At 71.2% G+C, this 110,519-nt stretch carries 111 protein-coding genes, 1 pseudogene and 1 riboswitch (1 of these 113 running past the window's edge); of the genes and pseudogenes, 60 read left to right on the top strand and 52 right to left on the bottom strand.

Annotated features, from left to right (window positions below):
- Together dapD and ACFU5O_RS27430 are read left to right on the top strand one after the other, a co-directional pair.
- Positions 1–59 carry the 3' portion of a 2,3,4,5-tetrahydropyridine-2,6-dicarboxylate N-succinyltransferase gene (dapD, locus tag ACFU5O_RS27435; protein WP_384244605.1) on the top strand. It extends 931 nt beyond the left edge of the window, so the window shows 59 of its 990 coding nt (coding positions 932–990); the start codon falls outside the window, past its left edge; its stop codon occupies positions 57–59.
- A gap of 93 nt (positions 60–152) precedes the next feature.
- Positions 153–356: a hypothetical protein gene (locus tag ACFU5O_RS27430; protein WP_384244604.1), complete on the top strand. Its 204-nt coding sequence runs from the start codon at positions 153–155 to the stop codon at positions 354–356.
- Here the strand turns inward: ACFU5O_RS27430 and dapA are convergent.
- On the bottom strand, positions 341–1,267 hold the full coding sequence (dapA, locus tag ACFU5O_RS27425; protein ID WP_384244603.1) for a 4-hydroxy-tetrahydrodipicolinate synthase: 927 nt from the start codon (positions 1,265–1,267) through the stop codon (positions 341–343). The genes ACFU5O_RS27430 and dapA overlap by 16 nt on opposite strands.
- Before the next feature lie 192 nt (positions 1,268–1,459).
- On the opposite strand from dapA, the gene ACFU5O_RS27420 reads away from it, so the two are divergent.
- Together ACFU5O_RS27420 and ACFU5O_RS27415 are read left to right on the top strand one after the other, a co-directional pair.
- The gene (locus ACFU5O_RS27420) at positions 1,460–2,092 is read left to right on the top strand and encodes a hypothetical protein (RefSeq protein WP_384244602.1); all 633 of its coding nucleotides are present in this window, start codon (positions 1,460–1,462) and stop codon (positions 2,090–2,092) included.
- Between the two features lie 91 nt (positions 2,093–2,183).
- Positions 2,184–2,900 carry an antibiotic biosynthesis monooxygenase gene (locus ACFU5O_RS27415; RefSeq protein ID WP_384244601.1) on the top strand — a complete coding sequence of 239 codons (717 nt, stop codon included), beginning with the start codon at positions 2,184–2,186 and terminating at the stop codon, positions 2,898–2,900.
- A gap of 14 nt (positions 2,901–2,914) precedes the next feature.
- Here the strand turns inward: ACFU5O_RS27415 and ACFU5O_RS27410 are convergent, their stop codons facing one another.
- Complete coding sequence (locus tag ACFU5O_RS27410) at positions 2,915–4,765, bottom strand: endonuclease/exonuclease/phosphatase family protein (protein WP_384244599.1); 1,851 nt, start codon at positions 4,763–4,765, stop codon at positions 2,915–2,917.
- A gap of 211 nt (positions 4,766–4,976) precedes the next feature.
- Here ACFU5O_RS27410 and ACFU5O_RS27405 point away from each other — a divergent pair, with 211 nt between their 5' ends.
- The 4 genes from ACFU5O_RS27405 to ACFU5O_RS27390 all read left to right on the top strand — a co-directional run bounded on the left by ACFU5O_RS27405 (position 4,977) and on the right by ACFU5O_RS27390 (position 10,846).
- The gene (locus ACFU5O_RS27405) at positions 4,977–6,527 is read left to right on the top strand and encodes a hypothetical protein (RefSeq protein WP_384244598.1); all 1,551 of its coding nucleotides are present in this window, start codon (positions 4,977–4,979) and stop codon (positions 6,525–6,527) included.
- 510 nt (positions 6,528–7,037) lie between these two features.
- Positions 7,038–8,501: an alkaline phosphatase PhoX gene (locus ACFU5O_RS27400; RefSeq protein ID WP_384244597.1), complete on the top strand. Its 1,464-nt coding sequence runs from the start codon at positions 7,038–7,040 to the stop codon at positions 8,499–8,501.
- A 499-nt stretch (positions 8,502–9,000) separates the two neighbouring features.
- A complete protein-coding gene (locus ACFU5O_RS27395; RefSeq protein ID WP_384244664.1) occupies positions 9,001–10,584 on the top strand; it encodes a TROVE domain-containing protein in 1,584 nt (527 codons plus the stop codon).
- 34 nt (positions 10,585–10,618) lie between these two features.
- The gene (locus tag ACFU5O_RS27390) at positions 10,619–10,846 is read left to right on the top strand and encodes a hypothetical protein (protein WP_384244596.1); all 228 of its coding nucleotides are present in this window, start codon (positions 10,619–10,621) and stop codon (positions 10,844–10,846) included.
- 75 nt (positions 10,847–10,921) lie between these two features.
- Here ACFU5O_RS27390 and ACFU5O_RS27385 read toward each other — a convergent pair whose 3' ends face one another.
- From ACFU5O_RS27385 to ACFU5O_RS27370, 4 genes are all read right to left on the bottom strand, one after another.
- Positions 10,922–12,115: a TerD family protein gene (locus tag ACFU5O_RS27385; RefSeq protein WP_384244662.1), complete on the bottom strand. Its 1,194-nt coding sequence runs from the start codon at positions 12,113–12,115 to the stop codon at positions 10,922–10,924.
- 82 nt (positions 12,116–12,197) lie between these two features.
- Complete coding sequence (locus tag ACFU5O_RS27380; RefSeq protein WP_384244595.1) at positions 12,198–12,428, bottom strand: hypothetical protein; 231 nt, start codon at positions 12,426–12,428, stop codon at positions 12,198–12,200.
- Between the two features lie 57 nt (positions 12,429–12,485).
- Positions 12,486–13,295, bottom strand: a complete 810-nt coding sequence (locus tag ACFU5O_RS27375) for an NAD-dependent epimerase/dehydratase family protein (RefSeq protein ID WP_384244661.1) — start codon at positions 13,293–13,295, stop codon at positions 12,486–12,488.
- 106 nt (positions 13,296–13,401) lie between these two features.
- Positions 13,402–14,679, bottom strand: a complete 1,278-nt coding sequence (locus ACFU5O_RS27370) for an MFS transporter (RefSeq protein ID WP_384244594.1) — start codon at positions 14,677–14,679, stop codon at positions 13,402–13,404.
- Positions 14,680–14,845: 166 nt separating this feature from the next.
- Between ACFU5O_RS27370 and ACFU5O_RS27365 the strand changes: the two genes are divergently transcribed.
- The gene (locus ACFU5O_RS27365) at positions 14,846–16,267 is read left to right on the top strand and encodes an NCS2 family permease (protein WP_384244592.1); all 1,422 of its coding nucleotides are present in this window, start codon (positions 14,846–14,848) and stop codon (positions 16,265–16,267) included.
- 75 nt (positions 16,268–16,342) lie between these two features.
- Here the strand turns inward: ACFU5O_RS27365 and ACFU5O_RS27360 are convergent, their stop codons facing one another.
- From ACFU5O_RS27360 to ACFU5O_RS27345, 4 genes are all read right to left on the bottom strand, one after another.
- Entirely contained in the window at positions 16,343–16,795 is a 453-nt protein-coding gene (locus ACFU5O_RS27360; protein ID WP_384244590.1) for a hypothetical protein, read from the bottom strand.
- Positions 16,796–17,038: 243 nt separating this feature from the next.
- Entirely contained in the window at positions 17,039–17,692 is a 654-nt protein-coding gene (locus ACFU5O_RS27355) for a response regulator (protein ID WP_384244589.1), read from the bottom strand.
- Complete coding sequence (locus tag ACFU5O_RS27350) at positions 17,689–18,939, bottom strand: sensor histidine kinase (RefSeq protein ID WP_384244588.1); 1,251 nt, start codon at positions 18,937–18,939, stop codon at positions 17,689–17,691. The genes ACFU5O_RS27355 and ACFU5O_RS27350 overlap by 4 nt, the downstream gene beginning before the upstream one ends.
- Positions 18,936–19,931, bottom strand: a complete 996-nt coding sequence (locus ACFU5O_RS27345; RefSeq protein WP_384244586.1) for a hypothetical protein — start codon at positions 19,929–19,931, stop codon at positions 18,936–18,938. The genes ACFU5O_RS27350 and ACFU5O_RS27345 overlap by 4 nt, the downstream gene beginning before the upstream one ends.
- Before the next feature lie 163 nt (positions 19,932–20,094).
- On the opposite strand from ACFU5O_RS27345, the gene ACFU5O_RS27340 reads away from it, so the two are divergent.
- A complete protein-coding gene (locus ACFU5O_RS27340; RefSeq protein WP_384244585.1) occupies positions 20,095–20,619 on the top strand; it encodes a cupin domain-containing protein in 525 nt (174 codons plus the stop codon).
- A gap of 431 nt (positions 20,620–21,050) precedes the next feature.
- On the opposite strand, the gene ACFU5O_RS27335 is transcribed toward ACFU5O_RS27340, so the two are convergent.
- Positions 21,051–21,818 carry an IclR family transcriptional regulator gene (locus ACFU5O_RS27335; RefSeq protein WP_384244584.1) on the bottom strand — a complete coding sequence of 256 codons (768 nt, stop codon included), beginning with the start codon at positions 21,816–21,818 and terminating at the stop codon, positions 21,051–21,053.
- A 106-nt stretch (positions 21,819–21,924) separates the two neighbouring features.
- On the opposite strand from ACFU5O_RS27335, the gene ACFU5O_RS27330 reads away from it, so the two are divergent.
- The 5 genes from ACFU5O_RS27330 (at position 21,925) to ACFU5O_RS27310 (ending at position 27,530) form a co-directional block, all read left to right on the top strand.
- Positions 21,925–23,457, top strand: a complete 1,533-nt coding sequence (locus ACFU5O_RS27330) for an aldehyde dehydrogenase (NADP(+)) (protein WP_384244582.1) — start codon at positions 21,925–21,927, stop codon at positions 23,455–23,457.
- A gap of 13 nt (positions 23,458–23,470) precedes the next feature.
- Positions 23,471–24,076, top strand: coding sequence for a DUF1349 domain-containing protein (locus ACFU5O_RS27325; protein WP_384244660.1), 606 nt, complete (start codon positions 23,471–23,473; stop codon positions 24,074–24,076).
- Between the two features lie 485 nt (positions 24,077–24,561).
- Positions 24,562–24,912, top strand: a complete 351-nt coding sequence (locus tag ACFU5O_RS27320; protein ID WP_384244581.1) for a hypothetical protein — start codon at positions 24,562–24,564, stop codon at positions 24,910–24,912.
- 804 nt (positions 24,913–25,716) lie between these two features.
- Positions 25,717–26,442: a DsbA family oxidoreductase gene (locus ACFU5O_RS27315; protein WP_384244579.1), complete on the top strand. Its 726-nt coding sequence runs from the start codon at positions 25,717–25,719 to the stop codon at positions 26,440–26,442.
- 41 nt (positions 26,443–26,483) lie between these two features.
- Positions 26,484–27,530 (top strand): aminotransferase class V-fold PLP-dependent enzyme, encoded by a 1,047-nt coding sequence (locus tag ACFU5O_RS27310; protein WP_384244578.1) that lies wholly within the window; start codon positions 26,484–26,486, stop codon positions 27,528–27,530.
- Here ACFU5O_RS27310 and ACFU5O_RS27305 read toward each other — a convergent pair.
- Positions 27,479–28,039 (bottom strand): MarR family winged helix-turn-helix transcriptional regulator, encoded by a 561-nt coding sequence (locus tag ACFU5O_RS27305; RefSeq protein ID WP_384244577.1) that lies wholly within the window; start codon positions 28,037–28,039, stop codon positions 27,479–27,481. The two genes, ACFU5O_RS27310 and ACFU5O_RS27305, sit on opposite strands and share 52 nt — an antisense overlap.
- A 155-nt stretch (positions 28,040–28,194) precedes the next feature.
- On the opposite strand from ACFU5O_RS27305, the gene ACFU5O_RS27300 reads away from it, so the two are divergent.
- Positions 28,195–29,274, top strand: coding sequence for an alkene reductase (locus ACFU5O_RS27300; RefSeq protein ID WP_384244576.1), 1,080 nt, complete (start codon positions 28,195–28,197; stop codon positions 29,272–29,274).
- A gap of 61 nt (positions 29,275–29,335) precedes the next feature.
- On the opposite strand, the gene thpD is transcribed toward ACFU5O_RS27300, so the two are convergent.
- From thpD to ectA, 4 genes are read right to left on the bottom strand one after another with little or no spacing between them, the layout of a single operon-like run.
- Complete coding sequence (gene thpD / locus ACFU5O_RS27295; protein ID WP_384244575.1) at positions 29,336–30,226, bottom strand: ectoine hydroxylase; 891 nt, start codon at positions 30,224–30,226, stop codon at positions 29,336–29,338.
- A gap of 3 nt (positions 30,227–30,229) precedes the next feature.
- Positions 30,230–30,628 (bottom strand): ectoine synthase, encoded by a 399-nt coding sequence (locus ACFU5O_RS27290; RefSeq protein ID WP_384244574.1) that lies wholly within the window; start codon positions 30,626–30,628, stop codon positions 30,230–30,232.
- A gap of 50 nt (positions 30,629–30,678) precedes the next feature.
- Entirely contained in the window at positions 30,679–31,947 is a 1,269-nt protein-coding gene (gene ectB / locus ACFU5O_RS27285; RefSeq protein WP_384244573.1) for a diaminobutyrate--2-oxoglutarate transaminase, read from the bottom strand.
- Between the two features lie 23 nt (positions 31,948–31,970).
- Positions 31,971–32,474, bottom strand: a complete 504-nt coding sequence (gene ectA, locus ACFU5O_RS27280; protein ID WP_384244571.1) for a diaminobutyrate acetyltransferase — start codon at positions 32,472–32,474, stop codon at positions 31,971–31,973.
- 300 nt (positions 32,475–32,774) lie between these two features.
- Here ectA and ACFU5O_RS27275 point away from each other — a divergent pair.
- The 3 genes and pseudogenes from ACFU5O_RS27275 to ACFU5O_RS27265 all read left to right on the top strand — a co-directional run.
- Positions 32,775–33,218 (top strand): annotated as a pseudogene (locus ACFU5O_RS27275) (hypothetical protein); the annotation flags it as partial.
- Between the two features lie 63 nt (positions 33,219–33,281).
- Complete coding sequence (locus ACFU5O_RS27270; RefSeq protein ID WP_384244658.1) at positions 33,282–34,367, top strand: amidohydrolase family protein; 1,086 nt, start codon at positions 33,282–33,284, stop codon at positions 34,365–34,367.
- Positions 34,368–34,695: 328 nt separating this feature from the next.
- Positions 34,696–35,625: an SCO1860 family LAETG-anchored protein gene (locus ACFU5O_RS27265; protein WP_384244570.1), complete on the top strand. Its 930-nt coding sequence runs from the start codon at positions 34,696–34,698 to the stop codon at positions 35,623–35,625.
- A 132-nt stretch (positions 35,626–35,757) separates the two neighbouring features.
- Here ACFU5O_RS27265 and cobC read toward each other — a convergent pair whose 3' ends face one another.
- From cobC to ACFU5O_RS27250, 3 genes are read right to left on the bottom strand one after another with little or no spacing between them, the layout of a single operon-like run.
- Positions 35,758–36,813, bottom strand: a complete 1,056-nt coding sequence (gene cobC, locus ACFU5O_RS27260) for an Rv2231c family pyridoxal phosphate-dependent protein CobC (RefSeq protein WP_384244568.1) — start codon at positions 36,811–36,813, stop codon at positions 35,758–35,760.
- A complete protein-coding gene (locus ACFU5O_RS27255) occupies positions 36,810–37,616 on the bottom strand; it encodes a sirohydrochlorin chelatase (RefSeq protein ID WP_384244567.1) in 807 nt (268 codons plus the stop codon). The genes cobC and ACFU5O_RS27255 overlap by 4 nt, the downstream gene beginning before the upstream one ends.
- Entirely contained in the window at positions 37,613–38,170 is a 558-nt protein-coding gene (locus ACFU5O_RS27250) for a cobalamin biosynthesis protein (protein ID WP_384244566.1), read from the bottom strand. Before ACFU5O_RS27250 ends, ACFU5O_RS27255 begins: the two co-directional genes overlap by 4 nt.
- Positions 38,171–38,217: 47 nt before the next feature.
- Between ACFU5O_RS27250 and ACFU5O_RS27245 the strand changes: the two genes are divergently transcribed.
- On the top strand, positions 38,218–38,961 hold the full coding sequence (locus tag ACFU5O_RS27245) for a ZIP family metal transporter (protein WP_384244564.1): 744 nt from the start codon (positions 38,218–38,220) through the stop codon (positions 38,959–38,961).
- A 14-nt stretch (positions 38,962–38,975) separates the two neighbouring features.
- On the opposite strand, the gene ACFU5O_RS27240 is transcribed toward ACFU5O_RS27245, so the two are convergent.
- From ACFU5O_RS27240 to ACFU5O_RS27210, 7 genes are all read right to left on the bottom strand, one after another.
- Positions 38,976–40,337, bottom strand: coding sequence for a cobyrinate a,c-diamide synthase (locus ACFU5O_RS27240; RefSeq protein WP_384244563.1), 1,362 nt, complete (start codon positions 40,335–40,337; stop codon positions 38,976–38,978).
- A gap of 7 nt (positions 40,338–40,344) precedes the next feature.
- Positions 40,345–40,953, bottom strand: coding sequence for a cob(I)yrinic acid a,c-diamide adenosyltransferase (gene cobO / locus ACFU5O_RS27235; RefSeq protein WP_384244562.1), 609 nt, complete (start codon positions 40,951–40,953; stop codon positions 40,345–40,347).
- Positions 40,953–43,007, bottom strand: a complete 2,055-nt coding sequence (locus ACFU5O_RS27230) for a putative cobaltochelatase (protein ID WP_384244560.1) — start codon at positions 43,005–43,007, stop codon at positions 40,953–40,955. Before ACFU5O_RS27230 ends, cobO begins: the two co-directional genes overlap by 1 nt.
- A gap of 172 nt (positions 43,008–43,179) precedes the next feature.
- The gene (locus ACFU5O_RS27225) at positions 43,180–44,751 is read right to left on the bottom strand and encodes a cobyric acid synthase (RefSeq protein WP_384244559.1); all 1,572 of its coding nucleotides are present in this window, start codon (positions 44,749–44,751) and stop codon (positions 43,180–43,182) included.
- Positions 44,748–45,728: a cobalamin biosynthesis protein gene (locus ACFU5O_RS27220; protein ID WP_384244558.1), complete on the bottom strand. Its 981-nt coding sequence runs from the start codon at positions 45,726–45,728 to the stop codon at positions 44,748–44,750. The genes ACFU5O_RS27225 and ACFU5O_RS27220 overlap by 4 nt, the downstream gene beginning before the upstream one ends.
- Before the next feature lie 30 nt (positions 45,729–45,758).
- A riboswitch (cobalamin riboswitch) is annotated at positions 45,759–45,910 on the bottom strand.
- Between the two features lie 124 nt (positions 45,911–46,034).
- A complete protein-coding gene (locus ACFU5O_RS27215) occupies positions 46,035–46,256 on the bottom strand; it encodes a hypothetical protein (RefSeq protein ID WP_384244557.1) in 222 nt (73 codons plus the stop codon).
- Between the two features lie 16 nt (positions 46,257–46,272).
- Positions 46,273–47,526, bottom strand: a complete 1,254-nt coding sequence (locus ACFU5O_RS27210; protein ID WP_384244556.1) for an anion permease — start codon at positions 47,524–47,526, stop codon at positions 46,273–46,275.
- Between the two features lie 280 nt (positions 47,527–47,806).
- On the opposite strand from ACFU5O_RS27210, the gene ACFU5O_RS27205 reads away from it, so the two are divergent.
- The 3 genes from ACFU5O_RS27205 (at position 47,807) to ACFU5O_RS27195 (ending at position 51,451) form a co-directional block, all read left to right on the top strand.
- Entirely contained in the window at positions 47,807–48,493 is a 687-nt protein-coding gene (locus ACFU5O_RS27205; protein ID WP_384244555.1) for a class II aldolase/adducin family protein, read from the top strand.
- A 92-nt stretch (positions 48,494–48,585) separates the two neighbouring features.
- Complete coding sequence (locus tag ACFU5O_RS27200; RefSeq protein ID WP_384244554.1) at positions 48,586–49,713, top strand: alpha/beta hydrolase; 1,128 nt, start codon at positions 48,586–48,588, stop codon at positions 49,711–49,713.
- Between the two features lie 334 nt (positions 49,714–50,047).
- Entirely contained in the window at positions 50,048–51,451 is a 1,404-nt protein-coding gene (locus ACFU5O_RS27195) for a hypothetical protein (RefSeq protein WP_384244552.1), read from the top strand.
- A gap of 401 nt (positions 51,452–51,852) precedes the next feature.
- Here the strand turns inward: ACFU5O_RS27195 and ACFU5O_RS27190 are convergent, their stop codons facing one another.
- Both ACFU5O_RS27190 and ACFU5O_RS27185 read right to left on the bottom strand, forming a co-directional pair.
- Positions 51,853–52,257, bottom strand: a complete 405-nt coding sequence (locus ACFU5O_RS27190) for a VOC family protein (protein WP_384244551.1) — start codon at positions 52,255–52,257, stop codon at positions 51,853–51,855.
- A gap of 102 nt (positions 52,258–52,359) precedes the next feature.
- Positions 52,360–53,250 (bottom strand): neutral zinc metallopeptidase, encoded by an 891-nt coding sequence (locus ACFU5O_RS27185; protein WP_384244550.1) that lies wholly within the window; start codon positions 53,248–53,250, stop codon positions 52,360–52,362.
- A 255-nt stretch (positions 53,251–53,505) separates the two neighbouring features.
- Here ACFU5O_RS27185 and ACFU5O_RS27180 point away from each other — a divergent pair, with 255 nt between their 5' ends.
- The 3 genes from ACFU5O_RS27180 (at position 53,506) to ACFU5O_RS27170 (ending at position 56,674) form a co-directional block, all read left to right on the top strand.
- Positions 53,506–55,104, top strand: coding sequence for an ABC-F family ATP-binding cassette domain-containing protein (locus ACFU5O_RS27180; RefSeq protein ID WP_384244548.1), 1,599 nt, complete (start codon positions 53,506–53,508; stop codon positions 55,102–55,104).
- 394 nt (positions 55,105–55,498) lie between these two features.
- Entirely contained in the window at positions 55,499–55,720 is a 222-nt protein-coding gene (locus ACFU5O_RS27175; protein WP_006123601.1) for a helix-turn-helix domain-containing protein, read from the top strand.
- Positions 55,721–55,873: 153 nt separating this feature from the next.
- Positions 55,874–56,674, top strand: coding sequence for an enoyl-CoA hydratase/isomerase family protein (locus tag ACFU5O_RS27170; RefSeq protein WP_384244547.1), 801 nt, complete (start codon positions 55,874–55,876; stop codon positions 56,672–56,674).
- Positions 56,675–56,680: 6 nt separating this feature from the next.
- On the opposite strand, the gene ACFU5O_RS27165 is transcribed toward ACFU5O_RS27170, so the two are convergent.
- The gene (locus ACFU5O_RS27165; protein ID WP_384244546.1) at positions 56,681–57,358 is read right to left on the bottom strand and encodes a hypothetical protein; all 678 of its coding nucleotides are present in this window, start codon (positions 57,356–57,358) and stop codon (positions 56,681–56,683) included.
- A 114-nt stretch (positions 57,359–57,472) separates the two neighbouring features.
- On the opposite strand from ACFU5O_RS27165, the gene ACFU5O_RS27160 reads away from it, so the two are divergent.
- The 6 genes from ACFU5O_RS27160 (at position 57,473) to ACFU5O_RS27135 (ending at position 60,137) form a co-directional block, all read left to right on the top strand.
- Positions 57,473–57,931, top strand: a complete 459-nt coding sequence (locus ACFU5O_RS27160) for an Asp23/Gls24 family envelope stress response protein (RefSeq protein ID WP_384244544.1) — start codon at positions 57,473–57,475, stop codon at positions 57,929–57,931.
- Between the two features lie 24 nt (positions 57,932–57,955).
- Positions 57,956–58,147 carry a hypothetical protein gene (locus ACFU5O_RS27155; protein WP_384244543.1) on the top strand — a complete coding sequence of 64 codons (192 nt, stop codon included), beginning with the start codon at positions 57,956–57,958 and terminating at the stop codon, positions 58,145–58,147.
- 60 nt (positions 58,148–58,207) lie between these two features.
- The gene (locus ACFU5O_RS27150) at positions 58,208–58,567 is read left to right on the top strand and encodes an Asp23/Gls24 family envelope stress response protein (RefSeq protein WP_384244657.1); all 360 of its coding nucleotides are present in this window, start codon (positions 58,208–58,210) and stop codon (positions 58,565–58,567) included.
- Positions 58,564–59,223, top strand: coding sequence for a DUF6286 domain-containing protein (locus tag ACFU5O_RS27145; RefSeq protein WP_384244542.1), 660 nt, complete (start codon positions 58,564–58,566; stop codon positions 59,221–59,223). Before ACFU5O_RS27150 ends, ACFU5O_RS27145 begins: the two co-directional genes overlap by 4 nt.
- Before the next feature lie 5 nt (positions 59,224–59,228).
- Positions 59,229–59,807 (top strand): alkaline shock response membrane anchor protein AmaP, encoded by a 579-nt coding sequence (amaP, locus tag ACFU5O_RS27140; RefSeq protein WP_384244540.1) that lies wholly within the window; start codon positions 59,229–59,231, stop codon positions 59,805–59,807.
- Between the two features lie 141 nt (positions 59,808–59,948).
- A complete protein-coding gene (locus ACFU5O_RS27135) occupies positions 59,949–60,137 on the top strand; it encodes a DUF6381 family protein (protein ID WP_384244539.1) in 189 nt (62 codons plus the stop codon).
- A 195-nt stretch (positions 60,138–60,332) separates the two neighbouring features.
- Here ACFU5O_RS27135 and ACFU5O_RS27130 read toward each other — a convergent pair whose 3' ends face one another.
- From ACFU5O_RS27130 to ACFU5O_RS27105, 6 genes are all read right to left on the bottom strand, one after another.
- The gene (locus ACFU5O_RS27130; RefSeq protein ID WP_384244538.1) at positions 60,333–61,088 is read right to left on the bottom strand and encodes an SDR family oxidoreductase; all 756 of its coding nucleotides are present in this window, start codon (positions 61,086–61,088) and stop codon (positions 60,333–60,335) included.
- A 4-nt stretch (positions 61,089–61,092) separates the two neighbouring features.
- A complete protein-coding gene (locus ACFU5O_RS27125) occupies positions 61,093–62,889 on the bottom strand; it encodes a glycoside hydrolase family 15 protein (RefSeq protein ID WP_384244536.1) in 1,797 nt (598 codons plus the stop codon).
- Positions 62,890–62,949: 60 nt separating this feature from the next.
- On the bottom strand, positions 62,950–63,738 hold the full coding sequence (locus ACFU5O_RS27120) for an SURF1 family protein (RefSeq protein WP_384244535.1): 789 nt from the start codon (positions 63,736–63,738) through the stop codon (positions 62,950–62,952).
- 190 nt (positions 63,739–63,928) lie between these two features.
- A complete protein-coding gene (locus ACFU5O_RS27115) occupies positions 63,929–64,162 on the bottom strand; it encodes a hypothetical protein (protein ID WP_384244534.1) in 234 nt (77 codons plus the stop codon).
- Between the two features lie 202 nt (positions 64,163–64,364).
- Complete coding sequence (locus ACFU5O_RS27110) at positions 64,365–65,339, bottom strand: DEDDh family exonuclease (RefSeq protein WP_384244533.1); 975 nt, start codon at positions 65,337–65,339, stop codon at positions 64,365–64,367.
- A 188-nt stretch (positions 65,340–65,527) separates the two neighbouring features.
- Positions 65,528–66,184, bottom strand: coding sequence for a TetR/AcrR family transcriptional regulator (locus ACFU5O_RS27105; RefSeq protein WP_384244531.1), 657 nt, complete (start codon positions 66,182–66,184; stop codon positions 65,528–65,530).
- Positions 66,185–66,294: 110 nt separating this feature from the next.
- Between ACFU5O_RS27105 and ACFU5O_RS27100 the strand changes: the two genes are divergently transcribed.
- The 8 genes from ACFU5O_RS27100 (at position 66,295) to ACFU5O_RS27065 (ending at position 74,067) form a co-directional block, all read left to right on the top strand.
- On the top strand, positions 66,295–67,104 hold the full coding sequence (locus tag ACFU5O_RS27100; RefSeq protein WP_384244530.1) for an acetoacetate decarboxylase family protein: 810 nt from the start codon (positions 66,295–66,297) through the stop codon (positions 67,102–67,104).
- Positions 67,101–67,985 carry an SDR family NAD(P)-dependent oxidoreductase gene (locus ACFU5O_RS27095; RefSeq protein WP_384244529.1) on the top strand — a complete coding sequence of 295 codons (885 nt, stop codon included), beginning with the start codon at positions 67,101–67,103 and terminating at the stop codon, positions 67,983–67,985. Before ACFU5O_RS27100 ends, ACFU5O_RS27095 begins: the two co-directional genes overlap by 4 nt.
- A gap of 9 nt (positions 67,986–67,994) precedes the next feature.
- On the top strand, positions 67,995–69,290 hold the full coding sequence (locus ACFU5O_RS27090) for an amidohydrolase family protein (protein ID WP_384244527.1): 1,296 nt from the start codon (positions 67,995–67,997) through the stop codon (positions 69,288–69,290).
- The gene (locus tag ACFU5O_RS27085) at positions 69,287–70,516 is read left to right on the top strand and encodes an amidohydrolase family protein (RefSeq protein ID WP_384244526.1); all 1,230 of its coding nucleotides are present in this window, start codon (positions 69,287–69,289) and stop codon (positions 70,514–70,516) included. Before ACFU5O_RS27090 ends, ACFU5O_RS27085 begins: the two co-directional genes overlap by 4 nt.
- Before the next feature lie 36 nt (positions 70,517–70,552).
- On the top strand, positions 70,553–71,263 hold the full coding sequence (locus tag ACFU5O_RS27080) for a VIT family protein (protein WP_384244524.1): 711 nt from the start codon (positions 70,553–70,555) through the stop codon (positions 71,261–71,263).
- 208 nt (positions 71,264–71,471) lie between these two features.
- The gene (locus ACFU5O_RS27075; RefSeq protein ID WP_384244523.1) at positions 71,472–72,341 is read left to right on the top strand and encodes a sterol desaturase family protein; all 870 of its coding nucleotides are present in this window, start codon (positions 71,472–71,474) and stop codon (positions 72,339–72,341) included.
- Positions 72,338–73,003, top strand: coding sequence for a lysoplasmalogenase (locus ACFU5O_RS27070; RefSeq protein WP_384244522.1), 666 nt, complete (start codon positions 72,338–72,340; stop codon positions 73,001–73,003). Before ACFU5O_RS27075 ends, ACFU5O_RS27070 begins: the two co-directional genes overlap by 4 nt.
- A 20-nt stretch (positions 73,004–73,023) precedes the next feature.
- The gene (locus tag ACFU5O_RS27065) at positions 73,024–74,067 is read left to right on the top strand and encodes a zinc-dependent alcohol dehydrogenase family protein (RefSeq protein ID WP_384244521.1); all 1,044 of its coding nucleotides are present in this window, start codon (positions 73,024–73,026) and stop codon (positions 74,065–74,067) included.
- Here ACFU5O_RS27065 and ACFU5O_RS27060 read toward each other — a convergent pair.
- Both ACFU5O_RS27060 and ACFU5O_RS27055 read right to left on the bottom strand, forming a co-directional pair.
- Positions 74,057–75,397, bottom strand: a complete 1,341-nt coding sequence (locus tag ACFU5O_RS27060) for a CoA transferase (RefSeq protein WP_384244519.1) — start codon at positions 75,395–75,397, stop codon at positions 74,057–74,059. The genes ACFU5O_RS27065 and ACFU5O_RS27060 overlap by 11 nt on opposite strands.
- 126 nt (positions 75,398–75,523) lie before the next feature.
- Positions 75,524–77,059, bottom strand: coding sequence for a S8 family serine peptidase (locus tag ACFU5O_RS27055; RefSeq protein WP_384244518.1), 1,536 nt, complete (start codon positions 77,057–77,059; stop codon positions 75,524–75,526).
- A 247-nt stretch (positions 77,060–77,306) separates the two neighbouring features.
- Between ACFU5O_RS27055 and ACFU5O_RS27050 the strand changes: the two genes are divergently transcribed.
- The 3 genes from ACFU5O_RS27050 to moaA all read left to right on the top strand — a co-directional run bounded on the left by ACFU5O_RS27050 (position 77,307) and on the right by moaA (position 80,451).
- Positions 77,307–77,672 (top strand): DUF485 domain-containing protein, encoded by a 366-nt coding sequence (locus tag ACFU5O_RS27050; protein WP_384244517.1) that lies wholly within the window; start codon positions 77,307–77,309, stop codon positions 77,670–77,672.
- Positions 77,669–79,303, top strand: a complete 1,635-nt coding sequence (locus ACFU5O_RS27045) for a cation acetate symporter (RefSeq protein WP_384244515.1) — start codon at positions 77,669–77,671, stop codon at positions 79,301–79,303. Before ACFU5O_RS27050 ends, ACFU5O_RS27045 begins: the two co-directional genes overlap by 4 nt.
- Positions 79,304–79,464: 161 nt before the next feature.
- Positions 79,465–80,451, top strand: coding sequence for a GTP 3',8-cyclase MoaA (gene moaA, locus ACFU5O_RS27040; protein ID WP_384244514.1), 987 nt, complete (start codon positions 79,465–79,467; stop codon positions 80,449–80,451).
- Here moaA and ACFU5O_RS27035 read toward each other — a convergent pair.
- Positions 80,434–80,694 carry a hypothetical protein gene (locus ACFU5O_RS27035; RefSeq protein WP_384244513.1) on the bottom strand — a complete coding sequence of 87 codons (261 nt, stop codon included), beginning with the start codon at positions 80,692–80,694 and terminating at the stop codon, positions 80,434–80,436. The genes moaA and ACFU5O_RS27035 overlap by 18 nt on opposite strands.
- A 192-nt stretch (positions 80,695–80,886) precedes the next feature.
- Positions 80,887–81,231 (bottom strand): DUF3099 domain-containing protein, encoded by a 345-nt coding sequence (locus ACFU5O_RS27030; protein WP_384244512.1) that lies wholly within the window; start codon positions 81,229–81,231, stop codon positions 80,887–80,889.
- 217 nt (positions 81,232–81,448) lie between these two features.
- Between ACFU5O_RS27030 and ACFU5O_RS27025 the strand changes: the two genes are divergently transcribed.
- Entirely contained in the window at positions 81,449–81,724 is a 276-nt protein-coding gene (locus tag ACFU5O_RS27025) for a GlsB/YeaQ/YmgE family stress response membrane protein (protein ID WP_384244510.1), read from the top strand.
- A 151-nt stretch (positions 81,725–81,875) separates the two neighbouring features.
- Here the strand turns inward: ACFU5O_RS27025 and tyrS are convergent, their stop codons facing one another.
- Genes tyrS through ACFU5O_RS27010 form a run of 3 tightly spaced genes read right to left on the bottom strand, consistent with a single transcriptional unit; the run spans position 81,876 to position 86,127 of the window.
- Positions 81,876–83,147 carry a tyrosine--tRNA ligase gene (gene tyrS / locus ACFU5O_RS27020; protein WP_384244509.1) on the bottom strand — a complete coding sequence of 424 codons (1,272 nt, stop codon included), beginning with the start codon at positions 83,145–83,147 and terminating at the stop codon, positions 81,876–81,878.
- A 59-nt stretch (positions 83,148–83,206) separates the two neighbouring features.
- The gene (locus ACFU5O_RS27015; protein ID WP_384244508.1) at positions 83,207–84,607 is read right to left on the bottom strand and encodes a metallopeptidase TldD-related protein; all 1,401 of its coding nucleotides are present in this window, start codon (positions 84,605–84,607) and stop codon (positions 83,207–83,209) included.
- Positions 84,604–86,127 carry a TldD/PmbA family protein gene (locus ACFU5O_RS27010; protein WP_384244506.1) on the bottom strand — a complete coding sequence of 508 codons (1,524 nt, stop codon included), beginning with the start codon at positions 86,125–86,127 and terminating at the stop codon, positions 84,604–84,606. The genes ACFU5O_RS27015 and ACFU5O_RS27010 overlap by 4 nt, the downstream gene beginning before the upstream one ends.
- Before the next feature lie 267 nt (positions 86,128–86,394).
- On the opposite strand from ACFU5O_RS27010, the gene fabG reads away from it, so the two are divergent.
- From fabG to ACFU5O_RS26995, 3 genes are all read left to right on the top strand, one after another.
- A complete protein-coding gene (gene fabG / locus ACFU5O_RS27005; protein ID WP_384244505.1) occupies positions 86,395–87,114 on the top strand; it encodes a 3-oxoacyl-[acyl-carrier-protein] reductase in 720 nt (239 codons plus the stop codon).
- Between the two features lie 4 nt (positions 87,115–87,118).
- A complete protein-coding gene (gene fabI / locus ACFU5O_RS27000; protein ID WP_384244504.1) occupies positions 87,119–87,886 on the top strand; it encodes an enoyl-ACP reductase FabI in 768 nt (255 codons plus the stop codon).
- A 228-nt stretch (positions 87,887–88,114) separates the two neighbouring features.
- Positions 88,115–88,453 carry a hypothetical protein gene (locus ACFU5O_RS26995; RefSeq protein ID WP_384244502.1) on the top strand — a complete coding sequence of 113 codons (339 nt, stop codon included), beginning with the start codon at positions 88,115–88,117 and terminating at the stop codon, positions 88,451–88,453.
- Here ACFU5O_RS26995 and ACFU5O_RS26990 read toward each other — a convergent pair.
- Positions 88,450–89,169: a FadR/GntR family transcriptional regulator gene (locus tag ACFU5O_RS26990; protein WP_384244501.1), complete on the bottom strand. Its 720-nt coding sequence runs from the start codon at positions 89,167–89,169 to the stop codon at positions 88,450–88,452. The genes ACFU5O_RS26995 and ACFU5O_RS26990 overlap by 4 nt on opposite strands.
- A gap of 101 nt (positions 89,170–89,270) precedes the next feature.
- Between ACFU5O_RS26990 and ACFU5O_RS26985 the strand changes: the two genes are divergently transcribed.
- The 4 genes from ACFU5O_RS26985 to ACFU5O_RS26970 all read left to right on the top strand — a co-directional run bounded on the left by ACFU5O_RS26985 (position 89,271) and on the right by ACFU5O_RS26970 (position 91,702).
- Positions 89,271–90,584, top strand: coding sequence for a CynX/NimT family MFS transporter (locus ACFU5O_RS26985; protein WP_384244500.1), 1,314 nt, complete (start codon positions 89,271–89,273; stop codon positions 90,582–90,584).
- 4 nt (positions 90,585–90,588) lie between these two features.
- Positions 90,589–90,705, top strand: a complete 117-nt coding sequence (locus tag ACFU5O_RS26980; protein WP_384244498.1) for an SGM_5486 family transporter-associated protein — start codon at positions 90,589–90,591, stop codon at positions 90,703–90,705.
- A 151-nt stretch (positions 90,706–90,856) separates the two neighbouring features.
- Positions 90,857–91,063: a hypothetical protein gene (locus tag ACFU5O_RS26975; protein WP_384244497.1), complete on the top strand. Its 207-nt coding sequence runs from the start codon at positions 90,857–90,859 to the stop codon at positions 91,061–91,063.
- 87 nt (positions 91,064–91,150) lie between these two features.
- Positions 91,151–91,702, top strand: coding sequence for a SixA phosphatase family protein (locus tag ACFU5O_RS26970; protein ID WP_384244496.1), 552 nt, complete (start codon positions 91,151–91,153; stop codon positions 91,700–91,702).
- A gap of 119 nt (positions 91,703–91,821) precedes the next feature.
- Here ACFU5O_RS26970 and serB read toward each other — a convergent pair whose 3' ends face one another.
- Both serB and ACFU5O_RS26960 read right to left on the bottom strand, forming a co-directional pair.
- Positions 91,822–93,036, bottom strand: a complete 1,215-nt coding sequence (gene serB, locus ACFU5O_RS26965) for a phosphoserine phosphatase SerB (protein WP_384244494.1) — start codon at positions 93,034–93,036, stop codon at positions 91,822–91,824.
- 221 nt (positions 93,037–93,257) lie between these two features.
- On the bottom strand, positions 93,258–95,027 hold the full coding sequence (locus ACFU5O_RS26960; protein ID WP_384244493.1) for a streptophobe family protein: 1,770 nt from the start codon (positions 95,025–95,027) through the stop codon (positions 93,258–93,260).
- 232 nt (positions 95,028–95,259) lie between these two features.
- On the opposite strand from ACFU5O_RS26960, the gene ACFU5O_RS26955 reads away from it, so the two are divergent.
- Positions 95,260–97,785, top strand: coding sequence for an FHA domain-containing protein (locus ACFU5O_RS26955; RefSeq protein ID WP_384244492.1), 2,526 nt, complete (start codon positions 95,260–95,262; stop codon positions 97,783–97,785).
- Positions 97,786–97,887: 102 nt separating this feature from the next.
- Here the strand turns inward: ACFU5O_RS26955 and ACFU5O_RS26950 are convergent, their stop codons facing one another.
- The 3 genes from ACFU5O_RS26950 to ACFU5O_RS26940 all read right to left on the bottom strand — a co-directional run bounded on the left by ACFU5O_RS26950 (position 97,888) and on the right by ACFU5O_RS26940 (position 100,711).
- Positions 97,888–98,637: a transglycosylase SLT domain-containing protein gene (locus tag ACFU5O_RS26950; RefSeq protein ID WP_384244490.1), complete on the bottom strand. Its 750-nt coding sequence runs from the start codon at positions 98,635–98,637 to the stop codon at positions 97,888–97,890.
- Positions 98,638–98,915: 278 nt separating this feature from the next.
- Entirely contained in the window at positions 98,916–100,010 is a 1,095-nt protein-coding gene (locus ACFU5O_RS26945; RefSeq protein WP_384244489.1) for an S-adenosylmethionine:tRNA ribosyltransferase-isomerase, read from the bottom strand.
- Complete coding sequence (locus tag ACFU5O_RS26940; RefSeq protein WP_384244488.1) at positions 100,007–100,711, bottom strand: SDR family NAD(P)-dependent oxidoreductase; 705 nt, start codon at positions 100,709–100,711, stop codon at positions 100,007–100,009. Before ACFU5O_RS26940 ends, ACFU5O_RS26945 begins: the two co-directional genes overlap by 4 nt.
- A 171-nt stretch (positions 100,712–100,882) precedes the next feature.
- Between ACFU5O_RS26940 and ACFU5O_RS26935 the strand changes: the two genes are divergently transcribed.
- The 3 genes from ACFU5O_RS26935 (at position 100,883) to ACFU5O_RS26925 (ending at position 103,153) form a co-directional block, all read left to right on the top strand.
- Positions 100,883–102,046 carry a GAF domain-containing sensor histidine kinase gene (locus tag ACFU5O_RS26935; protein WP_384244486.1) on the top strand — a complete coding sequence of 388 codons (1,164 nt, stop codon included), beginning with the start codon at positions 100,883–100,885 and terminating at the stop codon, positions 102,044–102,046.
- Positions 102,047–102,107: 61 nt separating this feature from the next.
- Positions 102,108–102,737, top strand: coding sequence for a response regulator (locus ACFU5O_RS26930; protein ID WP_384244656.1), 630 nt, complete (start codon positions 102,108–102,110; stop codon positions 102,735–102,737).
- 173 nt (positions 102,738–102,910) lie between these two features.
- Positions 102,911–103,153, top strand: a complete 243-nt coding sequence (locus ACFU5O_RS26925; protein ID WP_384244485.1) for a chaplin — start codon at positions 102,911–102,913, stop codon at positions 103,151–103,153.
- A gap of 73 nt (positions 103,154–103,226) precedes the next feature.
- Here the strand turns inward: ACFU5O_RS26925 and ACFU5O_RS26920 are convergent, their stop codons facing one another.
- Positions 103,227–104,021 carry a hypothetical protein gene (locus ACFU5O_RS26920; protein WP_384244483.1) on the bottom strand — a complete coding sequence of 265 codons (795 nt, stop codon included), beginning with the start codon at positions 104,019–104,021 and terminating at the stop codon, positions 103,227–103,229.
- Between the two features lie 132 nt (positions 104,022–104,153).
- Here ACFU5O_RS26920 and ACFU5O_RS26915 point away from each other — a divergent pair, with 132 nt between their 5' ends.
- The 4 genes from ACFU5O_RS26915 to ACFU5O_RS26900 all read left to right on the top strand — a co-directional run bounded on the left by ACFU5O_RS26915 (position 104,154) and on the right by ACFU5O_RS26900 (position 107,369).
- Positions 104,154–104,945 (top strand): ABC transporter ATP-binding protein, encoded by a 792-nt coding sequence (locus ACFU5O_RS26915; RefSeq protein WP_384244481.1) that lies wholly within the window; start codon positions 104,154–104,156, stop codon positions 104,943–104,945.
- A 73-nt stretch (positions 104,946–105,018) separates the two neighbouring features.
- Positions 105,019–105,447, top strand: coding sequence for an NfeD family protein (locus ACFU5O_RS26910; RefSeq protein ID WP_384244480.1), 429 nt, complete (start codon positions 105,019–105,021; stop codon positions 105,445–105,447).
- A gap of 102 nt (positions 105,448–105,549) precedes the next feature.
- The gene (locus ACFU5O_RS26905) at positions 105,550–106,512 is read left to right on the top strand and encodes an SPFH domain-containing protein (RefSeq protein WP_384244479.1); all 963 of its coding nucleotides are present in this window, start codon (positions 105,550–105,552) and stop codon (positions 106,510–106,512) included.
- An 80-nt stretch (positions 106,513–106,592) separates the two neighbouring features.
- Positions 106,593–107,369 carry a sulfite exporter TauE/SafE family protein gene (locus tag ACFU5O_RS26900; protein WP_384244477.1) on the top strand — a complete coding sequence of 259 codons (777 nt, stop codon included), beginning with the start codon at positions 106,593–106,595 and terminating at the stop codon, positions 107,367–107,369.
- Between the two features lie 62 nt (positions 107,370–107,431).
- On the opposite strand, the gene ACFU5O_RS26895 is transcribed toward ACFU5O_RS26900, so the two are convergent.
- From ACFU5O_RS26895 to ACFU5O_RS26885, 3 genes are all read right to left on the bottom strand, one after another.
- On the bottom strand, positions 107,432–107,962 hold the full coding sequence (locus ACFU5O_RS26895) for an HNH endonuclease (protein ID WP_384244476.1): 531 nt from the start codon (positions 107,960–107,962) through the stop codon (positions 107,432–107,434).
- Between the two features lie 181 nt (positions 107,963–108,143).
- On the bottom strand, positions 108,144–108,677 hold the full coding sequence (locus tag ACFU5O_RS26890) for a YbhB/YbcL family Raf kinase inhibitor-like protein (RefSeq protein ID WP_384244474.1): 534 nt from the start codon (positions 108,675–108,677) through the stop codon (positions 108,144–108,146).
- Between the two features lie 53 nt (positions 108,678–108,730).
- Positions 108,731–109,513: a sporulation protein gene (locus tag ACFU5O_RS26885; protein WP_384244473.1), complete on the bottom strand. Its 783-nt coding sequence runs from the start codon at positions 109,511–109,513 to the stop codon at positions 108,731–108,733.
- A gap of 84 nt (positions 109,514–109,597) precedes the next feature.
- Between ACFU5O_RS26885 and ACFU5O_RS26880 the strand changes: the two genes are divergently transcribed.
- Positions 109,598–110,239, top strand: coding sequence for a DNA-3-methyladenine glycosylase (locus ACFU5O_RS26880; RefSeq protein WP_384244471.1), 642 nt, complete (start codon positions 109,598–109,600; stop codon positions 110,237–110,239).
- Positions 110,240–110,519 lie beyond the last annotated feature (280 nt).

Here is a 110,519-nt window from a genome sequence, read left to right as displayed (position 1 = left end):
CCCGCCCGAACAACGCGGTCTGGGGCGGGCTCAACGAGGTGCTCCACAGCCACAACTGACTCGTCCGTGTGACTGTGCGCAACTTCCGATGCCGGCGAGCGGATGAACAGGCCGACGCACAGTCACACAAAGAGTCAAGGCGAGGACCCGATATGAAGACCAGGCCGGTTGTACTGGGAACACTGGCGCTCATGGCCGCGGCGCAGCAGACCGGCACCGCGTCCGCCGACGAGGCGCACACCAACTCGCACAACGCGCCCGTCGTCTCGCTGATCTCGACCGGTCAGATCGACGACCCGCTCGAGGACGTCCTGGAGCACGCGGCGGTCTTCGGCGAGACCTACGTGTACGACTGAGCCGCCGGGACCGCTTCGTACGCCGCCAGCAGCCCGTCGACCGCCTTCCGGCCGGCGGGCTGCAGCGGTTCGCGGACCGGTCCGGCGGGCAGGCCGAGCGCGTCCAGCAGGGCCTTGGCGGTCACGGTGCCGGGCAGCCCGGAAGCCATCATCAGCTCCGTCAGCGGGACCAGGAGCTGATTGAGCTCCGCTGCCCGCGCGGTCCCGCCGGCGTCGAACGCGTCGAGGACCGCCCGCAGTCGACCCGGGACGACGTTCGCGACCGTACTGACGAAACCCGCGCCGCCCACGGCGTACAGCGGCAGGTTCAGTTCCTCGCTGCCCGAGTAGTACGCGAGCGAGGTCCGGGCGATCACCTTGGTGCTGCCGAGCAGGTCGTACGCGCAGTCCTTCACGGCCACGATCCGCGGATGGGAGGCGAGGCGCAGCATCGTCTCCGGCTCGATCCTGGTGCCGGTGCGGCCCGGGATGTCGTACAGCATCAGCGGAAGCCCGGTCGCGTCCGCGACCCGGCGGAAGTGCGCCTCGACGGCGCTCTGCGGCGGGCGGCTGTAGTAGGGGGTGACGACGAGGAGGCCGTCGGCGCCCGCCGCTGCGGCGGACCGGGCCAGCTCGACCGTGTGCCGCGTGCTCGCGCTGCCCACACCCGCGACGACGCTCACCCGGTCGCCCACGGCCTCGCGCACGGCCCGTACGAGCGCTGTCTTCTCGGCATCGGTGGTGGTGGGGGACTCGCCGGTGGTGCCGTTCAGCACGAGTCCGTCGCAGCCCCCGGCGACCAGGTGCGCGGCGAGCTTCCCGGCGCCCTCGAGGTCCTGTTCGCCCGCCGCGGTGAAGGGCGTGACCATCGCGCAGAGGGCGCGGCCGAACGGGCGGGGCGGTGTGCGGGGCGTCGTCGTCTCGGCAGTCATGTCCGCAGTTTCCGGCGTCCCCGTACTGAAGGTCCACTTAGTTCTCCTGGGGAGCAAGGGCAAGCAATGGTTAAGTGACGGGGGGTGGCGGTGGTCGCGGCACCTGTCGTGTGTCCGTCGTCACGGGACGTGTGCGACGGGAAGTCCGCCGACCGGCAGGACGTGCGTACCCGGTGACGGCAGGATGGCCGCATGATCCGCTCCATGCGCCTGGCCGCGCTCCCGCTCCTCCTCGCCCTCGCCGCCTGCGGTACGCAGCGGACCGCGGACGCACCGGGTGCCGGACCCGCCCCCGACAGGACAGCGCTCGAGGCACGGGCCCGGACCCTGGAATCCGCCATGGAGCTCATCTACGTCACCCGGGTGCAGGGGTTCGAGCTGGCGAAGCAGTCCCTCGGTCCGTCCGGGAACGACGGCTTCCAGAGCACGTACGTATCGGCTTCGGGCGGCGGCCGGATCCGGCTCGTCGTCGACCGGGGCAGCCTGACCGGCGCCGACTGCCCCTCCATCCACGTCGATGACGCCGACGCCGCGACGGTGCAGTGCGAGCCGGACGGCGATGCGACCTGGTACCGCACCTCCGGCGGCCGTCATGAGTACGCCCGCGCAGCGGACGGCCACATCGTCCGCGTGGCCGCCGACCGCTCCGCGGTGGACCGTTCCACCCTGCGTGAAGCGGCGGCCTCCGCCCATCGGGCCGACGACCGCGAGCTCGATGCGATCCTCCCCGAGGAGCGGTCCGCTCCGACCGCTCCGGTCGAGCGGGGTGATCTCCCACCCGTCGGCGACGGCGCACCGAACAACGACGTGGGCGCGGGAGGCTGAGCTTTCCCCGTTGACTTCAACTTCGGTTGAGGTTTCAGGATGGTCGTCGAAGCGGTGCACCACACGGGTGCCGCGAGCGAGGAGGACCATCATGAGCGTGCGGATGTCCACTGTTCCCGACCTCGCCCGAAGCGACGTCGGAGCGGTCAGGATCAGCAGTTGGCGCGTCGGGACGCCCGAGCGGCAGAAGGCCGCCGTCGAGGCCATGGCGGCCGCCTGGCAGCGCGGGGACTGGCCGGATCCGGGGCTGCTGTCCTACAGCGTGTACACGAGCAACGACGGAGAGACCCTGCTGCACTACACACAGTGGGCGAGTGACGAGGCCTTCGAGGAGTTCCTGCGCACCAGGCGTGCCTTCAAGGAGACGTGGAACGCCGAGGTCGACGCCGCCGTGCCGGGCATCGAACGGCTGGGACTGCACGCCTACGAGCTCTACCGCAGCGGCGGACGGCGGGGGTCGGACGACCGCACCCCGGGCTGCGTGGTGATCGTGGAGGTCGAGTTCGACGGGCCCGACGCCGCGCGGCAGCGCGCCTGGGTCGACGCCGTGTTCGCCGCCCTCGCGAGCGATCCGCACACGCCTCCCGGCGGAATGGCGGCGCACTTCCACACCGGTACGGACGGCACCCGGGTCGTCAACTACGCCGAGTGGGAGAGCGAGCAGGCCCACAAGGACGCACTCGAAGCCCCCGGAGACGGTGTCGGTTCGCGCACGGAGCAGTGGGAGCGCGTACAGCGCCATCCCGGGCTCAGGAGCAGCCGCGTCACGCGCTACACGCCCGCGCTCAGCATGAGCGCGGGCGTGTAGGCGGCGGTGGGCGCTTACGGGCGGAAGCGCAGCACCTGCGGGTCGTGGTCGCTGTTCTGGTCCGCGAACTCCGCGTTGATGTGCACGCTGTCGTAGCTGAAGTCGTCGATCGAGGGGCTGGTCAGGATCTGGTCCAGCACCTGGCTGTTGCCCTGGAAGACGTACGAGTAACGCTCGCTGCGCGGCAGGGACTTGATCGCCGGGTACAGCGCGCCGCCGTCGGTCAGCGCCTTCGTCGTCGCCGAGAACTCGAAGTCGTTGATGTCGCCGAGGACGACGACATCGGCGTTGCACTGCTTCTTCAGGATGTCCTTGACGAAGGTGTTGACGGCCTTCGCCTGCTCCAGGCGCTTGGCCTCCGAGGAGCGGACCGGCGGCTGGTGGTGCGAGGTCAGGCTTTCGTCGCCGCCCTTCGAACCGAAGTGGTTGGCGATGACGAAGACCGTGCGGCCCCGGAAGACGAACTCGCCCGCGAGCGGCTTGCGGCTGGCCTCCCAGGCGGTGTTCGCGGGGTCGATCCGGCCGGGGGAGAGGGTGAGCGCAGCGCGGCCCTTCTCCTTCACGACGCCGGTCGCGGCCGTCGCGTCGCCGCCGGAGCGGTCGGTGAAGGAGACCCGCTCCGGGTTGAACAGGAAGACCTGGCGGATGTTTCCGCCGGGCTCGCCGCCGTCCTTGTTGTTCTCCGGGTCGACCGAGCGCCACTCGTACGCCGGGCCGCCGGCCGCCACGATCGCGTCCGTGAACTTCTTGACCGTCGCGTCGGCGGCGACCGTGCCGTCGTTCTTGGCGCCGTTGTTGTCCTGGATCTCCTCCAGGGTGACGATGTCGGGCGAGGACAGGTTCTCGACGACGGCCTTCGCCAGCGCGTCGAACTTCTCCTGCGGGTCCGTCGGGTCCAGGTTCTCCACGTTGTACGTGGCGACCGCCAGCTCGCCGCGGCGCTGCGGACGGGTCGACTCGCGCTCCAGCTCGTTGTCGACGACCGTGCCGAGGGTGCGGGCGCCGATCGTGTAGCCGCCGAACTGGTTGAAGTCCAGCGGGCCCTCGGTCGTGCCGGACAGCACATCGCCGACGTTCGCCTTGGGGAACGGCTGCTCGGCGAGCGGGATCAGCGACTGGATCTGCAGCCGGCCCGTGTTCTGGGACTCGTACGAGCCGTAGCGCGCACCGCCGCGCGAGGTCGGGTTCTCCCGGGGCTTCACGGTGACCCAGAGCTCGGAGTACGGGTCGGTGGCGCCGACGACGCGCGCGGTGCCGATGCGTACGTTGCTGCCCTCGAGCGACTCGTAGTAGTCCAGGGCGTACGAACCGGGCTTGAGCGGCAGCGCGTTGATGCTGTTCGCGGCGGCAGGGTCGCCCTCGGGGGCGTACGCCGACGGGACGGACCTTGCGGAGACGACGACCGGGGCGGGCAGTTCGTTGCCGGAGGACACCACGGTGACGGCCGGCTTGGAGATCTGCGTGATCGACTGGTTGCCGGAGTTCAGGCCGCCGGGGACGAACTCGCCGACCGTGCCGGAGACCTTGACCGCGTCGCCGACGGCGACGGTCGGGGTGGAGCCGGTGAAGACGAAGAGGCCCTCGCTGGTGGCCGGGTCGGCGTCCGCCTGCGGGTCCTGGAGCCAGAAGCCGCGGGAGGAGCCGTACGTACGGACGCCGATGACGATGCCCTCGACGTCCTTGACCTGCTGTCCGACGAGCGGACTCGTGCGGGTGGTGCCCTGGACGTCGTGAATGCGTACGCCGGCCGCGTCGGCCGTGATGTCTGCGTCGGCGGCGGCCGAGGAGGAGCCGGCGAGCAGACCGGAGGCCAGGGCGGTGGCCATGACGGTCGCGACGGCGGCGGATCTCGGTATCGAAGGCATCGGAGAACTCCGGAATGAGGGTTGGGGGGTGGTTCGTGTATCTACGCGCGTCAATCTCTTGTGTCGGCAAGGGAGTTGTCAAGAGCTGCCGGGTGTACGGCGGTTGACGGGTACATGAACCGGGTGGCATGGGGTGAAATGCGTCTACGCTGGGGGCCGCCCCGAGCCGGCCGCCCGCAGCCGGTACGCGCAAGCCGAGGAGAGTCACCAGATGTCAGGAGACCGCCCCGCCGGACGCCCCGCCCTGCCGCCGGTGCGGCTGCACTCGGACGCGGAGCTGGCTCGGGAAGCGCTCGGCACGCCGCTGCTGTCACGGGCCGTGCGCCTCGCGCGCTGGGCCGGGCCGCGGACGACGGTCGGCGCGGGCGGGGTGCTCGCGGAGGAAGAACTCCCCGCGGCTGCAGAGGCGTTGGGGCTCCCTGCCGACCGGGACGGGGCGGCAGACGCCAGCGAGGCCTGGCGGATCGCCGTGGACACGGGGCTCGTCGAGGTCCTCGGCCCCGAGGACGAGAGCGCGGGCGAGGACGAGGGCGGCGAGCAGGGAACGGTCACCACGGGAGTCAATCTGCCGCTGATCACCGGAGGCAGCCCGAAGGACATGCTCGCGCTCTGGCAGGACGCCTTCGACGCGGTCTTCGCCGATGCGATCTCACCCGTCCTGGACGATCTGTCCGACGTCGTCGGCGAGGACGGCCGGATCGACTTGGAAGCGCTCGGCTGGGACCCCGAGGCGGAGGCGGAGTTCCTCGACGACGTTCTCGGCAATCTGTATCTGCTCACCGTGTCGTCGGAGGGCGGCGCGGTGACCGGGGGTGCTTCGCACGCCGAGGGCCGTGGGGGAGGGCCGGTGCCCCTGCCCGCGCTCGCGGCGTCGGTGATCGTGCCCGACGACATGGGGGAGCCCACCGACGACGTCCTCGAGCAGGTGTCGGAGGCGATGATGCGGCTGGACGAACAGTTCCGGCTGCTGGAGCCGATCGGTCTGGTGGAGTACCGGCCGGTCGACGAGGCGCTGATGGTGGAGGAGGGCGCCGAGACCGCCCCGGCGGAGTCCGCGGAGTCCGCGGAGTCCGCCGAGTCGGCCGAGGACGACGAGGACGTCTCCCGGTACGGGCTGGTGAAGCTCACGCCGCTCGGGCTGTACGGCGTCAGGGCCCGCCTGCTGGAGGCGGGTGTGGCGGCGCCGGCCCTGGGCGACCTCGCGGGCAAGGGCGCCGACGCGCTGCTCGACGGCGTGGCGTACTACCCGGAGGTATCGGCGCGGACGGAGACCGTCGAGTGGCTGGCACGGCGTGAACCGGTGGACGCCGCCCGGGAACTGCTGGTCGCCGCGCGCGGCACGGACCGGCGTGCGCCGCTGCGTCGGCTGCATTGTCAGCAGGCACTCTCGCTCCTCGGCCCGGAGGCCGAGCCCGCCGTGCGTGACGTCCTCGACGACCGGGAGCTGGGCGGGCTCGCCCGGGTGTGGCTCGCGGAGCGGGGTGCCGTGGATGTGCCCCCGCCGTCGGAAGCCATGATCTTCTGGCTCGCTGTCGACACGATCGCGGCACAGCTCGACACCGACGGGGACCTGGAGGAACTGCGGGACCTGGTGGAGGGGCTGATCGGGCGGCACAGCGGGTTCTTCGAGGCCGCGTGGCGTGTGGATCACCCGGCGACGGCGGACGTCCTTGAGGCGATGGGGCGGCTGCACCGGGACAAGAAGACGGCGAAGGACGCCCGCAAGGCGGCCTTCAAGGCCCGCTCCCGGCCGGGGGCGTGACCGTTCCCCGCTGAGCCCCGTCCCGTGGTCACCGGGCTCCACGCCGGGCCGGTCCGCCTGGCCGGGTCCGGCGGCCCGGGCCTGTGCAGGGCCACGCTTGTGGCCCGGCGGACCGACCCGGCGGGCATCAGCGGGGGGCGTGGCGCCTCGGCGGGAGGCCCGGTGACCAGGCCGTGCCGCCGGTCCGTCGCGTGCCCGAAGCCCGGTGGCGGCAAGAGAATCGAGGCGCCGCCGGGGTCTTCTCCGGGACCGGCGGCCGTGGTGGACTGTGCCGCGGTCGCCGTACGGGATGCGAACGCCGCATGACCGCTCCGCTCCGGGCCCGGGGTGCGCCGCCGGCGAGGACACGACGACCTGCGGCGAGCCCGATTCATGGAAGCGGGCCACTCGGTCCTGTGCGATGTCGCGCAGAGTTCAACCGCCGTTTATGCGTGAGCGGGAGCGTTGCCCCGCAGACTGCCACCGCCACCACTCCAGGCACCACTCCACCCCAGCGCTCAGGAGACCGCGATGCCGCTCAGCCGCAGGGAATTCACCCGACAGTCCGCGCTCACGGGCGCCGGTGTCGTCCTCACCGGCGCCGTCGGGACACTCGCCACCGCCCCCGGCGCACTCGCCGCCGAGGACAACACCGGGCAGACGGCCGCCGAAGCCGCCGGTCACGACCACCACGAGAACGGCCCCGGCTACGGTCCGCTCCTCTCCGACCCGAAGGGAATCCTCGCCCTTCCCGCCGGGTTCTCGTACCGGGTCATCACCCACAGCGGCGTCACCAAGCTGGAGTCGGGCGAGTTCACCCCGTCCAACCACGACGGCACCGCGACCTTCGAGGGCCCTCGCGGCGTCACCCTGCTCGTCAACAACCACGAGCTCAAGGGCGCCCGTTCCAAGTGGCAGTACCCCGTTCCGCTCACGGACGGCCTCGTCTACGACCCGGCCGCGGCCGGCGGCTGCACCATCGTCGAGACGCACCGCGACGGCCGCACCGCCGAGTGGGTCGGCATCGCCGGTACCTCCACCAACTGCGCGGGCGGACGCACCCCGTGGGGCACCTGGCTGACCTGCGAGGAGAACTCCGACAGGGCCGGCCAGAACGGCATGACCAAGGACCACGGCTATGTCTTCGAGGTCGACCCGTACGACCGGCGCGCCAACCGCCACCCCAAGCCGGTCAAGGCCTTCGGGCGCTACGACCACGAGGCCGTCGTCGTCGACCCGAAGCGCGGTCACGTCTACCTCACCGAGGACGCCGCCGGCCCCAACGGGCTCTTCTACCGCTGGGTCCCGCCGACCGGGTTCCAGCACGGCCGCGGCAGGCTGCGGCACATCCCCGACGACGCCGGTGTCCTGCAGGCGCCCAAGTGCTACGACGCGGGCGGCCGTCACGTCGACGACCTGTCACGCGCCACCCGCATCGGCACGGTCTACGGCGTCGACTGGACCGATGTCCCCGACCGTGACGCCAAGGACGTGGCGGTGCGCAGGCAGTTCCGCGACGGCGATGTCACCCGGGCGCGCAAGCTCGAGGGCATGTGGTGGGCGGACGGCGGCGCGTACATCGTCTCCTCGTACGCGCGTGACGAGAGCCCGGGCCTGCCGCACGACGGCCAGGTCTGGTTCTACGACCCCCGTCGCCGGACCCTCACCCTCAAGGTGCTGCTGGGGGTCAACGCCGACCCGTCGAAGGACGGTGCCTTCGACGGCCCCGACAACATCACCGTCTCGCCGTACGGCGGTCTGATCATCGCCGAGGACGGCGAGGGCGTGCAGCATCTGTTCGGCGCGACCGAGAGCGGCCGGACGTATCCGATCGCCCGCAACGAACTGAACATCGGCACCGAGGAGGAGCCGGAGTTCAGCGAGTTCACCGGCGTGGTCTTCTCGCCCGACGGGCGGACGCTGTTCGCCAACATCCAGACGCCGGGCATCATGGTCGCCGTCACCGGCCCCTGGAAGCGCTCGCGCCCCTGCTGATCCCGCGGCGGAAAAACCCTTGGCACGGACCCGGCCCGCGTCCCTAGAGTGATCCATGTCCAGGTGCGCAGGCAGGACCTACTTCCACTCATAATGGGGAGGTCACGGGTTCGAGTCCCGTCGCCGGCACTCATGCCGGTGTAGCTCAGGGGTCAGAGCACCAACACGTCGGTTCCGCCGAACTGTCCTCTGGACAACACAACTTCATGCACCTCCCGGTGTGCAGGCTGCGGTTACTTGTCTTCCAAACAATTCCAGCCGCCGCCACCTTGATCTCGGGAGGCTCAGCATGCGATGAGAGGTGCCCGGTGCGCAGGCAACGGATACTTCATGGGGAACCGCCGGTTGCGGGTTCGAGTCCCGTCACGTCTTCGGGGCGTGTAGCTCAATCGGGTAGAGCAGCAGTTATATGGACCGTCGCCGACTCCTGAACTCGGGCTCCTTCTCGTCGTTCTCACCGCTGTGCCTCCCCTCGTACGTCGAATTCGGGGGAATTCACATGGCACGCTTCAACACCCGTTCCGCACGCCCCGCGGGCGGCACCTCGCCCGTGCGGTCCACCGGCCGCACCCCGACCCACCAGGGCGGCGTCGGTGCACAGCGCGACGCACGCTCCGAGCTCTTTCTGCTCGCGGTCGCCAACTTCGTCTCCCAGCAGACCTTCCACGAGTCCGGCGACGCCCGTGACAACCGCTTCGGCGCGCTCGTCCGCGGTCTCGCCGTCGAGGACCCGGAGTGGACCGCCGGCCTGCTCGGGTGGCTGCGTACCGACGCCGGCATGCGGACGGCCTCGCTCGTCGGCGCCGCCGAGTACGTGAAGGCCCGACTGGACGCGGGCGCCACCGAGGGCCCGGCGAACCGGCAGGTCGTCGCGTCCGTGCTGCGCCGGGCCGACGAGCCAGGAGAGCTGCTCGGCTACTGGACCTCGCGTTACGGGCGGGCCGTGCCCAAGCCCGTGAAGCGCGGAATCGCCGACGCCGTACGCCGCCTCTACAACGGCAAGACGCTGCTCAAGTACGACACCGCGGCCAAGGGCTACCGCTTCGGCGACATCCTCAACCTCGTGCACGCCTCGCCCGACCCCGAGAAGCCGTGGCAGGGCGAGCTGTTCCGGTACGCCCTCGACCGCCGGTACCACCCGGACACGGCCGTCCCGCCCCCCTCGAGCCGGGTGCTGACCGCCCACCGGGCGCTGATGGCGCTGCCGGTGACCGAGCGTCGTGCTGTGGTCACAGGACCGGACGGCGCGACACGGCTGGCCGAGGCCGGGATGACCTGGGAGGCACTGGCGGGCTGGCTGCAGGGGCCGATGGACGCGGCGGCCTGGGAAGCCATGATCCCGTCCATGGGCGCGATGGCACTGGTCCGTAACCTGCGGAACTTCGACGAAGCAGGGGTCTCCGACGAGGCAGCCGCGCGTGTAGCGGCGAAGATCTCGGACCCGGAAGTCGTCGCGGCCTCGCGGCAGTTCCCCTTCCGCTATCTGGCCGCGTACCAGCACGCCCCGTCGCTGCGCTGGTCGTACGCCCTGGAGAGGGCGCTCGGGCACTCGCTGGCGAATGTGCCCGCGCTGCCGGGCCGGACGCTGATCCTGGTGGACCGTTCGGGCTCGATGTGGGCGCCTCTGTCGGACCGCTCCCAGCTCAACCGGGCCGACGCGGCGGCGATCTTCGGTACGGCCCTCGCGATGCGGGCGGCCGACGCCGATCTGGTCGAGTTCGGCACCACCAGCTCCGCCGTGAAGTACCGCAGGGGTGATTCGGTGCTCAAGGTGCTCGCTCGCTTCGGTGACCTCGGCGGGACGAACACCACAGAGGCGGTCCGCAAGCACTACGGGAAGCACGACCGTGTCCTGATCGTCACCGATGAGCAGGCCATGTACAGCCACCACGGCGATCCGACCGCGCAGGTCCCGGCGCACATCCCCGTCTACACATGGAACCTGGCGGGATACCGGCCCGGTCACGGCCCCTCCGGAGAGGGCAATCGCCACACCTTCGGGGGCCTGACCGACACCGCGTTCCGGACGGTTCCGCTCCTGGAGTCGGGCCGGGACGCAAACTGGCCCTGGCTGAGGGCTTGAACCGGTGGCGGCCGAAGGGCGCATACTTCTGGTAATGACAAAGTCAGCCGGACCCCGGCGCCATCTGCCCTCCAGTCCCTTCAACCGCCCCACCCCGGAAAGCCCGCCGATCGAGCAATTCGATGTGGGCGACCGGGTCTCGCATGATCAGTTCGGACTCGGAAGAGTCATCGCCGTCGAGGGCACGCACGCTGTGCTCATCGACTTCTCGGGGCGACAGGGAAGGATCCTGAGCCCCTACTCCAAACTGTCCAAACTCTGAACGAGGCGATCCCGGGGCCGCCGCGGACGCGGCGGCCCCGGACGTCGTCACCGGAATGTCGTCACCAGGACGACGTCACAGTGCCTGGGCCGCGGGCTTGACCATGCCGCGGACCGTGCGGGACTTCACAAAATCGCCCAGTGCGGTCATTTCCCACTCGCCGGAGAACTGGCGGATGAGCTTGGCCATCATGACCCCGGTCTGCGGCTCGGCGCCGGTGAGGTCGAAGCGGACGAGCTCCTCGTCCGTCGCGGCATCGATCAGCCGGCAGTAGGCCTTGGCCACCTCGGTGAACTTCTGGCCCGAGAAGGAGTTGACCGTGAAGACGAGGCCCGTGGCCTCGGCCGGAAGCCGGCCCAGGTCCACGACGATCACCTCGTCGTCGCCCGCACCCTCACCGGTCAGATTGTCGCCGGAGTGCTTGATCGCGCCGCCCAGGATGGAGAGCTTGCCGAAGTAGCAGCTGTCCAGATGATTCCGCTGCGGACCGTACGCGATCACCGACGCGTCCAGGTCGATGTCCTTGCCCCGGAAGGCGGGCTCCCAGCCGAGGCCCATCTTGACCTGGGAGAGCAGCGGCCTGCCGCCCTTGACCAGGGACACCGTCTGGTTCTTCTGGAGGCTGACGCGGCCCTTGTCCAGGTTGATCTTTCCCGTGCCGGGCGCGGACGGGGCGGCGGGCGGTGCCGCCGGAGGCGCGGGCGGCACGGCCACGCGCGGGTCCGCGGCGGGGGCGGACACGGGCGTCGGCGCGGGTGCGGGAGCGGCGGCCGGCTCCTCATCGACCGAGACACCGAAGTCGGTGGCGATACCCGCCAGCCCGTTCGCGTACCCCTGCCCGACCGCGCGAGCCTTCCACGCCCCGTTCCGGAGATAGATCTCCACGACCACCAGCGCCGTCTCCGTCGCCAGGCTGGGCGGCGTGAAGGTCGCCAGCGCGGAGCCGTCGTCGGCGTTGCGGATCGTGGCCGTGGGCTCGATGCCCTGGAAGGTCTGGCCCGCCGCGTCAGGGCTCGCCGTGACCACGATCTTCTCGATCCCGGCCGGGACGGCCGCGGTGTCGACGATGATCGCGTCGGGCGCCGTACCCCCGCCGGACCGGTAGGTGACGCCGGGCCCGGTCGGCTGGTTGTAGAAGATGAAATCGTTGTCGGAGCGCACTTTGCCGTCGGCCGTGAGCAGCAGGCCCGAGACGTCGAGCCGCACCGGGGCGGCGACGTCCACCGCCACGCGCGCGGCGGTCAGGGGGATGTTCGAGCCGGGGGTCATAGCTGTCATGCCGGGGTAACGAGCGACGTGGCTTTGCCGTTCCCTTACCTTCGGCCGAACGGTCCGGGCTCCTTCCTCGGCCTCAGCGCCGGCCGGAGCGGTTCCTCGGGTGAAGACGGGCGGTGCGCTCGTTACCGAACCGGTACGCGCCCGTCCAGCGGGCCATCACCAGCTGCGCGTCACCCGACTCGACCTCGGCCAGGAACTTGTCCGCCCGCGCACCGCGCAGTGTGCCGGCGGCGCGGCCGTGATGGGTGATGACGACGGTGCCGTCGCCCCGCTGCTCGTAGTGGAAACCGGATGGTCTGGGCATGGTCCGTATCCTGCCGGTGTCCGCCGCGCCGGGCATCCGGTTTTCCGCAGGACCGGCTCAGCGCGGCCAGACGGGCGGGTCCGTGACGAAGTGCCCACCCAGGTAGGCATGGGCCCGGTCGTCCGGGTCGAGCTCGCCCTGTTCGGCGACGAGCTTGTCCGCGAACTGCTCCGAGTCGTCCTGGGGCTCGTAGCCGAGCGCACGCGCCGACGACAGATCCCACCACAGACGGGTGTTGGCCGACGATCCGTACACGAGGGTGTGGCCGACGCCCTCGGCGGTGAGCGCGGCGTGGAAGAGGCGGGCTGCGTCACCCGGGCTCAGCCACACGGACAGCATGCGCACATCACTGGGCTCCATGAGGCAGGCACCGATCCGGACCGATACGGTCTCGATGCCGTGCCGGTCCCAGTAGAACTGCGCGAGGTCCTCGCCGAAGCCCTTGGACAGGCCGTAGTGGGTGTCGGGGCGCCGGGGTGTGTCGACGGGGATGAGCGCGTCGCCCTCGCGCGGGCGCGGGGTGAAGCCGACCGCATGATTGCTGGAGGCGAAGACGATGCGCCGCACGCCTTCCTCACGGGCGGCCTCGTAGAGGTTGTACGTGCCTTCGATGTTCGCCCGGAGGACCTTCTCGAAGGGCGCCTCCAGGGCGATGCCCGCCAGGTGGACGATCGCGTCGACGCCCCGTACGGCCTCTCGCAGCGCCTCCTTGTCGGCGAGCTCCGCGATGATCGCGCCGGGTTCCCCTTCGATGAGCGTCATGTCGAACAGGCGGAGCTCGTGGCCGTACGCGGGCAGCAGCCCCCGCATCAGGGTGCCCAGGCCCCCGGCTGCGCCGGTGAGCAGGACGGTGCGGGGTGCGGGCACGGGCGGTGCGGGCATGAGCGGGTTCCCCTCGGTATGACGCGGGCACTCGGACGGATGCGGGGGAGCGTCCCCCGCGTGGACACGCCGCCGGGCGGTCCACGCGGCGTCAAGTTTCCCGCCACGGGGCCCGGTCCGCTCCCGGGTTGCGCATTTCCGTCAACCGGGCCGCCGGCCTCCCCCGGCGGTCGCGGCGCTCCCGCGCTCGCCCGACGGCCGTCAGCCACACCGCCACCGCCACCCCGAGCGCCCCCACGACCGGGAGCAGTGTCCGCACATCCACCACCGCGACCAGACCCGCACCGAGCGCCAGTGCCACGGCGTTCGGTGCGAACAGAAGGGTGTTGGCGCTCGCCGCGGCCCGGCCCAGTACCGCGTCCGGCGTCTCCCGCTGCACCGCCGTCATCGCCGCGATCAGCACACACGGCAGTCCGAGCCCGATCGCCCCGCTCGCGGACAGCGCCACCGCGTCGTACGGCAGCGACCGCAGTGCGACGGCCACCGAGAACAGCGCGATGCCCGCCGCCGCGAAGACCCGGTGGGGCAGCCGTCGCAGCAGTGGTCCCGCGACCAGGCCCACCAGTACGGAACCGGCGCCCTGCGCCGCGTACAGCATCCCCGCGAACGCGGGCGGGTGCCCCAGCACGTCGTCCGCCACCGCGTACAGCGCCGCGCCGTTCAGCCCGGCCAGCAGCATCGTGGCGCCGCCCGCCGCTACGAGTTGCCGCAGCACGGGCGAGCCCCACACAAAGCGCACCCCCGCCGACGTCCGGGCCCGCAGTCCCGGCGCATCGCGGACCGGCGCCTGCTCCCTGACCTCCCGCACCCGCATCAGCGCGAAGACCCCGGCGGCCATCGCGAACGTCGCCGCGTCGAGCAGCGCCACCGCCGCCCCGCCGAACCGGGCGAACAGCCCGGCCGCCACCAGGGGCGCGATCAGCTTCATGCCCTCGCTCGCCGTCATCCGCAGCCCGCTCAGGTCGGCGAGCAGCCGCCGGTCGACCGAGGCCGCCACCAGCGCGGCCTCCGCCGCCTCCTGGAGGACGCCGCCGGCTCCGTACACCGCGAGGACGCAGAACAGCAGCCACAGCCGGTCCGCGGAGTCGAGCAGCAGCAGCGAGGGCAGAAGCAGGGCCATCGTGACGTTGACCGCGATGAGGAGCGGCCGTCTGCGCACGCGGTCGGCGACCGTCCCGAGGAGCGGCCCGGCAAGCACCGGCGCCCACATCGCGAAAACCGTCAGCGCCGCCAGACTGTCCGAGCCGGTGAGCGACTTCACCCAGATGCCGGAGACCAGCCACATCGCGGTCGTGCCGAAGCCGGAGGCGACGACGCCGAACAGATAGAGTCCCGCGTTGCGGTCTGCCAGGACCTTGATCCCCACCATGCGGTCATGCTGGCAGGAGTACCGGCACGGCCGGATGGGGCAGTTGCCCTACTTTCCGGCGGGGCAGCTCCTCAGGGCGCCGGTGATGTGGCGCGGCGAGAACCTGAGCAGCCTCCCCGACGGGAACGAGCCGGCCGGCCCGCAGCGCGGGAGAACAGGAGAGGCCATGCCGCAGGTGCAGGAGCGCAACGCCGTCGACCGGTACTTCAGGATCAGCGAACGCGGTTCGACCCTCGCGCGTGAGGTCCGGGGCGGCTTCGCCACGTTCTTCACGATGGCCTACATCCTCGTACTCAACCCGATCATCCTCGGCAGCGCCGAGGACAAGTTCGGCCACCAACTTTCCGGCCCGGCACTCGTCACCTCCACCGCGCTGGTGGCCGCCGTGATGACGGCGATCATGGGCCTCGGCGGCAATCTGCCGCTCGCTCTCGCCGCGGGCCTCGGTCTGAACGCCGTCGTCGCCTATCAGCTCGCGCCGCTGATGAGCTGGCCCGATGCCATGGGCCTGGTGGTCATCGAGGGCATCGTCATCTGTGTCCTGGTCGTCACCGGGCTGCGCGAGGCCGTCATGCACGCCATCCCGCAGCAGCTCAAGCAGGCGATCAGCGTCGGCATCGGCCTCTTCATCGCGTTCATCGGCTTCATCGACGCGGGCTTCGCGACCCGTATCCCCGGTGAGACGGGAGCCGTGCCCGTACAGCTGGGGGCGACCGGGCAGCTCACGGGATGGCCGGTGCTCGTCTTCTGTCTCGGGGTTCTGCTGACCATCTCGCTGCTGGCCCGCAAGGTGCGCGGCGCGATCCTCATCTCCATCGTCACGATGACGGTCGTCGCGATCGTCATCGACGCGATCGCCAAGATCGATCCGCTCGACTGGGGCCTCACCGTGCCCGACGTGCCCGGCAGCGTCATCGCCGCCCCCGACTTCGGGCTCGTCGGCGACTTCAGCCTGTTCGGGGCCTTCGGCCAGGTAGGGGCGGTCACCCTCGTCCTGCTGGTCTTCACCCTCCTCCTGAGCGACTTCTTCGACACCATGGGCACGGTCGTCGGTGTCGCCAACGAGGCGGGCCTCCTCGACGAGAACGGCGACGTCCCCAACCTGGGCCGTGTGCTGCTCATCGACGGCGCGGCCGCGGTGGCGGGCGGTGTGGCCTCCGCCTCGTCAGCGACCGCCTACATCGAATCCGCGGCGGGCGTCGGCGAAGGCGCCCGCACCGGCTTCGCCTCGCTGGTCACGGGCGGGCTGTTCGCCCTCGCGCTCTTCTTCACCCCGCTGGCCACGGTCGTCCCGGCCCAGGCCGCGGCTCCCGCGCTCGTCGTGGTCGGCTTCCTGCTGATGACCCAGGTCCGGCACATCGACTGGCTGAGATACGAGATCGCCATCCCGGCCTTCCTGACGATCGCGGTGATGCCGTTCACGTACTCCATCACCAACGGCATCGGCGCGGGCTTCATCGCCTACGTCGTCCTCAAGACGGTGCTCGGCAAGGCGCGTGAGATCCACTGGCTGCTGTGGAGCACGACGGCACTGTTCGTCGTCTACTTCGCGATCGACCCGATCGAGCAGTTGCTGGGCGTCAGATAGGCCTGGGCGGGGTCGAGACCCGGGCCGCCGCGTGGGACGCGGTGCGCCGGGTGCGGTGCGTCGCAGCGCGGCGGGTCACCGGGCGACCGTCACATCCGCACGCGCATCCGCGCCCTTCCGGGGGCGAGGGGCACGCCGTCCTTCGTGCCACAGTGCCGCGCCCGTGACGGCCGCGCCGAGTCCCTCCCACAGCCCGACCCCCAGAAAGCCGGAGGGGGCACGCCCGGTGATCACCGCAAGGGTGAAGACCGCGCAGGTGAGCAGGCGGAAGGGGACCGTCCAGCGGAAGAAGGGCTTCCAGTCCGCCAGGGACGCCAGAATGTAGTAGACGCCCATATTGACCGCGGCCATCGAGGAAGCGGTGACAAAGACCAGGGTGTGGTCACCCTCCGCGCGGCGGGAGTCGGCCATGGGCGCGAAGCCCATGAGGCTGAGCAGGGCATCCGGAGCGATCAGCCCCACCAAACCCAGAGCGGCGGCGAGGACGCCGAACACCGCCATGGTCCAGCCGGACAGGGAACGGGGCATGGCGCGCACGGAAGTCCTCCGGATACAAGGGGAGTTGAAGCTTGTATGGCCCTGCATACCGTGCGCCCCGCCCCGCCCGCCAACCGGGGGTGCCCGGCCGGGCGTGAACGCGCCGAGGGACGAACGGCCCGGACCCGGCCGTTCCGGTCCGCCGGGATTCTCAGGGAATCCTCATCCGTGCCGCGCCGGGCCGGCCACGCGCGCCGGAGCTCGTTCCGCCAGGTCAGGACCGGCTCCGCCAGGTCAACGGGGGATGATGAAGCCCGATTCGTACGCCGCGATCACCGCCTGCGTGCGGTCCCGGGTGCCCGTCTTCGCCAGGACCGCGGCCACATGGGTCTTCGCCGTGGCCGGGCCGACCTGCAGCCTCCGCGCGATCTCCGCGTTGGTCAGACCTTTCGCCATCAGCCGCAGCACGTCCGCCTCGCGTGCGGTCAGGCGCGCGGCCCACGCCGGCCTACCGGGCTCGGGGCGGACGTGGGCGGCGGCGAGGCCGCGCAGGGCGGCCGGGTAGAGGAGCGAATCACTGCGGGCGACCAGTCGTACCGCCGCCACCAGATCCTCCGCGGCGGCCCGCTTGAGCAGGAAGCCCGCGGCGCCCGCGCGCAGTGCGTCGTACACGTACGAGTCGTTCTCGAAGGTCGTCACGACCACGATCCGCGGGGGACCGTCGAGCGAGCCGAGAATCTGCTGCGTGGCGCGGATACCGTCGATCCCGGGCATACGGACGTCCATCAGGACCACGTCGGGCCGCAGCTCCCGCACCACCGACACGGCCTCCGCGCCCGTCGCCGCCTCCCCGGCCACCTCCAGGTCCGGCTCGGCGTCCAGGATGACCCGTAGTGCGGTACGGACCATCCGCTCGTCGTCGGCGAGGACGACCCGGATCGTGCTCATCGCGCACCGCCCAGCGGCAAGCCGGCGGTCAGCCGCCAATTTCCGTCGTGCGGGCCCGCCTCCGCGTGGCCGCCGCGCAGCGCTGCCCGTTCGGCGATGCCCCGCACCCCGCGGCCGCCGCGCGGCCGGACCACCGGCGCGGTGTCCGGCAGCGGGTTCTCCATCGTGATCCGCAATTCCCCGTCCTTCACCGAGATGTTCAGCGACACCGGCGAGGAGCCGCCGTGCCGCAGAGCGTTGCTCAGTCCTTCCTGCACGATGCGGTAGGCGTCGCGGGAGACCGGGCCGGGGACGGCGGCGGGATCGGCGGCGAGATCGCAGGTGACCTTCAGCCCGCTGTGTGCGAGGAGGGTGTCCAGGCCGTCCAGAGCGGGACCGGCCGCCTCGTGCGGCTCGTCGTCCTGCCGCAACACGCCGAGCACGGTGTCGAGTTCGCCGACCGTGCGGCGTGTCGTCTCCTCGATCGCGGTCAGGGCCTCCCGTACGAACTCCCTGTCGCCCGGCGCATCGCTGTCCAGGACCCGGCGCGCGGCGCCCGCCTGCAGGGTCACGGCACTCAGCGCATGACCCACCGAGTCGTGCAGCTCGCGGGCGAGGCGGTTGCGGGCGGCGAGCTCGGCGGCCCGGCGTTCGGCCGCCGCAAGCCGGTCGTCGGGCGTCGGCCCCAGCAGGACCGTCGCCTGCCGGGCGAGCAACGCCCCTGCCCCGGCCGCGCACGCTGCGAGCGCCAGCAGCATCGCGGCCCCGGCGAACGGGGCGAGCGCCAGGACCCAGCCGTTGTCCAGTGACGTGGGCAGCCGCACCCAGTCCCGCAGCCCCGCGAAGAGCGGCAGCAGCGCTGTCGTCACCGCGAACGGCGGCAGCGCCAGCGACGCCCCGGCGACCAGGCCGCCGAGCCCCAGATGCAGGGTGAACCAGCCCGCCGTACGCGCCTTGGCCGCCCGGGTCCTGGCGGGCCCGTCCGCGAACCGGTCGCCGGGCACCCCGCACAGTGCCCGTGCCGCCGCCACCGACATCGGCCGGGTCAGCGGGAACATCGCGGTCACCGCGGCGAGCGGCAGGGCGAAGGCGTAGGACCCGAACTGCACGACGAGCGAGTCGGAGAACATGCTGTCCGCCCCGGCGAGTGGGCCGACGACCACCGTCCCCAGCAGCCAGTACGGCATCAGCAGCGCGCCGCCCAGGATCAGATGGACCCAGCGCCGCCGGGCACGGGAGCCGAACAGCGTCCCGAGTGCTCCCCTCACGCCCCGCGCCGCCGCAGGAAGGAGGACGTTCCGGTGACCACCAACAGACCGACGATCATTCCGACAGCGTAGGTCAGCACCATCAACCCCGTTGGTCCTTCGGCTCCTTCGCCGCCGGGCAGTACGGCGGCGATCAGCAGCCAGACGCCCCAGCAGCCCACCGCGCCAGAACCCAGCCAGGCCATGCAGATCGGCACCGCCACCGGCAGCGAGCGCCCCACGCCCCCTCCGAGGCCGAAGGCGAGCATCAGCATGCCGGCCACGGCGACGGCCACGTAGGCGGCACTGACGGCCTCGAGGACATAGAAGTCCGCGGTGCGCCGGTCCACCTGGGAGGTGGCGAGCCCGGTTGTCGCACCGGATGCCCACAGCAGCCGCATCACGGCGGGAAACAGCGCGAGGACGGCCCCGGCCACGGCGCCCGCCTTCAACAGCCGCCCTGCGTCAGGGGCGTCGGCGAGACGGCCCCGCCACAGATGGCCCCAGCGCTCGCGTGCGTACAGCACGAACAGCGCGCCGAGCGACAGTCCCTGCACGATGAAGCCCGTGTAGACGACGCCGAAGACCCACTCGTCGAGGAAGGGCTCGTTCGCGCTGTCCGTCGGACCGGCCCCGGTCGCGGCCCTGACCAGCAGCGTGACCGGGAACCCGACCATGATCGGCAGGAGCAGGCCGCCGGCGGCCCACATCGGAACGGCGAGCAGCCACGCCGGTACCCGCCTCCCCCAGCCCTGGGTGAGCAGGAGGGCGAGGACGATGACGGCGCTGTCCATGACCACGGTCACGCTGTTGGCGACCGCCATCGGACCGCGGTGCTCCAGCAGCACACTGCCGTCGGGAATGCCGATGCGGCTTCCCGCGATCCAGGCGATCTTGAGGGCGAGATACGGCACGCAGGACGCCACGACGACGGCGCGCAGGGCCCTGAGGCCGCGGCCCGGCCAAGGAGTGGAGGGTGGCTGGGGTGTGGTGGAGAGCGCTGTCCATGTCATGCCCTGCACACTTCCGGTCGGCGGCCCGCGGTACGTCCTGCGTGATGACGAACCGCCTCCGCCGTTCGGCGGAGGCGGTTCGTCGCAGAGTCGCAAGTGGCCCACTCCAGGGGCCCGGAAATGTCCCATGAAGTGGGCCGCTCCCAGCTCTAGAGTGATCATCATGACGACGAAGAACGAGACGAAGAGCCAGACGGACGAGTCCGTGATCGCCCCGGTCCTCACCCGCGCCGCAGAGGCCGAGACCACCGCCGACCCGAGCAGCGTGATGACCCTGCTCGCCGACTCCGGCACCACCGGCGGCGCGCTGACCAGCTACCGCTCCACCTTCGCCAAGGGCGCGGTGGGCGCGCCGGCCCACTTCCACACCCGCGCCTCTGAGATGTTCTACGTCATCGGCGGCTCGCTCGAGGTGCTGGTGAACGAGGAGCTCACCGTGCTGGAGGCGGGCGACTTCCTGCTCGTACCACCGCACACCCCGCACGCCTTCGCCGCCGCGCCCGGGGCGGAGGCCGACGTGCTGTTCGTGTTCACGCCGGGCATGGCGCGCTTCGACTATCTGCGGCTGCTGGGCCGCGTCATGCGAGGCGAGGCGAGCCCACAGGAGATCAAGGACTCTTCGGAGCTCTACGACAATCACTACGTCAACAGTCCGGTGTGGCAGGAGGCCCTCGGCCGCCGAGCGTGAGCAGCAGCTCCTCGGGCTCCTCGCCGCGCGCACGGGCGGAAGCCGCGGTCCCCGGCCGGTGACGGCGCAGCCGCACGTGGCCAGGGCGCGGAGCGAGACGCTGTCCTCGGCGGCGCGGAAAGGGCGGCGGACGCTCGCGTACCTCGGTCGGCAGCGCACGCAGCGCGGCGGTGGTCACGCCAAGTCCCCGAGCAGGCGCGGTCGATCCAGTACGTCACCCGAAGGCCGCCCCGGCTCCCCGTGCACGCGGACGCTTCCCGCGTCCGCGGCCGGTGCGCGCCGAAGCGGGCCCGGTCCACCGGCCCCGCAGGGCCGAACGCAGTCGTCCGCCCGGCCCTGGGGGTCCTGGAACCGCGTGAGGCCTCCGGGTCCTGAACCGCAGGGGGACGGATCGAGGTCCGGCGCCCCGGCCCGCCGCGGGTGCAGCTCCGTCAAAGCCTCCGCGTCGCCAGCGTCAGCCGGTCCCGCGCGTCGAACAGCGCGTCCTTGATCATCTGCTCATGGGCCGGAGTCAGCCTGGCCACCGGGACCGAGCAGCTGATCGCGTCGCGCGCCGGGGTGCGGTAGGGAATGGCGACGCCGAAGCAGCGCAGCCCCAGCGTGTTCTCCTCGCGGTCCACGGCGTACCCCTGCTCGCGGATCTGGCGCAGCTCCTCGATGAGCCGCTCGCGGTCGGTGATGGTGTTGGCAGTGAGCGCGGGCAGCGTCTCCGGGAGCATCCTGCGGACCTGCTCGTCGCTGTGGGTGGCGAGCAACGCCTTGCCGAGCGAGGTGGAATGGGCGGGCAGCCGGCGGCCGACGCGTGTGAAGGGGCGCAGATAGTGCTGCGACTGACGGGTGGCCAGGTAGACCACGTTGGTGCCGTCGAGCCGGGCCAGATGGATCGTCTCGGTGGTGTCGTCAGAGAGCCGGTCGAGCGTGGGCCGGGCGGCCGCGACGACCTCGTCGCCGTCGATGTAGGACGTACCGACGAGCAGGGCGCGTACACCGATGCCGTAGCGCGTGCCCGTGGCGTCCGTCTCGACCCAGCCGAGCTCCACGAGGGTGCGCAGCAGCATGTAGAGGCTGGACTTGGGGTAGCCCACGGCCTCCTGCACGGCGGCGAGCGAGTGCATTCCGGGGCGTCCCGCGAAGTACTCGAGCAGTTCCACCGTCCGTACCGCGGACTTGACCTGTGCCCCACCCTGCTCGGCTGCCATGGCCCTTGACCCCTTCAAACGCCCGGAAATAGAGTCCCCACATCCCGAGGATTCATCATCGGGAACTCTGTTCAGAATACCGAACAACGCCGGGAAGGAAGCCGCGGTGGGAGCAGCACCAGTCTGGAGCGTGGACCCGCGCACCGGGAAGCAGCGCGAACAGGTCGCGTCGGAAGCCACGCCCGAAGAGGTCGACCGCGCGGTCCGCGCCGCCGAAGCCGCCCGCCCCGCGCTCGCCGACCGCACGGCCCGGGCCGCTCTGCTCCGTAACGCCGCGGACCTCCTCGACGAGGCAGGCGGGCACGTCATCGAGGCCGCCGACGCCGAGACCGCGCTGGGGCCGGTGCGGCTGACCGGTGAACTCGCGAGGACCACGGCCCAGTTGCGGGCCTTCGCCGATGTGGTCGACGAGGGGGCGTTCCTCGACATCCGCATCGACCACGCGGACGCCGACCGGACCCCGCCATGGCCCGAACTGCGCCGCTGGAAGATCCCGCTCGGAGTCGTCGCCGTCTACTCCGCGAGCAACTTCCCGCTCGCCTTCTCCGTGCCCGGAGGAGACACCGCGAGCGCCCTCGCCGCGGGCTGCCCCGTCGTCGTCAAGGCCCACCCGGATCACCCGGCCACCTCCGAGCTGTGCGCGTCGGTCCTGCGCAGGGCCGCCCAGCAGGCCGGGCTGCCCGAGGACGTGATCGCGCTGGTCCACGGCTTCGACGCGGGAGTGGAGCTCGTACGCCATCCGCTGGTCGCGGCCGCCGGATTCACCGGTTCGGTGCGCGGCGGCCGCGCCCTCTTCGACGCCGCGGCGGCCCGCCCCGTGCCCATCCCGTTCCACGGCGAGCTCGGCTCCCTCAACCCGGTCGTGATCACCGAGGCCGCTGCGGACGAGCGCGCGGAGGCGATCGGCACGGGCCTGGCCGGTTCGATGACCCTGGGGGAGGGGCAGTTCTGCACCAAGCCCGGCTTTGTGCTGGCCCCGGCCGGTGCCGCCGGCGACCGGCTGCTCAAGTCCCTGACGGCGGCGGTCAGCGAGACCGAGCCCGGCGTGATGCTCGACCACCGGATGCGGGACGCTTTCGTCGCCGGCGTCGCCGAGCGCGCGGCACTGGACGGCGTCGGGATGCCCGTCACGCCCGGTGCGGGCGGGGAGCACACCGTGAGCGCGGGCTTCCTGACCGTACCGGCACAGCGGCTGGCCACAGAGGGCCCGCACGATCTGCTGCTCGAGGAGTGCTTCGGGCCGGTCACCGTGGTCGCCCGCTACGCGTCGCAGGAAGAGATCGCCGGCATCCTGTCCCGGCTGCCCGGCAATCTCACCGCCACCCTGCACATCTCCGAGGGCGAGGCGGCCGGTCCGGCGGCGGAGCTGCTCGCCGCACTCACCCCGCTCGCCGGCCGGGTCCTGGTCGACGGATGGCCGACCGGCGTCGCCGTCGCCCCCGCCCAGCACCACGGAGGCCCTTACCCGGCCACCACCTCCACGTCCACCTCGGTCGGCGCGACCGCGATCGAACGGTGGCTGCGCCCTGTCACCTACCAGTCGGCGCCCTCCGCGCTGCTCCCTCCGGAGCTGCGCGACGAGAACCCGCTCGGTCTCCCGCGCCGGGTCGACGGGCGCCAGGAGGGTCTGGAAAGCTGACCGCGTGACCGACGTGATCACCCTGCCCGAACTACCCTTCCCGCTGCGGCCGTACGGACCCGACGCCGACTGGTCGTACGAGGACGGAATGCTCACCGGCTGGGCGGGGGCACGTCAGGACCGCTTCGTCCCGCCCACCGGCGAGGCCCTGGACCCGGCGTCCGACGCACCCCGGCTTCTCGGCGCGCCGGAGGGCGACTTCCAGCTGATCGCCCGCGTGAAGGTCGGCTTCGGTGCCGCCTTCGACGCGGGCGTGCTCTACCTCCACGTCGGCGAGCGCGAGTGGGCCAAACTCTGCCTGGAGCTGTCCCCGGACAAACCGGCCATCTGCACGGTCGTCACCCGTGGCCACTCCGACGACGCCAACTCCTTCATGGTGGACGGCGACAGCGCCTGGCTGCGGATCAGCCGCACCGCGGGCGCCTTCGCCTTCCACGCATCCGCGGACGGCGACCGCTGGACCTTCGTCCGCATCTTCGCGCTCGGCGGCCGGGAGCAGGCGGAGGCCGCGCTCGTCGGCTTCATGGCCCAGTCCCCGGTCGGCGAGGGCTGCGTCGTCGCCTTCGACCGGATCGAGTTCAGGCCCAGCTGGCCGCAGGGCCTGCGGGACGGCTCCTGACAGCAGACACGGTGCCGTGTCCGGGACCCGGCGCGTGAGACCGTCCCCGTCACCGCGCTCTCGCCGGCGGTGCACGACCACGGCGGGCCCGCCGCCGGCGAAACGGACGCGCCAGCTCCTCACGGTCGCAGTCGTTCGTACCGGCCGTGCGACGGGCGTGCCGCTCTTGACGGTCGCAGTCGTTCGTACCGGCCGTGCGACGGGCGTGCCGCTCTTGACGGTCGCAGTCGTCCGCACCGGCCGTGCGACGGAGTTCGCCTCCGCCCAGGCATTCGGGCCCGAACACGGCTCTGCGTCCCGACACTCCCTGCGTGGCGCCGGGGGACCGGACCCGGCCGAGGTCCGGTCAGGGCGTCACCGGGAGAGGTGACCGTTGCTCCGAACTGACGACAAGTGATCGTTTCCGCAGACGATCCGGGTGCCGTGACCGCGGGCGGGTGGAAGGCCTCAGGCGTTCCGTACGCCTTGGAAAAGGAGCTCTCCCCATGCGACTTCGTCACTCCGTCGCGGCTGCCCTCGGTGCGCTCACGCTGGTCCTGACCCTGCCCATCCCGGCCCACGCGGCGGAAGGTGAGTTCTCGTACAGCTTCGTCGGCCTGGACGGACGGCCGCAGCGGGCCGTTCTGACCGACCTCCCCGGCCGGGAGTGCGTCGCCCTCCCCGAGGTCGCGGACCCGGGGTCCTCCGTGCCCGCCTTCGCGCCGCGGAACGACACCGACGCGGTGGCCGTGGTCTTCACCGAACCGGACTGCACCGGCCACTCCTTCCCGCTGCGCCCGCACGGCGGGCACGGCTCGGACCGCCTCAAGCTGCGCTCGGTCGTCTTCTTCGGCTGAGCCGGACGGCCCACCCCGGTGCCGGCCGTCCGCGGCTGGTACCGGGGCGTCCGCGGGGCCCGGGGCCCGCAGGGGGCTGTTGTCGCCGACCTGGACGCCATCTGCCTCCCGCGCCACGTACTACCGCGGCCGTCTCGCGGAGGAGAGGTACGCGGGCCCTGCCGAGACCGCCCGCAGCCGCGAGGGCTGGGGTCTTCCGTTCGGACCGGGCCGGATCGGTGAGCGGGGTCCGGCGGCGAGCGTCGCAAGGCGGAGGAAGGAGCCCACGTGGTGGGGGCACCTCCCAGCGGTAGCTGGGGACGTCGGCGACCGACGACAACGCGCGAGGTGCGGCGCCAGGGCAACGCGAGCCCGGCAGGATCCGAACGAGAGGCCCTGGGCGCGTGCGATCGGCGACGGTGCGGGGCTCTGCGCCGAGCGGGACGGCGAGGTCGCCGGAGCCGCCGCGTACCGCGAGGCCGGCGGAGTGATGAAACCCGCCCAGCTCCATGTCCACCCTGGCCGGTGGAGCGGCGGTATCGGCAGCGCTCTGCACACCGCATGGATCCGAGGCATGGCGGCAGCCCGGTGTCCGCACGGCCCGCCTGGAGGTGTTCGAACACAATCTGCGGGCCCGGAGCTTCTACGCCCGGCCCGGGTGCAGCCCCGCCCCGGACGGGCCGCGTGCCGGCACCCATCTGGTCCTTGCCCCTGGACGTGACCGCCGGTGGCACGGAATGAGCCGGACCGTTCGCGCGTTGCAGGCGTGAGCGGAGGGCGCCTCCGCGCCCGCGAGCCCGCACGAGCGAAGAGAGAATCAGTCACATGCGCGTCGAGATCTGGAGCGACATCGCCTGCCCCTGGTGCTACATCGGCAAGGCACGCTTCGAGAAGGGACTCGCGGCCTTCGCCCACCGCGACGAGATCGAGGTCGTGCACCGTTCCTTCGAGCTCGACCCGAACCGTGCCAAGGCCGATACCGCGCCGGTGATCGACATGCTCGCGAAGAAGTACGGCCGCACCCTCGAAGAGGCCCGAGCCATGGAGGAGCACGTCGCCTCCAACGCGCGGGCGGAGGGCCTCGGCTACCGCACCGAGGGCCGCGACCACGGGAACACCTTCGACATCCACCGGCTGCTCCACCTCGCCCGGGCCCACGGCCGCCAGGAAGAGCTGCTGGACCTTGCCTACCGGGCGAACTTCGCCGAGGAACGGTCCGTCTTCGACCCCGAGGTGCTCGTCGAGCTGGCCGTGGAGGCCGGGCTGGACGCCGACGAGGCCCGCGCGGTCCTGGCGGACGAGGACGCGTACGCCGACGAGGTGCGCTCGGACGAGCGCGAGGCCGCGGAGCTCGGCGCGAACGCCGTGCCGTTCTTTGTCCTCGACCGCCGTTACGGAGTCTCCGGCGGACAGCCCGCCGAGGTCTTCACCCGTGCCCTGGAGCAGGCCTGGCAGAGCCGGGGGCCCGCACCGCTGGCCACGCCCGGCGCCGCGGAAGCGGGCCCGGCCTGTGACGCCGACGGAGCGTGTGAGGTTCAGCCGCAAAGCTGATCACCCCCGCCGCACGGCGGTGCGACGTAGGGTCTGGATGCATGGAAACCCTGGGAGGCGCCGAGTTCGCGCCCACGTCGACGTATCTGAACACCTCCAGCTGCGGTCTCTTGCCGCGTCGTTCGGTCGAGGCCGTCAGAAAGCTCGCACAGGAGATCGCCGACGGCCGCCCGGAGGGTTCGGGCAGCTCCGAGTCCGTCGAGGCGGCCCGAGCCTCCTTCGCCCGTCTGGTGGGCGTGTCCGCGGATCGCGTCGCGACCGGAGGCTCGGTCGCCGTCCATGTGGGGCTGATCGCGGCCTCGCTCCCTGCCGGTGCCGAAGTCGTGGTTCCCGAGGGGGAGTTCAGCTCCATGGTCACCCCTTTCACCACCCGGGGAGACCTGAAGGTGCGGTATGCGCCGCTCGACGGGATCGCCGGCGCCGTGGGACCCGGCACCACGCTGGTCGCCCTGTCCGCCGTGCAGTCCGCCGACGGCCGGATCGCGGACCTCTCTGCGGTCCGTGCCTCCGCGGCCGCCCACGGTGCACGCGTCCTGCTCGACGCCAGCCAGGCCGCGGGCTGGCTGCCGGTGGACGCCGGGGCGTACGACTACACCGTCACCGCCGCGTTCAAGTACCTGCTCTGCCCGCGCGGCGCGTCCTTCCTCACCGTCACGGAGGCGGCGCAGGAGTCGCTGGTCCCGGCACACGCGGGTCTGTTCGCGGCCGAGGACCCGTCGGGGAGCACGTACGGGCCCGTCGAGGAGTTCGCCCGGTCCGCCCGGCGCTACGACGAGCCGCCGTCGTTCCTCGCGTACCACGCGGCCGAGCAGTCACTTCCGCTGCTGGAGAAGATCGGGGTCGACGCGGTCCACGCCCACAACACCGCACTCGCGGCGCGTTTCCGGGCGGGACTGGTGGAACTCGGTCACTCGCCCGTCCCGGGTGACTCCGGCATCGTCGCCGTACCCGGCCTCGGTGAGCGGCAGCCCCGGCTCGCCCGCGCCGGGGTCGTCGTATCGGCCCGCGCCGGCAATCTGCGGGCCTCGTTCCACCTCTACAACTCGGAGGCGGACGTCGACAGGGCGCTCGACGTGCTCTCCGGCTGAGCGGCCGGTCCGGCCGCCGGGCCCGGGCAGTCCGCCGTCTCCGTGCAGAGGTTCTGCTCGACCCTGGCCAGCAGTCTGCCGAGCTCGGCGCGCTCGGCCGGGTCGAGCCCGGCGAGCGTGTGCTCCTCCAGCTCGCCCCAGGTCCGTGTCACATCGGTGTACAGCGCGCAGCTGTCCTCCGTTGCCTCGACGAGCACCGCCCGCCGGTCCGCCGGGTCCGGGCAGCGGCGGACATGTCCTGACTGCTCGAGCCGCTGGAGCATCTTGGTGATGGTCGACGGGTCGAGCTCGCACATCCTGATGAGGTCCGACTGCCGCACGGGCCCGGACTGCCACAGACGCATCATCACCGTCTCCTGCCCGGCGTAGAGCCCGGCCTGCCTGAGCGCCTTGCCCGCGGCGATGCGGTGGAGCCGGGCCACCCGTGTGAGGGCATGGCTCACCGGGCCGCTGCGTGCAAGGGACGGCAGCCGCTCGCTGGGACAGGCGGGGTCGGCCTCGGGCGTCATCGGGCCTCCTCAGGACTTTCCGGCGGATCTTCGGGCTGCTCCGACGTTCCCACATCCACTTCCGGCCAGATTACCTTGGTCGGCCAAACAATGCGCTACAGTAGGCTCGCCGCATTTCCTTGGCCGACCAACTATGTCTGTCTCCGGGAGTTCCCATGACCAGTGCCTTCGATCCGATCGACCTGTCCGGTACGCCGCTCGCCAATCGCATCGCCATGGCGCCCATGACCCGCAGCCGTGCCTTCGGCCCGGGCCTCAGCCCGACCGGTTCCACCGTCGAGTACTACGCCCAGCGCGCATCGGCCGGCCTGATCATCACCGAAGGGATCCAGCCCTCCGCCGTGGGCCAGGGCTACCCCAACACCCCGGGTCTGCACAGCGAGGAGCAGGTCGCGGCCTGGCGCCGGGTCACCGATGCCGTCCACGCCAAGGGCGGCCGGATCTTCGCCCAGCTCATGCACGCCGGCCGGATCAGCCACCCGTCGGTGCTGCCGGACGGGCTGGCCCCCGTCAGCGCCTCAGCGGTCACCCCTGGAGGGCAGCTCTACACCCACGACGGCCTCGTCGACTTCGTCACCCCGCGCGAGCTGACCGGTGACGAGGTACGGGCCACCGTCGCCGACTTCGCCGCTGCCGCCCGCAACGCGGTCGACGCCGGTTTCGACGGGGTCGAGCTGCACGGTGCCAACGGCTATCTGATCCACCAGTTCCTCTCGCCGAACACCAACCGCCGCACCGACGAGTGGGGCGGCTCCGCGCAGGCCCGCATCCGCTTCGCCGTCGAGGCCACCAAGGCCGTCGTCGAGGCCATCGGTGCGGCGCGGACCGCGATCCGGATCTCGCCCACCAACCCGTACAACGACATCGCCGAGCCCCTCGACGAGGCCGAGGGCGTCTACCTCGCGCTCGTACGGGAGCTGGAGCCCCTGGACCTCGCGTATCTGCACATCCTGGAGGCCACGCCCGCACTGCGGCCCCTGACGCTCGACCTGCGCAAGGAGTTCTCAGGAACGGTCGTCCTCAACGCGGCCACCGAAGGACCGACCGGCCCCGGCGAGCTCGCCCTGATCGAGGACGGCGTCGCCGACATCGTGTCGTACGGCGCGCTCTTCCTCGCGAACCCGGACCTGCCGGCCCGGCTGAGGGCGGGCGGCCCCTACAACACCCCCGACCCGACGAGCTTCTTCGGCGGCGGCGACAAGGGCTACATCGACTACCCGGCGCTCGGCGCCTGACGCGACCGGGGCCCGGGGGAAGATCCCCGGGCCCCGCTCGGAGGCGCTCACCGCCGCGAGATCACCGGACGGGAGTGAAGTCCCGTGCCCCGATGAACGACGGCCGCGGCACCGGCGCCGCGAACGGCTCCTGCGCCGCGTTCTCCACGCTGTTGTAGACGATGAAGACATTGCTGCGCGGGTACGGGGTGATGTTGTCCCCGGAGCCGTGCATCGCGTTGCAGTCGAACCAGGTCGCCGAGCCGGCCTTCCCGGTGAACAGCCGGATGCTGTGCCGCTGAGCGAACGCGGTCAGCGCCTCGTCCGACGGCGTACCGGCGTCCTGCATCTGCAGCGACTTCTTGTAGTTGTCCTTCGGCGTCTCGCCCGCGCAGCCGAGGAACGTCCGGTGCGACCCGGGCATGATCATCAGCCCGCCGTTGGTGTCGAAGTTCTCGGTCAGCGCGATGGAGACCGACACCGTCCGCATCCGTGGCAGACCGTCCTCGGCGTGCCAGGTCTCGAAGTCCGAGTGCCAGTAGAAGCCCGAAGCCCCGAACCCCGGCTTGACGTTGATCCGGGACTGGTGGACGTACACGTCCGAGCCGAGGATCTGGCGCGCTCTGCCGACCAGCCGCTCGTCGCGCACCAGAGCCTCGAAGATCTCGCTGATCCGGTGCACTTCGAAGACCGAGCGCACGTCCTGGGTCTTCGGCTCCACGATCGAGCGCTCATCGGCCCGTATCGCCGGGTCGGAGACCAGCCGCTCCAGTTCGGCGCGGTGGACCGCGACCTCGTTCGGAGTGATCAGCTCCTCGATCGCCAGGAACCCGTCGCGCTCGTACGACTGCAACGCCGACGGGGCGATGGGGCCCGGCGTCCCCGGCGGGGACCAGACCACCGGGTCCTGCCGGGGGACGGCCGTCTCGGCCGCGCCGCGGGTCGGGTAGAGATCGGTGATCGCGGTGGTCATGGCTCAGCCCTCCTCGGTGATCAGCGGGTAGACGCCGTTCTCGTCGTGGTCCTCCCGTCCGGTGACGGGAGGATTGAAGACGCATACGCAGCGGAAGTCGGTCTTGGGACGCAGCGTGTGACGCTCGTGGCCGTCCAGCAGATACATCGTGCCGGGCTCGATCCAGTGCGACTCGCCGGTCTCGTCGTTCGTGAGCTCGGCCTCGCCCTCCACGCACAGCACGGCCTCGATGTGGTTCGCGTACCACATCGACGTCTCCGTACCCGCGTACAGAACGGTCTCGTGCAGGGAGAAGCCGACCTTCTCCTTGGCGAGCACGATGCGCTTGCTCTCCCAGGTGCCGGACTTCGACCTGACGTGCCGGTCGGTGTTCTCGATGTCCTTGAACGATCGGACGATCACGGTGGTGCGCTTCCTCTCCTGCTTCGGGTGTTCGGACGGTCCGTGGGAGCTCAGGCGGTCTCTCGGACCGCACGCGCGAGGGTACGAAGCCCCTCGTCCAGCTCGTCGGGTGTCACGGTGAGCGGCGGCAGCAGCTTCACCACTTCGCTCTGCGGGCCGGAGGTCTCCAGCAGCAGACCGAGCTCGAAGGCGCGGGCGCAGACGGCGCTCGCCCGGGCCTTGTCGGCGAACTCCAGACCCCAGACCAGCCCGCGCCCGCGGAAGTCGACCCCGTCGGCCGAGTTCTCGTCGGTGATCGAGAGCAGCGTCTGCTCGACCTGCTCACCGCGCGTGATGGTCTGCTTCTCCATCTGCCCGTCCGCCCAGTAGGTGTCCAGCGCGGCGGCAGCGGTGACGAAGGCCGGGTTGTTGCCGCGGAACGTGCCGTTGTGCTCGCCCGGCTCCCAGATGTCGAGCTCCGGGTTGAACAGGCACAGCGACATGGGCAGTCCGTAGCCGCTGATGGACTTCGACAGGGTGACGATGTCCGGGGTGATGCCCGCCTCCTCGAAGGAGAAGAAGGCACCGGTGCGGCCGCAGCCCATCTGGATGTCGTCGACGATGAGCAGCATGTCCTGGCGCCGGCAGAGGTCGGCGAGCGCCCGCAGCCACTCGGGCCGGGCCACGTTGATGCCGCCCTCGCCCTGCACGGTCTCGACGATGACCGCGGCGGGCTTGTTGAGGCCGGAGCCCTGGTCCTCGAGCAGTCGCTCGAACCAGAGGAAGTCCTGGACCTGGCCGTCGAGGTAGTTGTCGAACGGCATCGGCGTGCCGTGCACCAGCGGTATACCGGCGCCCGCCCGCTTGAAGGCGTTACCGGTGACGGCGAGCGAGCCCAGCGACATGCCGTGGAAGGCGTTGGTGAACGAGACGATCGACTCCCGGCCCTTCACCTTGCGGGCCAGTTTGAGCGCCGCCTCGACGGCGTTCGTGCCGGTCGGGCCGGGGAACATCACCTTGTACGGAAGATCGCGCGGTCGCAGCACGATGTTCTGGAAGGACTCCAGGAAGGCGCGCTTGGCGGTCGTCGCCATGTCCAGACCGTGGGTGATGCCGTCGCGTTCCAGGTAGTCGAGGAGCGCGCGTTTCAGTACGGGGTTGTTGTGGCCGTAGTTGAGTGATCCTGCGCCGGCGAAGAAGTCGAGATAGGTGTGGCCGTCCTCGTCGGTGAGTCGGGCGCCCTGCGCGCGGTCGAACACTGCGGGCCAACCGCGGCAGTAGCTGCGCACCTCCGACTCCAGGGTCTCGAAGACACTCAGGGCGGGCGGGGTGATGGTCACAGCGGTCTCTCCTGATGTGGGGGTCAGACGGTGACAGTGATCGGGCCGATGCGGTACAGCACTTCGGGCTGGTGGGTTCCCTCGGGGAACAGCCCGCCGTCGAAGAGCACCTCACGCTCCAGTGACGCGCCGCGCCGGGCCGCGTACGAGGTGAAGAGGCGGTCGGACGCGGTGTTGTCCGGGGTGACGGTCGTCTCGATCGCGCGGACGCCGTGCGAGGCGGCTACGCGACGGGTCAGCGCGTCGAGGAGCGTCCCGGCGAGGCCGTGGCCGCGGTGCGCCTCGTCGACGGCGACCTGCCAGACGACCAGCGTCTCCGGGCTCTCCGGCCTGGTGTAGCCGGTGACGAACGCGATCGGTTCACCGTCGGCGCCGCGGGCCACCGCGGAGGTCGCGGCGAAGTCGCGGCACCACAGCAAATAGCTGTACGAGGAGTTCAGGTCCAGGACCTCGGAGTCGCGGGCTATTCGCCAGATCGCGGCTCCGTCCTCCACGCGTGGGCTGTCGATGCTCAGTGCGGTGGTCATGCGAATTGAATTTACCGAGCAAATTCGCAGATTGCATCGAGGAGGGGGGTTGGGTGGAGGGTCGAAGTGTGTTATCGCGCGCGGGCGGGCGCCGCGCGAGTCGATGCCGAACTCTCCCCATTTGGGTGGGAGTTATCGGGCGAAAGATCTTGGCTGTGGAATGCGTCACACACTGGAAACGCCTGCGGAATGCGCCCGGAACGGGACGTTCGATCTTGTTGAAACTTTGGCGTTTAGGGTCCGGGAAACGGGGCAGAAGAATGCGGGGAGCTAATTACGATAAAGTAGCTCCCCGCATTCATGAATTCATGCGCTATTTATTTGTTGTCGGGGTGTCGGACATTACTTCCGCCAGGCGTCGTCGGGGCGCGGCGAGCATCCTCCGGATCGGCTTCCAGGCCGTATCCGGCGAGGGCCCGCACCCAGCGCCGCCGGCGAGGACCGCACCGCGTCACGGCTGATCGCGTTCAGCACCGTGGCCGCGGTGGGCGGCGCGATGCTCACCTTCCTCGACCCTGTCCAGCGCGCCCGCGCGATCGGCGTGCGGGGCAGCGTGACCGGGCTCAGCCTGCGCTGGGGACGGTTGTCGGGGGACTGCTGGTCGACTCACTCGGATGGCGGTGGGTGTTCTGGATCAACATCCCGCTGGCGCTGATCACCATCGGGCTCACCCTGAGCGTCGTGCCCGAGTCCCGTGCCGCCACATCCAGGCGAGGTGGCCCCGTCGCGCAACTCCTCATCATTCGAAAACGGAGGTTCTCTACGGTCCTCGATCGACCCTGGGGCAGGGCTCGTAGAGTGCTGCTCATGAGCGATCACGTGGTGCTGCATGTGAAGGGGCGGGTGCTCGTCGGGCCGGAGGAGGTGCGCGACGAACTGTGGGTGGTCGGTGGGCGGATCACGTACCGGCGCCCGTCGGGTGAGGCGCGGACCGTCGAGGGATGGGTGCTCCCGGGTCTGGTCGACGCCCACTGCCATGTCGGGCTCGACCAGCACGGCGCGGTGGACGAGGCGACCAGCGAGAAGCAGGCGCTGACCGGCCGGGACGCGGGCACGCTGCTCATCAGGGACGCGGGCTCGCCCGCCGACACCCGGTGGATCGACGACCGCGAGGACCTGCCGAAGATCATCAGGGCCGGCCGGCACATCGCCCGTACCCGTCGCTACATCCGCAACTACGCCCACGAGATCGAGCCCGACGACCTGGTCGCGTACGTGGCGCGGGAGGCGCGGCGCGGCGACGGCTGGGTCAAGCTGGTCGGCGACTGGCTCGACCGCGAGGCGGGGGATCTGGGCGCCTGCTGGCCACGCGAAGCCGTCGAGGCGGCCATCGCGGAGGCGCACCGGCTGGGCGTCCGGGTCACCGCGCACTGCTTCGCCGAGGACTCGCTGCGCGACCTCGTCGAGGCGGGCATCGACTGCGTCGAGCATGCGACCGGACTGACGGAGGAGACCATCCCGCTGTTCGCGGAGCGGGGTGTCGCGATCGTCCCGACACTCGTCAACATCGCGACGTTCCCGCGGCTCGCCGACGGCGGAGAGGCGAAGTTCCCGCGCTGGTCCGCCCATATGCGCCGACTGCACGAGCGCCGGTACGACACCGTCCGCTCGGCGTACGACGCGGGCATCCCCGTCTATGTCGGCACCGACGCGGGCGGCTCGCTGCCGCACGGGCTCGTCGCGGCGGAGGTCGCCGAGCTGGTGAAGGCCGGCATCCCGCCGGTCGAGGCGCTCTCGGCGACGGCCTGGGGCGCGCGCGGCTGGCTGGGGCGGCCCGGGCTCGAAGAGGGGGAGCCGGCCGATCTCGTGGTGTACGAGGCTGACCCGCGGGCGGATGTGAGGGTGCTGGCATCGCCGCGGCGGGTGATCGTCAACGGGCACGTGGTGGCCTGACTCACGGGCCGGACGTCCGGTTGACCGGGGGCGACGCGAGGCATGCGCGGCTCGTTGGACGTCCTTGGTGCCCTTGCCTGCGCCGTACCGAGGTCGACCGGCGTACGCCCCGGCGCCCCCTCCGAAAGGGCGGCTTCCAGGAACACCCGTACCCCATTAATCGAACGCTGGCGCGGAAACCTCACTTTGGAGTGAACTCACTGCAGGTGTCTGCCGGTTCACTCTCGGTGCGTAAGTATTCGGGTGTTCTCAGTCGCCTCCGTCGTGCACGAGTCCCCGTGGCGGGCGGGCCCGGCGATGTCATGTCTCCTGTGGGGGTTCCACCACCGTGAACAGCAACACCTTCCGCATGCCCGGACGCCGTTCCGCAGCCGCGGCGGCCTCTGTCGCGCTGGCCGCCGCAGCGCCCCTGGCGTTCGCCGCTCCGGCCCACGCCACGGGCGGCAGCGACGGGCGGGCGAGCGCGGTCGTCCTCCGTACCGGTCTCGACGTCTCCCTGCTCAACAAGACGGTCCACGTGCCGCTGAAGACCTCCCTCAACGAGGTCCAGGCGCCCGTGAGCGCCGAGAAGACGGCGCTCACCGTTCAGGTGGAAGGTGTCGACCAGGGGCGGCCGTTCAATGTGCTGCGAGCCGACGTCGCGAGCGCGAAGGCCACCGCGGACCGCGAGAAGGCCGAGGGCAGCACGACCCTCGCCCATGCCAAGGTGCACGTGCCCGGGCTGCCGCTGCTCTCGCTGATCGAGGTCGAGAAGGTCACCGCGCGGGCGGTCTGCGTGGCGGGCGGGAAACCGGTGGCCGAGTCGAATGTGCTCGGCACCGTCAGGGTCCTGGGGAAGAAGGTCACGCTGACGGCGGGCGGCACCACCCGCGTGGAGGTTCCCGGCGTCGGCGACGTCGCACTCGACCTGTCGCGCACGGAGACGACTTCGCGTACGGCCGCGGCGACCGCCCTCGAACTGAAGGTGTCCGTGAATCCGCTGAAGCTGAACGTCGCCGAGGTCGAGGGCGCCGTGACGCTGGCGGCGGCGACATGCGAGGCGCCCGGCCCCGCGCCGGCGGGCCCGGCGGACGTGAAGCCTCAGACGGGCGTGGAGCCGGCAGCGCCGGGTGTCGACGAGCCCGCGTCCTCCGGCTCGGAAAGCCTCGCGGTCACCGGCGGCAGCACCTCGACCCCGTACGCCGCGGCCGGCGCGATCGCGCTCCTCGCCACGGGCGCCGGCGCGGTGGCCCTGGCCCGCCGCCGCGCCCGCGACTGACGCGGACCCGGGGGCGGGGCGAACGGTGGAGGGCGCGCCCGGGTGGCAGGCGACCCCGGGCCGGGCGCCGGAGCCACCCGGCCCCGCCTTCCGTCCGGCGGGCCGGAGCGAACGGCGGTCCCCGGTGGTCCTTCAGCCGCCCACCATCGTCAGGGCCTGGTCGAGCGCCTGCAGGAAGCGGTTCGTCGTGGCGCGGTCGCGGACCGCCACGCGGAGCCAGCGGTGGTCCAGGCCCGGAAACGTGTCACCGCGCCGGGCCGCGAAGCCCAGTCCGCGCAGGCGCTCGCGTACCTCGTCGGCTCGCTCCATGCGGATCAGCACGAACGGTCCTTCGGCGCGCGCCACCACACGTACCTCGTCGAACTCCGCAAGACCGGCCATCAGATGCGCCCGGTCCGCGGCGGCCTGCCGTGCCGCCTGCGCCGCCTCTGCCAGCGCCCGCGGCGACACGCACGCCTCCGCCGCCGCGAGGGCCGGGGTCGACACCGGCCACAGCGGCTGTGCCCGCTCAAGCACCGCGATCGTCTCCGGCGCCGCGAGCACATAGCCGATCCGCAGCCCCGCCAGGCCCCAGGTCTTGGTGAGGCTGCGCAGCACCACGAGCCCCGGGAGGTCGGTCCGCGACGCCAGTTCCTCCGGCTCGCCCGGCACCGCGTCCATGAACGCCTCGTCCACCACGAGAATCCGCCCGGGCCGCGCCAGCCGGGCGATCGCGGCGGCCGGGTGGAGGACCGATGTCGGGTTCGTCGGGTTGCCGATGACGACGAGGTCGGCCGACTCGGGCACGGCGTACGGATCCAGCCGGAAGCCGTCCTCCTCACGCAGCACCGCCCGGGTCACCGCGTGCCCGGCGTCCCGCAGGGCCGCCTCCGGCTCCGTGAACTGCGGGTGCACCACGACCGGACGGCTCACCTTCAGCGCCCGCGCGAGCAGCACGAACGCCTCTGCCACCCCGGCGGTCAGCAGCACCCGCTCCGCCGGCAGCCCGTGCCGCGCGGCGACGGCCGCCCGCGCCGCGCGCCCGTCGGGATAGGCGGCGAGCGATGTCAGGGAGTCGGCGATGCGCTCGCGCAGCCAGTCCGGGGGAGTGCCGGTACGGACGTTGACCGCGAGATCGGTCAGCCGCCCGTCCCGTACCTCCGCGTCGCCGTGGTGGCGCAGATCGTGGCCGTCGGTGTGCAAGGTCATGGTCGTCCTGCCGATGAGGCCGCCGGAGCGGTACGGGACACTGCCTCCCGGTAGCGTTCCATGACCAGATCGGCCAACTCGCCCACGGGACCGATCACTTCGGCGAACCGTACATCGGTCTCCGGATGCGCCGCCTGCCAGCCCTCCGCGTGCAGCCGCGCCCGCTCCACCGGACCGCCGTCGAACAGCACGTACGGCAGCACGACGATCCGGCGGGCCCCGAGCCGGACGCACCGGTCGAGCCCGGCCGGCACATCGGGCGCGGCCGACGACACGAACGCGGTCTCCACCCCGGCGTACCCACGCCCCTCCCAGAGCAGTCGCGCCGCCCGGTGCACCTCGGCGTTGGCTCCCGGTTCGGTCGAGCCCGGGGCCACGAGGAGCACGGTGACGCCGGCACGGTCCCGAGGCGTACGGCCCGCCGCGCCCGTGCCCAGCGCCGCGTCCAGCCGCTGCTCCAGTACGGCGAGCAGCGCCGGTTCGGGGCCGAGCCCGCGGCCCCGCGCCACGGAGACCCCAGGGTGCTGTGCGGGCACCGCGGCCAGCGCGTCGGTCATGCCCTCGCCCGCCCGCGCGTCCGGAAGCAGCGCCAGCGAGACCGCGGCGATCCGGCTCGCGCCCGCCATGACGAGCTCGTCCACCGCCTCGGCCACCGGCCACCGGTCGGCGCCGATGAGACCACCCGCGACGGGCACCTCCGGGTGGCGGCTGCCCAGCAGCGCGACAAAGTCCCGGAACGCCGCGGCCTCGGCGTCGTGCCGGGCGCCGGGGGCGGCGATGAGCAGTGCCGGCGGGGAAGTCATACGTTCTCCTCGGGGGCGGGGCGGCGGTGCCTGTGCTGCCAGTTGCGATCATGTCCAGCGTCACCGGATCCACGCCGGGCAGGTGCCCGTGCCGTGTCCCCTGTCGGCGGCGCCGGCTTCGTGCCGGAGCCTGTCGCCCGGCACACGGCCGATTCCGGAACCGGGGCATCCGGAAGGCGTACGATCGCACAGGTCACCCTGCCAGGTCGCCCCTCCGTCCCGGACTTCCGCTTCGGTACGAGCAGTTCACCGCCGCCCGCGAGCGCCGCGGCCTCGGCCACCGACGGGGTGCCCACCGCGTCCCGCGCCGCCCCGGACGGGTGCGGCACCGCCACCGCGGCCAGCTCCCGTGCCGTATGGGTCCGCACGGGTACACCGAGCGCCGCGGCGGCCCCGGCGATCCCCGGATCGTCCGCCTTGACGTCCACCGTCGCCAGGGCGACCACCGGGCCGGCCCCCTCCCCGGCCTCCCGCAGCACGGCCCGGATCAGACCGAGCACCTCCTCCGGCGGCGCACCTCGGCGCGCGCCGACACCGACGACAAGGGCGCTCATGGCGTGGCACCCGCCACTGGAGGGGGTGCATCCGCTAGCAAGAGCGCATGGCGGTGTTCGTCGCGCTCGGCGCGTTCCTGATGACGCTGGCCGGCGGGTGGGCGGCTCAGCGTGTGACCGACCGGCGGCACCTCGTGCTGGGCCTCGCGGGCGGTCTCATGCTCGGCGTGGCGGGCCTCGATCTGCTGCCGGAGGCGCTGCACGCGGCGGGCCACGAGGTGTTCGGCGTGCCACAGGCCCTGCTGCTGTTCGTCGGCGGATTTCTCCTCGCCCACCTGGTGGAGCGCATGCTGGCGGGCCGTCAGGCCTCGCACGGCGCGTACAACGGCCTTCGGCACAACCACGAACACCGCTCGCCTCAGGCGGGCATGGCCGCGGCCTCGGCCCTGGTCGGCCACAGCGTCATGGACGGCATCGCGATCGGCGCGGCCTTCCAGGCAGGTGAGGGCATGGGAGCCGCGGTCGCGCTCGCCGTCGTCAGCCACGACTTCGCCGACGGCTTCAACACGTACACGGTCACCAGCCTGTACGGGAACGACCGCCGCAAGGCCCTCGGCATGCTCTTCGCCGCCGCGCTCGCACCCGTCGTCGGCGCCGCCTCGACCCTGTTGTTCACGATGCCGCAGGAACTGCTGGGCAGCTATCTCGGTCTCTTCGGGGGCGTACTGATCTATCTCGCGGCGGCCGAGATCCTTCCCGAGGCACACCACCGGCACCCTGCCCGTACCACGCTGCTGTGCACGGTGGGGGGTGTGGCGTTCGTCTGGCTCGTGACGGGCGTGGCGGAATGACGCCCGGCTCCGGCTCACTCCCGCCCGGACCATTGCGCGCAGCTGAGGACGAGCCGGCGCGCCGTCTCCGGCACCGCCGCCCAGTGCGTGTGCACATAGCTCGCGTGCACGCCCTGCTGTACGAAGCCCTCGACCCGTCGCTCCGGCTGCCGCAGGCCCCACGCCGCCCGGGGTCCGGCGCCCGGCTCGATGACCGTGCGATGGAACTCGTGTCCGCGCATCCGTGTCCCGGCGGCGGCCAGGACGCTGTCGCTCACGGCCACCGCGTCCCGGTAGCCGAGGGTGAGCCGCTCCGACATCCGCGCGTCGGCGTCCAGCACCCCGCACATCGGCCTGCCGTCCAGTGAGCGTGCGAGATAGAGCAGCCCGGCACACTCCGCGGCGACGGGCGCCCCCGCCCGCGCCAGTTCGGAGACCGCCTTGCGCAGCCGGGAGTTGGCCGACAGCTCGGGGGCGTAGACCTCGGGGAACCCGCCGCCGATGACGATGCCTCCGGTGCCCGCGGGAAGCTCTTCGTCGCGCAGCGGATCGAAGGGCACCACCTCCGCGCCTGCGGCGCTCAGCAGCTCCGCGTGCTCGGCGTACGAGAACGTGAACGCGGCGCCGCCCGCCACCGCGACCACCGGGCGAGGACCTTCGGCCGGGTGCCCGCCGACGGCCGGGTCCCAGGGTTCCTCGGCCAGCGGCGGAGCGCTCCGTGCCAGCGCGAGCAGTGCTTCCAGATCGCACCCCGCACGCACCTGCTCCGCCTGCGCCCGTACGGCGTCGACGGCCTCGGACCGGCGCTCGGCCACCGGCACCAGGCCCAGATGCCGCGACGGCGTACTGACGGCGGGCGCCCGCCGCAGCACCCCCAGCACCGGCACCCCCGACTCCTCCAGCGCCTCCCGCAGCAGCGCCTCGTGCCGGTCGGTGGCGACCTTGTTGAGGATCACACCGCCGAGCCGCACCTGCGGGTCCCACGACGCGAAACCGTGCACCAGGGCCGCCACCGACCGCGACTGCGACGACGCGTCCACCACCAGCACCACCGGGGCCCGCAGCAGCTTCGCGACCTGCGCGGTGGATGCCAGTTCTCCCTGGCCCGCGGCGCCGTCGTACAGCCCCATCACCCCCTCGACCACGGCCAGGTCGCAGCCGCGCGCGCCGTGCGCGAAGAGCGGCGCGACCAGGTCGGTGCCGCACATGTAGGCGTCGAGGTTGCGGCCGGGCCTGCCGGTGGCCAGTGCGTGATAGCCAGGATCGATGTAGTCGGGGCCCACCTTGTGCGGGGACACGGCGAGACCGCTCGCCGTGAAGGCCGCCATCAGGCCCGTCGCGACGGTGGTCTTGCCGCTGCCCGAAGCCGGTGCGGCGATGACGAGACGTGCTACCACTTGATGCCTACCACTCGATGCCCCGCTGGCCCTTCTGGCCCGCGTCCATCGGATGCTTGACCTTGGACATGTCGGTGACGAGATCGGCGAGGTCGAGGAGTTCCGGGGGCGCGTTGCGGCCGGTGATCACCACATGCTGGGTGCCGGGCCGCTCCCGCAGCACCCGCACCACCTCGGCCGTGTCGATCCAGCCCCAGTGCAGCAGATAGGCGAACTCGTCGAGGACGTAGAACTTGTACTTCTCCGCCGCGAGGTCGCGCTTGACCTGCTCCCAGCCCTCGCGCGCCTTGTCCTCGTGGGACTGCTCGCCGTCGGCGGGTGCGCGCTGGATCCAGGACCAGCCCTCGCCCATCTTGTGCCAGTCGACGGGCCCGCCCTCGCCGCTCGCGCCGAGGACCTTGAGCGCGTTCTCCTCGCCGACCTTCCACTTGGCCGACTTGACGAACTGGAACACCCCGACCGGCCAGCCCTGGTTCCAGGCGCGCAGCGCCATACCGAAGGCGGCGGTCGACTTCCCCTTGCCGATGCCCGTGTGCACCATCACCAGCGGGCGGTTGCGGCGCTGACGGGTGGTGAGTCCGTCGTCCGGTACGACGGTCGGCTGTCCCTGCGGCACTACGCGGCCCTCCTGTTGGTTCCGGTGCTTGCCTGTACGTCCCTGACCAGCCCGGCGATGCTGTCGGCGCGCAGCTCGTCCAGGGTGACGGACGTGCCGCCGAGTTCGCGGGCGAGATTGCCGGCCAGCCCCAGCCGTACCGGACCCGTCTCGCAGTCCACGACCACGCCCGCCGTGCCCTCGGCGGCGTGCAGCCGCGCGGCGCGTGAGGCGAGCGCGAGTGCGTCACCGCCGCGCGCGCCGGTCGCGCGGCCGTCGGTGACCACCACCAGCAGCGGGCGGCGTGACGGATCGCGCAGCCGCTCGATCCGCAGCACGTCGTGCGCCTTGAGCAGTCCCGCGGCGAGCGGCGTACGCCCGCCCGTCGGCAGCTGCTCCAGACGAGCGGCGGCCGCGTCCACCGACGACGTCGGGGGCAGCGCCACGTCCGCGTCCTTCCCCCGGAAGGTGACCAGACCGACCTTGTCGCGCCGCTGGTACGCGTCGAGCAGCAGCGACAGGACCGCGCCTTTGACCGCGCTCATCCGCTGCCGCGCCGCCATCGACCCGGAGGCGTCCACGACGAACAGCACGAGGTTGCCCTCGCGGCCCTCGCGGGTGGCCTGGCGCAGATCGTCACGCCGGACCACGAGACCGGTGCCGCTGCGCCCGCGCGCCCGCTGGTGCGGGGCCGCGGCCCGTACGGTCGCCGACAGATGCAGCTTGGTGAGCGCGCCCTGCGGCCGCCGGGCCCCGGTGGTACGGCCGTGCTCGGTACGGGCGCGGGAGCGGCGTCCGGCCGCACCCTCGCCGAGCCCTGGCACGCTCAGCATCTTCGTACGGAACGGCTCGGCGGCCCGTACGGCGGCCTGCTCGCCCGCGCCGGCACCCGGGGCGCCTGCGGCGGACTGCTCCGGCTGGTCCGCGGGTGGTGCCGGCCGGTCCGCGGGTGGTGCCGCATCGGGACCCTGCCCCTGCGGCGGGATCCCGCCGCCGCCTCCGGGCCCGCCGTCGGGGCTGTCCGGACCTCCGTCCGGGTCCGGATCGGGCTCGGGCTCACCGTCCCCGCCGAACTGCTCCAGCGTCTCGTCGAGCTTGTCCTCGTCGAGACCTGGCGCGTCGAAGGGGTTGCGCCGGCGCCGGTGGGGGAGCGCCAGCAGGGCGGCCTGCCGTACGTCCTCCTCCCGGACATCCGTACGCCCCGCCCAGGCGGCCAGTGCCGTCGCCGTCCGGGCCATCACGATGTCGGCACGCATACCGTCCACTTCGAACGCCGCGCAGGTCGCCGCGATCTGCCGCAGCGCGGCGTCTCCCAGCACCACGGACGGCAGCAGCGCCCGCGCGGCGGCGACACGGTCCCGCAGCGCCGACTCGTCGTCCGCCCAGCGCGCGGCGAAGCCGGCCGGGTCGTCGTCGTGGGCGAGCCTGCGCCGGACGACCTCCACCCGCTGCTCCGGGTCCCGTGACGCGGCCACCTCGACCGTGAGCCCGAACCGGTCGAGCAACTGCGGCCGCAGCTCGCCCTCTTCGGGGTTCATCGTCCCGACGAGGAGGAAGCGGGCGGCATGCCGTACGGAGACGCCCTCGCGCTCGACGTAGGAGGCGCCCATCGCGGCGGCGTCCAACAGCAGGTCGATCAGATGGTCGTGCAGCAGATTGACCTCGTCGACGTACAGGATTCCGCGATGCGCCTGTGCGAGCAGCCCGGGCTCGAAGGCCTTCACGCCCTCGGCCAGGGCCCGCTCGATGTCGAGAGCGCCGACGAGCCGGTCCTCAGAGGCGCCCACGGGCAGTTCGACCATGCGGGCCGGGCGCGAGGACGCCTGGCCGCCCTCATGAGGCCCGTCGGGGCACCGGGGGTCGGGCCCGGACGGGTCGCAGCTGAAGCGGCAGCCCGTCACGACCGTCACCTCGGGCAGCAGATCCGCCAGCGCGCGCACCGCCGTGCTCTTGGCCGTGCCCTTCTCCCCGCGGACGAGGACGCCGCCCACCGCGGGGCTGACGGCGTTGAGCAGCAGCGCCAGCCGCAGATCGTCCATGCCGACCACGGCCGTGAACGGATACCGGGTGCTCATGTGGTGATCACTCCTTCGAGTGGCTTCCATCCGGCTTCGGAGGAGTTGTGGGGGATGTGCGCCACGCCGGCGCCCTTGGCCCTGCCTGTGCGGGCACGGCCCGCCGTCCGACGCTCCCGGGTCCGGGGTGGAAGAGCCCTCCCCGCGCACGCCGGGATCCCGCGGGCCCCGCTCACGGCGCCCCCGGCGGAACGAACGGCAGCCCGGCGGGCGGGCCCGACTCGATGAGCTTCAGCAGCGCGTCCGTGTCCGCGTGTTCCTCGATCAGGTCTCCGAGCCGGTCGAGCTGCTCCTCGCGCAGGGCGCCGAAGCTCGTGTCCGGCGCGGGCACGAAACGCCGCCCGGCCGCCGCGGCCACCTCGCGGAGGAACGCCCGCCGGAAGCCGTCGCTCTCCAGCGAGCCGTGCCAGTGGGTCCCCCACACCGCCCCCACCCGGCAGCCGTCCAGGAAGGGCTCGCCGCCCAGGACTTCGGCGACACCGTGGTGGATCTCGTACCCCTCGACCCGCTCGCCGAGCGCCTCACCGACGGGCCGCGCCAGGGTCTTCTCGCGCGCGAACCGCACCCGCAGCGGCAGCAGCCCGAGGCCCTCGACCGCACCGGCACGTGACTCGACGTCGTCCTCGATGCGCTCGCCCAGGGCCTGGAGGCCGCCGCAGATCCCCAGCACCGGCCTGCCCTCCGCCGCGCGCCGGGCGATCGCGTCCGCGAGTCCGCGTTCGCGCAGCCAGGCGAGCGCCTTCACGGTCCCGCGGGTGCCGGGAACGATCACCAGGTCGGCGTCGGTGAGCTCTTCCGCGCGGTCCACGAACCGCACCACGACGCCCGGTTCGGCCGCCAGGGCGTCCACGTCGGTGAAGTTGGACATCAGCGGCACGGCGCACACCGCGACCCGCAGGACGTCCTCACCGACCGGCGCCGAGGTCACGGACTCGCGGACGGCGCCCCGCAGGGAGACGCGCAGGCCGTCCTCCTCGTCGATGCCGAGCCCGTGCGCGTACGGAAGCACGCCGTACGTCCGCCGTCCGGTCAGCCCGTGCAGCATCTCCAGTCCCGGCTCCAGCAGCGTCACATCGCCCCGGAACTTGTTGACCAGATAGCCCGCGACCAGTTCCTGGTCCTCCGGCGCGAGCAGCGCCGTCGTACCGAAGAACTGCGCGAAGACCCCGCCCCGGTCGATGTCCCCGACCACCAGCACCGGCAGGCGCGCGGCGCGCGCGATGCCCATGTTGACGATGTCGGTACGCCGCAGATTGATCTCGGCGGGGCTGCCGGCGCCTTCGCAGATGACGGCGTCGTAGGTGTCGCGCAGTTGCGCCAGGCACTCCACGACGGGCTCGAACAGCTCCTGCCGCCGGCCTCCGTGCAGCACTTTCCCCGGGGACACACCGCCTGAATGCGGCTGCGCCGCGGGCCCGGGCCCCCCGAAGAACCCGCGCGCGCTCAGTTCGCCCACCGGCCTGCCCATCAGCACGACCTGGCTGGAGCGGTCGCTGCCCGGTTTGAGCAGCACGGGGTTCATGAGCGCCGAGGGCTCCACGCGCGCCGCCTGGGCCTGCATGGCCTGCGCCCTGCCGATCTCCGCTCCCTCGCGGGTCACGAACGAATTGAGGGACATGTTCTGGCCCTTGAAGGGCGCGACCTTCACGCCCTGGCGCACGAGCCACCGGCAGATGCCCGCCGTGACGACGCTCTTACCCGCGTCCGACGTGGTCCCGGCGACCAGCAGTCCGCCGCCCCTCATGTGCGCCTCCCCCTCGTTGCCCCGTATGCGAGCCGCGCGCCCGCGCACACCGCGAGGGCCAGGACGCCCACGCGCCGCGAGAGCCGTACCGCCCGCTCGATGTCCGTGACCTCGACCGTGCGCCCCTCCGCGTTGAGCACGGGACGGTGCTCGACCCGTCCGCCGTACGAGAGCGTCCCCCCGAGCCTTACCCCGAGCGCCCCCGCGAACGACGCCTCCACCGGACCGGCGTTGGGGCTCGGATGCTTCGCGGCATCGGCGCGCCAGGCGCGTACGGCGCCGCGTGGATCTCCGCCCGCGAGTACCGCGAGTCCGGCGGTGAGGCGAGCGCCGGGCCAGCCCGCCGCGTCGTCGAGCCGCGCCGATGCCCAGCCGTACCTGCGGTGGCGGGCGGATCTGTGGCCCACCATGGCGTCCAGGGTGTTGACGGCACGGAAGCCGATGAGGCCGGGCACCCCGCCGAGCGCGCCCCACACCAGCGCGCCGACCACCGCGTCCGAGGTGTTCTCCGCGACGGACTCGACGACGGCGCGGGCGATCCCGGGGCCGTCCAGTGCCTGCGGGTCACGCCCGCACAGATGCGGCAGCCGCTCGCGGGCGACCTCGAGGTCCCCGGCGGCCAGTGCTCCCCCGATCGCCCCGGCCTCCCGGCCCAGCGACGTACCACCGACGACGGCCCAGGTGGCGGCGGCCGTCAGGGCGAACGAGGCGGTACGGGAACGGCGTACGGAGGCAGCGGCCAGCGCTCCCGCGGCGACCGCGCCCCCGGCGCACAACGCGGTGTGCAGCGCGCCCCAACCCCGGTGGTCGCGCCACAGCACCCGTTCGACGGCAGCGGCGGTCCGGCCGAACGCGGCGACCGGATGCCCGCGGCGCGGATCGCCGAGAAGCAGGTCGCCGAAGAGTCCGGCAGCAGCACCGCACGCGAAAGTGATCTCTGGGGAGACATCCCCCCAGCCCCCCGGATCGGCAGGCATGTTCGTCCTCACTCAGGGTCCGCGCCCTGGCTCGACGTGACCGGCGGGAGAGAGTTCCTGGCTCCGGGGTGCTCCGGTGAGGGGAGTGCACCCGTGACAGTGGCGGGACCGCGCCGGATTCGCACCGGCTTCCTCTTCTGCCGCCGTAATGGCTCCGGAAGTCCACCATGGTCGAGAACAACCGTCAACTCGCCTTTGACCTGCGCAGGGACAGTGTGCGGAGTCCCACACAGGGCCCCGGACACGGCAGGAGCCGGACCTCGTCCACGAGGCCCGGCTCCTGCCGTACAGGGTGGTGTACGACCGTCAGACGACGATCAGATAGATCCCGTACGCGACCGCGGCCACGCAGAGCGCGAAACAGGCGTACGCGCCCGTGCGGGTGAGGGCCGCGGAGCCCCCCTGCGCCGAGGCGGCTTCCTGCTTGGCGAGGCCCACGATGCCCAGGGTGAACAGGCCCACCAGGGCGACGGTGACGACGAGGCTCACGCCGAAGACGGAGCCGAGAGCTGCCCAGTCGATCTTCATGGGGTTCGTTTCTTCCTTAGACCGTGGCGGCGGGCGCGGGGTTGGACTCGCCGGCCGGGGCCGGGATGGTGGCCTTGAGCTCCTCGGCCGCGGCGACGGTGGGCGGCGGGGTGACGGCCGCGATGGCGTTGGTGATGACGCCCGCGGGCTCCGCACCGGCCTCGGTGAGCTCGTCGTCGGTGACGTTCGTGTGGTCGACCGGCTTGCGGCGCGAGAGCGACCAGATCACGCCCGAGCCCGCGAGGAGCAGCACCGCCACGACGGCGATGCCCCAAGTGCCCTGACTGGTCAGGAACTCGGCGGCGGCACCGACCAGACCCGCGGCCGGCAGGGTCAGGCCCCAGGCGACGAACATCCGGGTCGCGGTGGACCAGCGGACCACACCGCCCTTGCGGCCGAGGCCCGCGCCCATGACGGCGCCGGAGCAGGACTGGGTGGTGGACAGCGAGAAGCCCAGGTTCGAGGAGGCGAGGATGACCGTAGCGGCGCTGGTCTGGGCGGTGAAGCCCTGCTGCGGCTGGAGGTCGGTCAGGCCCTTGCCCATGGTGCGGATGATGCGCCAGCCGCCCAGGTACGTGCCGAGCGCGATCGCGAGGCCCGCGGAGACGATGACCCACATCGGAGGGTTCGAGCCCGGGACGAGGACGCCGCCGGTGACGAGGGCCAGGGTGATGACACCCATGGTCTTCTGCGCGTCGTTCGTGCCGTGGGCGAGGGAGACGAGTCCGGCGGAGGCGATCTGGCCGGCGCGGTAGCCCTTGGCGGTGGCCTTCTGGTCGGCCCTGCTGCCGATCCTGTAGGTCAGCTTCGTCGCGAACAGCGCGGCGAGACCGGCGACGACCGGTGCGGCCACGGCCGGGATCAGGACCTTGGTGACGATGGTGCCGCCGTCGACGGCGGAGAAACCGGCGGACATCACGGCCGCACCGATGAGACCGCCGAAGAGCGCGTGGGAGGAACTGGACGGCAGGCCCAGCAGCCAGGTGAAGAGGTTCCACAGAATCGCGCCGACGAGCGCCGCGAAGATCACTTCTGTGCGTATGCCCTTCTCGTTGATGATCCCGCCGGAGATCGTCTTCGCGACCTCGACGGAGAGGAAGGCGCCGACGAGATTGAGCACGGCGGACATGGCCACCGCCGTCTTCGGCTTGAGTGCACCGGTCGAGATGGTCGTCGCCATCGCGTTGGCTGTGTCGTGGAAACCGTTCGTGAAATCGAACACGAGAGCGGTGATGATCACGATCCCGAGGAGAAGCGTGATGTTTTCCATTTACCCAGGCTTCTATTGGACGTCAGTGGCGCGCCGAACTTAGGCAACCTGGGTGAACGGAAGATGAACTGGACTCGGCGCCGCAGTGTCCCGAAGCGGGTTTGCGTCAATCCGCTTGTGAAGCGGAGGGGCCCTGGAGTCCGGTGGATCCCTGTCAGGGCGGGCTCGGGGGATTTCGCCACCGCGCGGGGAACCCGCCCGGCCCCGTCCGCAGAGCCATGGAGGAGATCCTGGTCACCCGGACGGGCGGGCCCCGGCGAACGCCTGAAAGGATCACCCCATGACCGGGTGGCAGCGGGAGAAGCAGCGGCACGACGCGATCGGGGAGGCGTGGGCGGACCTCGTGGCCACCGCCCGCAGGACCGCGGCGGACGGACTCGTGGTCGGCACCTCGGGAAATGTCTCGATACGGGTCCCGACAGAGGCGGGTGAGCTCGTCCTGGTCACCCCGAGCGGCGTGCCCTACGACAGGCTCGGCCCGCAGGACGTCGTCGCCGTCGATCCGGACGGGCGGCAACTGCTCGGCGATCTCGTCCCCACCAGTGAGCTGCCGATGCATCTGGCGATCTACCGGGCCACGGACGCGGCTGCCGTCGTGCACACCCATGCCGTGCACGCGACCGCCGTGTCCACGCTGGTCACCGAGCTCCCCTTGATCCACTACATGGCCGCCGCTCTCGGCGGCCCCGTCCGTGTCGCCCCGTACGCCCTCTACGGCACGGACGAGCTGGCGGCGAACATGCTCGCCGCCCTGGCGGACCGCAGGGGCTGTCTGCTCCAGAACCACGGAACGGTCACGTACGGAGCCTCGCTCGACGAGGCGTACGACCGGACGGCCCAGCTGGAGTGGATGTGCAGGCTCTGGCTCACCGCGAGCTCGCTCCCGGGGCGAGAGCCGTCCCTGCTCTCGCCCGCCCAGCTCGACGAGGTGCGCGACCGGCTCCGGAGCTACGGCCAGGCACGCTGACCCCTGCCCGCCGGGCCCCCGCACCGCCACCGCGCGTCACTCTGGTGCCCCGCCCACTGGCAGCCCGGCCGGGACATGCCGACACTGGAGCGGTGCGCCCGGCTACAGCGACGGCAGCGGCCGTCACCACCCTGCTAGGTCTTGGTGCGGGCACGCTCGCGGCCGGAAGGTACGCGAGTGATGCCGCACTCAAGGCGACTCCCGGACGGCCCCTGCCCGGCGAGCCGCGGCTCACCGTGCACGCCACAGGACCGGGACGCATCACTCTGACCCGCAGTCTCGCCTCCCTGCGTCCCGGTACCTACGGACTCACCGGCCCGGCCGTGCACGCGATCGTCGGGCCGGTCCTCGAGGACGTACCGCACGCCGCGGACACCGTCGTCCGACGGCTGGAGAGCGTCAGCCACGGCAGCCTCGACATCGGCACCAAGGTGCGGTTCACCCCACAGCTGCACATCGGCACGCCGAGCAGCGCGCTCGGGATCGACCACCGGGACGTGGAGATCCCCGGCGAACTCGGCGCCCTTCCCGCCTGGTTCGTCGCCGGCGTCCGCGGCACCTGGATCATCGCCGTGCACGGCCTGGGCACCACCCGGGAACACACCCTGAACCTGATGCCGTTCTTGACCGGCCTGCGGGTGCCCGTGCTGTCCGTCGCCTACCGCGGCGACGCCGGCGCGCCCCCGCCCCCGGACGGCCTGTGTCACCTCGGCGACTCCGAGTGGCGCGACCTCGACGCCGCCATCCGCCACGCCGTCCGCGGCGGCGCCGAGCGCGTGATCGTGCACGGCTGGTCCACCGGCGGCTCGATGGCGCTGCACGCCGCCGCCAACTCCGCCCACCGGGACCGGATCGCGGGGCTCGTCCTCGACTCCCCGGTGCTCGACTGGGAGGCGACCCTGCGCGCCCTCGCCGCCGCCCGCCGTACCCCGTCCTTCCTGCTGCCGCTCGCCGTACGTGCGGCCCAGGGCCGCACCGGGCTGCACGGCGACCGGCTGCGGCAGGCCGCCGACCCGGACGCGTTGCGCGTCCCCGCGCTGATCTTCCACGGCCCCGACGACCGGATCGCCCCCTGGGGGCCCTCACGGGAGCTCGCGGCCCGCCGGCCGGACCGGGTCATCCTCCACACCGTCCCCGACGCCCCGCACGCAGCCATGTGGAACGCCGACACGACCCATTACGAAGATCTTCTCCGCCGTTTCCTCACGCCGCTGATCTAGGGCTTCTCGTTCCGGTCGGGCCGTATCGGTGAGCGGGGCCCGGCGGCGTGCATCGCGAGGCGGAGGCAAGCGGAGGTAGGCGGAGGTAAGGAGAGCCCACGCGGTGGGGGCACCTCCCGGCGGTGGCCGGGGGCCGTCGGCGACCGACGAAAACGAGGCGAGGTGCGCCGCCGGGGCACGCGAACCCGGCAAGATCCGAACGACAGGCCCTGGCGGGTTTCCCCGCCCCGGACGGTGCCTGAGCAGGGACCGGACCCGGCCGGAGGCCCCCGCTCACCTGAGGAGCCCCCATTCCGTTTGGGCTTTCGGGCCGACAGCGGGGAGACTGCCCCCCGTGACGTCCCGTAACCTGCGCGACTCCAGACTCCGTCTTGTCCGCCCCCGCCCCACCGTCACGGCCCGCCGCGCCGTGACGAACCGGCGTACGCGCCCCGCTCCGCGCCCGCCCGAGGGCACCCCGCCCCGCGCGGAACTGGCCCGCCAGGCGCGCGAGGTCCTCGCCGACGCGGTCCGCGTCGCCCGCTTGGCCGCCGCAAGCCATGACGCGGCGGTGCGCGCCGACGCCCGGGAACGGGCCGCCGTCGCGCTGGAGCTGACACCGGAGCAGGTGAGCGCCGGCTGGGACCGCGCCCGGCTCGCGGGGCTCGTCGAACTCCACGGCGACACCGCGCGCCCCGGCTGGCGGCTGAACGTATGGGACCGGGACGACACCGCCGTACTGCGTGGCTGGGTCGCCCTGTTCGACGCCTGGTCCCTCGTTCACCCGGCACCGGCCGATGTGGCCCCCGCGGCCGTCGCGGAGGTCGTCGAAGCCGTCCCCCAGGTGCTCACCCTTCTCCAGCTCTCCGCGGGCCCCGTGCTCGTACCGGCCCTGCTGGACCTGCTGCAGCAGCGTGTCGTGGAACTCCGCGAGGAGCGCTGCGAAGTGCCCTACGGCCCGCAGCCCGACCCGTCCGCAGGCGGCACCGCGGCGACCGGTCCGGCGGCGACCGGTCCGGCCGCGGACGGTTCCGGCGTTCCCCTCTCGGCCCTGCTCGGCTGGGCCCTGGAAGGCCTTGCGGCCGTGGGCGCGCTCACCCTCGGCGAGGGCCAGGCCACCCTCACCCCGCTCGGCAGCTGGGCGGTCTGGGTCAAGCTCGAACAGATCTGCGTCGCCGCCCAGAGCCCCGCCGGCCATATCGAGCACTCCGCGGAGGAGATGCTCCGCGGCTGCGCCGGGCTCACCCCCGGCCCCGCCCGTGACGAGTACCGCGCCTGGCTCGCCGCCCGCACCGTCTCCAGCGCCGTCGCCGAACTCCTCACGGCCGCCCGTGGCGAGGACGCCCTGCTCCGCGGCCTCGCCTTCGAGGCTCTCCGCGTCGTCGGGGCGCCCGCCGAGGCCGGTGTGCGCGCCGCCGCGGAGGAGCCGTCCCTGCGTCCGTACGCCCTGCTGTGGCTCGCCGAGTACGAGGGAGCGGACCCCGAGGACACCGCCGAGGTGCTCACCCGCGAAGAGGCGACCTGGCTCTGGGTGGACACCGCGGCCGCCGTCGCCGACCACGGCGAGACCACGCTGCTGGTCCGCCATCTCGACTCGGCGGTGCAGGGCACCGTCCCCGCCCTGCTGGACGAGATCCGGGCCGTCGGCCACCCGCGCACCGTGCAGGTCCTGGTCGCGCTCGCGGCGGCGCATCCCGACCCCGCCCTGGCCAAGGCCGTCCGCCGCGCGGCCTTTCAGGTCCACACGGGAGGCTCGTAGGGCGTGTTCCGGAACTGGTGCGGAGCGGGCATCTCCCAGTGGTGGCTGGGGAGGTCAGCCTCGTACCGGACGTACGTGGACGACTCCGACAACGCAACGAGTGTGCCTGTCGGCGGTACCTCCCAGGCGAAGCTCCGGGGGACTCGCGAGCCAGGCGGATCCCCGGCACGGCCCAGGGTGGGAAGACACGCCCCGGCCGCCCGGACAGGGCGGCCCAGGGTCAGTCGTTCGGACCAGGCCGGATCGATGAGCGGGGTCCGGCGGTTGCCTCGCAGGGCGGAGGAAGCAGCCCGCGCGGTGGGGCCACCTCCCGGCGGTGGCCGGGGGACGAGGGCGACCGACGCAACGCAGCCAGGTGCGGCGCCAGGGCACACGGGCCCGCAAGACCCGAACGAGAGGCCCTAACCCTCCGCCGCCCCCGGCCTGTACGTCCCGAAACTCCAGACGTTGCCCTCCAGATCGCGCGCCATGTAGTCCCGGGAGCCGTAGTCCTGGTCGGTGGGCGGCATCACGATCTCCGCCCCGTGTTCCACCGCCCTGCCGTGGTGCGTGTCGACATCGTCGACATGGACGAAGACGCCGCCCGGACCGCCGCCCTCCATGAGCTTGTCGAACTTGCTTCCCGTGCCCTTGCTGCCCAGCATCACCATCCCGTTCCCGTACGACAGCTCGGCGTGGACGACCCTGCCGTCCTCGCCCTCGTACACGGCGTTCTCGGTGAAGCCGAAGGCTTCGGTGAGCTGTTGGATCGCGGCCTTGGCGTCCGCGTACAACAGCGTGGGACAGATGCTCGGTGCCTCCGCCATCTCGATCACCTTCCTCAGGACTCGACGACAGGGATGTGACCCGCGTCTCAGTCTGGCAGGAGGGACCGACAATGCCCGTCACCCACGGGGGAGGGCGGCCCGTCAGCGGAAGGTGTTGCAGGCGGCCATGTCGCCCGTGCGGAAGCCGGTGTAGAACCACTGCCGGCGCTGCGCAGCAGAGCCGTGCGTCCAGGACTCCGGGGTGACCCGCCCCTGGAACTTCTCCTGGATCCGGTCGTCGCCGACCGCCGCGGCCGCGTCCAGGCCGTCCTGGATGTCCGCGTCCGTCAGCTGCTTCAGCAGGGGCCTGCCCGTCTTCTCGTCCGGAGTGGTGGTGGCGTGGTGGGCCCACACCCCCGCGTAGCAGTCCGCCTGCAGCTCCACGCGCACCGCGTTGCTGCCCGGGCCCTGCTGTCCGTCCTGGGCCCGTCCGAGTGTGCCCATCAGGTTCTGGACGTGGTGGCCGTACTCATGGGCGACGACATAGGCCTGGGCGAACGGACCTCCGGTGGACCCGAACTTGGTCCGCAGGTCTTCGAAGAAGCCGAGGTCCAGGTAGACCTTGCGGTCGCCCGGGCAGTAGAACGGCCCGACCGCCGAGCTCGCGGCGCCGCACGCCGTACTGACCCGGCCGGTGAACATCACGGTCGGCGCGTCCAGGTAGACGCCACCGCGCCGCGCGAACTCCGAGCGCCAGTAGTCCTGGACGCTGTTGACCACCCCGACGGTCCGGCAGTCCTCCCGGATGTTCGCGTCGGAGCCCCTGCGGCACGCCTGGGCGACCTCGGCGGCCGACGAGGCGTTCGGGCCGGGGTCCTGACCGCTCTCGGTGAGCCCGAGCTGGTCGGGGCCCACACCGAAGATCAGTCCCAGGACCAGTGCGATGAGACCGACGATGCCGCCGCCGACGGTGGCTCTGCCACCCGGAACGCGGCTGCCGCGCACATCCTGGACCTCCGAGGTGTCCAGATCGGCGTCGTCGTCGAACTGCATGCCCCGAGTATCGATCAGTACGGTGCCGCTCGCCCCTTTTGTGCCATTCGTACAGAACATTCAGAAAGGTGGAGGCGTGAGCTTCCCATCGCTGCAGGCAGCGGACTGCCGCCGCCGTGGGGAGCGCCACAGAAAACCGGTTGCGTATGCCCGGTAGACTGGCCCGTATGGCAATTCTCCTCGTGGATTAGACGGCGTCGAAGCTGCTCCGCGCCCGTCGTCCTTCCGCCGTCCGTCCCGCCCTGGAGTCTTTCCGTGATCACCGCTTCCGGCATCGAGCTGCGTGCCGGCGCCCGCATTCTCATCGAGTCCGCCAATTTCCGTATCGCCAAGGGCGACCGCATCGGTCTCGTCGGCCGCAACGGAGCGGGCAAGACCACCCTCACCAAGTGCCTCGCGGGTGAGGGCATCCCCGCCGCGGGCCAGATCGCCCGTTCCGGCGAGGTCGGCTACCTCCCGCAGGACCCGCGCACCGGCGACCTCGACGTCCTCGCCCGCGACCGCATCCTCTCCGCCCGCGGCCTCGACGTCCTGATCCGCAAGATGCGCGACAACGAACAGCGCATCGCCACCGGCAAGGGCACCACGCGCGACAAGGCGATGAAGCAGTACGAGCGCCAGGAGACCGAGTTCCTGACGAAGGGCGGATACGCCGCAGAGGCCGAGGCCGCGACCATCGCCGCCGCCCTCAATCTGCCCGACCGCGTGCTCGGCCAGCCCCTCCACACGCTCTCCGGCGGCCAGCGCCGCCGTGTGGAGCTCGCCCGGATCCTCTTCTCGGACGCCGACACGCTGCTGCTCGACGAGCCGACCAACCACCTCGACGCCGACTCGATCGTCTGGCTGCGCGACTATCTGAGGACCTACCGCGGCGGCTTCATCGTCATCTCCCACGATGTCGACCTCGTCGAGACCGTCGTCAACAAGGTCTTCTACCTCGACGCGAACCGCTCCACGATCGACATCTACAACATGAACTGGAAGCTCTACCAGCAGCAGCGCGAGGCCGACGAGAAGCGCCGCAAGCGCGAGCGCCAGAACGCCGAGAAGAAGGCCGCGGCGCTCAACGCGCAGGCGGACAAGATGCGCGCCAAGGCCACCAAGACCGTCGCCGCGCAGAACATGGCGCGGCGCGCGGAGCGACTGCTCTCCGGCCTCGAGGACGCACGGGTCGCCGACAAGGTCGCCAAGCTTCGCTTCCCCGAGCCCGCGCCCTGCGGCAGGACCCCGCTGATGGCGGAGGGCCTGTCCAAGTCCTACGGATCGCTCGAAATCTTCACCGATGTGGACCTGGCCATCGACAAGGGTTCCCGTGTCGTCATCCTCGGTCTCAACGGTGCGGGCAAGACCACGTTGCTGCGCCTGCTCGGCGGTGTCGAGAGCGCGGACACCGGCCAGGTCCTCGAGGGCCACGGGCTGAAGCTCGGGTACTACGCCCAGGAGCACGAGACGCTCGACCCGGACCGCACCGTCCTGGAGAACATGCGCTCCGCGGCTCCCGACCTCGATCTGGTGGAGATCCGCAAGACGCTGGGCTCCTTCCTGTTCTCCGGCGACGACGTCGACAAGCCGGCCGGGGTGCTCTCCGGCGGTGAGAAGACCAGGCTGGCCCTGGCCACGCTGGTCGTCTCCTCGGCCAACGTGCTGCTGCTCGACGAGCCGACGAACAACCTGGACCCGGCGAGCCGCGAGGAGATCCTGGGCGCGCTGCGTACGTACAAGGGCGCCGTCGTGCTGGTCACGCACGACGAGGGCGCGGTCGAGGCGCTGCAGCCGGAGCGGATCATCCTCCTGCCGGACGGCGTCGAGGACCTGTGGGGCGCGGACTACGCGGATCTCGTCGCCCTCGCCTGACCCCTGCCGCGTGCCCGCCCGGCCCCGTGCTGCCCGCGCGGGAACGGTCCGGAAGGCACTGATCCACTCCGTATGGATCATTCGGCTCACGCGTGATCCATCATCTGAGTGAGTGCGTCTCGTACTCCGGCGTGGCGGTCGGCCGGGACGGCCCGGTGTGCTCCGGTGGCGCCCGGAATCGCGCCGTCCGGACCGCGGCCGTCCTGACCTGGAATTTCACCCTGTGAGAAGCCGAAACGTCTCGTCACCCACTAGCGGAATCCATGATTCCGGTAGTGGGTGACGGCGTACGGCCGCCAAAGCTTGTCGCACGGACCTTGTCGAATGGGTGGCCATGAAGCCGCGGAGGGGTGATCATGAGAGTCCAGAGCGCACTTCCCATGAGGAGGCACGGGTGGCCGAGACTCTGAAGAAGGGCAGCCGGGTGACCGGCGCCGCGCGCGACAAGCTCGCGGCAGACCTGAAGAAGAAGTACGACTCCGGTGCGAGCATCCGGGCGCTGGCCGAAGAGACCGGCCGCTCCTACGGATTCGTGCACCGGATGCTCAGCGAGTCCGGAGTCACGCTGCGGGGACGCGGCGGAGCGACGCGGGGCAAGAAGGCCGCCTCGGCCTGACGGCCGACAGCGGCAGCAGCCCGCGAGCGGCGTCCGAGGCCGACCCGCCGGTTCCGGTGTCGGCCACCCGGTCGACCCAGTGGTCGTCGGGGTGGTTACTGTGCAGTCACTTAATTGTCGCTGCACTGACTGCACCGGAACCGGAGGCACCTCATGACTTCGCTCGACTCGCTGGACTCTGTGCTCGACAAGGACGGCGTACGGCTCACCGTCGAAGACGCGGTGGCCACAGTGACCCTCACCAATCCGGCAAAGCGCAATGCCCAGTCTCCCGCTCTCTGGCGGGCGTTGACGGAGGCCGGGCGGTCGCTGCCGGGCAGTGTGCGCGTCGTTGTGCTGCGCGGCGAGGGCAAGTCCTTCTCCGCGGGGCTCGACCGGCAGGCGTTCACGCCCGAGGGCTTCGACGGCGAGCCGTCGTTCATCGACCTCGCGCGCGGTTCGGACGAGGAGCTGGACGCGGTCATCGCCGAGTACCAGGAGGCATTCACCTGGTGGCGCCGCAATGACATCGTGTCGATCGCGGCTGTCCAGGGCCATGCGATCGGCGCCGGGTTCCAGCTCGCCCTCGCCTGCGATCTCCGGATCGCCGCGCAGGACGTGCAGTTCGCCATGCGTGAGACAGGCTTGGGCCTGGTCCCCGACCTGACCGGGACCCACCCCCTCGTCTCGGCCGTCGGCTACGCGCGTGCGCTCGAGATCTGTGCCACCGGTCGCTTCGTCCAGGCCGAAGAGGCCGAGCGGATCGGTCTGGCCAACCTCGTGGTGCCGGTCGGGGAACTCGACGCGTCGGTACGCGACTTGGCGGCCGCGATGCTTGCCGCGCCCCGCGACGCCGTGATCGAGACCAAGGCGCTTCTGCGTGGCGCCCAGGAGCGTACCTACGAGGAGCAGCGCACCGCCGAGCGCGCCGCCCAGGCGCGCCGTCTTCGGGACCTCGCGGGCCTCGCGGACTGAACGAGATCAGGCCCCGGCCGGCACATCCGTGATCAGCACCGTCACCGGAACGGGCGACGGCAGCAGCGGGGTGACCGCCGCCCTGACCGCCAGGGCCACCGCCAGGGGGCGGTGGCCGGGCGCGACCGCGCATTCGACGCGTACGGCTCGATCGTCGACGCCGACCGGAGCGCCCAGGACGTCCGTCAGATGGGCGACGCCCGGTACGGCTGCCACCGCGTGGCCCACATCGCCCTGCGGCGCCGCCGCACGCACCCCCGTGGACCGGTCCGCCTCCCGCGGCTGCGGCAGTTCGTCCAGCAGTTCCGTCACCCGTAGATCGACCGCAGTGACCGCGAGGTCCAGGAGCTCCGTCGATGCGGTGAGCAGCGCCGCGCGAAGTCGCTCCGCCACGGCCGGGATCGGCTCGTCGGACGCCACCGCGCATTCCGTTTCGATACGCAGCGGGCCCGGCGGCAGAGCGCCGGGCGGCGGCGGGACCGCGTGTTCCGCCACCTCCTCCGGGTCGGCGAGCCCGATCCGCAGACTCTCCACCACGACGCCGCGTACCGCCGCCGCGCCCAGGACCGCCCGGGCCGCACGCTCCGTCAGCCAGGCGCCGTCGCCCGCCCCGCCGAGGGGAAGCAGCCGGCCGGGTGCCGGCCGGGCCCTCACCGCCTCGGCCCGTCCGCCTGCCGTCGTCATCGCTCCGGGCTCCTCATTGCCCCAGCCTGCCGCATCCCCGGCGCGGGACGGGGCAAGCGGACTTAGTGTGTGGGCAGCGGGGTCAGGAGTTCACCACCGCCCGGAAAGGGACGCATGGCGATGACCGACACCGACATCAATGTGAAGAAGGAGCCGTCCGCACCGGGCAAGCTGGGTGGCGGCGATCCGGCCACCCGGGGGCGCACCAGCATCTCCGACGGCGTCGTGGAGAAGATCGCGGCACTCGCGGCCAGGGAAGTGATCGGTGTCCACGCCCTGAGCAACGGCTCCCGCACGTTGGGAGCCGTGCGCGACCGGGTGCCAGGCGGCGGGCGTCCCAGCGTCAGCCGTGGTGTGAAGGCCGAGGTCGGTGAGCTCCAGACGGCGATCGACGTGGAGATCGTCGTCGACTACGGGGTGTCGATCACCCAAGTGGCCCGGGCCGTCCGCGAGAACATGATCTCGTCGGTGGAACGCATGACCGGCCTCGAGGTCGTCGAGGTCAATATCGTCGTCAGCGACGTGAAGCTGCCCGACGAGGAGGACGAAGAGCCGGAACCGCGGATCCAGTAACGGCGCTCACGAGAGGATCTCACGATGAGCATGGCGGTGGCCGGCCTGCTGGCCGGCATGGCGCTCGGCTTCGCCGGATACTTCGGCGGCTTCGGAGCCTTCCTCCTGGTGGCCGCTCTTGGCGCGGTCGGCTTCGTGGCCGGCCGCTTCCTCGACGGCGACCTCGAACCGGGCGACTTCTTCCGCAGCCGCGAGCACGGCGACCGGCGGAGGTGACACGGCGTGGCCGCGGACCCGACTCCCTCCCCGGCGAGCCGGAGCGCCGGCACGGAGGGGATCACGCAGGGGGCCGACGCGCAGGGGATCGAGGCGCCCGAACGGGGAGCGACGACGATCGCCGACCGGGTCGTCGCGAAGATCGCCGCACGAGCGGCGCGGGAGGCGCTCGGACGCGTTCCGGAAGGCGGCTCCGTCCCCCATGCCACGGTCACGGTCCACCATGACCATGCCCGCGTCCGTATCAGCCTCGAACTCGACTACCCCTCCGACATCGGTGCGCAGTGCGGTGCGGTGCGCCGCCATGTCGCTCAGCGGGTAGAGGCGTTGGCGGGGATGGAGGTGCCCGAGGTCGCCGTGGACGTCGAGCGGCTGCATTCCGTCCACACGCGCCGGGGCGCCCAGGGGAGGCTTCGATGACCGAACCGGTGAAGACGGACCCGGCGGAGGAAACCGCACCGGTGAAGGAACTGGACCAGTCGGCCTCCGCTTCCGCCTATCGGCCGGCGGCGGCGGGCGGCGGCGACCGCGGCGACCGCTTCTGGTCCGCCCGGCGGATCCCGGCCGGACTGCTCGCGGCGGCGCTGACGGGTGGAGCGGGGCTGTTCCTCTACGACATCGCGTCGGTCCGTGCCGGGCGCCAGGGCATGTCATGGCGCCGCTCCCTCGCGGGCCTGCTCGAGCAGCGCCCGCTCGACGACACCTGGGTGCTGGTGGGCGCGGGCGTCGCGGTGGCGCTCGGGGTGTGGCTGCTCGTACTCGCCGTGACCCCCGGACTGCGGGGGCTGCTGCCGATGCGGCGGGATGCGGCCGACACGGGCCTGAGGGCGGCACTGGACCGGAAAGCGGCGGCGCTGGTGCTCCGCGACCGGGCGATGGAGGTGTCCGGGGTGCAGTCCGTACACGTACGGACGGGACGGTCCCGGGTCCGTGTGCGTGCGGTGTCCCACTTCCGTGAACTCGACGACGTACGCACCGATTTGGACACCGCACTCGGCGAGGGCGTCCGGGAGCTCGGGCTGGCACACCCGCCCGCGCTGCACGTCCGTGTGCGTCGTCCGGTCAAGAAGGGGTGACCGGGATGCTGCGCATCGTCAACCGGGTCCTGCTGGGTCTGGCCGGGCTGGTGCTGGTGGTCGCGGGGGGAGTGGTGCTCGCCGCCGGACTGGGCCCGGATGTGCCGTCGTGGTGGCCGTGGTCGGGACCGGACGACGTGCTGCTCTCCCAGGCCGCCAGGCAGCGGTGGCGGGCCGAGGGCTGGTGGTGGCCCGTGGTGATCGCGGCCCTGGTGGTGGCCGTACTCCTCGCACTGTGGTGGCTCCTGGCCCAGTTCCGCCGCGCCCGGCTCGCCGAGGTCCTGGTCGAGAGCGGCGACGGCGAGGGCGCGCTGCTCCGGGGGCGCGCCCTGGAGGCCGTGATCACCGGTGAGGCGGAGGACCTGGAGGGCGTTGCCGCCGCCCGGATCGCACTCCATGGCCGCCGCACGGCGCCCACCGCCCGCGTCCGTCTCCTTCTGGAGCCCTACGCGTCACCGGGCGAAACCCTCCACCGCCTCTCCAGGGAGGCCCTGACCCACGCCCGTGACTCGGCGGGCCTCGCGTCACTCCCGTCGGAGATTGTCCTGCGCGCGGAGAAGCACCACGCCCGGCGCGCGTTGTGACGGGGCCGCGCCCCGTTGCCCCGAGTGGTGTCCCCCGGCTTCCATCTGCGTGCATCGCGCCGGGCGACCTTTCGGGATGCGGGAGCGCGGAGGCGCTGGTTCGCTGAAGGTGCCCGATCGTCCCGAAGTCGAGGAGTGATCATGAGCGCAGGTGAAACCGGTGGGCGCGCCCGGCAGATGCGTCAGAAGGCAGAGGAACTGAATCAGGCCGCGGAACGGGCGACTGATCCGGACGAGCGGCAGCGGCTCCAGAACAAGGCCCGCAGGCTGCGGGACCAGAGTGAGCAGGAGAGCGCCATGGAGGCGGGGGACGTGTATCCCCAGGAGTAAGGGGGAGTAGGGCCCTCCGCCCTGGTCGGCCGGTGTCCGCTCGCGGCGAGCGGTACGGGACCAGCAGTACGGGACGTCCGGAACGGGACGAACCGTACGGGACGAACCGTACGGGGCGAACCGTACGGGGCGAACCGTGCAACGCGAACCGTCGCGCGAGCGGCCACCGGCCGCGTGCTGCCCCGCGCGGCCTCCTCAGAAACCGCGCCGGGCCCCGCCGTCCACCGGCAGCATCACACCCGTCAGATACGACGCCGCGGGAGACAGCAGGAACGCCGCCGTACGGCCGAACTCCTCCGGGGTGCCATAGCGCCGCAGCGGAATGCGGGACTCGTTGGCCGAGCGGGCCGCGTCCGCGTCGCCCGAGAGGCTGTCCAGTTCGCGTACGCGGTCCGTGTCGATACGGGCCGGGAGCAGCCCTACGACGCGGATACCGCGCGGCCCCAGCTCGTCGGCGAGGGACTTGGCGAAACCGGCGAGTCCGGGGCGAAGACCGTTGGAGATCGTCAGGCCCGGGATCGGCTCATGGACCGAACCGGAGAGCACGAAGCCGATGACCCCGCCCTCGCCCAGCACCTCCGCCGCGCTCCGCGCCAGCCGCACCGCGCCCATGAACACCGAGTCGAACGCCGACCGCCACTGCTCGTCCGTGTTGTCGGCGACGAAGCCGGGCGCGGGGCCCCCGACGCTGATCAGAACCCCGTCGAGGCGGCCGAATCGTTCACGCGCCGTGGCGATCAGCCGCTCTGCGGTCCCGGGTGCGGCGTTGTCCGCCGCGATGCCTGCGACGTCCGGGCCGAGCTCGGCAGCGGCTTCCGTGACCGGCTTCTCGTCCCGCCCCGTGACGACCAGCTTCGCGCCTTCGGCCGCCAGGGCTCGCGCCGCCGCGTTGCCGAGGCCTCGCGTTGCTCCGGTGACGATGTACACACGGTCCTTCAGTCCAAGATCCATGGGCCTATCCTGCCGCCTCCGGCGCGGCCAGGGCGAGGGCGGATCCCACCAGTCCGAGATGGCTGAACGCCTGCGGGAAGTTGCCGAGCTGCCGCGCCGTCACCGGGTCGTACTCCTCGGCCAGCAGACCGACGTCGTTGCGCAGCGCGAGCAGCCGCTCGAAGAGCTCCCGCGCCTCCTTCACCCGTCCTGTCATCCGCAGCGCGTCGACCATCCAGAACGAGCACGCCAGGAACGTTCCTTCACTGCCCGGCAGCCCGTCCACCGGCCGTCCCCGCAGCGAGTAGCGGCGGATCAGCCCGTCGTGGCCCAGCTCGTCCCGTATCGCGTCGACCGTGCCGATGACCCGCGGGTCCTGCGGGGGAAGAAAGCCCACACGGGGTATCAGCAGCGCCGCAGCGTCCAGCTCCTTCGAGCCGTAGGCCTGGGTGAAGGTGTTCCGCTCCGCGTCGAAGCCCTTCTCGCACACCTCCCGGTGCACCTCGTCCCGCATGGCCCGCCACCGGCCCGCGTCGCCGGGCAGCGACGGGTCGGCCTCCAGGGCCCGTACGGCACGGTCGGCCGCGACCCATGCCATCACCTTGGAGTACACGAAGTGCTGCCGCGGCCCGCGCACCTCCCACAAGGACTCGTCCGGCTCGCGCCACTTCGACTCCAGGAAGCCCAGCAGACTGAGCTGGATGTTCCATGCGTGCGGCTGGGGCTCGAGGCCCGCCTCACGGGCGAGCTGCAGCGAGTCCATGACCTCGCCGTACACATCGAGCTGCAGCTGGCGGACGGCGGCGTTGCCGACCCGCACCGGGGCCGAGCGCGCGAAGCCGCGCAGCCATGGCAGCTCCAGCTCGGGCAGCCGGCGCTCACCGGCCACCCCGTACATGATCTGCAGATCGGCCGGGTCGCCGGCCGCCGCGCGCAGCAGCCAGTCGCGCCACGCCGCGGCCTCTTCGGTGTAGCCGGTCGCGAGCAGCGCGCCCAGGGTGAGCGTGGAGTCGCGCAGCCAGGAGAAGCGGTAGTCCCAGTTGCGTACGCCGCCGCGGTCCTCTGGCAGCGATGTGGTGGGCGCGGCGACGATGCCGCCCGTCGGGGCGTATGTCAGGGCCTTGAGGGTGATCAGCGACCGGAGCACGGCGTCGCGGTACGGCCCCTCGTACCGGCACTTCGCGGACCAGTCCGCCCAGTCCTCCAGGCTCTGTTCCAATGCCTCGAACGGCTCGATGAGTCGCGGGCGCGGCTGGTGGGAGGGGTGCCAGGTGAGCACGAACGCCACCTGCTCGCCCTCACCGACCGTGAAGGACGAGCAGGTGCTGAACTGCTGTCCCCACGTCTTCATCCGCACGGTGTCGGGGTGCTCGACGCGCAGCCAGACGGAGTCGGGCCCGGCGACCGCCACCCGGTGTCCGTCGGAGCGGCGTACCCATGGCACGACCGAGCCGTAGTCGAAGCGCAGCCGGAGCGTGGCGGACATGTCGACGGTTCCGCTGACGCCCTCCACGATCCGTACGACGTCGGGGGCGGTGTCGCGCTGCGGCATGAAGTCGGTCACCTTGACGGTGCCGGTTCTCGTCTCCCAGACCGATTCGAGGACGAGGGAGCCGGGTACATAGGCGCGGCGGGTGCAGTTGCCGGCGTCCTTCGGTGCGAGCTGCCAGTGGCCGTTCTGCTCGTCGCCGAGCAGCGCGGCGAAGCAGGCTCCGGAGTCGAAGCGCGGCAGACAGAGCCAGTCGATGGAACCGTCCATGCCGACCAGGCCCGCCGTCTGCAGATCGCCGATCAGAGCGTAGTCCTCGATGCGTTGCGTCACGCTCAGGCACTTTCCCGCAGCTCCGCCGCCTATGCGAAGTGCCCCCGGCGGGGCTTGCGTTCAGGCGGCCGCGGGTGCCGGCTCCGCCGTGGGCCCGGTGGCCGCCGCGGCGCGGTCGCGCTTCTCACGCCGTACGAGGATCACCCAGCCGACGGGCACGCCCGCCGCGAACAGCCACCACTGGACGGCGTACGCCATGTGCGCGCCGATGGAGTCGTGGTCGGGGTCGGGGATCAGTTCCGGCGAGTTCCCGGAGGGCTCGGGTCCGGTCTGCTCCAGATAACCGCCGAGGACCGCCCGGCCGAGGAGCTTCGCCTGCTGCTCGCTGTTGATCAGCATGATCTGACGGGGCGGCAGCCCGGCCAGATCCTTGATGCCGCTGGAACCCGTCGTCTGGTCGGCCATCAGCCGGCCCGTGACGGTCACCTCGCCCTTGGGAGCGGGCGGCACCTCGGGGAACGCCGCCTGGTCGGCCGCCGCGGGCACCCAGCCGCGGTTCACGAGCACCGCGCGGCCGTCGGTGAGGACCAGGGGGGTCAGTACGTGGAAGCCGACCCGGTCGTCGGCACTGGTGCGCCGGCGCACGACGACCTCGTGGGCGGTGTCGTACGTTCCGGTGGCGGTGACCTTCCGCCAGTAGTCGGCGCGGGGAACGCTGTGACCGGGCGAGGTCAGCCCGGTGACCGGGACGGGACGGGCGGTGAGGTTGTCCGAGATCAGTTTGTTCTGTGCGACCCGGTGCTGGTGCCGGTGCAGCTGCCAGAAGCCCAGTTCGACCATCGCGGGGATGAGGACGAGGCTGACGAGGGTGAGGATCACCCACTGCCGGGACAACAGGAAGCGGTACACCCCATGACCGTACAACTCGGCCATGGGGTGCTCGGAGGGAGGGGTGCTCGGCGGGACCGTCGAGCGGAGCGCGGGGGCGGAGGCCCGGCGCGGGACGGGCGGTGGACGAGCGGTGGGCGGGCGGTGGGACGGGCGCCCGTCGGCCGGGCGGGCGACGGGCCGGCGTGGGGGGCCGACCCGTACGGGGGGCTCAGACCTTGTCGACGATGCCTTGCCTCCCCTCGGCGCGGGCGCAGTGCCCGCCGCAGTACCAGTGGCCGTCGACCTCGACGCCCTGGCCGATGATCTGGACCCGGCAGTGCTCACAGATGGGCGCCATCCGGTGGATGGCGCAGGAGAAGCAGTCGAAGACGTGCACCGCGCCCTGCGCGTGCACCTCGAAGGACATGCCGTAGTCGTTTCCGCAGACCTCGCAACGTGCCATGGGCCGCATGCTGCGGAGCGCGGACGGCCGGAGCAAGATCCCTCCTGGCGATTCGGCACGGCTGCACCCGACCGGCGCAGCGGCGTCGTGGGCGGCCCCGGTGACCGGTACCGGGAGTGCCGGCGGTCCGCGGACCGGTACGGGGAGTGCCGGCGGTCCGCGGCGGGCGCAGGCCCGCCCGTGGACCGGCTGCGGCGGAGCGTCACTCCCGCGCCGGGGCCACGTCCCTCAGCAGTTGCGTGAACGCCGCCTCGTCGACGACGGGTGTGCCGTAGGACTTCGCCCGCACCGTCTTCGACGTCGCCGCGTCCGGATCGTTGGTGACGAGCAGGCTCGTGAGCCGGGAGACGCTCGTCGCCACATGCAGCCCCGCCTCGACGGCGCGGTCCTCCAACAGCTCCCGCTCGATGGAGGTGTCACCCGAAAAGGCCACCCGCATGCCCTGCTTGAGCGGTTTGTCTGCTTCGTAGCGACCGGGGTTGGGATAGGGGCATGCGGGCCGTCTGCGCGAGGGACGCCAGCTGTTCGGCCGGTACGAGGACGTCGCCTGGTGGCCGATGCGGGGAGCGGCAGGTGCGGAGGACCACTCGGTCAGCGGCCGGCACTCCAGCAGCGGCAGCCGCACGCCGCGCTCTGCGGCCGTGTGCAGACTGGGCCGGAACGCCTCGGCCAGCACACGTGCGTCGTCCAGCGCGTTGTGCGCGCGCCGCTGGACCACACCGAAATGGGCGGCCAGGGACTCCAGCTTGTGATTGGGCAGCGGAAGCGCCAGCTCCTTGGAGAGCGCGATCGTGCAGAGCCGTTGGCGCACCGGAGCGGCACGTTCCGCCCGTGCGTACTCCCTGGCGATCATGGACCAGTCGAAGATCGCGTTGTGCGCGACGAGGACCCGGCCGTCCAGCCGGTGCGCGAACTCGAGGGCGATATCGCTGAACAGCGGCGCACCGTCGAGCACATCACTCGTCAGGCCATGGATCCACACGGGGCCCGGATCCCGCTCCGGATTCACCAGGGTGTACCAGTGGTCCTCGACATTTCCCTGCGCGTCCAGCCGGTAGACGGCAGCCGACACTATCCGGTCGTCACGGGCGAGTCCGGTGGTCTCCACGTCGACGACCGCGTACCCCTGGGGATACGCGGCCGGCCACGCTGCTGCGGTCGTAGGGTTGTCGAGCATGGTCACAGAGCTTACGGGCCCTCACTGACAGAACCGTCCCGGCCTGCCGCCCGGCTGGTGCGGCGGCTCGGCCCACGGCCGCGACGACGCCGGGCGTGCGACCGGCAGCCGCGTCCCTGCGGCTCCGTCAGCGGCCGTACGCGCGCAGAGAAGTGCCGGACGGTCCGCTTCCCGTGCAGGGAGCGGCCTCATTCCTTCTTCGCTACGGCTGCTCGGTTCCCGTCCGTCCCGCGGGACAGCAACGAGTCCACCAAAGCCCGTACGGACACCACGAACAGCTTCTCAGGGTTGGCGGGCCGCCCCAGCGCACGGGCCAGGCCCGTGTCGCGCTCCGCGGTCCCGGTGCTCCACAGCTTCTCCCCGCGCGGCGACTGCTCGGGGGCGCGGTCCCGGTTGCGCTCGACGAGGACGAAGCCGACTATCTGGAACTGCACCGCCCGTACGGCCTCGGCGGCGCGCGCCCCGCGCAGCCCCGCCGAGTGCATCTCATGGACGAGCGCACGCTGGGCGGGCAGGAACATCCGCTCGGTCAGGCCCCGTTCATGGACCATCGCGATCAGATGGGGCCGGGCGCGCAGTTCGTCGCGCAGCTGGCGGGCGACGGAGACGATCCTGGTGGCCGGAGTGCGTCCGGTGGGCCGGATCGCGCCCATCTCCTGCACGGTGCGTTCGACCAGTGCGTCGAGAAGCGACTCGCGGTTGCCGATGTGCCAGTAGATCGACGTCACGGCCGTACCCAGCTTGGCGGCGAGTCCCCGCATGGTCAGGGCGTCCGGGCCGTGCTGCCGGACCAGGTCCGCCGCCGTGTCCAGCACCTCCTCGCGGGTCAGTGCGCTGCGTGGCATGAAAAAGGCCTCCAATTCCTGTACGTGCACGGCTCTTTACCCTTCATCGGCGTCGGTGTAACTGTGTTACAGGACCGACCCCGACGACGAACGACGAAGGGTGGTACGACATGGCACGCGTACGGTACGGCGCGCGCTCCGAGGCCGAGATCGCGGCCGCTCGTGCGGCGGGCGCCAGGCTCCCCGACATCTGGTCCACGGGTGTCGTGGCGGTCTGGGAGACCGATCCGGACGTGGTCGCGGCCGTTCTGCCGCCACCGCTCAAACCCACAGAACGCCCCCTCGTACGGGCCGCAGTCAGCAAGGTCGACCTACCGGGCCATCAACCCCTCGGCGCGGGCTCGGTCGCCGTCGCCGCCGCCCACGGCGACCAGCAGGGCTGGTATCCGCTCGTCATGCCGATGACCGGCGAGCGGGCCCTCATCGGCGGCCGGGAGGTGTTCGGTGAGCCGAAGAAGCTGGGGGAGGTGACCGTCGAGCGCGACGGTCCGGTCGTGCGGGCCTCCCTCGCCCGGCACGGGATCGCCTTCGTGGAGATCCGGAGCGCGGTGTCCGGCCCTCTGCCGCTGCCGGAGCCTGCCGAGAAGGTGGACTTCTACTTCAAGTTCCTTCCGGCGGTGGACGGTTCCGGTTCCGGCTTCGACACGGACCCGGTCCTCGTCCACTGCGTACGCCGGGAGAAGGTCCGGAAACTGGAGCAGCTCACGGGCGATGTCGTGCTGCGCGAGTCGATGTACGACCCGGTCGCCGACCTGCCCGTACGGGGGCTCGTGGAGCTCACCGTCGGTGAGAAGACCACCAGCCAGAAGGGGCGCGTGGTCGAGCGGGTCAGCGCCCGGGCCCTTCTGCCGTACGTCCACCAGCGCTACGACGACCCGCAGCAGATCCTCGACGGCCCCCCGGAACGGAGCGTCCGGTGAGGCTCGCGGAGGGACAGGTCGCTGTCGTCACCGGCGCGGCGAGCGGTGTCGGACTGGCCCTGGCGCGGAGGTTCGCCGCGGAGGGACTGAAGGTCGTCCTCGCGGACGTCGAGGAGGGGCCCCTGCACAAGGCCGCGGACGAACTCGCCGCGGGCGGTGCCGAGGTCCTCGCCCGGGTCGTCGACGTCTCGGACCGGGACTCCGTACGGAACCTGGCCGACGACGCGTACGGCACCTTCGGCGCCGTCCATGTCCTGTGCAACAACGCGGGGGTCGGCTCGGGCGCGGAGGGCCGGATGTGGGAGCACGAGCCGAACGACTGGAAATGGGCCTTCGCGGTGAACGTGTGGGGCGTCTTCCACGGCATCCAGGCCTTCGTCCCGCGGATGATCGCGGGCGGTGGGCCCGGCCATGTCGTCAACACATCGTCCGGTGACGGCGGAATCGCCCCGCTGCCCACCGCGTCCGTGTACGCCGTCACCAAGGCGGCCGTCGTGACGATGACCGAGTCCCTGTACGCCCATCTGAGTGCGGAAGGCGTCCCCGTCGGAGCCTCCGTGCTCTTCCCCGGCCCGCACATGCTCCGCACCGGCCTGTGGGAGTCGCACCGCAACAGGCCCGCGCGCTACGCCAAGGAACGGCCGCGCAGGACCCCGTACCGGACCCTCGGCCAGTGGGAGGCGGCGATGAAGGCCGCCGGGCACGAGGTGATGTTCACCCCCGTCGAGGAGGTCGCCGCGCACGTCGTGGACGGCATCAGGGCCGACCGCTTCTGGATGCTCCCGGCCGGCGAGCACAGCGACCGCCAGATCCGGGCGCGTTCACAGTCGATGCTCGACCGCGCCAACCCGTCGTACCTGGAGAGTTTTCCACTGGATTAGGGAGCCGTGATGTCGGACCCGCACACCCCGGACGACCCGTACCTGATCATCTCCTCCGACTGCCATGCCGGACTGCCCACCGAGCGGTACCGGCCCTACCTCGACTCCCGCTTCCACCGGGACTTCGACGACTTCCTCGCGGGACGGGAGCGCCGCCGCGAGGAGATGACCCGTCTCGGCGTACGCAACGAGTCCTTCGCGAACAAGTGGTTCAGCGACAACGAGGAAGGGCTGCGCGGTGGCTGGGACGCCGCCCAGCGGCTCAAGGAACTCGACGGGGACGGGGTGGCCGCCGAGGTCGTGTTCCCCGACGCGGACGCCGTCGACAGCTCCACCGCCGCGCCCTTCGGCGTCGGCCTCGGGCTCTCCGGTGACCAGGACCCCGACCTCGGCATGGCGGGCGCCCAGGCGCACAACCGCTGGCTGGCGGAGTTCGTGTCGCGGAATCCCGAACGGCACTGCGGAGTTGCCCTGCTTCCCGTCACCGGGGACGTGGACCGTGTCGTCGCCGAGATCCACCGCTCCAGGGAGTCCGGGCTCGGTGCGCTGATGATCCCCTCGATGTGGGTGGACAAGGCCCCGTACCACGACCGGCGTTACGACCCCGTCTGGGCGGCGGCGGCCGAGACCGCCATGCCGCTGGTCACCCATTCCGGCGCCGCACCCCGCCACGAGTACGGCGACCACCTCGGCATCTACGTCTCCGAGGTCACCTGGTGGCCGGCCAGGCCGCTGTGGTTCCTGCTCTGGTCCGGGGTCTTCGAGCGCCACCCCGGACTGAGGTTCGGCGTCGCCGAATCCGGCTGCTGGTGGCTGCCCAACCTCCTCTGGTTCATGGACCGGCTCTACCTCGGCGCCCACGGCGGCAAGAAGCTCTCCCCGTTCGCCGAGCTGAAGCGGCCGCCGAGCGAGTACCTGGACCGGCAGGTCTTCATCTGCGCCACCAACACCAAGAGGCGCGAACTCGCCCAGCGGTACGAGATCGGCGTCGACAACATCCTCTGGGGCAGCGACTTCCCGCACCCCGAGGGCACCTGGCCCGACACGCGCACGTGGCTCAGGAACACCTTCCACGACATCCCCGTGGCGGAGACCCGCCGCATCCTGGGCCTGGCAGCCGCGGAGGTCTTCGGCTTCGACACCGGCAAGCTCGCCACCGTCGCCCGCCGCATCGGCCCGACCCCGGCCGAGCTGGGCCAGCCCGACGACCAGGCCGCCGTCGAGGCGTCGTGGGCGAGGTCGCGGGAGGTGGGCCGCCACTGGCTGACCGACCACGACTTCCCGTCGCTGGGGGTGTCCCCGTGACCGAGGACCGCTACACGGTCATCTCCGCCGACTGCCACGCGGGCGCCGACCTCCCCGACTACAGGCCGTACCTGGAGAAGCGGTACCACGACGACTTCGACGCGTGGGCGGCCACCTACGTCAACCCGTACGAGGACCTCCTCGCCGACACCGCGGACCGCAACTGGAACTCGGACCGCAGGGTCGCCGAGCTCGAGGCCGACGGCATCGTCGCAGAGGTCGTCTTCCCCAACACCATCCCGCCCTTCTTCCCCTCCGCGTCACTGATGGCCCCGGCGCCCGCCCCCGCGGAGTATGAGCGGCGGTGGGCCGGACTGCGCGCCCACAACCGCTGGCTCGCCGACTTCTGCTCCCTCGTCCCGGGCCGCCGGGCGGGCGTCGCACAGATCCTGCTGAACGACGTGGACGAGGCCGTCGCGGAGGTCCGCCGCAGCAAGGAGGCAGGTCTCACCGGCGGCGTCCTGCTGCCGGGCGCCCCGCCCGGCTCCGGAGTCCCCGAGCTGTACTCGGCGGTGTACGACCCGCTGTGGGCGGTCTGCGAGGAACTGGACGTACCCGTGAACCACCACGGCGGCTCGGCCTCCCCGCCGCTCGGTGACGAACCGGCCGCCCGGGCCGTCTTCATGGTGGAGACGACATGGTTCTCGCACCGGGCCCTCTGGCACCTGATCTTCGGCGGTGCCTTCCGCCGTCATCCCGGGCTGAAGCTGGTCCTCACGGAACAGGGTTCGGGCTGGATCCCGGCCGTCGTGGAGATGCTGGACTACTACCACGGGCGGCTCGTCGCCGCGGCCTCCCGGGCAGCCACCGCGGAGTCCAAGTTCGGCGCGGGACTGGCCGGCTCCATGGGAAAGGGCCCCAGCGAGGTCTGGCGCGACAACTGCTTCGTCGGCGCGAGCTTCATGCGCCCGCACGAGGTGCCGCTGCGCGACCGGATCGGCCTCGACAAGATCATGTGGGGCAGCGACTACCCGCACGACGAGGGCACGGCGCCTTACTCCCGCGAAGGCCTCCGCATCGCCTACGCGGGCCTGCCCCGGGCAGAGATCGCCGCGATGGCAGGGGGGAACGCGGCACGGGTGTACGGCTTCGACCTCACCTTTCTCGACACGCTCGCCGCTGTCCACGGCCCGACGGTCGAGGAGATCGCCGAACCCCTGAAGGAGGTTCCCGCCGATGCCACAAGCCCCGCCTTCGCCCCGGGCGGGTCGGTACGCGTGTGGTGACCGTTGCCGCGCGGGGAGGGATGAGACCCTCCCCGCGTGAGCGAACCGACGCACGACGAGCCCCACGACGACTCCCTGGGCAACCGCCTCAACTGGCTGCGCGCCGCCGTCCTCGGCGCCAACGACGGCATCGTCTCCACGGCGGGTCTCGTCGTCGGCGTCGCGGGTGCGACCGACGACGGCGCGGCGCTGCTGACGGCCGGTCTCGCCGGTCTGCTCGCCGGCTCCATGTCCATGGCGGCCGGCGAGTACGTCTCGGTCTCCACCCAGCGCGACTCGGAGAAGGCCGCGCTGGCACTCGAAAGACGCGAACTGCGCGAACAGCCGGAGGCCGAACTCGACGAGCTGACCGACCTGCTGGCCGAGCGCGGCCTCTCCCACGACGTCGCCCGCGAGGCCGCGGTCCAGCTCACGGAGCGCGACGCGTTTCGCGCCCATGCCCGGGTCGAGCTCGGCATCGACCCCGACCGGCTCACCAGCCCCTGGCAGGCGGCGGGCGCGAGCTTCCTCGCCTTCACGACGGGCGCGCTGCTGCCGCTGCTGGCGATCGTGCTCCCGCCGGCGGACGTCCGCCTGTACGTGACCGTCCTGTCGGTCCTGGCCGCGCTGGCCTTCACCGGCTGGTGGAGCGCCCGCCTGGGCTCGGCGCCGGTGGGGCGGGCGATGCTGCGGAACGTGGGTGGGGGAGCGCTGGCGATGGGGGTGACGTATGCGGCGGGGTCGTTGCTGGGGGCGGCGGGGGCCTAGCGGGTGCGCTTGAGGCGCTCCGTCCGGTCCCGTGCACTCCGAGAGCCACAGCAGCGTACGGCGGTCCACTCGTACGGCGGTCCACTCGTACGGCGGTCCACTCGGCCTGAGTTGGTGGATTCCACCAAAGCTCGCTGACAGCGCGTCTCGCATACTTGTCGGTAACGACATCTAGCCGCGCCCGCACACCCGCCTCTACGGTCCTCGCATGCCGCCCAACCTGCCCGATGTCGTGCTGTGGTCGATACCGGCCTTCGTCCTGCTGACCGTCCTGGAGATGGTCAGCTACCGGCTCCATCCGGACGGGGACGCCGCCGGCTACGAGTCCAGGGACGCCACCACCAGCATCACCATGGGGCTCGGCAGTCTCTTCTTCGACTTCATCTGGAAGATCCCTGTCGTGGCGGTCTACACGGCGGTGTACGAGCTCACGCCCCTGCGCGTACCCGTCCTGTGGTGGACGGTCCCGCTGATGCTGCTGGCCCAGGACTTCTTCTACTACTGGTCCCACCGCGGCCATCACGTCATCCGCATCCTGTGGGCCAGCCATGTCGTCCACCACTCCAGCCGGAAGTTCAACCTCAGCACCGCGCTGCGCCAGCCCTGGACCGGATTCACCACCTGGCCGTTCTATCTGCCCCTGATCGCCTGCGGAGTCCACCCGGCCGCGCTCGCGTTCTGCTACTCGGCGAACCTCGTCTACCAGTTCTGGATCCACACCGAGCGGATCGACAAGCTGCCGCGGCCCTTCGAGTACGTGCTCAACACCCCCTCCCACCACCGGGTCCACCACGCCTCACAGGGCGGATACCTCGACCGGAACTTCGGCGGGATCCTGATCGTCTGGGACAGGCTCTTCCGTTCGTTCTCCGCGGAGACGGAGCGGCCGGTGTACGGGCTCACCAAGAACATCGAGACGTACAACCCGCTGCGCGTCGCCACCCACGAGTACGTCGCCATCGCCCGGGACCTGCGCGCGGCGCGCAACTGGCGCGAGCGGACCGGGCGGGTGTTCCGGGGGCCGGGGTGGCAGCCCCTCCAGGGCGCTGCCGCCTCCGGGCCGGAGAATGCCGCATGAGCCGGGAAGGCTTCTCCCGCCAACTGCTCGGAACCTTCCGGGTGGCCGTGGCGGCCGACCTCCTTTCGCTCCTCGCCGGCTGGGACACCGGTCATCTGATCGCCAAGCCGCTGCTCATGCCGCTGCTCGCGGCGTACGCGGTGACCCGGGGCGCGCCCAGGACGCTGATCGCGGCGCTGCTGCTCGGCTGGGGCGGGGACGTGTTCCTGCTTTCCGGTGCCGACTGGGCGTTCCTCCTCGGAATGGGGTCCTTCGCCGCCGGGCACATCTGCTACCTCGTGCTCTTCGGGCGGAGGCGTACGAACCCGGCGGCGGCCGTCCTCTACGCGGCCGTCCTCGTCTGTGCCGTCGGACTGCTCCGGGCCGACCTGCCCGACGGGCTGCGCGTCCCCGTCGCCGGGTACTCGCTGCTGCTGACCGCCATGGCGTACCGGTCGGCTGCGCTCGGGCGGACCGCCGCGGCCGGGGGAGCGCTGTTCCTGCTCTCCGACACGCTCATCGCGACCGGTCTCGCCGGGTGGCCGCGGCTTCCAGCGGCCGACTTCTGGATCATGCTCACCTATGCGGCAGCGCAGTATCTGCTGACGACGGGAGCCATGGGCGCACTCGGTTGTACGCCCGCGCGGGGCCGGGCGTACGGTGAAGCGCGTACCGCAGTCTGAGAAGCGAGGATCCGTCCGTCATGCGTGCCACCACCATCCACGCCCCGTTCGACATGCGCGTGGAGGATGTGCCGGACCCGGGGCTCCAGCAGCCGACCGACGTCGTGGTACGGGTTCTGCGGGCCTGCATCTGCGGCAGCGACCTGTGGGCCTACCGCGGTGAGTCGGCCCGGCAGCCCGGCCAGCGCATCGGCCATGAGTTCCTGGGCGTTGTCGAGGACACCGGCGCAGAGGTGAACGGCTTCGTGCCCGGCGACCTCGTGGTCGCCCCGTTCGTCTGGTCCGACGGCACCTGTGAGTACTGCGCAGAGGGGCTGCAGACATCCTGCCCGCAGGGCGGGTTCTGGGGTTCGGTCGGCCATGACGGAGGCCAGGGCGAGGCCGTACGCGTGCCCTTCGCCGACGGCACCCTCGTCAAGCTCCCCGCCGCCGCGGCCTCCGACGACCATCTGCTCACCGCGCTCCTCGCACTCTCCGACGTCCTCGGCACCGGACACCACGCGGCCGTGGGCGCGGGTGTCACCAAGGGCAGCACCGTCGCCGTCGTCGGTGACGGCGCCGTCGGCCTGTGCGGGGTCCTCGCCGCGAAGCGGCTCGGCGCCGAGCGGATCATCGCGCTCGGCCGTCACCAGGTGCGCACCGACATCGCCCGCACCTTCGGTGCCACGGACGTCGTCGCGGCGCGCGGTGACGAGGCCGTCGCGGCCGTGCGCGAGCTGACCGGAGGTCAGGGTGCACGGGCCGTCATCGAGGCCGTCGGCACCGAGCAGTCGATGCGTACCGCCGTCGGGATCACCCGCGACGGTGGCGCCATCGGCTACGTCGGCGTCCCCCACGGCAGCGGCACCGGCCTCGACCTCGACCTCATGTTCGACCGCAACATCGCGCTGCGCGGCGGTGTCGCGCCGGTCCGCGCGTACATCCCGGAGCTGCTGCCGGACGTCCTGGACGGCACCGTCGACCCGTCCCCGGTCTTCGATCTGACCGTCGGCCTCGAGGGTGTCCCGGGCGGCTACCAGGCCATGGACGAGCGCACCGCGCTGAAGGTGCTCGTCAAGCCTTGATCCACTCCGGGGTGTCAGATCCCCATGCGCCCGGCGGACGGGACCAGTCCGCCGGGCTTCCCTCGTAGGCCACCGGCGGCAGCGCATGGCGCAGCTCGCCGAGCGGACTCCCTGTCGTGGCCAGCCAGTGGCCGGGATCGTACGTCCCTGTGCCGTCCGCGCCGTCGGCCTGCGGGGACAGCCCGTGGGTCAGGAAGCGGGCGGTGCGGGCCAGTGCCAGGCGCACCAGACGTGTGCCGCCCTCGGTCCGCTGCTCGGTCAGCGACCGGAGCACGGCCGCCGCCAGCAGATAGCCGGAGCCGTGGTCGAGAGCCTGGGCCGGCAGCGCGCCCGGACGCTCCGCCGAGCCCTCGACCACCGCGATCCCGCTCGCCGCCTGGACGAGACTGTCGAATCCGCGCCTGCCGCCCCAGGGCCCCTCGTCGCCCCACGCCGAGAGCTGTGCGACGACGAGACCCGGACGGGTCGGGCGGTAGTGGTCGAGCGCCCCCGGGCGGTAGCCGGTGACCAGCACATCCGCGCCGTCGAGGAGCTCGTCGAAGGTCCGCCGGTCCGAGGGGCTGTCCAGGTCCAGCGTCGCGGACCGCTTGCCGAAGCCGGTGTCGGCGTGCTGGTCCGGGAGCTCCGGCAGCCGCGGCGGGTCGATGCGCAGCACATCGGCGCCGAGCAGCGCGAGGGTCCGGGTGGCGACCGGGCCCGCGATGACCCGGGTCAGGTCCAGCACCCGCAGCGGGCCGCCCGGGGTGCGCCGCGGAGCCGCGTCGTCGAGCCGCTCCCGGGTGAGCAGCGGCTGCCGGGCCGCCGCGGCCCCCTGCGGGTGGGCCGCCCATTCCTCCGGGGTGCGCAGGGCGACCGCCAGGCCCCCGGCCGCGTACACCGCGTCCTCGACTTCCCGTGAACGCCGCTCGGCGATCGCGGCCTCCACACCGTCCTCGTCCGTGCCCAGGGCGGCCGACAGCGCGGCACGGTGGTGCGGGTAGTTGGCGTGCGTACGCACCCAGCCGTCGGACGTCCGCCAGAACCGCGACAGCGGGGCGAACGTCACCGGGGCCCTCCCGTCCACCAGGAGATGCCGCTCGCTGACGAACGCCGTGGCGACCGCGCCGTCGTCGACCCGGACGGCGGGGGTCTCGCCTCCGGTGCGGCCCGCGGCATGCTCCGCCGCCGCGAGCGAGCACACCGCGACCGTGGCGCGGGCCAGTTCCATGACGGGAAGCCGGGCCGCGAGCAGCCCCGGCGGGCCACCGTAGGAGACGCGGGCGGTCAGTGCGGGGTCACCACCGAGAGCCGCCCACAGCTGTTCGGTTCCGTGCGAAGCAGAGTCGGCCATCCCTGCACTATGGCACTCCGTGCCACCTCATGGGTACGGAAAGGGCCCGGGCGTGATTCCTCACGCCCGGGCCCCTGGGTCCGACTGCTCAGCCGGTCCGACTTCCCTCAGCCGGTCCGACTGCCGTCAGCGACGCACCGCGTCCAGCGCGTCCGCAAGCCCGGTTCCGTAGAAGCCGTTCTTGTTCTTGCCGCCCTCGCACACGGCGTCGACGGTGCCGTCGCCGTTGATGTCGTACGGCTCCCCGCACGCCGTGTCGTCGGCCTGCGCGTACAGCAGTGCCTTGACCTCGGCCGCCGAGGCGCGCGGGTGGGTCGACTTGATGAGCGCCGCGACACCCGCGACATGCGGGGACGCCATCGACGTACCGGCCTTGTAGCCGTATCCGCCGTTCATCACCGTGGACAGGATGAGCCCGTTGGTGGCCGGGGCGTCCGGTGCCTGGTAGATCGTCGAGTCGCCGCCCGGCGCGGAGATGTCGACGACGCCCTTGCCGTAGTTCGAGTACGACGACTTCAGACCCTTGGCGCCCGTCGCGGAGACCGTCACGACACCCGGCAGCATGGTCGGGTAGTCGAAGCACTCGCGCGGGTTGATGACGCGCGTCACCGGCGTGGTGTCATTGGGGCTGGTGGTGTCGGTGAGCTCGTTCGCCGCCAGGTCCATCCGGGAGTTGCCGGCCGCGGCGACGTTCACCGCGCCCTTGCGCTCCGCGTACTTCGCGGCCCGGGTGACGGACTCGAGCAGGGCCTTCTGGTCCTCGTCGTTCTTGCACGCGAACAGCCACGGGTCCGTGTAGTAGCTGTTGTTGGTGACATCGACACCGTGCTCCGCGGCCCAGACGAACCCGCAGACGACCGACTCGGTGTAGAAGAAGCCGTCCGGGTTGGCGACCTTGATGCCCGACACCTTCACGCCGGGGGCGACACCGGTGACGCCGATGCCGTTCTTCGCGGCGGCGATGGTGCCCGCCACATGGGTGCCATGGTCGCTCTCGCCCGGGGCCGGCCGCCACGAACCGGCGGTGGTGTCCGGCTTGCCGGACACACAGTTGGCCGACGCCGCGACATCGAAGTTGGGCGCGAGGTCCGGGTGGGTGTCGTCGACACCCGTGTCGATGACGCCGACCGTCACCTTCTTGCTGCCCAGCGTCTTCTGGTGGGCCTTGTCCGCCTTGATGGCGGGCAGGTCCCACTGCAGCGGCTCGAACGGGTCCTGCTCGTCCGTGGCCTTCGCCGCCGCCGCTACCGCCTCCGAGGCGCCGAGCGGCTGCTCCACGCCGATCGCGGTGTCGGTCTGCGGGGCGATCGGATTGGTGCGGGTGGCGCCCGCCGAGGTGACGCCCTTGACCGTGCGGATCTGCCGGGCGAAGTCCGGGTTCTGCGAGTGGACGACGATGACGCCGACCTGGTCGTAGGCGATCACCACCGTGCCGCCGGCCTTCTCGATGGCCCGCTTGACCGACTTGGCCGTGGAGCGGCCACCGTTCGTGTTGACGACGTACGACAGCTTCGGGCCGTCGGCCGTGACGGTGGCAGCGGCCGATCCGTCGGCGGTCACGGCCGAGGCCGCACCCGCGGGCAGGAAACCGAGCGAGGCCGTGAGCGCCAGACCCGCGGGCAGAGCTATTGCGCGCGTTCGTCTGGATCCCAGATGAGCCATGGGTTCTCCACATCATCCGTGTCCGCCCAGACACCCCTGTTGCGAATGGGCGGGTACATGACGAGTGAAGTTATCCCGATCATCGGGGTACATCAACGACTTGCGAAGGAAAACCCTGACGAGAAGTGACCGCAAGTGAACCGCTTCGTCGTCCCTCCCGTGCCGTTGTCAGGGGAAGAGCACATCCGTCCCGACACCCAGGGCCCCCTTGTCCATGACTACCGCACCCGCGTCACGAGGAGATTCCGTGGCTACCGAAGCACCGCCGCCCCCCGGCGGCACGGACACCAGTCCCGCACAGCTCACGACGGAGAAGTTCGCCGATGTGCAGGAGAGTGCGGAATTCGGCGAACTGCGCCGCTCGTACCGCTCCTTCGCCTTCCCTCTGACCGTCGCCTTCATCGCCTGGTACCTGCTGTACGTCCTGCTGTCCAACTACGCGGGCGGCTTCATGGGCACCAAGGTCTTCGGCAACATCAATGTGGCGCTCGTCCTCGGGCTCGCCCAGTTCGCCACCACCTTCCTGATCGCCTGGTTCTACGCACGGCACGCGGCCGACAAGCTCGACCCCAAGGCGGACGCGATCAAGTCCCGCATGGAGGGCGACGCATGAACGGCATCACCTTCGGCACTGCCCAGCTGGCGGCATCGAGTGCCACGAGCGAGCACCGGCCGCTGATCATCTCCCTCTTCGCGGCGTTCGTCCTCGCCACGCTCTGCATCACCGTCTGGGCGGGCCGGCAGACCAAGGACGCGGCCGACTTCTACGCGGGCGGCCGCCAGTTCACCGGTTTCCAGAACGGCCTGGCCATCTCGGGCGACTACATGTCGGCGGCGTCCTTCCTGGGCATCGCCGGCGCCATCGCCCTCTTCGGCTACGACGGCTTCCTCTACTCCATCGGCTTCCTGGTCGCCTGGCTGGTCGCCCTGCTGCTCGTCGCGGAACCGCTGCGCAACTCCGGCCGGTACACCATGGGTGACGTCCTCGCGTACCGCATGCGCCAGCGCCCGGTCCGAACCGCGGCCGGAACGTCCACCATCGTCGTCTCGATCTTCTATCTGCTCGCCCAGATGGCGGGGGCGGGTGTGCTCGTCTCGCTGCTGCTCGGCATCACCAGCGACGCAGGGAAGGTCGGGATCGTCGGTCTCGTCGGCGTACTGATGATCCTCTACGTCACCATCGGCGGAATGAAGGGCACCACCTGGGTGCAGATGGTCAAGGCCGTCCTGCTCATCGCGGGCACCCTGCTCATCACCTTCATGGTGCTGCTGAAGTTCAACTTCAACGTCTCCGACCTGCTCGGCACGGCCGCCGAGAAGAGCGGCAAGGGCGCCGCCTTCCTGGAGCCCGGCCTCAAGTACGGCGCCACCGGCACCTCCAAGCTGGACTTCATCTCGCTCGGCATCGCCCTCGTCCTCGGCACCGCAGGCCTGCCGCACATCCTGATCCGCTTCTACACCGTGCCGACCGCCAGGGCCGCCCGTAAGTCCGTCATCTGGGCCATCGGCATCATCGGCGCCTTCTACCTGATGACGATCGCGCTCGGCTTCGGCGCGGCGGCCCTGGTCGGCCCCGGGGAGATCACCCAGTCCAACAAGGCGGGCAACACCGCGGCTCCGCTGCTCGCCCTGCACATCGGAGGCGCCGACTCCGCCGGCGGCGCGATCCTGCTCGCCGTGATCTCCGCGGTCGCGTTCGCCACCATCCTCGCGGTCGTGGCCGGACTCACCCTGGCGTCCTCGTCGTCCTTCGCGCACGACATCTACGCCAACGTCATCCGAAGGGGACAGGCCACAGACAAGGAAGAGGTCCGCGCGGCGCGCTGGGCGACCGTCCTCATCGGCATCGTCTCCATCGCGCTCGGCGCGATGGCCCGCGACCTGAACGTGGCGGGCCTGGTGGCGCTCGCCTTCGCGGTCGCCGCCTCCGCCAACCTGCCGACGATCCTCTACAGCCTCTTCTGGAAGAGGTTCACCACCCCGGGCGCCCTCTGGTCCATCTACGGTGGCCTGCTCTCCTCCGTGGTGCTCGTGCTCTTCTCGCCGGTCGTCTCGGGCAAGCCCTCGTCGATGTTCCCCTCTGCGGACTTCGCCTGGTTCCCGCTGGAGAACCCCGGCATCGTCTCCATCCCGCTGGGCTTCCTGCTCGGCTGGCTCGGCTCCCTCCTCTCCAAGGAGGAGCCGGACAAGGCCAAGTACGCCGAACTCGAGGTCAAGTCCCTCACAGGAGTCGGCGCCCACTGAGGAGGAATCCGTCATACGCCCGACCGCTGCCGCGTCGTAGAGTCCTACGACGCGGCAGCGCCGTTCGTCGTGGCAAACGGCACCTGTGGTTGTCGGAGGTGTCGCGTACGCTCGATGTCGTAGTCGTGTACGAGTTCCGGACGCCGGGGAGGGGGCCCGCAGTGCTCATCGACACTTACGGCCGTGTGGCCACTGACCTGAGGGTTTCGCTCACGGACCGGTGCAATCTGCGGTGCGCGTACTGCATGCCGGAAGAGGGCCTGCAGTGGCTCGCCAAGCCCGATCTGCTCACCGACGACGAGATCGTCCGGCTGATCCGTGTCGCCGTCACCGACCTGGGCATCACCGAGGTCCGGTTCACCGGCGGGGAGCCGCTGCTGCGGCCCGGCCTCGTCGGCATCGTCGAGCGGTGCGCGGCGCTGACCGCGCGCCCGCAGATGTCGCTGACCACCAACGGCATAGGACTGACGCGCACCGCGACCGCGCTCAAGGCGGCCGGTCTCGACCGGGTCAACGTCTCCCTCGACACACTGCGCCCGGACGTCTTCAAGACCCTCACCCGGCGTGACCGCCACCACGACGTGCTGGACGGACTGCGGGCCGCCCGCGAGGCCGGACTGAACCCGGTGAAGGTCAACACCGTCCTGATGCCGGGGCTCAACGACGACGAGGCCCCCGACCTGCTGGCCTGGGCCGTCGAGCACGACTACGAGCTGCGGTTCATCGAGCAGATGCCGCTCGACGCCCAGCACGGCTGGAAGCGCGACGGAATGATCACAGCGGGTGACATTCTCACGTCGCTGCGCACGCGCTTCTCCCTCACCCCCGAGGCCGAGGAACGGGGCGCCGCTCCCGCGGAGCGCTGGCTGGTGGACGGCGGGCCGCACCGGGTCGGGGTCATCGCCTCCGTCACCCGCCCCTTCTGCGGTGCCTGCGACCGCACCCGCCTCACCGCCGACGGCCAGATCCGCACCTGCCTCTTCGCACAGGAGGAGACCGATCTGCGCGGCGCTCTGCGCTCCGGGGCGCCGGACGAGGAGATCGCCAGGATCTGGAAGGTCGCGATGTGGGGCAAGAAAGCCGGATCCGGTCTGGACGACCCGGCGTTCCTTCAGCCCGAGCGCCCCATGTCAGCCATCGGCGGCTGAGCCCCGGCCGTCGGCGGCCGGGCGGCGCTCCCACTCGTCGAGCGCCACGACTTCCTTGAGGAAGTCCCGCAGTCCGAGGAACTGGGACAGATGCTCGCGGTGCTCCTCGCACGCGAGCCAGGTCTTGCGCCGCTCGGGCGTGTGCAGCTTCGGGTTGTTCCACGCAAGGACCCAGACGGCAGCGGTACGGCAGCCCTTGGCGGAACAGATCGGGGTCTCGTCACTCACTCGATCATTGTCCATGACATCCCGCTTGCCACGGTGCCTGGAACAAAGCGACGCCGAGCAGCCACGGGGGGAGCTGCCCGGCGTCGGTCCGTCGCTCCGACGGGGGATGCGGAGCGCACAGGCAGTATGTCACGCGGAACGGGCCGCGGTGCACTGGAACTTCACGATTGATCTGAGGTTTTCTTGAGCCTCGTGGACGGCCCTGAATCAGCTCTGATGCGCGGGCCGTTCCGTCTGCTCCTCCGCTGCGTTTCCGCCCGTCCCGAGCATCGGCCGCTCCGGCGGTGCGACGAAAGAGGACGGCAGGGAGGGCGCGCTCTCGCGTCCGGCGTTGGCGATCACCACGGCGATGTACGGAAGCACCGCACCCAGCACCAGTGCCACGACGGCCACGTGCCGCTCGACGTCCCAGAGCACCGCGGCCAGGATCACCGACACGGTCCGTACCGACATGGAGATCACATAGCGGCGCTGCCGGCCGCGCACATCGTCGGCGAGCCCCTTGCGTGCCCCGGTGATCCGGAAGACCTCGGTCGTACTGTGCTTCCGCATGCCATTTCACCGCCCGACAGTCGTGCCGGACTCTCCCCGGTCCGATCCTCGTCCCACGGTACGCCGCGACTGCGGCACGATCGAGACCGGGGCACCCTCTTATCCGGGCATACGCCTACCGCTGGAACACGTACGGAGCTGTCCGACATGCGCCGTATGACGGATGGGCCGAGACTGTCCCGTGACGGCTCACGTCAAGCCGAACCGGGAGGCAGCCATGGGCTGGTTGTGGGCGATCATTGTCGGATTCGTGCTGGGACTGCTCGCCAAGGCGGTTCTGCCGGGGAAGCAGCACAGCCCCCTCTGGCTCGTCACGATCTTCGGCATCATCGGCGGGATCGTCGGCAACGCACTCGCCGGCGCGTTCGGGATCGGGGAGACCCCCGGTATCGACTGGGGCAGGCACGCCCTGCAGATCGTGGCCGCCATTGTCATCGTCGGCCTCGGCGACATGGCCTACATGTCGCTGCGCGGCAGGAAACAGAGAGCCTGACATATCCGTACGGCGGTACGGCGGTGCGGCGTCACGGTCACACCGCCGTTACGGCGAGACGGCTGCGGCCGGGCGAGCGGGAAGCTCACCCGGCCGCAGCCGTTGGCTGTCGTTCGCTGTCGTGCCGTGGGACGCCGCACGGCCCACGGACTCAGCCCGCGGCGCCGACCTCGACCGCCGCCAGGTTCTTCTTGCCGCGCCGCAGCACCAGCCATCGGCCGTGCAGCAGATCCTCGGCCGACGGCACGGCGTCCTCGGCGGTCACCTTCACGTTGTTCACATAGGCGCCGCCTTCCTTGATGGTGCGACGGGCGGCCGACTTGCTCGCCACCAGACCGACCTCGGCGAAGAGATCCGCGACCGGGCCGAGCTCGGGCACCCGCGCGTGCGGCAGCTCCGAGAGCGCCGCGCCGAGCGTCGCCTCGTCCAGCTCTCCCAGCTCGCCCTGGCCGAACAGCGCCTTGGAGGCGGCGATGACCGCCGCGCACTGGCCGGCGCCGTGCACCAGCGTCGTCAGCTCCTCGGCGAGCGCGCGCTGCGCGGCGCGCGCCTGCGGACGCTCCTCCGTCTGCTTCTCCAGCTCCTCGAGCTCCTCACGGCTCTTGAAGCTGAGGATGCGCAGGTAGGTGGAGATGTCCCGGTCGTCCACGTTCAGCCAGAACTGGTAGAACGCGTACGGCGTCGTCATCTCCGGGTCCAGCCAGATGGCCCCGCCCTCGGTCTTGCCGAACTTGGTGCCGTCCGCCTTGGTCATCAGCGGCGTGGCCAGGGCGTGCACGGTGGCGTGCGGCTCCAGACGGTGGATCAGGTCGAGGCCTGCGGTGAGGTTGCCCCACTGGTCGCTGCCACCCTGCTGCAGCGAGCAGCCGTGGCGCCGGTACAGCTCCAGGAAGTCCATGCCCTGCAGGAGCTGGTAGCTGAACTCGGTGTAGCTGATGCCCTGGTCCGACTCCAGCCGGCGGGCGACCGAGTCCTTGGTCAGCATCTTGTTGACACGGAAGTGCTTGCCGATGTCCCGCAGGAACTCGATGGCGGACATGCCCGCCGTCCAGTCCAGGTTGTTGACCATGACCGCGGCGTTCTCGCCCTCGAAGGAGAGGAACGGCTCGATCTGGGCGCGTACGCGCTCCACCCAGGCAGCGACGGTCTCGGGATCGTTCAGGGTGCGCTCCGCGTTCGGCTTCGGGTCGCCGATCTGACCCGTCGCCCCGCCCACCAGCGCCAGCGGGCGGTGGCCCGCCTGCTGCAGCCGGCGCATGGTGAGCGCCTGCACCAGATGCCCCACGTGCAGGCTGGGCGCCGTCGGATCGAAGCCGCAATAGAAGGTGACGGGACCGTCCGCGAGCGCCTTGCGCAAAGCGTCCTCGTCAGTGGACAGGGCGAACAGCCCGCGCCACTTCAGCTCGTCGACGATGTCCGTCACGGTTCTTTTTCTCCTCGCACAAATGGGATGGGCGGTGTTGCCCTGAGCAGTCTATTGGCTCATACGCCCTTGCTCACCGAGCTCATGTTGAAGTCGGGGATGCGCAGCGCGGGCATCGCCGCCCTGGTGAACCAGTCGCTCCACTCGCGCGGCAGCGTCTGCTCCGTCCGGCCCGCCTCGACGGCCCGCGACAGCAGATCGACGGGCGACTCGTTGAAGCGGAAGTTGTTCACCTCGCCGGTGACCTCGCCGTTCTCGACGAGGTAGACCCCGTCCCTGGTCAGCCCGGTCAGCAGGAGCGTCGCGGGATCGACCTCGCGGATGTACCAGAGGCAGGTGAGCAGCAGCCCGCGTTCCGTGCCGGCGACCATCTCCTCCAGGGACGCATCGCCGCCGCCGTCCAGGATCAGGTTGCCGATACCGGGGGAGACCGGCAGCCCGGTCATACCCGCACTGTGCCGGGTGGTGACCAGCCGTTCCAGCTTCCCGTCACGTACCCACTCGGTGGGCGACAGCGGGAGACCGTTGTCGAAGACCGAGGCGTCGTCCCCGGACGCGTGCGCGATGACGAACGGCGCGGACTCCAGCCCCGGCTCGTGCGGGTCGCTGCGCAGGGTGAGCGGCAGCTCGGAAAGCGTCTCGCCGATACGGGTGCCGCCCCCGGGCTTCGAGAAGACCGTACGGCCCTCCGCCGCGTCCCGGCCCGTCGACGACCACATCTGGTAGATGAGCAGGTCCGCGACCGCGGTCGGCGGAAGCAGCGTCTCGTACCGCCCGGCGGGCAGCTCGATCCGCCGTTCTGCCCAGCCCAGCCGCTTCGCCAGCTCCGCGTCCAGCGCGGCAGGGTCGATGTCCTTGAGGTCCCGGAAGTCCCGTGTCGAACGCCCCGCCCAGGCCGACCGGGTGCGGTCGGGGGACTTGGCGTTGAGCTCCAGCGTGCCGGTGGGCTGGTCGTGGCGCAGCCGTACCCCCGTCGACGTACCGAGATAGGTCGAGGTCAGCTCGTGGTTGGCAAAGCCGTACAGCTCCCGCCCGCCGGAGCGGGCACGGGCGAACGCCTCGCCCAGCGCGGGGGCGAAGTCCGCGAAGACGGCCGAGGAGGTCTCGGCCGGCGCGTCCGTGAAGCCTGCGGCCACCGGCACCCCGCCGACCAGCGGCTGCGCGTCCTCGGCCGGCCCGGCCGCCCGCGCCGCGGCTTCCGCGGCGCGCACCAGCGGCTCCAGGTCGTCCGCGGTCACGGCCGAGCGCGACACCACACCGGACGCCGTGCCCTGCGCACCGTCGACCGTGGCGACGACGGTGAGTGTGCGGCCCCGGGTGACGCCGTTGGTGGTGAGCGCGTTCCCGGCCCAGCGGAGGTTGGCGGACGAATGCTCGTCGGCGATGACCACACAGCCGTCGGCGGTGGACAGTTCGAGGGCGCGCTCGACGATCTCGTGCGGCTTGCTGACGGGGCTCATCGGCCGGCCTCCTGAGTCGTGTTGAGGATGTTCACTCCGCGGAACAGCGCGGACGGGCAGCCGTGGGAGACCGCCGCGACCTGGCCCGGCTGAGCCTTGCCACAGTTGAAGGCGCCGCCCAGGACGTAGGTCTGAGGGCCGCCCACCTTCTCCATGGAGCCCCAGAATTCCGTCGTCGTCGCCTGGTAGGCGACGTCACGCAGCTGACCGGCCAGTCGGCCGTTCTCGATCCGGAAGAACCGCTGCCCGGTGAACTGGAAGTTGTAGCGCTGCATGTCGATCGACCACGAGCGGTCGCCGACCACATGGATCCCGCGCTCCACGCCGCCGATCAGATCCTCGGTCGACAGACCGCCCGGCTCCGGCTGCAGGGACACGTTCGCCATCCGCTGCACCGGCACATGCCCGGGGGAGTCCGCGAAGGCGCAGCCGTTGGACCGGCCGAGGCCCGTCAGCTTCGCGATGCGCCGGTCCAGCTGGTAGCCGACGAGCGTTCCGTCCTTGACCAGGTCCCAGCTCTGCGCCTCGACGCCCTCGTCGTCGAACCCGACCGTGGCGAGCCCGTGCTCGGCGGTCCGGTCGCCGGTCACATTCATCACGGACGAGCCGTACCTCAGCTTGCCCAACTGGTCGAAGGTCGCGAAGGACGTGCCCGCGTACGCCGCCTCGTAGCCCAGCGCCCGGTCCAGCTCGGTGGCGTGGCCGATCGACTCATGGATCGTCAGCCAGAGGTTGGACGGGTCCACGACGAGGTCGTAGCGCCCCGCCTCGACGCTCGGCGCGCGCATCTTCTCGGCGAGGAGCTCCGGCATCTCCTCCAGCTCGGTGTCCCAGTCCCAGCCGGTGCCGGTCAGATACTCCCAGCCGCGGCCCACCGGTGGCGCGATCGTGCGCATCGAGTCGAACTCGCCGGTCGTCTCGTCCACGGCGACCGCGGTGAGCTGCGGATGCAGCCGCACCCGCTGCTGGGTGGTGACCGTCCCGGCCGTGTCCGCGTAGAACTTGTTCTCGTGGACCGTGAGCAGCGAGGCGTCCACATGGGCCACACCCTGCGCCCCGAGCAGCCGTGAGCTCCAGTCCGCGAGCAGCGCGGACTTCTCCGCGTCGGCGACCGTGAACGGGTCGATCTCGTACGACGAGACCCATGTCCGCTCCGCGTGCACCGGCTCCCCGGCGAGCTCCACCCGCTCGTCCGAGCCGGCCGCCGCGATCACCTGTGCGGACAGCTTCGCCATCGCCACCGCCTGGCTCGCGACCCGGGCGGCGCCGTCCATGGTGAGATCGACCCCGGACGCGAACCCCCACGCGCCGCCGTGCACGACCCGCACCGCGTACCCGAGGTCGGTGGTGTCGGACGAACCGGCCGGCTTGGCGTCCCTCAGCCGCCATGCCGCGCTGCGTACCCGCTCCAGCCGGAAGTCGGCATGCTCGGCGCCGAGTGCCCGGGCCCGCGCGAGCGCGGCGTCCGCGAGCGCCCGCAGCGGGAGCGCAAGAAACGTCTGATCGATGTCATGGGCCACAGGCGGCCTCTCCTTTTCACGCGTGCGTGGTCGGATCACTACGCGAAGTCAAGCACGCGGCGGGGAGAGTTCCGAAGGCGTTCGCGCGGTTGTGGCCGCACGGGCACGGTACCGGCGTTCGAACCCGCGCCCGCGGGCTCATGGAGTCCCGGACTGTAGGGTCCCCACAGCAGACACAGGACGCCACTGTCGGTGGTCGATTCTCCCTGGGACGGGCGGGAACGATAGGTTTTTGCTGTACCAGACCGCTATCGAAAGGGTGATCCGTTGAGCCGCTCGGTTCTCGTCACCGGAGGAAACCGGGGCATCGGCCTCGCCATCGCCCGCGCTTTCGCCGAGTCCGGCGACAAGGTCGCGATCACATACCGGTCGGGTGAGCCGCCGCAGGCCCTGACGGCGCTCGGCTGCCTTGCCGTGCGCTGCGACATCACCGACGCCGAGCAGGTGGAGCAGGCCTACAAGGAGATCGAGGAGAATCACGGTCCCGTGGAGGTGCTGGTGGCCAACGCCGGCGTCACCAAGGACCAGCTCCTGATGCGGATGTCCGAGGAGGACTTCGTCTCCGTCCTCGACACCAACCTCACCGGCACCTTCCGGGTCGTCAAGCGCGCCAACCGCGGCATGCTGCGCGCCAAGAAGGGCCGTGTCGTGCTGATCTCCTCGGTGGTCGGTCTGCTCGGCTCGGCGGGGCAGGCCAACTACGCCGCCTCCAAGGCCGGCCTGGTCGGGTTCGCCCGGTCCCTCGCCCGCGAACTCGGTTCGCGGAACATCACCTTCAACGTCGTCGCGCCCGGCTTCGTCGACACCGACATGACGAAGGTGCTCAACGACGAGCAGCGCGCGGGCATCGTCTCGCAGGTGCCGCTCGGCCGTTACGCGCAGCCGGAGGAGATCGCCGCCACGGTGAAGTTCCTCGCCTCCGACGACGCTTCGTACATCACTGGAGCCGTCATCCCGGTTGACGGCGGATTGGGCATGGGTCACTGATCACATGAGCGGAATCCTCGCCGGCAAGCGCATCCTCATCACCGGTGTGCTGATGGAGTCCTCCATCGCCTTCCACACCGCGAAGCTGGCACAGGAGCAGGGTGCGGAGATCATCCTGACTGCCTTCCCCCGGCCCACCCTGACCGAGCGGATCGCCAAGAAGCTTCCCAAGCCCACCAAGGTCCTCGAGCTCGACGTCACCAACGACGAGCACCTGGGCCGGCTCGCGGACCTGGTCCGTGAGGAGCTGGGCAGCCTGGACGGCATCGTGCACTCCATCGGCTTCGCGCCGCAGGACGCGCTCGGCGGCAACTTCCTGAACACGCCGTTCGAGTCCGTCTCGACCGCGATGCACGTGTCGGCGTTCTCGCTGAAGTCGCTGACCATGGCCTGCCTGCCGCTGATGCAGGAGGGCGGCTCGGTGGTCGGTCTGACCTTCGACGCGCAGTTCGCCTGGCCGCAGTACGACTGGATGGGCCCGGCGAAGGCGGCGCTGGAGGCCACGTCCCGCTACCTCGCCCGTGACCTGGGCAAGCAGAACATCCGCTGCAACCTGATCTCGGCCGGCCCGATCGGCTCGATGGCCGCCAAGTCCATCCCGGGCTTCTCCGAGCTGGCGAGGGTCTGGGACGAGCGCTCGCCGCTGCAGTGGGACATGGCCGACCCCGAGCCGACCGGCCGTGGAGTCGTCGCCCTCCTCTCGGACTGGTTCCCGAAGACCACCGGTGAGATCGTCCACGTCGACGGCGGCGTGCACATTATGGGTGCCTGAGGACTTCTCGGAACTCCCGGTGCGGTTACGCAACGTAACGGAATGAGCGTGCATCACCCGTTCGTCCACGACGCCCCGGTCACCCGCTGTGTGCGGGGGCCGGGGCGTCGCCCGTTCGGCCTACCGGAACGGGCGCCTGAGCCCCCGGCCGGGTGAGGCTGGAGAGGCAATCCCTCCCTTGTGGTGCAGCAGCGGCTTGTGCCGCCGTACGGCCGAGGAGGTCTGCTTGTGCGTACGACCTGGTGTTATGCGTCCGTACTGGGGGCGCTGGCCGCGCTGTTCCTGCCGGCGTCCACCGCGGCCTCCCTTCCCCGGGAAGATCCCGCACCCCGGCCTTTCGGGGCCGCCTGCGATGTCGTCGTCGACGGCTCCCGTGCCACGGCGTACTGCCGTAACCCCTATCTCGACACCGACCGGGTCCAGCTGCACGTCGAGTGCCAGATGTGGTGGGACCTCGACGCGGACAGCCGCCCCGTGGATGTCGCCCCCACCGCCTATGCCACGCTCACCGAGCGCTGCTGGAAGGAGATAGCCGGCGCGTGGGTGAGCCACGTCCGCGTTCCCTAGGCCTGGACAGTCCCGTGGCCCTGGACGGCCTTCTGCCGGTCCTCGGACGGCGTCCGCAGGCACATGAAGGGGTAGCTCGCCGCCTCCGACGCCGCCGTGTCCCCGTCGCCCGCGCGGATCGCCTCGACGAGCCGCGCATGGTCCATGTGGTTCTCCGGGCGCAGCTCGTGCCCCACGTCGTCCCGGAGCCAGTCGCGCAGCAGATCGCCCAGGTCCGCGTAGAGCCCGGTCAGTACGTCGTTGTGGGACGCGGCGACCACGGCCAGGTGGAACGTGGCATCGGCCGTGACGAACGCCTCCGCCTCACCCGACTCCCAGGCGTCCTCACGCCGCGCCAGCAGGGCTTCCAGCTGCTTGAGATCCCGTTCCGTACGGTGCGCGGCCGCCAGCCGCGCCGCCGAGGACTCGAGGGTGCACCGCACCTCCGCGATATGGCGCGGGTCGGCGTCGGCGAACCTGCGGTGCATCACCCCGGCCAGTTCGCTCGTCGCCGCCACATAGGTGCCCGAGCCCTGGCGGATGTCCAGGAGGCCGTTGTGGGCGAGCGCGCGGACCGCCTCGCGCACCGTGTTGCGGGCGACGCCCAGCTGCTCGACGAGCTCGGGCTCGGTCGGGATCCGTGAGCCCACGGGCCAGGCGCCCGAGGTGATCTGGTTCCGCAGCTCGGTGATCACCTGGTCCGAGAGAGCGGAACGCCGGGGAGAGGTCAGCGCCATGGTGCTCCTTGTGCTTCTTGTCGGCGTGTCAGCGTAAGGCCTGCCCGCGAAACTCGTACGGGATTGGACAATCAATCATCCCATGATTCTATGATGGCTCCATGCCGCACGAGACCCGGACCCCGAGCCCCGCCGCCACGGCCACCCGTACACCGGCCGTATCCATCGATTCTCCCGCGGCGAGTACCCCGGTCCGGCTCACCCCGTTCGTGCTTGCCGGTCTCGTACTCGCCGCGCTCAACCTCCGCCCCGCGATCACCAGCCTCGGCGCCCTCCTCGAAGAGGTGCAGCACGGCCTCGGCATGAGCGGCAGCGTGGCCGGAGTGCTGACCTCCGTGCCGACGCTCTGCTTCGCCGTCTTCGGGCTCACCGCGCCCAGGCTCGCCCGCCGCTTCGGCCCCGCCGCGATCATCTGCGCGGGTATGGCGGCGATCGCCGCGGGTCTGCTCATACGACCCTTCGTCGGCGGCACTCCGGGGTTCCTCGCCGCCAGCGCCCTCGCCCTGATGGGCATCGCCGTCAGCAACGTCCTGATGCCGGTGATCGTCAAGCGGTACTTCCCCGACCGCATCGGCAGCGTCACCGGGCTCTACTCCATGGCGCTCTCGCTCGGCACCGCGGCGGCAGCGGCCTCGACCGTGCCCATGACCGAGGCCCTGGGCGGCAGTTGGCGCGCCGGTCTCGCCGTGTGGGCCGGCCTCGCCGCCGTCGCCGTACTGCCGTGGATCGTGCTGCTGCGCGACAGGGGCCGGGACACAGCGGCCGTCACGCAGCCGGCCGCCCGCGACGGACTTGCGCAGACCGCGCCCGCGCCGCTGCCCGCCATGCGCATCACGCGCAGCCGTACCGCCTGGGCCCTGGCCGGATTCTTCGGTCTCCAGGCCACCGGCGCGTACATCACCATGGGCTGGATGCCGCAGATCTTCCGCGACGCCGGGGTCCCGGCAGGCACGGCCGGGGTGCTGCTCGCCGTGACGATGGTGATGGGTGTACCGCTCGCCTTCGTGATCCCGCGGCTGGCCACCAGGCTGAGGAACCAGGCCCCGATCGTCGTCGCACTCGGCGCCTGCGGGCTGACCGGCTACGCGGGCCTGTTCTTCGCACCGGCCGCCGGCGCCTGGGCCTGGGCGCTGCTGCTGGGCATCTCCAACTGCGCGTTCCCGCTCGCCCTGACGATGATCGGCATGCGCGCGCGGACCGGCACGGGTGTCGTGCGGCTGTCCGCATTCGCCCAGAGCACCGGTTATCTGATCTCCATCCCGGGACCGACGCTGGTCGGCGCCCTCTACGACCACAGCGGAGGCTGGGGACTGCCGCTCGCGCTGATGGCGGGGCTCCTGGTGCCGCAGGTCGTCGTCGGCAGCCTGGCCGGCCGGGACCGGACGGTCGAGGACGAAGCCGGGATGCGAGACTGAACGCATGCCAGTGCTCGATCCGAACCCCCAGAACGGCCAGAAGAAGCTTCTGCTCATCTTCGGCGCGATGATCGCCATCGGCGTGGTCATCGGCATCATCGCCACGATCGCGGCGCCCTGACGGTAGGGCCCGCACCACCATCCCCTAGGGGGCCAGTGTCAGGGTGAAGTGGGTGGCTCACCGGATGGGACACCGGGCCCATGATCCGTAGGTTTGAAGCAGCTCGGCGACCGAGCCCAGCAGTCCACCTTCAGACCCCACGGAGGCGGCCATGTCGGCCCGTACGCACACCCGGTCCCATCCCCAGGCCGCCGGCGGCGTCGACATACGCCTGCCGTGGTGGGCCGTCGCCCTGCCGGTGATCGCCTTTGCCGCGCTGCTCGTGCTGATGACGGCGTCCGGTGATGCCCACGCCGCCACCGGCGAGCCCTCGGTCGGGTTCATCCTGGACCGCATCCAGACCCTGACCGGCTCCTGACGCGCCCGTCGGCCGTGCGTCACCCCTGACGGTCGTGCCCATCAACACCCTGCGCCCGATGGCTGATTTCATGCGAAGCTGGGGAGCATGAGCGCCGCTGAGTTCTCCGGGGAGACGCTCCCCGGAGCCCCCGAAACCCGAAGGATCGTCCTGCTCCGCCACGCGAAGGCCGACTGGCCCCAGGTGTCGGACCATGAGCGGCCGCTCGCCGAGCGGGGCCGCTCGGAGGCCGCCGTCGCCGGCCGCAAGCTCGCGGACACCGGTATCGCCTTCGACCTGGCCCTGTGCTCGACCGCGGTGAGGACACGCGAGACCTGGAAGCTGGCCGTCCACGAGCTGCCGCAGCGCCCGCGCACGGTCTACGAGGACCGGCTCTACGATGCCTCTCTCGGCGAGCTCCTCGCGCTGCTCAACGAGACCCCGGACGATGTCGGCGACCTCCTCCTGGTCGGCCACAACCCGGGGATGCACGCTCTCGCCGACGCCCTCGCGGGCCAGGTGGAGGGCGATGCGCTGGCCAGAATGAGCCGGGGCGGCTTCCCGACCGCCGCCTACGCCGTCATCGGCTTCTCGGGCTCGTGGAAGTCCGTCGAGCACGGATCGGGCAGGCTCCTCGACTACTGGGCCCCGCACGAGTAACCGCCCCGCACGGCAGACGAATCGGCCCCGGTACGCGCTCCGCGCCCGGGGCCGGCTCATGGCACGACCCGGTCCTGGGGCCGGGCCGGTTCCGATGCCGTCGCGTGCCGTCATGTGTCTCAGTGGTCGACGACGTCCGCCGCCTCGACCTCCTCGCGCGTGATCCCCAGCAGATACAGCACGGCGTCGAGGAACGGCACGTTCACCGCGGTGTCGGCGGCCTTGCGCACCACCGGCTTGGCGTTGAAGGCGACACCGAGCCCCGCGGCGTTCAGCATGTCCAGGTCGTTGGCGCCGTCGCCGATCGCGACCGTCTGCGCCAGCGGTACGCCCGCCTCCGAAGCGAACCGGCGCAGCAGCCGCGCCTTGCCCGCCCGGTCCACGATCTCGCCGGTGACCCGGCCGGTCAGCTTCCCGTCCACGATCTCCAGCGTGTTGGCGGACGCGAAGTCGAGGCCGAGACGCTCCTTGAGATCGTCCGTGACCTGGGTGAACCCGCCCGACACGATGCCGACTTGATAGCCGAGCCGCTTCAGCGTGCGGATCAGTGTGCGGGCGCCGCTGGTGAGCCGTACCTCCGTACGCACCTTGTCGACCACCGAGGCGTCGAGCCCGGCCAGCAGGGCCACGCGCGCGTGCAGCGACTGTTCGAAGTCCAGCTCCCCGCGCATCGCGGCCGCCGTCACCTCGGCGACCTGGTCCTCGCAGCCGGCGTGGGCCGCGAACAGCTCGATGACCTCGTCCTGGATGACGGTGGAGTCCACATCCATGACCACCAGCCGCTGCGCCCTGCGGTGCAGCCCGGCGGACACGACGGCGACGTCCACGCCGATCTCCGCGGCCTCGGTGGCGAGCGCGGTGCGCAGCGGCTCGGTCTCACAGCCGGACACCGCGAACTCCACGGCGGTCACCGGATACTTCGCCAGCCGGAAGATCCGGTCGATGTTGCCGCCGGCCCCGGTGATCCTCGACGCTATGGCGGCCGTGGACTCTGCCGTCAGCGGATGCCCGAGCACGGTGACATGCGAACGGCCGCTGCCACGGGGCCGGTTGTCGCCCGTGCCCGAGATGATCTCCGCCTGCAGTCTGAGCGACTCGGCCCAGCTGTGCACGGTGGACCGCAGCTCGCCCTCGGTCCCGAGCGACGGCTCCGTGACGAGGGCGCACAGGGTGATACGGCCACGCGTGACGACCTGCTCGATGTCGACCACGTCGACGGAGAAGGCGGCGAGGGTGTCGAAGAGCCCGGCCGTGATCCCGGGACGGTCCTTCCCGAAGATCTTGACGAGGAGGGTGGGGACGTCGGAGGTCTGTGGGGGCTGCGATGCGCTCATGGTGCTCCCACGTTATCGGGCACTCGGTGCCGCCCGCCGCCCCGTCCCGCGTACCGGACACTGTGCGCGCTGCCGCCGTTTCGCAGGGGCGTCAGGCGGGTGGCGCCCAGGTTGCGGCAGGCCGTCCTGCAGGGGCGTCATCGGCTCAGGGGCCGTCGTTTCTCCGCGGGGCGGGTCCACCCGGGTGAGGCCCGGGGGAGACGAATCCGCCTGCGCCGGCCTCAGCGCCGAGTACGCGGTGTCCCTGGCGGCGGTGGCTCGTCCGGCGGCCTGTCCTGCGGCCCTTCCCTCGGCCCCTGCTGCCGCCCGGGCGGGCGCGGCGAAGAGGGCGAAGAGGGCGAAGAGGGCGAAGAAGGCGGAGACGGCGGAGACGGCGAGGACAGGTGTGGATACCGCGGCGGATACGGAGGCGGCGTGACCGGCCCCGCCACCGTCGGAGCCCCGTGCACACCGGGCTCCGCCCTGCGTAAGCCGGGCTCCGCCCCGTGCACACCGACATCCGGCAACCGCAGATACGGGTTCGTATCGGCGTTCGGCGGGCGATACGGCACGGACGGCCGGTACGGCCCCGCCTCCTGCGCGGCCGGTACCGTCCGCCCGGCCACGGCGAACGCCGCCGCACGACGCCCGGCCGTACCGGTGGCACCGGCCGCCAGCGCCCCGAGACCACCGGCCGCCGCACCCCACGACGCCCCCAGCAGCGCTGCCGTCCCCAGGTGCCCGTGCAGCTCGATGCCCGCCCCGAACGCGTCGAACCCGAGAACCGCGAGTGACGCGTCCGCCGACACGGCCGTCAGAGCCACCAGCAGCGGCAACGCCACCGCCGTCATCGCTCCCAGCGACACCGCGCACCGTCCCGCGAACCGCGCCGCGCCGGCCTCCGCCCGCCCCGGCGTGCGCACCGCGGCCAGCACACCGGCTCCCAGCATCATCAGCGCGCAGGCCACCGCCAGCAGCCACACCCGCTGGTCCAGCTCCGCCAGTCGTCCCACTGTCACGGGCTCGGCCGTCGACACCCGCAACAGTTCGTCCAGGGGATCCGGCAGCACCTTCGCCAGCTCGCCGGTCGCCTTGCCCTCCCAGGGAACGAAGAGCCCCAGAGCGGCGCCCAGCCACGTCCCGTTCGGCGCGCCGAGCAACGCGGCTCCGCCGATCCTCCCGGGGTGCTCGTCGCCGACCGCCGCGTAGGCCGCTGCCGCGGCCCCCGCCGCCACGGCGAGCAGCAGGACCGTCACGAGGGCCGACGCGGCCGGCCGTACCACCCGGTGAACCGCTTCCCAGCCGCGCGGCAGCGGCGTGCGACGCGAGGCGAGCAGCGCGACGAGAAGCACCCCGAGCACCCAGAACAACGCGCCTGCCAGCGAGTCCGCGGTGTCCACGCTGAACCCGACCGAAGCCTTCGCCTGCACCAGGTCCCCGAGCCGGTCCGGCAGCAGCCCCCCGATGTCCCCGATGTCGCCGAGTCCGGGTACCTCGATGCCGCCGCCCCCGTCGCCGCCGCCCCCAGGCAGCTCGTCGAGCCCCAGCGCGGCGCCGTCGAACGTGATGACGTCGTGCCCCGCCCAGGCCAGACCGCCGACCACGGCGAGGAACAGCGCCACCAACACCCCGGCCCGCGCAGCCAGTTCCGTACCCGAGATCCATGCGCCCGCCCCACGCAGCGACCGCAGGAAGAAGTGGGCGAGCAGCAGCGCCCCGACCAGCCCCACCCCAAGTGGCGTGAAGTCGACAGCCGTCGACGCCTCCGCTCCGTCCAGGCCGAACACGGACACATCACCGGATGGCGTGACGGATCCCCCGATCGCGAGCACGGTCACCGCCGCGGTCATCGGCCCCAGCGAGCCGCTCGAATCGGCGCCCAGCAGATGCAGGCCGAGCGCCGCCGCCCCGGCCATCCCGGCCATCGCCCAGCTCACGGCGGCGATGGAGGCGAGCACCGCATCGCCCCATGGCACCGCGCGCTCAAGGTCCTTGTCGTCGCTGGCCGCCATCAGGACCCCCCGATCCGTACGGATTTGTCCCCTTCGTGCCTGATCCGTGCGCACTCATGGGCCCTTACCACTCTCCGGGTACGTTTCTCCTCCGTCAACGGCACACGGGAGCAAGCCTGAACGCGTCTTCCCGAGGCCCGGCTTTCGGATACGGGAGCGGGCCTGAAATAGTTCCTCACGATGTTCGCCATCCCTAGACTCCCTGTGACGGGGGTACATCGGGGGACAACTAGTGGGGCATGGAGTGCCGGAACTCGTACTGGAATTGAACGGAAGGACCTGGACTCTCGACCCGTCCAGGTCGTACACCCTCGGACGTGATCCGCAGGGGGACCTGGTGGTCGACGACGCGAGAGTCTCGTGGCGGCACGCCACGATCAGCTGGGGCGGCCGGAGTTGGGTCATCGAGGACCACGGCAGCACCAACGGCACGTATGTACAGGGCCAGCGGATCCATCAGATGGAGATCGGGCCCGGCTCCGCCGTGCACCTCGGCAACGCCACCGACGGGCCGCGGCTGAGCCTGTCCGGCTCCGCGGCCGGCGCGTACAGCGCCCAGGGCGCGGCCCCGCAGCAGGCCCAGCAGGCCGCCGCCCAGGCCCCGCAGTGGCAGCAGTCCGCCCAGGCCCCGCAACAGAGCTGGCAGCAGCAGGCTCAGGCCCCGCAGCAGGCGCAGATCCCGCATCAGCAGGGCCCCGCCGAGCGACTCGTGCAGCAGGGCCCGGGCCAGGCACCTCCGGTGTACGGCGACCGCAGCCCGACCACGTTCCACCAGTTCTCCCTGGGCCGTGTCATGCGCATCGGCCGTGCGCTCGAGAACGAGCTCGTGGTCTCCGACCTGCAGGTCTCGCGCCACCACGCCGAGTTCCACGCCACGCCCGACGGCCGCTTCGAGATCCGTGACCTCGGATCCCACAACGGCACGTACGTCAACGGCCAGCCGCTCGCCAAGTCCGGCTCGGCGCTCATCGGCCCCAACGACATCGTCGGCGTCGGCCACTCGACCTTCCGGCTCGTCGGCGACCGCCTCGAGGAGTTCGTCGACACCGGTGAGATCTCCTTCTCCGCCCGTCATCTCACGGTGACGGTCGACGGCGGCAAGCAGATCCTCAAGGACGTCTCCTTCGGTGTTCCGGAGAAGTCGCTGATCGGCGTGATCGGCCCCTCGGGGTCCGGCAAGTCCACGCTGCTGAAGGCGCTCACCGGCTACCGCCCCGCCAACGAGGGCGACGTCCTCTACGACAACCGCAGCCTCTACAAGCAGTTCGCCGAGCTGCGCCAGCGCATCGGTCTGGTCCCGCAGGACGACATCCTGCACAAGGAGCTGACCGTCCAGAAGGCGCTCAGGTACGCCGCGAAGCTCCGCTTCCCCGGTGACACCGCACCGGCGGAGCGCGAGGCCCGGATCGACGAGGTGCTGCGCGAGCTCAAGCTCGACATCCACAAGGAGAAGAAGGTCACCTCCCTCTCCGGTGGCCAGCGCAAGCGTGTGTCAGTGGCCCTGGAGCTGCTGACCAAGCCGTCGCTGATATTCCTGGACGAGCCGACGTCCGGTCTCGACCCTGGCATGGACCGCGACGTCATGCAGCTGCTGCGCGGCCTCGCCGACGACGGCCGCACGGTCCTCGTGGTCACCCACTCGGTGGCCGAGCTGGGGCTCTGCGACAAGCTGCTGGTCATGGCCCCCGGTGGCTCTGTGGCGTACTTCGGCCCGCCGGAGGAGGCGCTGAACTTCTTCGGCTACGAAACCTGGGCCGATGTCTTCTCCGCCTTCGAGAACTACCGCGACTACGACTGGGCGGGACGCTGGAAGGGCTCGCAGCACTACCAGATGTACGCCGCCGACATCGACGCCGTGGCCGCCCAGCCGGTGCAGATGCCCCCGCAGGCCGCGGCCAAGCCGCCGAAGCCGCAGGGCTGGGGATCCCAGCTGTGGACCCTGATCCGCCGCTATGTCTCTGTCATCGCGTCCGACAAGGGCTTCCTGGGCCTGATGGTCGTGCTGCCGGCCGTCCTCGGCGTGGTCAGCGTGGTCATCCCGGCCGACTTCGGCCTGGCTCCGCCGAAGCCCCCGTCCCGGTTCAACGGCGACGCCGGCACGATCATGCTGATCCTCGCGGTCGGCATGTGCTTCTCCGGCGCAGCCAACTCGGTGCGAGAGCTGATCAAGGAACGGGTCATCTACGAACGGGAGCGGGCCACCGGCCTGTCCCGGTCGGCGTATCTGATGTCCAAGGTGTTCGTGCTCGGCATGATCACCGCCCTCCAGGGCGTCATCATCTGCGCCATCGGCTTCGCCACCCGCGAGCTGCCCGAAGAGGGCCTGATCATGCCGCCCGCCGTCGAGCTCTGCGTCACGATCACCGCGCTCGGCTTCACCTCGATGATGTTCGGCCTCGTCATCTCCTCGCTGGTGAAGACCGCGGAGAAGACGATGCCGCTGCTCGTCATGTTCGCGATCGTCCAGGTCGTCTTCACCGGCATCCTGTTCCAGGTGTACGGCTCGCCCGGCCTGGAGCAGTTCGCCTGGCTGATGCCGTCCCGCTGGGCCATCGCCGCCGCCGGGGCGACCCTCGACCTCGCACACCTGATGCCGCCGTGGGACCCGAAGAACCCCCAGGACCTGGACCCGCTGTGGGAGCACACGGCCGGACAGTGGGGCGTCAACATCACCATCCTGCTGCTCATCGGCATCGCCTGCGGCTTCGCGGTGGCGCGTCTGCTGCGCCGCCACGAGCCGGAGGTCATGCGCAAGTAGTCAGGACCCGCACATACGCCGAGGGCGGCACCCGCGATGGGTGCCGCCCTCCGGCGTTGCGCCGGGCCCCGGCTCTTCGGCCCTCCGGCTTGACAGCGTCCGTCAGTAGGCGCTGTTCACGTTGTCCATCGAGCCGTAGCGGTCGGCCGCGTAGTTGCAGGAGGCGACGATGTTGGCGACCGGGTCGTACTGGTCCCAGGCGGTGCCGGCGACGTGGTACGTGTCGAAGGTCGGCTTGATGATCTGCAGCAGACCCTTCGAGGGGACACCGTTGATGGCGTTGATGTCCCAGTTGTTGATGGCACGGGGGTTGCCGGAGGACTCACGCATGATGTTGCGGTGGATGCCCTCGTAGGTGCCCGGGATGTTGTGCTTCTTCATGATGTCCAGGGACTCGCGGATCCAGCCGTCCAGGTTGTTGGCGTAGACGGGCTTACGGGCGGCGGCGCGGCTGGCGGCCTGCTCGGCGCGCTGCTTGGCGGCGGCCTGGGCCTTGGCCTTGGTGGCGGCAGCGGCCTTCGCCTTGGCGGCGGCCTGGGCCTCGGCCTTGGCCTTCAGCGCGGCGGCGGCGTCGGCCTTGGTCTTGGCATCCAGCTTGGCCTTGGCGTCGACGAAGGAGGACTGGTTGGCGATGCTCGCCTGCAGAGCGGCGGCCTTCGCCGTGTCGACGCCGGTGGACCAGGCGACGCTGGACGAAGAGACAGCCTGCGTCTGGGGCTCGGTCTGTGCGGAGGCGTTGCCCGGGACGAGGGAGAACGCGAGAGCCGAGGCGCCAACGGCGGCCACACCGGCGATCGAGAACTTATGGGTCTTGGACAGGCGAGCGGAACCGGAAGTGCGGGACGCGAACATGCGAGACGTACCTCTTCGAATAGCGGGAGTCGCGGAGGCCGGGGCGGCTCTGCGCCTTCTCGGCGGCGACGAACGCAATTCTTAACGGCCGCAAAATCCTGTGGCAAAGGTGTGACGTACGATCCTCCATAGTAGGCCCGGAAGCCGCAAAATAGGACATGTCATCACCATTGCGCTGCTCAGATGTCCTTTATGTATCCACTAGCGAGCTTCGTAAGTGATGTGGGTCCTATGCCAGGGCTCACATCGGCATCGCACCGGACTCACCTAGAGTTGCTTCAGCAATGCGAGGTGTGATCGGTGTCCCCCGGCAGGATGAGATGCACGTCCCCGAACTCGTGCCAGAGGTAGAGACCCCGTAGTGCCTCGGCGTAACTGCCCGCCAGCGCCTCCCGCCCGGCGATCGCCTCCAGCATCAGCAGGTGCGAGGCCTGCGGCTCGTGCAGGCCGGTCAGCAGCCCGTCGACGGCCCGCACCCCCCGTGCGGGAGTGACGACGAGACCGGTCCAGCCCGAGGCCGCGCGCACGGCCCCGCCGGGCCCGGCCGCCGACTCCAGCGCCCGTACCGCTGTCGTCCCGACCGCGATGATCCTGCCCCCACCGGCACGGGCGGCGTTCACCAGCCACGCGGTGGTGGCAGGCACCTCGAAGCGCTCCGGGTACGGCGGCTCGTGCGCCTCGGCAGAGGCCACGCCCGTGTGCAGCGAGATCGGGGCGAACTGCACACCACGGCGCACCAGCTCCGCGACCAGGCGCTCGGTGAAGGGACGCGCCGCGCTCGGCATCTCCGCCGAACCCGAGCCGTCGGGCGAGGGCAGCGCGAAGACCGTCTGATACGCGGACAGCGGCTGGTCCCGTTCCGTGTAGCCGTACCGGATGGGCCTGCCGTACCGCTTCATCAGATCCGGCACGGAAACGGACACGGAAGCCCACCACAGCCGGTCCGAGCCCGGTGCCAGAGGCTCCTCGAGCACCAGCCTGCCGCCTCCCGGCAGGCGTATCCGCGCCCCCGCAGGGCCGCCCGCCCTCGGCCGTGTGCTCCCCGCACCGTCCGGGGTGCGCAGCTCCACCGCCCACCGGACTCCGCCGGAGTCCGACTCGGCGCGCCTCCCGTCCCCGCGCATGGAGAAGTGGACGACCAGCCGCTCCGCGCGGAGCCGCCCGTCCACGGCGGCGGGGAGCGTCGCCGACGTGTTCACCACCAGGACGTCCCCGGCCCGCAGCAGTCGGGGCAACTCACGGAACGCATGGTGCGACACCGCCGTCCCGCGCGAGACCATCAGGCGTACGTCGTCCCGCCCGCTCCCACGCTGCTCCGCCGGCACCCGCGCCGACCTGTCCTCCGGTACCCGCAGCGCCTCCAGCACGTTCACCGGGCCTCCAGCAGCGCAGGCGCCGCGTACCGGCCGCTGACCGGCCGCTCCTCCACGAGCCGCAGGAAGCCCGGGACCACCGACTCGGGGGAGGGCCGGGGCTCGTCGTCACCGGGCACGGCAGCCGCGTACAGATCCGTCCGCATGTCCCCGGGGTCAACCGTCCAGACCCGCAGCGACGGCTCCTCCACCGCGAGGACCGCGGAGAGCTGGTCCAGCGCCGCCTTCGACGCCCCGTAGCCGCCCCACGTCCCGTACGCCTCGGCCGCGGCGTCGGAGCTCACCGCGATCACCGCACCCGGCGTACCGGCCGAGCCCGTCCGCAGGAGCGGCAGCGCCGTCTGCACGAGCCCGAGCGCCGCCACCACATTCGTCTCCAGCGCCGCGCGCAGGCCCTCCAGAGGCAGCTCGGACAGCCGCAGCAGCGGCTCGGCGCCCAGCGCGCTCGCATTGCTGACCAGCAGATCGAGGGAGCCGAGGTCCCGGGCGGCGGCGACCAGGTCCGCGCGGTGCCCCGCGTCCGTGACGTCCCCCGGCAGTGCCACGACCCGCGTCCCGTGCCGCTCCAGCGCGGCTGCGGTCTCCTCCAGCACGGCCGCCGTCCGGGCGTCCAGCACCAGATCCCAGCCGCGCTGCGCGAGCGCCGCGCCCAGCGCACGCCCCAGCCCCTTCGACCCACCCGTGATGATCGCGACAGGCATGACTTCCGTCCCCTCTGATTCCGGTGCCCCCAGAGTGGATCCGGGGCCCTCCCGGCCACCTCGTCCCCGGGGCCGTACCGGCCAGGGCACTTCGACCTACGTCCCCAGGTCCAGGCAGCGGCCGTCCACAGGCCGATACGCACGGTCACATCGCGCCGGTACGGTGATCTCATGAGCCATCGACCGAGCTCCGGCCTCGCCGCCGTGAGCACCGCCCTCCTCGCGATGAGCAGGCATCTCGAGGTGCGCGACGTCCTGAAGACGATCGTCGCCTCGGCCCGTGAGCTGCTGGACGCCGAGTACGCGGCCCTCGGCGTGCCGGACGACCACGGTGGTTTCGCCCAGTTCGTCGTCGACGGCGTCAGCGACGAGCAGTGGCGGGCGATCGGACCGCTGCCGCGCCAGCACGGCATCCTCGCCGCGATGCTCAGGGACGCGAGGACGGAGCGGCTCGCGGATGTGCGCAAGGACCCCCGGTTCGAGGGCTGGCCCTCCGCCCACCCCGATATGTCGGACTTCCTGGGCCTTCCCATCAAGGACGGCGACGAGACGATCGGCGCGCTCTTCCTCGCCAACAAGAGATGCTCCGGCTCCGGGACCCCGGTCGCGCGGGGGAACGGCTGCGGCTTCACGGAGGACGACGAGGAACTGCTCTCGATCCTCGCCCAGCACGCCGCGATAGCCCTCACCAACGCCCGGCTGTACGAGCGCAGCCGTGAGCTCACCATCGCCGAGGAGCGCTCCCGCCTCGCCCATGAGCTCCATGACGCCGTCAGCCAGAAGCTCTTCTCACTCCGGCTGACCGCCCAGGCGGCCGCCGCTCTCGTGGACCGCGACCCGGGCCGCGCCAAGGGCGAGCTGCAACAGGTCGCTGTCCTCGCGGCCGAGGCCGCGGACGAACTGCGGGCCGCCGTCGTCGAACTGCGCCCCGCGGCCCTCGACGAGGACGGCCTCGTCAATACGCTCCGTACGCAGATCCAGGTGCTCGACCGTGCCCACACCGCCCACGTCACCTTCGACAGCGGCGGAGTGCGCGCTCTGCCCGCGTCGCAGGAGGAGGCCCTGCTGCGGGTGGCCCAGGAGGCCCTCCACAACGCCCTGCGGCACTCGGGCGCAGAACTGGTGGCCGTCAGCCTGGTCCGGCGCGGTCCGGGCGCTGTCCTCACCGTCACGGACGACGGCAAGGGCTTCGAGCCCGGCTCTGTCCGCAGGGCCGGCCGCCACCTCGGTCTTGTCTCGATGCGGGACCGGGCGAGCGGCGTCGGCGGCACACTCATGGTGGAGTCGGCGCCCGGGAAGGGCACGATGATCGAGATGGAGGTCCCCGGTGGCTGAGAAGGAAAGGGGCAGCGCGCAGCGGTTCGCCGGAAGGACGGCGGCGGAAGACGGGCGGTCCATCCGCGTGCTGCTGGTGGACGACCACCAGGTCGTCCGCCGGGGCCTGCGTACCTTCCTCGAGGTACAGGACGACATCGAGGTCGTGGGCGAAGCCGCGGACGGCGACGAGGGAGTGACCCGCGCCGAAGAGCTCAAGCCGGACGTCGTCCTGATGGATGTGAAGATGCCCGGCACCGACGGGATCGAGGCCCTGCGCAAGCTCCGCGCGCTCGCCAACCCCGCGAAGGTGCTCGTGGTGACGAGCTTCACCGAGCAGCGCACCGTGGTCCCCGCGCTGCGTGCGGGCGCGTCCGGCTACGTGTACAAGGACGTGGACCCGGAGGCGCTGGCCCGCGCGATCCGTTCGGTCCACGCGGGCCATGTGCTGCTGCAGCCCGAGGTGGCCGTCGCGCTGCTCTCGCAGGACGAGCCGGGCACCGGGCAGGGGAGGGGCACATCACTGACCGAGCGGGAGCGGGAAGTGCTCGGCCTGATCGCCGACGGCCGTTCCAACCGTGAGATCGCCCGCGCCCTGGTCCTCTCCGAGAAGACGGTGAAGACCCATGTGTCGAACATTCTGATGAAACTGGATCTGGCGGACCGTACGCAGGCGGCGCTCTGGGCGGTCCGCCATGGGCTCGCTGGCTGATCAGAACGTTTCAGCAGGTCGCTGCGGGTGCCGGCCCGACCGGTTCCCTCCAGGTGTGAGATTCATACCGTCGTGTGTATGTCGCCCACATGGCGTATCCGGATCGGCGGCCCGGCGTTCTCCATGGCGTACTGCGGCGACCCCGTCGCAGCCATGACCAGGAGGATCCTGAAGTGAAGAACCTGAAGAAGGCCGTTGCCGTCTCCATGGTCGCCGGTGGCCTCGTCGCCGCCGCGGCGGGCGCCGCCTCCGCCACCAGCGCGCACGCGGGCGGCCAGGCCGTGAACTCCCCGGGTGTCGGCTCCGGCAACCTGGTTCAGGTCCCGGTCCACGTCCCGGTCAACGCAGTGGGCAACACCGTCAACGTCATCGGTGCGCTCAACCCGGCGTTCGGCAACCTGGGCGTCAACGGCTGACCGTCCTCCGGGGCTCCCACGGCAAGGCCATGACCACCGGACCCCGGGCATGATCGCCCGGGGTCCGGTCGCGTCACGGCCGTCCCCGCTCACGCTCCTCCACATACGCGTTGTACGCGGCCACCTGGGCGCGCCGCGCCACCCGTTCCACCGGCCGCAGCGCCTCGCCCCGCGCTGCCATCTCGGATGCGCTCACCGCCCCGCCGTGCCCGTTCCCGGACGCCAGCGAGATCAGCAGCCCCACCCGCCGAGCCAGCTCCAGCACCCGCACCGCACGCGGCGGATAGCCCGGGGCCAGCACATCCCGGGCCGCACCCGCCTCGGCACGCGCCCTGTACGCGTCCACCGCGGCCTCCGCGACCGGACCCGAACCCGCCACATCGAGCCGCGACAGCACCGCTGTCGCCTCCCGCAGCGCCTCCGCGAGCTCGCGCTCCGCCTCCCCGAGCGACGGCACATCGGCGGGCGGACCCTCCCGTACCGGCAGACAGCGCCAGACCACCTGCACATGCACATCGCCGGCAGGCCCCGCCTCGTGCACCTCCGGCACCAGCCCGTACGCCGCCCCGTGGCCGACGGCAGCCTCCTGCGCCTCCAGGGCGCGTGCATTGAACTCCGGCGGCCCGCTGAGCCCCAGCGGATGCCCCGGCGCCGGCAGGGCGACGCGGAAGCCGTTCACACCGAGCCCGCGCAGCCGCCCCAGCGCCAGCGTGAGTCCGACCGGGCCCGCCTCACCCGGCAGCCCTTCCACACGGTGCACCGCGTCGTCCCCGACAATCGCATGCACCGCGTCATCCGGTGATACAAACCCGGCCAAAAGGGCATTTCCCCATGCGGCCAGCCGTCCTGAGCGTGGTTCCGAGAGCATGGACCCAGCCTAGGTACCGGACCGGGCCACCGGGCCACCCGGCCGGTGGCGTAGGTTTTCCCTGGGAGCCGCGCCCACAGGCACGACGACTCCCGAGACCTCTCGACGATTGCATGGGGAGACAACGCGCTCATGAGCGATGTACTGGAGCTGGTGGACGTATCCGTGGTCCGCGACGGACGCGCTCTGGTGGATGACGTCTCCTGGTCGGTCAAGGAGGGCGAGCGCTGGGTGATCCTCGGCCCCAACGGCGCGGGCAAGACCACTCTCCTCAACATCGCCTCCAGCTACCTCTTCCCCACCGCCGGCGCCGCCACCGTTCTCGGCGACCGGTTGGGCAAGGTCGACGTGTTCGAGCTCCGTCCCCGCATCGGCATGGCGGGCATCGCGATGGCCGAAAAGATGCCCAAGCGCCAGACCGTCCTGCAGACCGTCCTCACCGCCGCCTACGGCATGACCGCCGGCTGGCACGAGAACTACGAAGCCGTCGACGAGGAGCGCGCCCGCGCCTTCCTCGACCGCCTCGGCATGTCCGACTACCTGGACCGCAAGTTCGGCACCCTCTCCGAGGGCGAGCGCAAGCGCACCCTCATCGCCCGCGCCCTGATGACCGACCCCGAGCTGCTCCTCCTCGACGAGCCCGCCGCCGGCCTCGACCTCGGCGGCCGCGAGGACCTGGTGCGCCGCCTCGGACGCCTCGCGCGCGACCCGTACGCCCCCTCCATGATCATGGTTACCCACCATGTCGAGGAGATCGCCCCCGGCTTCACCCACGTCCTGATGATCCGTCAGGGTAAGGTGCTCGCCGCCGGCCCCATGGAGACCGAGCTGACTTCCCGCAACCTCTCCCTCTGCTTCGGCCTGCCGCTACTCGTCGAGCGCAACGGCGAGCGCTGGTCGGCCCAGGGGCTCCCGCTCTCCTGATCCCGCCCCGCCCGGACGGCAGTTCACGATCGCGCCCTGTCCGGGCAGGCGTCCACGGACCTACCATGCCCGTGTGGACATCGACGCATGGGTGTGGTGGCTCATCGCAGCGGTGGGACTGGGTATCCCGCTCGTGCTCACCGCCATGCCCGAATTCGGCATGCTCTCCGCCGGAGCCGTGGCGGGGGCCGTCACCGCCGGCCTCGGCTTCGGCGTGGTGACCCAAGTGGTGGTCTTCGCCGCGGTGTCGGTCGCGCTCATCGCGGTCGTACGGCCCATCGCGGCCCGCCACAGCTCGCAGCGCCCCGGGCTGGCCACCGGGATCGACGCGCTGAGAGGCCGTCAGGCCGTCGTCCTGGAACGCGTCGACGGCAACGGCGGCCGTATCAAGCTCGCGGGGGAGGTCTGGTCCGCACGAGCACTGGACACCGAGCGCGCCTTCGAACCCGGCGAGCAGGTCGACGTGGTCGAGATCGACGGGGCGACCGCCGTGGTCATGTGAGCACTCGTCATAAGTATGTGACCGAACCGCTCCCACGACCGCCCGCGGTCTGGGAAGCTTGATCATCAGACTCGTCCGGCAGCGAAGGGCATGGGAAGCACGATGCCATCGATCATCATCGTCCTGGTCATTCTGGTGGTGCTTGTCTTCATCGCCCTGATCAAGACGATCCAGGTCATCCCGCAGGCCAGCGCCGCCATCGTCGAACGCTTCGGCCGCTACACCCGCACGCTCAACGCGGGCCTGAACATCGTGGTCCCGTTCATCGACTCGATCCGCAACCGGATCGACCTGCGTGAACAGGTCGTCCCGTTCCCGCCCCAGCCGGTCATCACCCAGGACAACCTCGTCGTCAACATCGACACCGTCATCTACTACCAGGTGACGGACGCCAGGGCGGCGACGTACGAGGTGGCCAGCTACATCCAGGCGATCGAGCAGCTCACCGTCACCACGCTGCGCAACATCATCGGCGGCATGGACCTGGAGCGGACCCTGACCTCCCGCGAGGAGATCAACGCAGCGCTGCGCGGCGTCCTGGACGAGGCCACCGGCAAGTGGGGCATCCGCGTCAACCGCGTCGAGCTCAAAGCCATCGAGCCCCCGACCTCCATCCAGGACTCGATGGAGAAGCAGATGCGCGCCGACCGCGACAAGCGCGCAGCGATCCTCACCGCCGAAGGCATCCGCCAGTCACAGATCCTCACGGCCGAGGGTGAGAAGCAGTCCGCGATCCTGCGTGCCGAAGGTGAGGCCAAGGCCGCCGCCCTGCGCGCCGAGGGCGAGGCCCAGGCGATCCGTACGGTCTTCGAGTCCATCCACGCCGGAGACCCCGACCAGAAGCTGCTCTCCTACCAGTACCTCCAGATGCTCCCGAAGATCGCGGAGGGCGACGCCAACAAGCTCTGGATCGTGCCCAGCGAGATCGGCGACGCGCTCAAGGGCCTCTCAGGCGCCATCGGCAGCTTCGGCGGCCCTCTGTCCGGCAACAACGGCAACAACGGCGGCAACATCCCACCGCAGGGCGGCGGCAGCGAGCGACGCGAACAGCCCCCCATCGACTGACTCATACACGCAGTCGTGCATGATCGGTGCGGCCCCTCGACCTTCATGGCGGGGAGGCGACACCCTGATCATGTGAGGAGATGGCTTTGTCCATCTGGGAAGTTCTCGCGATCTTCACGGCCGGTACGGCGGCGGGCACGATCAACGCCATCGTCGGCTCGGGCACACTCATCACCTTCCCCGTGCTGCTGGCCACCGGTCTCCCCCCGGTCACCGCGACCGTCTCCAACGCCATCGGGCTGATACCGGGCGCGATCAGCGGAGCCATCGGCTACCGAGAGGAGCTCACCGGCCAGCGCCGGCGCGTCATGCGCCTCGGCCTCGCCGCCCTCATCGGCGGCCTGGGCGGGGCGATGCTGCTGCTCCTGCTGCCCTCGACGGCCTTCGAGACCATCGTGCCCGTCCTGGTGACGCTGGCCCTCGTCCTCGTCGTCCTCCAGCCGCGGATCTCCAGGGCCGTCCAGCGCCGCCGCGAACTCGGCACGTCCAAGGACCCCCACCCCGACGGCGGACCGCTCCTCTTCACCGCCCTGATGCTCGCCAGCGTCTACGGCGGCTACTTCACCGCAGCCCAGGGGATCATCTACCTCTCCCTGATGGGCATCCTGCTCGACGACAGCCTCCAGCGCCTCAACGCCGTCAAGAACGTCCTCGCCGCGATCGTCAACACCGTCGCCGCGCTCTTCTTCGTCTTCGTCGCCGAGATCGACTGGACTGCCGCGCTGCTGATCGCGGTCGGCTCGTCCATCGGCGGCCAGATCGGCGCCAAGGTGGGCCGCAAGCTCTCCCCGCTGGTACTGCGGACCGTGATCGTCATCGTGGGTACGGTCGCCGTCGTCCAGCTCCTGCTGCGCTGAGAGACGGAAGCCCGCCTCCCGGGGGAGGCGGGCTTCCGTACGTCCACCGGACCCTCAGGGCCCTACGCCGCGGTGCGGGGAGCCGGCTGCGACGCGTGCCGCGCCAGCCACACAGGGAGCTCCGACCGCTCGCCCGACCGCAGCGCCAGCAACATCGCGTCCGCCGGAGTCGGTACGAAGGGCTCGTGCAGCAGCGGCATTCCCGCCTGCTCCGGCGTACGGTCCGCCTTGCGGTGGTTGTCCTCGGCACACGACGCGACGGTGTTCAACCAGCTGTCCGCACCACCCCGCGAGCGGGGCACCACATGGTCCACCGTCGTGGCACGCCTTCCGCAGTACGCGCACCGGTGCTGGTCGCGCACCAGCACACCACGCCTCGACCACGGCGCCTGTCTTCGGAACGGCACCCGTACGTATCTGCAGAGCCTGATCACCCGGGGAACCGGCAGCTCGACCGCAGCCGCGCGGACAAGGAGGGCGGGGTGGGCCTGCTCGACGACGGCCTTGTCCTGCAGGACGAGCACCACCGCACGGTTGAGCGTCACCGTCGACAGCGGCTCGAAGCTCGCATTGAGGACCAGTGTGTCCCGCATTGTGCCCACCTCCCGTGTGCCGGCCCAGCCCTTGTGGCGGGCTCTGGGCTGGGATCAACTCTGGCCGGGCACGCCGCGATGGACAACGCAATATCCGCGCACAACGAAAGATGCCCGCTCCTGATCTCTCCAGGACCAGGAGCGGGCAAACAACAGGCAAATCCCTCGGAACCAGCCAGGACTACCCGCGGTTCTCGTACTCACCGACGATCTGGGCGCGCGCCAGCGCATGGAACCTCAGGTTGAAGCCCACGACCGCCGGCGACACATCGTCACCGGGACCCAGCTTCTCCTGGTCCACCGCGTACACCGTGAAGACATAGCGGTGCGGCCCGTCCCCCGGAGGCGGCGCGGCCCCGCCGAAGTCCTTCGACCCGTAGTCGTTACGGACATGTACGGCGCCCTCGGGCAGCCCCACGAACTTCCCGCTGCCCGCACCCGCAGGCAGCTCGGTCACCGACGCCGGAATGTCGAACAGCACCCAGTGCCAGAACCCGCTGCCCGTCGGGGCGTCCGGGTCGAAGCACGTCACCGCGAAGCTCTTCGTCTCCGCGGGGAAGCCCTCCCACCGCAGCGCCGGCGAGGTGTTACCTGCCGAATGGACCTGGGCGTCCTTCAGGAAGGCTCCGGGCTCGACATCGGGACTCGTCACCGTGAACGACGGCACCGGCGGATGGAAGTCATGAGGCAGCGGAGCCCTTTTCGCCTCGGTCACGTCTGAACCTCCGAATCGGTGTTCCTGCGCTCTGAGCGCCTACAGCACCGAGCCTAGAGCCAGTTACGACGGCCGCCGACATCGGCGAGCCACTGGTTGAGGTAGGCGGCGTAATCAGTCCCCTGGAAGTTGTGCAGGTCCACCTGGAACGCCCGGTACGAGTCGCTGCCCTCACTGAACAGGCCCGGCTTCTTGTCCATCTCCAGCACGACGTCCATCTCCCGGTCGTCGGCGACGAAGGTCAGCTCGACCTGGTTCAGGCCGCGGTACTGCTGCGGCGGCAGGAACTCGATCTCCTGGTAGAACGGCAGCCGCTGGCGCGTACCGCGGATGTGCCCACGCTCCATGTCCGCGCTCTTGAAGCGGAAGCCCAGCTGGATGAACGCATCGAGGACGGCCTGCTGGGCCGGCAGCGGGTGCACATTGATGCGGTCCAGGTCACCGGAGTCCACGGCCCGCGCGATCTCGAGCTCGGTGGTCACACCGATGTCCATCCCGCGCAGCTGCTGCCCCGCGATGGTGGTGATCGGGGTCTCCCAGGGGATCTCCAGACCGAACGGCACCACATGGACGGCACCGGCCTTCACCTCGAAGGCGCCACCGAGACGCTGCTTGGTGAACTCGATGTCCTGCTTCACCTCCTGGTCGCCGCCCTCGACCTCCACGCGGGCCTGCAGACCGACGGACAGCCCCTCGATCTGCTGATCGACCGAACCGCCCTGGATCCGCACCTCACCCTGGACGACGCCGCCCGGAACGACGTTCACCTCGGTCAGCTCCGTCTCGACGGACGCACCGCCGGCACCCAGGCTGGCGAGCAGCTTCTTGAAGCCCATGTTCATTCCTCCTTGGTTCTGACCTCTACATACGCGCGACGACGGTAGCCGGTTCCCCGACGGGGGCGAGTACCCTCCTACCGCATGATCGAGAGCCCCGACCGTATGCCCCTGCCACGGGACTTCTTCGACCGCCCGGTCCTCGACGTCGCCCCCGAGCTCCTCGGCCGCACGCTGGTACGGCTGACGGACGACGGCCCCATCGAGCTGCGGCTGACGGAAGTAGAGGCGTACGCGGGCGAGGCCGACCCGGGCTCCCACGCCTATCGCGGCCGTACCGCCCGCAACGGAGTGATGTTCGGTCCCCCCGGACACGCGTACGTCTACTTCACGTACGGCATGTGGCACTGCCTCAATCTGGTGTGCGGCCCCGCGGGCATGGCGAGCGGGATCCTGCTGCGCGCGGGTGAGGTCCTGGAGGGCACCCACCTCGCCCGCAAACGTCGAATCTCAGCCAGAAATGACATGGAACTGGCCAAGGGTCCGGCCCGTCTGGCCACTGCTCTCGACATCGACCGCGCCCTCGACGGCACCGACGTCTGCGCCGGCCCCGGCGCCCCGCTGCGCATCCTGACCGGCACGCCCGCCACCTCTGAACAGGTACGCAACGGCCCGCGCACCGGAGTGGGCGGCGAGGGCGCCGGCCATCCCTGGCGCTACTGGATCAGCGACGACCCCACCGTCAGTCCCTATCGGCCCCACGCGCCACGCCGTAGGTCAACTTGACTCGGCGTTTCGAGACGCCTAACGTAGCCCGAGCCGCTTGAACAGGGACTGCTGTTCTACAGCCCCCGAAGTGGCCATCCACTACTTTCGATCAACCCAAACCGGGTGCGATTTCGGCATGCCGAAATTTATCCCGATCGGCTCGATTATGAGCCGGCGGAGAAATCGGCTAACGTAGTGAACACGCCGAAAGGCAAAGGCCCTCCAACGGCCACCGGAAACAGAATCCGAACCGGGAACGGAACGGAAAATGAATCTGGTAAGGTTGGAAACACGAAAG

Source organism: Streptomyces sp. NPDC057445, from assembly GCF_042802855.1.
GTDB lineage: Bacteria > Actinomycetota > Actinomycetes > Streptomycetales > Streptomycetaceae > Streptomyces.
This window is presented reverse-complemented; position numbering and strand designations above follow the sequence as displayed.

Bases quoted from the DNA above. Each gene is read 5' to 3' on its own strand.
- ACFU5O_RS27430 (WP_384244604.1), top strand. From the start codon at position 153: ATGAAGACCAGGCCGGTTGTACTGGGAACACTGGCGCTCATGGCCGCG.
- dapA (WP_384244603.1), bottom strand. From the start codon at position 1,267: ATGACTGCCGAGACGACGACGCCCCGCACACCGCCCCGCCCGTTCGGC.
- ACFU5O_RS27420 (WP_384244602.1), top strand. From the start codon at position 1,460: ATGATCCGCTCCATGCGCCTGGCCGCGCTCCCGCTCCTCCTCGCCCTC.
- ACFU5O_RS27415 (WP_384244601.1), top strand. From the start codon at position 2,184: ATGAGCGTGCGGATGTCCACTGTTCCCGACCTCGCCCGAAGCGACGTC.
- ACFU5O_RS27410 (WP_384244599.1), bottom strand. From the start codon at position 4,765: ATGCCTTCGATACCGAGATCCGCCGCCGTCGCGACCGTCATGGCCACC.
- ACFU5O_RS27405 (WP_384244598.1), top strand. From the start codon at position 4,977: ATGTCAGGAGACCGCCCCGCCGGACGCCCCGCCCTGCCGCCGGTGCGG.
- ACFU5O_RS27400 (WP_384244597.1), top strand. From the start codon at position 7,038: ATGCCGCTCAGCCGCAGGGAATTCACCCGACAGTCCGCGCTCACGGGC.
- ACFU5O_RS27395 (WP_384244664.1), top strand. From the start codon at position 9,001: ATGGCACGCTTCAACACCCGTTCCGCACGCCCCGCGGGCGGCACCTCG.
- ACFU5O_RS27390 (WP_384244596.1), top strand. From the start codon at position 10,619: ATGACAAAGTCAGCCGGACCCCGGCGCCATCTGCCCTCCAGTCCCTTC.
- ACFU5O_RS27385 (WP_384244662.1), bottom strand. From the start codon at position 12,115: ATGACCCCCGGCTCGAACATCCCCCTGACCGCCGCGCGCGTGGCGGTG.
- ACFU5O_RS27380 (WP_384244595.1), bottom strand. From the start codon at position 12,428: ATGCCCAGACCATCCGGTTTCCACTACGAGCAGCGGGGCGACGGCACC.
- ACFU5O_RS27370 (WP_384244594.1), bottom strand. From the start codon at position 14,679: ATGGTGGGGATCAAGGTCCTGGCAGACCGCAACGCGGGACTCTATCTG.
- ACFU5O_RS27365 (WP_384244592.1), top strand. From the start codon at position 14,846: ATGCCGCAGGTGCAGGAGCGCAACGCCGTCGACCGGTACTTCAGGATC.
- ACFU5O_RS27360 (WP_384244590.1), bottom strand. From the start codon at position 16,795: ATGCCCCGTTCCCTGTCCGGCTGGACCATGGCGGTGTTCGGCGTCCTC.
- ACFU5O_RS27355 (WP_384244589.1), bottom strand. From the start codon at position 17,692: ATGAGCACGATCCGGGTCGTCCTCGCCGACGACGAGCGGATGGTCCGT.
- ACFU5O_RS27345 (WP_384244586.1), bottom strand. From the start codon at position 19,931: ATGACATGGACAGCGCTCTCCACCACACCCCAGCCACCCTCCACTCCT.
- ACFU5O_RS27340 (WP_384244585.1), top strand. From the start codon at position 20,095: ATGACGACGAAGAACGAGACGAAGAGCCAGACGGACGAGTCCGTGATC.
- ACFU5O_RS27335 (WP_384244584.1), bottom strand. From the start codon at position 21,818: ATGGCAGCCGAGCAGGGTGGGGCACAGGTCAAGTCCGCGGTACGGACG.
- ACFU5O_RS27320 (WP_384244581.1), top strand. From the start codon at position 24,562: ATGCGACTTCGTCACTCCGTCGCGGCTGCCCTCGGTGCGCTCACGCTG.
- ACFU5O_RS27315 (WP_384244579.1), top strand. From the start codon at position 25,717: ATGCGCGTCGAGATCTGGAGCGACATCGCCTGCCCCTGGTGCTACATC.
- ACFU5O_RS27310 (WP_384244578.1), top strand. From the start codon at position 26,484: ATGGAAACCCTGGGAGGCGCCGAGTTCGCGCCCACGTCGACGTATCTG.
- ACFU5O_RS27305 (WP_384244577.1), bottom strand. From the start codon at position 28,039: ATGACGCCCGAGGCCGACCCCGCCTGTCCCAGCGAGCGGCTGCCGTCC.
- ACFU5O_RS27300 (WP_384244576.1), top strand. From the start codon at position 28,195: ATGACCAGTGCCTTCGATCCGATCGACCTGTCCGGTACGCCGCTCGCC.
- thpD (WP_384244575.1), bottom strand. From the start codon at position 30,226: ATGACCACCGCGATCACCGATCTCTACCCGACCCGCGGCGCGGCCGAG.
- ectA (WP_384244571.1), bottom strand. From the start codon at position 32,474: ATGACCACCGCACTGAGCATCGACAGCCCACGCGTGGAGGACGGAGCC.
- ACFU5O_RS27270 (WP_384244658.1), top strand. From the start codon at position 33,282: ATGAGCGATCACGTGGTGCTGCATGTGAAGGGGCGGGTGCTCGTCGGG.
- cobC (WP_384244568.1), bottom strand. From the start codon at position 36,813: ATGACCTTGCACACCGACGGCCACGATCTGCGCCACCACGGCGACGCG.
- ACFU5O_RS27255 (WP_384244567.1), bottom strand. From the start codon at position 37,616: ATGACTTCCCCGCCGGCACTGCTCATCGCCGCCCCCGGCGCCCGGCAC.
- ACFU5O_RS27250 (WP_384244566.1), bottom strand. From the start codon at position 38,170: ATGAGCGCCCTTGTCGTCGGTGTCGGCGCGCGCCGAGGTGCGCCGCCG.
- ACFU5O_RS27245 (WP_384244564.1), top strand. From the start codon at position 38,218: ATGGCGGTGTTCGTCGCGCTCGGCGCGTTCCTGATGACGCTGGCCGGC.
- ACFU5O_RS27230 (WP_384244560.1), bottom strand. From the start codon at position 43,007: ATGAGCACCCGGTATCCGTTCACGGCCGTGGTCGGCATGGACGATCTG.
- ACFU5O_RS27225 (WP_384244559.1), bottom strand. From the start codon at position 44,751: ATGAGGGGCGGCGGACTGCTGGTCGCCGGGACCACGTCGGACGCGGGT.
- ACFU5O_RS27220 (WP_384244558.1), bottom strand. From the start codon at position 45,728: ATGCCTGCCGATCCGGGGGGCTGGGGGGATGTCTCCCCAGAGATCACT.
- ACFU5O_RS27215 (WP_384244557.1), bottom strand. From the start codon at position 46,256: ATGAAGATCGACTGGGCAGCTCTCGGCTCCGTCTTCGGCGTGAGCCTC.
- ACFU5O_RS27210 (WP_384244556.1), bottom strand. From the start codon at position 47,526: ATGGAAAACATCACGCTTCTCCTCGGGATCGTGATCATCACCGCTCTC.
- ACFU5O_RS27205 (WP_384244555.1), top strand. From the start codon at position 47,807: ATGACCGGGTGGCAGCGGGAGAAGCAGCGGCACGACGCGATCGGGGAG.
- ACFU5O_RS27190 (WP_384244551.1), bottom strand. From the start codon at position 52,257: ATGGCGGAGGCACCGAGCATCTGTCCCACGCTGTTGTACGCGGACGCC.
- ACFU5O_RS27185 (WP_384244550.1), bottom strand. From the start codon at position 53,250: ATGCAGTTCGACGACGACGCCGATCTGGACACCTCGGAGGTCCAGGAT.
- ACFU5O_RS27170 (WP_384244547.1), top strand. From the start codon at position 55,874: ATGACTTCGCTCGACTCGCTGGACTCTGTGCTCGACAAGGACGGCGTA.
- ACFU5O_RS27165 (WP_384244546.1), bottom strand. From the start codon at position 57,358: ATGACGACGGCAGGCGGACGGGCCGAGGCGGTGAGGGCCCGGCCGGCA.
- ACFU5O_RS27160 (WP_384244544.1), top strand. From the start codon at position 57,473: ATGGCGATGACCGACACCGACATCAATGTGAAGAAGGAGCCGTCCGCA.
- ACFU5O_RS27155 (WP_384244543.1), top strand. From the start codon at position 57,956: ATGAGCATGGCGGTGGCCGGCCTGCTGGCCGGCATGGCGCTCGGCTTC.
- ACFU5O_RS27145 (WP_384244542.1), top strand. From the start codon at position 58,564: ATGACCGAACCGGTGAAGACGGACCCGGCGGAGGAAACCGCACCGGTG.
- amaP (WP_384244540.1), top strand. From the start codon at position 59,229: ATGCTGCGCATCGTCAACCGGGTCCTGCTGGGTCTGGCCGGGCTGGTG.
- ACFU5O_RS27135 (WP_384244539.1), top strand. From the start codon at position 59,949: ATGAGCGCAGGTGAAACCGGTGGGCGCGCCCGGCAGATGCGTCAGAAG.
- ACFU5O_RS27130 (WP_384244538.1), bottom strand. From the start codon at position 61,088: ATGGATCTTGGACTGAAGGACCGTGTGTACATCGTCACCGGAGCAACG.
- ACFU5O_RS27115 (WP_384244534.1), bottom strand. From the start codon at position 64,162: ATGGCACGTTGCGAGGTCTGCGGAAACGACTACGGCATGTCCTTCGAG.
- ACFU5O_RS27110 (WP_384244533.1), bottom strand. From the start codon at position 65,339: ATGCTCGACAACCCTACGACCGCAGCAGCGTGGCCGGCCGCGTATCCC.
- ACFU5O_RS27105 (WP_384244531.1), bottom strand. From the start codon at position 66,184: ATGCCACGCAGCGCACTGACCCGCGAGGAGGTGCTGGACACGGCGGCG.
- ACFU5O_RS27100 (WP_384244530.1), top strand. From the start codon at position 66,295: ATGGCACGCGTACGGTACGGCGCGCGCTCCGAGGCCGAGATCGCGGCC.
- ACFU5O_RS27090 (WP_384244527.1), top strand. From the start codon at position 67,995: ATGTCGGACCCGCACACCCCGGACGACCCGTACCTGATCATCTCCTCC.
- ACFU5O_RS27075 (WP_384244523.1), top strand. From the start codon at position 71,472: ATGCCGCCCAACCTGCCCGATGTCGTGCTGTGGTCGATACCGGCCTTC.
- ACFU5O_RS27070 (WP_384244522.1), top strand. From the start codon at position 72,338: ATGAGCCGGGAAGGCTTCTCCCGCCAACTGCTCGGAACCTTCCGGGTG.
- ACFU5O_RS27065 (WP_384244521.1), top strand. From the start codon at position 73,024: ATGCGTGCCACCACCATCCACGCCCCGTTCGACATGCGCGTGGAGGAT.
- ACFU5O_RS27060 (WP_384244519.1), bottom strand. From the start codon at position 75,397: ATGGCCGACTCTGCTTCGCACGGAACCGAACAGCTGTGGGCGGCTCTC.
- ACFU5O_RS27055 (WP_384244518.1), bottom strand. From the start codon at position 77,059: ATGGCTCATCTGGGATCCAGACGAACGCGCGCAATAGCTCTGCCCGCG.
- ACFU5O_RS27045 (WP_384244515.1), top strand. From the start codon at position 77,669: ATGAACGGCATCACCTTCGGCACTGCCCAGCTGGCGGCATCGAGTGCC.
- ACFU5O_RS27035 (WP_384244513.1), bottom strand. From the start codon at position 80,694: ATGGACAATGATCGAGTGAGTGACGAGACCCCGATCTGTTCCGCCAAG.
- ACFU5O_RS27030 (WP_384244512.1), bottom strand. From the start codon at position 81,231: ATGCGGAAGCACAGTACGACCGAGGTCTTCCGGATCACCGGGGCACGC.
- ACFU5O_RS27025 (WP_384244510.1), top strand. From the start codon at position 81,449: ATGGGCTGGTTGTGGGCGATCATTGTCGGATTCGTGCTGGGACTGCTC.
- ACFU5O_RS27015 (WP_384244508.1), bottom strand. From the start codon at position 84,607: ATGAGCCCCGTCAGCAAGCCGCACGAGATCGTCGAGCGCGCCCTCGAA.
- fabI (WP_384244504.1), top strand. From the start codon at position 87,119: ATGAGCGGAATCCTCGCCGGCAAGCGCATCCTCATCACCGGTGTGCTG.
- ACFU5O_RS26990 (WP_384244501.1), bottom strand. From the start codon at position 89,169: ATGGCGCTGACCTCTCCCCGGCGTTCCGCTCTCTCGGACCAGGTGATC.
- ACFU5O_RS26985 (WP_384244500.1), top strand. From the start codon at position 89,271: ATGCCGCACGAGACCCGGACCCCGAGCCCCGCCGCCACGGCCACCCGT.
- ACFU5O_RS26980 (WP_384244498.1), top strand. From the start codon at position 90,589: ATGCCAGTGCTCGATCCGAACCCCCAGAACGGCCAGAAGAAGCTTCTG.
- ACFU5O_RS26975 (WP_384244497.1), top strand. From the start codon at position 90,857: ATGTCGGCCCGTACGCACACCCGGTCCCATCCCCAGGCCGCCGGCGGC.
- ACFU5O_RS26970 (WP_384244496.1), top strand. From the start codon at position 91,151: ATGAGCGCCGCTGAGTTCTCCGGGGAGACGCTCCCCGGAGCCCCCGAA.
- serB (WP_384244494.1), bottom strand. From the start codon at position 93,036: ATGAGCGCATCGCAGCCCCCACAGACCTCCGACGTCCCCACCCTCCTC.
- ACFU5O_RS26960 (WP_384244493.1), bottom strand. From the start codon at position 95,027: ATGGCGGCCAGCGACGACAAGGACCTTGAGCGCGCGGTGCCATGGGGC.
- ACFU5O_RS26950 (WP_384244490.1), bottom strand. From the start codon at position 98,637: ATGTTCGCGTCCCGCACTTCCGGTTCCGCTCGCCTGTCCAAGACCCAT.
- ACFU5O_RS26940 (WP_384244488.1), bottom strand. From the start codon at position 100,711: ATGCCTGTCGCGATCATCACGGGTGGGTCGAAGGGGCTGGGGCGTGCG.
- ACFU5O_RS26935 (WP_384244486.1), top strand. From the start codon at position 100,883: ATGAGCCATCGACCGAGCTCCGGCCTCGCCGCCGTGAGCACCGCCCTC.
- ACFU5O_RS26920 (WP_384244483.1), bottom strand. From the start codon at position 104,021: ATGCTCTCGGAACCACGCTCAGGACGGCTGGCCGCATGGGGAAATGCC.
- ACFU5O_RS26915 (WP_384244481.1), top strand. From the start codon at position 104,154: ATGAGCGATGTACTGGAGCTGGTGGACGTATCCGTGGTCCGCGACGGA.
- ACFU5O_RS26905 (WP_384244479.1), top strand. From the start codon at position 105,550: ATGCCATCGATCATCATCGTCCTGGTCATTCTGGTGGTGCTTGTCTTC.
- ACFU5O_RS26900 (WP_384244477.1), top strand. From the start codon at position 106,593: ATGGCTTTGTCCATCTGGGAAGTTCTCGCGATCTTCACGGCCGGTACG.
- ACFU5O_RS26895 (WP_384244476.1), bottom strand. From the start codon at position 107,962: ATGCGGGACACACTGGTCCTCAATGCGAGCTTCGAGCCGCTGTCGACG.
- ACFU5O_RS26885 (WP_384244473.1), bottom strand. From the start codon at position 109,513: ATGGGCTTCAAGAAGCTGCTCGCCAGCCTGGGTGCCGGCGGTGCGTCC.
- ACFU5O_RS26880 (WP_384244471.1), top strand. From the start codon at position 109,598: ATGATCGAGAGCCCCGACCGTATGCCCCTGCCACGGGACTTCTTCGAC.